At 70.1% G+C, this 111769-nt stretch carries 108 protein-coding genes, 1 CRISPR repeat array and 1 riboswitch (2 of these 110 only partly in view); of the genes, 35 read left to right on the top strand and 73 right to left on the bottom strand.

All coding sequences use genetic code 11. The features are described from left to right. The 3 genes from BI335_RS08890 to BI335_RS08900 form a co-directional block, all read right to left on the bottom strand. Positions 1–608, bottom strand: the 5' portion of a protein-coding gene (locus BI335_RS08890) for an HAD family hydrolase (protein WP_094430405.1). 115 nt of this gene lie to the left of the window's left edge; only the first 608 of its 723 coding nucleotides appear in the window; its start codon is at positions 606–608; its stop codon lies beyond the left edge, outside the window. Between the two features lie 108 nt (positions 609–716). After that, entirely contained in the window at positions 717–1619 is a 903-nt protein-coding gene (ygfZ, locus tag BI335_RS08895) for a CAF17-like 4Fe-4S cluster assembly/insertion protein YgfZ (RefSeq protein WP_094430768.1), read from the bottom strand. Positions 1620–1675: 56 nt separating this feature from the next. Then, complete coding sequence (locus BI335_RS08900) at positions 1676–2233, bottom strand: heme-binding beta-barrel domain-containing protein (protein WP_208109421.1); 558 nt, start codon at positions 2231–2233, stop codon at positions 1676–1678. A 110-nt stretch (positions 2234–2343) separates the two neighbouring features. On the opposite strand from BI335_RS08900, the gene dtd reads away from it, so the two are divergent. Continuing rightward, a complete protein-coding gene (gene dtd / locus BI335_RS08905) occupies positions 2344–2784 on the top strand; it encodes a D-aminoacyl-tRNA deacylase (protein WP_094406165.1) in 441 nt (146 codons plus the stop codon). A gap of 312 nt (positions 2785–3096) precedes the next feature. On the opposite strand, the gene BI335_RS08910 is transcribed toward dtd, so the two are convergent. Continuing rightward, positions 3097–3348, bottom strand: a complete 252-nt coding sequence (locus BI335_RS08910) for a ubiquitin family protein (RefSeq protein WP_094357440.1) — start codon at positions 3346–3348, stop codon at positions 3097–3099. 36 nt (positions 3349–3384) lie between these two features. On the opposite strand from BI335_RS08910, the gene BI335_RS08915 reads away from it, so the two are divergent. The 10 genes from BI335_RS08915 (at position 3385) to BI335_RS08960 (ending at position 15140) form a co-directional block, all read left to right on the top strand. Beyond that, positions 3385–4041 carry a response regulator transcription factor gene (locus BI335_RS08915; protein WP_229119515.1) on the top strand — a complete coding sequence of 219 codons (657 nt, stop codon included), beginning with the start codon at positions 3385–3387 and terminating at the stop codon, positions 4039–4041. Positions 4042–4226: 185 nt separating this feature from the next. Continuing rightward, positions 4227–5201, top strand: coding sequence for a mycothiol synthase (gene mshD, locus BI335_RS08920; RefSeq protein ID WP_094430409.1), 975 nt, complete (start codon positions 4227–4229; stop codon positions 5199–5201). 36 nt (positions 5202–5237) lie between these two features. Beyond that, positions 5238–7346: an RNA degradosome polyphosphate kinase gene (locus BI335_RS08925; RefSeq protein ID WP_094430411.1), complete on the top strand. Its 2109-nt coding sequence runs from the start codon at positions 5238–5240 to the stop codon at positions 7344–7346. After that, a complete protein-coding gene (locus BI335_RS08930; protein ID WP_172421809.1) occupies positions 7346–8251 on the top strand; it encodes an NUDIX hydrolase in 906 nt (301 codons plus the stop codon). Before BI335_RS08925 ends, BI335_RS08930 begins: the two co-directional genes overlap by 1 nt. A gap of 222 nt (positions 8252–8473) precedes the next feature. After that, positions 8474–9574, top strand: a complete 1101-nt coding sequence (gene pstS, locus BI335_RS08935) for a phosphate ABC transporter substrate-binding protein PstS (RefSeq protein ID WP_229119516.1) — start codon at positions 8474–8476, stop codon at positions 9572–9574. A 137-nt stretch (positions 9575–9711) separates the two neighbouring features. Then, positions 9712–10713 carry a phosphate ABC transporter permease subunit PstC gene (pstC, locus tag BI335_RS08940; protein ID WP_229119517.1) on the top strand — a complete coding sequence of 334 codons (1002 nt, stop codon included), beginning with the start codon at positions 9712–9714 and terminating at the stop codon, positions 10711–10713. Then, the gene (gene pstA, locus BI335_RS08945; RefSeq protein ID WP_094430417.1) at positions 10713–11819 is read left to right on the top strand and encodes a phosphate ABC transporter permease PstA; all 1107 of its coding nucleotides are present in this window, start codon (positions 10713–10715) and stop codon (positions 11817–11819) included. The genes pstC and pstA overlap by 1 nt, the downstream gene beginning before the upstream one ends. Before the next feature lie 26 nt (positions 11820–11845). After that, positions 11846–12625, top strand: a complete 780-nt coding sequence (pstB, locus tag BI335_RS08950) for a phosphate ABC transporter ATP-binding protein PstB (RefSeq protein WP_094357366.1) — start codon at positions 11846–11848, stop codon at positions 12623–12625. A gap of 215 nt (positions 12626–12840) precedes the next feature. After that, positions 12841–13968, top strand: coding sequence for a substrate-binding domain-containing protein (locus BI335_RS08955; protein ID WP_094430419.1), 1128 nt, complete (start codon positions 12841–12843; stop codon positions 13966–13968). 77 nt (positions 13969–14045) lie between these two features. Beyond that, the gene (locus tag BI335_RS08960; RefSeq protein WP_094430422.1) at positions 14046–15140 is read left to right on the top strand and encodes a substrate-binding domain-containing protein; all 1095 of its coding nucleotides are present in this window, start codon (positions 14046–14048) and stop codon (positions 15138–15140) included. Between the two features lie 10 nt (positions 15141–15150). Here BI335_RS08960 and BI335_RS08965 read toward each other — a convergent pair whose 3' ends face one another. Next, entirely contained in the window at positions 15151–15657 is a 507-nt protein-coding gene (locus BI335_RS08965) for a hypothetical protein (protein ID WP_094430424.1), read from the bottom strand. Positions 15658–15746: 89 nt separating this feature from the next. Between BI335_RS08965 and BI335_RS08970 the strand changes: the two genes are divergently transcribed. Then, positions 15747–16739, top strand: coding sequence for a DUF2510 domain-containing protein (locus BI335_RS08970; protein ID WP_144009102.1), 993 nt, complete (start codon positions 15747–15749; stop codon positions 16737–16739). Here the strand turns inward: BI335_RS08970 and BI335_RS08975 are convergent. Both BI335_RS08975 and BI335_RS08980 read right to left on the bottom strand, forming a co-directional pair. Beyond that, positions 16736–17992, bottom strand: a complete 1257-nt coding sequence (locus tag BI335_RS08975; RefSeq protein WP_229119518.1) for a glycoside hydrolase family 3 N-terminal domain-containing protein — start codon at positions 17990–17992, stop codon at positions 16736–16738. The two genes, BI335_RS08970 and BI335_RS08975, sit on opposite strands and share 4 nt — an antisense overlap. Before the next feature lie 24 nt (positions 17993–18016). Continuing rightward, on the bottom strand, positions 18017–19429 hold the full coding sequence (locus BI335_RS08980) for a mycothione reductase (protein ID WP_094430774.1): 1413 nt from the start codon (positions 19427–19429) through the stop codon (positions 18017–18019). A gap of 181 nt (positions 19430–19610) precedes the next feature. Between BI335_RS08980 and BI335_RS08985 the strand changes: the two genes are divergently transcribed. Beyond that, positions 19611–20420 (top strand): endonuclease domain-containing protein, encoded by an 810-nt coding sequence (locus tag BI335_RS08985; protein ID WP_172421811.1) that lies wholly within the window; start codon positions 19611–19613, stop codon positions 20418–20420. A gap of 118 nt (positions 20421–20538) precedes the next feature. Here BI335_RS08985 and BI335_RS08990 read toward each other — a convergent pair whose 3' ends face one another. Further along, complete coding sequence (locus tag BI335_RS08990; RefSeq protein WP_172421813.1) at positions 20539–20829, bottom strand: YciI family protein; 291 nt, start codon at positions 20827–20829, stop codon at positions 20539–20541. Between the two features lie 33 nt (positions 20830–20862). On the opposite strand from BI335_RS08990, the gene BI335_RS08995 reads away from it, so the two are divergent. After that, entirely contained in the window at positions 20863–21666 is an 804-nt protein-coding gene (locus BI335_RS08995; RefSeq protein ID WP_208109423.1) for an SDR family NAD(P)-dependent oxidoreductase, read from the top strand. Here the strand turns inward: BI335_RS08995 and BI335_RS09000 are convergent. From BI335_RS09000 to BI335_RS09035, 8 genes are read right to left on the bottom strand one after another with little or no spacing between them, the layout of a single operon-like run. Beyond that, a complete protein-coding gene (locus BI335_RS09000) occupies positions 21642–22868 on the bottom strand; it encodes a multidrug effflux MFS transporter (RefSeq protein ID WP_229119266.1) in 1227 nt (408 codons plus the stop codon). The two genes, BI335_RS08995 and BI335_RS09000, sit on opposite strands and share 25 nt — an antisense overlap. Next, a complete protein-coding gene (gene ccsB / locus BI335_RS09005) occupies positions 22865–23884 on the bottom strand; it encodes a c-type cytochrome biogenesis protein CcsB (RefSeq protein ID WP_094357382.1) in 1020 nt (339 codons plus the stop codon). The genes BI335_RS09000 and ccsB overlap by 4 nt, the downstream gene beginning before the upstream one ends. Before the next feature lie 21 nt (positions 23885–23905). Next, positions 23906–25429 carry a cytochrome c biogenesis protein ResB gene (resB, locus tag BI335_RS09010; protein ID WP_229119264.1) on the bottom strand — a complete coding sequence of 508 codons (1524 nt, stop codon included), beginning with the start codon at positions 25427–25429 and terminating at the stop codon, positions 23906–23908. Positions 25430–25444: 15 nt separating this feature from the next. Continuing rightward, positions 25445–26203 (bottom strand): cytochrome c biogenesis CcdA family protein, encoded by a 759-nt coding sequence (locus tag BI335_RS09015; RefSeq protein WP_094357450.1) that lies wholly within the window; start codon positions 26201–26203, stop codon positions 25445–25447. A gap of 14 nt (positions 26204–26217) precedes the next feature. After that, positions 26218–26805, bottom strand: a complete 588-nt coding sequence (locus BI335_RS09020) for a TlpA family protein disulfide reductase (RefSeq protein ID WP_094357384.1) — start codon at positions 26803–26805, stop codon at positions 26218–26220. Next, positions 26805–27458, bottom strand: coding sequence for a histidine phosphatase family protein (locus tag BI335_RS09025; protein WP_094399147.1), 654 nt, complete (start codon positions 27456–27458; stop codon positions 26805–26807). The genes BI335_RS09020 and BI335_RS09025 overlap by 1 nt, the downstream gene beginning before the upstream one ends. Positions 27459–27503: 45 nt before the next feature. Further along, complete coding sequence (hemL, locus tag BI335_RS09030; RefSeq protein ID WP_094430433.1) at positions 27504–28820, bottom strand: glutamate-1-semialdehyde 2,1-aminomutase; 1317 nt, start codon at positions 28818–28820, stop codon at positions 27504–27506. Between the two features lie 57 nt (positions 28821–28877). After that, a complete protein-coding gene (locus tag BI335_RS09035; RefSeq protein WP_094430435.1) occupies positions 28878–29816 on the bottom strand; it encodes a LysR family transcriptional regulator in 939 nt (312 codons plus the stop codon). Positions 29817–29950: 134 nt separating this feature from the next. On the opposite strand from BI335_RS09035, the gene mdlC reads away from it, so the two are divergent. Beyond that, positions 29951–31546, top strand: coding sequence for a benzoylformate decarboxylase (gene mdlC / locus BI335_RS09040; protein ID WP_094430437.1), 1596 nt, complete (start codon positions 29951–29953; stop codon positions 31544–31546). Positions 31547–31582: 36 nt separating this feature from the next. Beyond that, positions 31583–33040, top strand: coding sequence for an MFS transporter (locus BI335_RS09045; protein WP_094430439.1), 1458 nt, complete (start codon positions 31583–31585; stop codon positions 33038–33040). A 66-nt stretch (positions 33041–33106) separates the two neighbouring features. On the opposite strand, the gene BI335_RS09050 is transcribed toward BI335_RS09045, so the two are convergent. Further along, the gene (locus BI335_RS09050; protein WP_094430441.1) at positions 33107–34300 is read right to left on the bottom strand and encodes a cytochrome P450; all 1194 of its coding nucleotides are present in this window, start codon (positions 34298–34300) and stop codon (positions 33107–33109) included. A 92-nt stretch (positions 34301–34392) separates the two neighbouring features. Here BI335_RS09050 and BI335_RS09055 point away from each other — a divergent pair, with 92 nt between their 5' ends. Further along, positions 34393–34809, top strand: a complete 417-nt coding sequence (locus tag BI335_RS09055; protein ID WP_094430443.1) for a hypothetical protein — start codon at positions 34393–34395, stop codon at positions 34807–34809. Positions 34810–35172: 363 nt separating this feature from the next. Here the strand turns inward: BI335_RS09055 and bfr are convergent, their stop codons facing one another. The 9 genes from bfr to BI335_RS09100 all read right to left on the bottom strand — a co-directional run bounded on the left by bfr (position 35173) and on the right by BI335_RS09100 (position 43686). Continuing rightward, a complete protein-coding gene (bfr, locus tag BI335_RS09060) occupies positions 35173–35664 on the bottom strand; it encodes a bacterioferritin (RefSeq protein ID WP_094357404.1) in 492 nt (163 codons plus the stop codon). After that, on the bottom strand, positions 35651–35857 hold the full coding sequence (locus tag BI335_RS09065; RefSeq protein ID WP_094357406.1) for a (2Fe-2S)-binding protein: 207 nt from the start codon (positions 35855–35857) through the stop codon (positions 35651–35653). The genes bfr and BI335_RS09065 overlap by 14 nt, the downstream gene beginning before the upstream one ends. Before the next feature lie 62 nt (positions 35858–35919). After that, a complete protein-coding gene (gene hemB, locus BI335_RS09070) occupies positions 35920–36927 on the bottom strand; it encodes a porphobilinogen synthase (RefSeq protein WP_094430445.1) in 1008 nt (335 codons plus the stop codon). After that, a complete protein-coding gene (locus BI335_RS09075) occupies positions 36924–38525 on the bottom strand; it encodes a bifunctional uroporphyrinogen-III C-methyltransferase/uroporphyrinogen-III synthase (RefSeq protein WP_094430447.1) in 1602 nt (533 codons plus the stop codon). The genes hemB and BI335_RS09075 overlap by 4 nt, the downstream gene beginning before the upstream one ends. A 132-nt stretch (positions 38526–38657) precedes the next feature. Then, complete coding sequence (gene hemC / locus BI335_RS09080) at positions 38658–39629, bottom strand: hydroxymethylbilane synthase (RefSeq protein ID WP_094430449.1); 972 nt, start codon at positions 39627–39629, stop codon at positions 38658–38660. Beyond that, complete coding sequence (locus BI335_RS09085; protein WP_094357414.1) at positions 39626–40882, bottom strand: glutamyl-tRNA reductase; 1257 nt, start codon at positions 40880–40882, stop codon at positions 39626–39628. Before BI335_RS09085 ends, hemC begins: the two co-directional genes overlap by 4 nt. Before the next feature lie 28 nt (positions 40883–40910). Then, entirely contained in the window at positions 40911–41651 is a 741-nt protein-coding gene (locus BI335_RS09090) for a redox-sensing transcriptional repressor Rex (RefSeq protein ID WP_094430452.1), read from the bottom strand. Positions 41652–41929: 278 nt separating this feature from the next. Beyond that, positions 41930–42181, bottom strand: a complete 252-nt coding sequence (locus tag BI335_RS09095; protein WP_094405079.1) for a glutaredoxin family protein — start codon at positions 42179–42181, stop codon at positions 41930–41932. Further along, complete coding sequence (locus tag BI335_RS09100) at positions 42178–43686, bottom strand: class I adenylate-forming enzyme family protein (RefSeq protein ID WP_094430454.1); 1509 nt, start codon at positions 43684–43686, stop codon at positions 42178–42180. Before BI335_RS09100 ends, BI335_RS09095 begins: the two co-directional genes overlap by 4 nt. A 61-nt stretch (positions 43687–43747) precedes the next feature. Here BI335_RS09100 and BI335_RS09105 point away from each other — a divergent pair, with 61 nt between their 5' ends. Then, positions 43748–44527, top strand: coding sequence for an HAD family hydrolase (locus BI335_RS09105; RefSeq protein ID WP_094430456.1), 780 nt, complete (start codon positions 43748–43750; stop codon positions 44525–44527). Here BI335_RS09105 and BI335_RS09110 read toward each other — a convergent pair. The 5 genes from BI335_RS09110 to BI335_RS09130 all read right to left on the bottom strand — a co-directional run bounded on the left by BI335_RS09110 (position 44524) and on the right by BI335_RS09130 (position 48026). Continuing rightward, a complete protein-coding gene (locus tag BI335_RS09110; RefSeq protein ID WP_229119519.1) occupies positions 44524–44943 on the bottom strand; it encodes a CAP domain-containing protein in 420 nt (139 codons plus the stop codon). The genes BI335_RS09105 and BI335_RS09110 overlap by 4 nt on opposite strands. A gap of 282 nt (positions 44944–45225) precedes the next feature. Further along, positions 45226–46248: a lysophospholipid acyltransferase family protein gene (locus tag BI335_RS09115; protein WP_094430460.1), complete on the bottom strand. Its 1023-nt coding sequence runs from the start codon at positions 46246–46248 to the stop codon at positions 45226–45228. Further along, positions 46245–47267, bottom strand: coding sequence for an NAD-dependent epimerase/dehydratase family protein (locus tag BI335_RS09120; RefSeq protein ID WP_094430462.1), 1023 nt, complete (start codon positions 47265–47267; stop codon positions 46245–46247). The genes BI335_RS09115 and BI335_RS09120 overlap by 4 nt, the downstream gene beginning before the upstream one ends. Positions 47268–47279: 12 nt before the next feature. Then, positions 47280–47381: a 30S ribosomal protein bS22 gene (locus tag BI335_RS09125; RefSeq protein ID WP_042842924.1), complete on the bottom strand. Its 102-nt coding sequence runs from the start codon at positions 47379–47381 to the stop codon at positions 47280–47282. Positions 47382–47489: 108 nt separating this feature from the next. After that, positions 47490–48026 (bottom strand): CGNR zinc finger domain-containing protein, encoded by a 537-nt coding sequence (locus BI335_RS09130; protein ID WP_094430464.1) that lies wholly within the window; start codon positions 48024–48026, stop codon positions 47490–47492. A gap of 93 nt (positions 48027–48119) precedes the next feature. On the opposite strand from BI335_RS09130, the gene BI335_RS09135 reads away from it, so the two are divergent. Beyond that, positions 48120–49088: an EamA family transporter gene (locus BI335_RS09135; protein WP_094430467.1), complete on the top strand. Its 969-nt coding sequence runs from the start codon at positions 48120–48122 to the stop codon at positions 49086–49088. A gap of 85 nt (positions 49089–49173) precedes the next feature. Here BI335_RS09135 and BI335_RS09140 read toward each other — a convergent pair whose 3' ends face one another. From BI335_RS09140 to nirD, 8 genes are all read right to left on the bottom strand, one after another. Further along, a complete protein-coding gene (locus BI335_RS09140; RefSeq protein WP_094358891.1) occupies positions 49174–50088 on the bottom strand; it encodes a type IV toxin-antitoxin system AbiEi family antitoxin domain-containing protein in 915 nt (304 codons plus the stop codon). Between the two features lie 191 nt (positions 50089–50279). Then, positions 50280–50507, bottom strand: coding sequence for a helix-turn-helix domain-containing protein (locus tag BI335_RS09145; RefSeq protein ID WP_094358893.1), 228 nt, complete (start codon positions 50505–50507; stop codon positions 50280–50282). Positions 50508–50632: 125 nt separating this feature from the next. Next, the gene (locus BI335_RS09150) at positions 50633–51775 is read right to left on the bottom strand and encodes an acetoin utilization protein AcuC (RefSeq protein ID WP_094430469.1); all 1143 of its coding nucleotides are present in this window, start codon (positions 51773–51775) and stop codon (positions 50633–50635) included. A 39-nt stretch (positions 51776–51814) separates the two neighbouring features. Further along, entirely contained in the window at positions 51815–53386 is a 1572-nt protein-coding gene (locus BI335_RS09155) for an FAD-dependent oxidoreductase (protein WP_094430471.1), read from the bottom strand. Then, complete coding sequence (locus tag BI335_RS09160; protein WP_094430473.1) at positions 53368–55464, bottom strand: molybdopterin oxidoreductase family protein; 2097 nt, start codon at positions 55462–55464, stop codon at positions 53368–53370. Before BI335_RS09160 ends, BI335_RS09155 begins: the two co-directional genes overlap by 19 nt. 9 nt (positions 55465–55473) lie before the next feature. Continuing rightward, a complete protein-coding gene (locus BI335_RS09165) occupies positions 55474–56847 on the bottom strand; it encodes an MFS transporter (RefSeq protein WP_172421814.1) in 1374 nt (457 codons plus the stop codon). A gap of 108 nt (positions 56848–56955) precedes the next feature. After that, entirely contained in the window at positions 56956–57708 is a 753-nt protein-coding gene (locus tag BI335_RS22265; protein WP_094430478.1) for a sirohydrochlorin chelatase, read from the bottom strand. Next, the gene (gene nirD, locus BI335_RS09175) at positions 57677–58051 is read right to left on the bottom strand and encodes a nitrite reductase small subunit NirD (RefSeq protein ID WP_094358905.1); all 375 of its coding nucleotides are present in this window, start codon (positions 58049–58051) and stop codon (positions 57677–57679) included. The genes BI335_RS22265 and nirD overlap by 32 nt, the downstream gene beginning before the upstream one ends. A gap of 264 nt (positions 58052–58315) precedes the next feature. On the opposite strand from nirD, the gene BI335_RS09180 reads away from it, so the two are divergent. From BI335_RS09180 to BI335_RS09195, 4 genes are all read left to right on the top strand, one after another. Beyond that, a complete protein-coding gene (locus BI335_RS09180) occupies positions 58316–59932 on the top strand; it encodes a DUF222 domain-containing protein (RefSeq protein ID WP_094430480.1) in 1617 nt (538 codons plus the stop codon). Between the two features lie 272 nt (positions 59933–60204). Next, entirely contained in the window at positions 60205–62739 is a 2535-nt protein-coding gene (gene nirB, locus BI335_RS09185; RefSeq protein ID WP_094430482.1) for a nitrite reductase large subunit NirB, read from the top strand. Continuing rightward, on the top strand, positions 62736–63482 hold the full coding sequence (cobA, locus tag BI335_RS09190) for a uroporphyrinogen-III C-methyltransferase (protein WP_094399341.1): 747 nt from the start codon (positions 62736–62738) through the stop codon (positions 63480–63482). Before nirB ends, cobA begins: the two co-directional genes overlap by 4 nt. Beyond that, a complete protein-coding gene (locus BI335_RS09195; protein WP_094430484.1) occupies positions 63479–64585 on the top strand; it encodes a uroporphyrinogen-III synthase in 1107 nt (368 codons plus the stop codon). Before cobA ends, BI335_RS09195 begins: the two co-directional genes overlap by 4 nt. Before the next feature lie 20 nt (positions 64586–64605). On the opposite strand, the gene proC is transcribed toward BI335_RS09195, so the two are convergent. The 3 genes from proC to BI335_RS09210 form a co-directional block, all read right to left on the bottom strand. After that, positions 64606–65403 (bottom strand): pyrroline-5-carboxylate reductase, encoded by a 798-nt coding sequence (gene proC, locus BI335_RS09200; RefSeq protein WP_094430486.1) that lies wholly within the window; start codon positions 65401–65403, stop codon positions 64606–64608. Continuing rightward, complete coding sequence (locus tag BI335_RS09205) at positions 65400–66437, bottom strand: aspartate-semialdehyde dehydrogenase (protein WP_094430488.1); 1038 nt, start codon at positions 66435–66437, stop codon at positions 65400–65402. The genes proC and BI335_RS09205 overlap by 4 nt, the downstream gene beginning before the upstream one ends. Positions 66438–66498: 61 nt before the next feature. Next, positions 66499–67734 (bottom strand): MFS transporter, encoded by a 1236-nt coding sequence (locus BI335_RS09210; protein ID WP_208109431.1) that lies wholly within the window; start codon positions 67732–67734, stop codon positions 66499–66501. A 74-nt stretch (positions 67735–67808) separates the two neighbouring features. On the opposite strand from BI335_RS09210, the gene BI335_RS09215 reads away from it, so the two are divergent. Both BI335_RS09215 and BI335_RS09220 read left to right on the top strand, forming a co-directional pair. Beyond that, positions 67809–68885, top strand: coding sequence for a LacI family DNA-binding transcriptional regulator (locus tag BI335_RS09215; protein ID WP_094405062.1), 1077 nt, complete (start codon positions 67809–67811; stop codon positions 68883–68885). An 8-nt stretch (positions 68886–68893) separates the two neighbouring features. Beyond that, positions 68894–69811 carry a cation diffusion facilitator family transporter gene (locus tag BI335_RS09220; protein WP_094405061.1) on the top strand — a complete coding sequence of 306 codons (918 nt, stop codon included), beginning with the start codon at positions 68894–68896 and terminating at the stop codon, positions 69809–69811. Between the two features lie 21 nt (positions 69812–69832). Here BI335_RS09220 and BI335_RS09225 read toward each other — a convergent pair whose 3' ends face one another. Both BI335_RS09225 and BI335_RS09230 read right to left on the bottom strand, forming a co-directional pair. After that, on the bottom strand, positions 69833–70780 hold the full coding sequence (locus BI335_RS09225) for a PfkB family carbohydrate kinase (RefSeq protein ID WP_094405060.1): 948 nt from the start codon (positions 70778–70780) through the stop codon (positions 69833–69835). After that, entirely contained in the window at positions 70777–71313 is a 537-nt protein-coding gene (locus BI335_RS09230) for an MFS transporter (protein ID WP_229119520.1), read from the bottom strand. The genes BI335_RS09225 and BI335_RS09230 overlap by 4 nt, the downstream gene beginning before the upstream one ends. 16 nt (positions 71314–71329) lie before the next feature. Between BI335_RS09230 and BI335_RS09235 the strand changes: the two genes are divergently transcribed. Together BI335_RS09235 and BI335_RS09240 are read left to right on the top strand one after the other, a co-directional pair. Then, positions 71330–71752, top strand: a complete 423-nt coding sequence (locus BI335_RS09235; protein ID WP_144009103.1) for a hypothetical protein — start codon at positions 71330–71332, stop codon at positions 71750–71752. After that, positions 71739–72074: a hypothetical protein gene (locus BI335_RS09240; protein ID WP_094430492.1), complete on the top strand. Its 336-nt coding sequence runs from the start codon at positions 71739–71741 to the stop codon at positions 72072–72074. Before BI335_RS09235 ends, BI335_RS09240 begins: the two co-directional genes overlap by 14 nt. Here BI335_RS09240 and BI335_RS09245 read toward each other — a convergent pair. After that, positions 72058–72525, bottom strand: coding sequence for a phage tail protein (locus BI335_RS09245; RefSeq protein WP_094356531.1), 468 nt, complete (start codon positions 72523–72525; stop codon positions 72058–72060). The two genes, BI335_RS09240 and BI335_RS09245, sit on opposite strands and share 17 nt — an antisense overlap. Positions 72526–72534: 9 nt before the next feature. After that, positions 72535–73623 carry a dienelactone hydrolase family protein gene (locus tag BI335_RS09250; RefSeq protein ID WP_094430494.1) on the bottom strand — a complete coding sequence of 363 codons (1089 nt, stop codon included), beginning with the start codon at positions 73621–73623 and terminating at the stop codon, positions 72535–72537. Between the two features lie 132 nt (positions 73624–73755). On the opposite strand from BI335_RS09250, the gene BI335_RS09255 reads away from it, so the two are divergent. Then, a complete protein-coding gene (locus tag BI335_RS09255; protein WP_172421815.1) occupies positions 73756–74634 on the top strand; it encodes a helix-turn-helix transcriptional regulator in 879 nt (292 codons plus the stop codon). Positions 74635–74739: 105 nt separating this feature from the next. On the opposite strand, the gene BI335_RS09260 is transcribed toward BI335_RS09255, so the two are convergent. Together BI335_RS09260 and BI335_RS09265 are read right to left on the bottom strand one after the other, a co-directional pair. After that, positions 74740–75645, bottom strand: a complete 906-nt coding sequence (locus BI335_RS09260) for a hypothetical protein (protein WP_094404555.1) — start codon at positions 75643–75645, stop codon at positions 74740–74742. 171 nt (positions 75646–75816) lie between these two features. Next, positions 75817–76296: a hypothetical protein gene (locus BI335_RS09265; RefSeq protein WP_094404554.1), complete on the bottom strand. Its 480-nt coding sequence runs from the start codon at positions 76294–76296 to the stop codon at positions 75817–75819. A gap of 88 nt (positions 76297–76384) precedes the next feature. On the opposite strand from BI335_RS09265, the gene BI335_RS09270 reads away from it, so the two are divergent. Then, positions 76385–76792 (top strand): hypothetical protein, encoded by a 408-nt coding sequence (locus BI335_RS09270; protein ID WP_094404553.1) that lies wholly within the window; start codon positions 76385–76387, stop codon positions 76790–76792. A gap of 36 nt (positions 76793–76828) precedes the next feature. Here BI335_RS09270 and BI335_RS09275 read toward each other — a convergent pair whose 3' ends face one another. From BI335_RS09275 to pyrE, 6 genes are all read right to left on the bottom strand, one after another. Beyond that, a complete protein-coding gene (locus BI335_RS09275; protein ID WP_094356534.1) occupies positions 76829–77158 on the bottom strand; it encodes a DUF2853 family protein in 330 nt (109 codons plus the stop codon). 92 nt (positions 77159–77250) lie between these two features. Then, positions 77251–77931, bottom strand: a complete 681-nt coding sequence (locus BI335_RS09280) for a hypothetical protein (RefSeq protein ID WP_144008662.1) — start codon at positions 77929–77931, stop codon at positions 77251–77253. Then, on the bottom strand, positions 77924–79624 hold the full coding sequence (locus BI335_RS09285) for a M23 family metallopeptidase (RefSeq protein ID WP_144009105.1): 1701 nt from the start codon (positions 79622–79624) through the stop codon (positions 77924–77926). The genes BI335_RS09280 and BI335_RS09285 overlap by 8 nt, the downstream gene beginning before the upstream one ends. Continuing rightward, a complete protein-coding gene (locus tag BI335_RS21375) occupies positions 79624–80151 on the bottom strand; it encodes a hypothetical protein (RefSeq protein ID WP_094356537.1) in 528 nt (175 codons plus the stop codon). Before BI335_RS21375 ends, BI335_RS09285 begins: the two co-directional genes overlap by 1 nt. A 56-nt stretch (positions 80152–80207) precedes the next feature. Further along, positions 80208–81095, bottom strand: coding sequence for a LemA family protein (locus BI335_RS09295; RefSeq protein ID WP_229119521.1), 888 nt, complete (start codon positions 81093–81095; stop codon positions 80208–80210). Positions 81096–81144: 49 nt separating this feature from the next. Then, a complete protein-coding gene (gene pyrE, locus BI335_RS09300) occupies positions 81145–81687 on the bottom strand; it encodes an orotate phosphoribosyltransferase (protein WP_094430498.1) in 543 nt (180 codons plus the stop codon). A gap of 222 nt (positions 81688–81909) precedes the next feature. Between pyrE and BI335_RS09305 the strand changes: the two genes are divergently transcribed. Then, positions 81910–83556, top strand: a complete 1647-nt coding sequence (locus tag BI335_RS09305; RefSeq protein WP_094430500.1) for a hypothetical protein — start codon at positions 81910–81912, stop codon at positions 83554–83556. A gap of 32 nt (positions 83557–83588) precedes the next feature. Here BI335_RS09305 and BI335_RS09310 read toward each other — a convergent pair whose 3' ends face one another. Further along, positions 83589–84299 carry a class E sortase gene (locus BI335_RS09310; protein ID WP_229118957.1) on the bottom strand — a complete coding sequence of 237 codons (711 nt, stop codon included), beginning with the start codon at positions 84297–84299 and terminating at the stop codon, positions 83589–83591. 136 nt (positions 84300–84435) lie between these two features. On the opposite strand from BI335_RS09310, the gene BI335_RS09315 reads away from it, so the two are divergent. The 3 genes from BI335_RS09315 to BI335_RS21880 are packed head-to-tail and all read left to right on the top strand — an operon-like array spanning position 84436 to position 88759. Further along, entirely contained in the window at positions 84436–86553 is a 2118-nt protein-coding gene (locus BI335_RS09315) for a hydantoinase/oxoprolinase family protein (RefSeq protein WP_094430502.1), read from the top strand. Beyond that, positions 86550–88007 (top strand): hydantoinase B/oxoprolinase family protein, encoded by a 1458-nt coding sequence (locus BI335_RS09320; RefSeq protein ID WP_229119522.1) that lies wholly within the window; start codon positions 86550–86552, stop codon positions 88005–88007. Before BI335_RS09315 ends, BI335_RS09320 begins: the two co-directional genes overlap by 4 nt. Beyond that, positions 88004–88759 (top strand): hypothetical protein, encoded by a 756-nt coding sequence (locus tag BI335_RS21880; protein WP_229119523.1) that lies wholly within the window; start codon positions 88004–88006, stop codon positions 88757–88759. Before BI335_RS09320 ends, BI335_RS21880 begins: the two co-directional genes overlap by 4 nt. A gap of 98 nt (positions 88760–88857) precedes the next feature. Here BI335_RS21880 and BI335_RS09325 read toward each other — a convergent pair whose 3' ends face one another. The 8 genes from BI335_RS09325 to BI335_RS09360 are packed head-to-tail and all read right to left on the bottom strand — an operon-like array spanning position 88858 to position 98288. After that, positions 88858–89676 (bottom strand): spermidine synthase, encoded by an 819-nt coding sequence (locus tag BI335_RS09325; protein WP_094430504.1) that lies wholly within the window; start codon positions 89674–89676, stop codon positions 88858–88860. Positions 89677–89681: 5 nt separating this feature from the next. Further along, positions 89682–91289, bottom strand: coding sequence for an ABC transporter ATP-binding protein (locus tag BI335_RS09330; protein WP_094430506.1), 1608 nt, complete (start codon positions 91287–91289; stop codon positions 89682–89684). Next, positions 91289–92827 (bottom strand): GNAT family N-acetyltransferase, encoded by a 1539-nt coding sequence (locus tag BI335_RS09335; protein WP_094430508.1) that lies wholly within the window; start codon positions 92825–92827, stop codon positions 91289–91291. Before BI335_RS09335 ends, BI335_RS09330 begins: the two co-directional genes overlap by 1 nt. Beyond that, positions 92824–93981: an anhydro-N-acetylmuramic acid kinase gene (locus tag BI335_RS09340; protein WP_094430510.1), complete on the bottom strand. Its 1158-nt coding sequence runs from the start codon at positions 93979–93981 to the stop codon at positions 92824–92826. The genes BI335_RS09335 and BI335_RS09340 overlap by 4 nt, the downstream gene beginning before the upstream one ends. Positions 93982–93983: 2 nt before the next feature. Then, entirely contained in the window at positions 93984–94886 is a 903-nt protein-coding gene (gene murQ / locus BI335_RS09345; RefSeq protein ID WP_094430512.1) for an N-acetylmuramic acid 6-phosphate etherase, read from the bottom strand. Next, positions 94883–95779: an ABC transporter permease gene (locus BI335_RS09350; protein ID WP_094430514.1), complete on the bottom strand. Its 897-nt coding sequence runs from the start codon at positions 95777–95779 to the stop codon at positions 94883–94885. Before BI335_RS09350 ends, murQ begins: the two co-directional genes overlap by 4 nt. Next, on the bottom strand, positions 95776–96735 hold the full coding sequence (locus BI335_RS09355; RefSeq protein ID WP_094430516.1) for an ABC transporter permease: 960 nt from the start codon (positions 96733–96735) through the stop codon (positions 95776–95778). Before BI335_RS09355 ends, BI335_RS09350 begins: the two co-directional genes overlap by 4 nt. After that, positions 96735–98288, bottom strand: a complete 1554-nt coding sequence (locus BI335_RS09360) for an ABC transporter substrate-binding protein (protein WP_094430781.1) — start codon at positions 98286–98288, stop codon at positions 96735–96737. The genes BI335_RS09355 and BI335_RS09360 overlap by 1 nt, the downstream gene beginning before the upstream one ends. Positions 98289–98501: 213 nt before the next feature. Between BI335_RS09360 and BI335_RS09365 the strand changes: the two genes are divergently transcribed. Then, positions 98502–99335: a MurR/RpiR family transcriptional regulator gene (locus BI335_RS09365; protein WP_208109281.1), complete on the top strand. Its 834-nt coding sequence runs from the start codon at positions 98502–98504 to the stop codon at positions 99333–99335. A gap of 13 nt (positions 99336–99348) precedes the next feature. Here BI335_RS09365 and BI335_RS09370 read toward each other — a convergent pair whose 3' ends face one another. From BI335_RS09370 to BI335_RS09400, 7 genes are all read right to left on the bottom strand, one after another. Continuing rightward, complete coding sequence (locus BI335_RS09370) at positions 99349–99804, bottom strand: HhH-GDP family DNA glycosylase (RefSeq protein WP_094430520.1); 456 nt, start codon at positions 99802–99804, stop codon at positions 99349–99351. 52 nt (positions 99805–99856) lie between these two features. After that, the gene (locus tag BI335_RS09375; RefSeq protein WP_094430522.1) at positions 99857–100657 is read right to left on the bottom strand and encodes a thiazole synthase; all 801 of its coding nucleotides are present in this window, start codon (positions 100655–100657) and stop codon (positions 99857–99859) included. 1 nt (position 100658) lies between these two features. Further along, complete coding sequence (gene thiS / locus BI335_RS09380; RefSeq protein WP_094430524.1) at positions 100659–100859, bottom strand: sulfur carrier protein ThiS; 201 nt, start codon at positions 100857–100859, stop codon at positions 100659–100661. Positions 100860–100861: 2 nt separating this feature from the next. Then, complete coding sequence (thiO, locus tag BI335_RS09385; protein ID WP_094430783.1) at positions 100862–102082, bottom strand: glycine oxidase ThiO; 1221 nt, start codon at positions 102080–102082, stop codon at positions 100862–100864. Further along, positions 102073–102182: riboswitch (TPP riboswitch) on the bottom strand. Its footprint overlaps the gene before it by 10 nt. Before the next feature lie 56 nt (positions 102183–102238). After that, positions 102239–102466, bottom strand: coding sequence for a sulfurtransferase TusA family protein (locus BI335_RS09390; RefSeq protein WP_094356553.1), 228 nt, complete (start codon positions 102464–102466; stop codon positions 102239–102241). 94 nt (positions 102467–102560) lie between these two features. Next, positions 102561–103625, bottom strand: a complete 1065-nt coding sequence (locus BI335_RS09395) for a YeeE/YedE family protein (protein ID WP_094356554.1) — start codon at positions 103623–103625, stop codon at positions 102561–102563. Between the two features lie 211 nt (positions 103626–103836). Beyond that, the gene (locus BI335_RS09400) at positions 103837–104655 is read right to left on the bottom strand and encodes a hydrolase (protein ID WP_094430526.1); all 819 of its coding nucleotides are present in this window, start codon (positions 104653–104655) and stop codon (positions 103837–103839) included. A gap of 345 nt (positions 104656–105000) precedes the next feature. Between BI335_RS09400 and BI335_RS09405 the strand changes: the two genes are divergently transcribed. Continuing rightward, positions 105001–106323 (top strand): MFS transporter, encoded by a 1323-nt coding sequence (locus BI335_RS09405; protein ID WP_094430528.1) that lies wholly within the window; start codon positions 105001–105003, stop codon positions 106321–106323. Between the two features lie 211 nt (positions 106324–106534). Continuing rightward, positions 106535–109869: a CRISPR direct-repeat array (repeat unit 28 nt; unit sequence GGATCATCCCCGCTCGCGCGGGGAGCAC). A 44-nt stretch (positions 109870–109913) separates the two neighbouring features. On the opposite strand, the gene cas2e is transcribed toward BI335_RS09405, so the two are convergent. The 3 genes in view from cas2e to cas6e are tightly spaced (at most 8 nt apart) and all read right to left on the bottom strand, a layout consistent with a single transcriptional unit that may run on beyond the window. Further along, positions 109914–110252, bottom strand: a complete 339-nt coding sequence (gene cas2e, locus BI335_RS09410) for a type I-E CRISPR-associated endoribonuclease Cas2e (RefSeq protein ID WP_229119524.1) — start codon at positions 110250–110252, stop codon at positions 109914–109916. Between the two features lie 8 nt (positions 110253–110260). Beyond that, complete coding sequence (gene cas1e, locus BI335_RS09415) at positions 110261–111193, bottom strand: type I-E CRISPR-associated endonuclease Cas1e (protein ID WP_094430533.1); 933 nt, start codon at positions 111191–111193, stop codon at positions 110261–110263. Next, positions 111190–111769, bottom strand: partial view of a type I-E CRISPR-associated protein Cas6/Cse3/CasE gene (cas6e, locus tag BI335_RS09420; protein ID WP_094430535.1) — the 3' portion only. The gene runs 62 nt beyond the window's last position; only the last 580 of its 642 coding nucleotides appear in the window; its start codon lies off the right edge, out of view; its stop codon occupies positions 111190–111192. Before cas6e ends, cas1e begins: the two co-directional genes overlap by 4 nt.

The raw sequence follows: 111769 nt of genomic DNA on the forward strand, positions 1-111769 counted from the left end.
TCCCCCGCTGCCCCGGCGCGTACGCCGGAGAGTGCATCCTCGAAAACCACCGCACGTTCCTTCGGTACGCCGACCCGCTCGGCCGCGGCGAGGAAGGTGTCCGGCTGCGGCTTGCCGGGCAACCCCTCCGCGGCGGCCACCTGGCCGTCGATGATCACCTCGAACCGGTCCAGCAGACCGGCCGCCTCCAGCACCGCCCGGGCGTTCTTGGACGATGAGACGATCGCGACCTCGGTGCCCCGCTCGGCCAGCGCGTCCAACAGGCGTACCGAACCCGGATAGGGCTGGATGCCTTCCTCGGCGAGGATCTGGTTGAACAGCTTGTCCTTGCGGTTGCCGAGCCCGCTGATCGTCTCCGCCTCCGGCGGATCGGACGGCTCACCCTGCGGCAGCTCGATGCCCTTGGCCTCCAGCAGGGTCGCGACCCCCTCGTAGCGAGGCCGGCCGTCGACGTGGTCGAAATAGTCGGCACTGGTGTACGCCGCAGCGCCACGCGCCGCCAGGAACTCGGAGAACATCGTGTCCCAGGCGCGCATGTGGACCTCGGCGGTCGGTGTGATCACGCCGTCCAGATCGAACAGGCAGGCGTCAATGTCGTCCCAATGCACAAAAGGTGACTCTAGTTCGCCCGATCCAGTGGTGCGAACAACTCTCGGGCGGTTGGCCAAAAATTGTTACACGTCGGTAAGCCGGCCCCCTCCGGCCCCCGGTACGGATCAGTTCGTGCGCAGCGCGCGGACGTGCAGCCCGACCTCGGGATCGACCAGCGGCTCCTGGGCCGCGGCGATGCCCTCGACGACCAGCGGTGCGTCGACGGCGACATTGCGCTTCACCAGGGCGAGTGCGATCGGGCCGAGCTCGTGGTGCCGCGCGGAGCCGCCGACGAAGCCGATCGCCCGGCCGCCGTCGGCACCGGTCAGCTCGGCACCGGCGCTCGGCAGCGCGTCCATCGACCCGTCCAGGTGCAACCGGACCAGCCGGCGCGGCGGCCGGCCCAGGGTGTGCACCCGGGCGACGGTCTCCTGGCCGCGATAGCAACCCTTCTCCAGGTGCACCGCATCGGCCAGGCCGAGCTCGTTGGGGATCGTCCGCTGGTCGGTGTCGAGGAAGATCCGCGGCACCCCGGCGGCGATCCGGCGGGCCTCGTACGCCCACAGCCCGACGGGTTCGGCGCCGCTCGATTCGAGGTAACCGGCCAGGTGGTCGCGCGGGATGAACGACTCGTACCCGCCCAGCGAATCCGGTGCCTGCCGGGTGATCCGGCCGGTCGGGGATTCCCCGGGCTGCCAGACGACGGCCAACTCATCGCGCAGGCGTACCTCCACCTGACGCATGAAGATCATCCGCTGCAGGAAATCCGCCAGCGCCCGGCCGCGGCCGGGTTCGGTGTGCGCCCAGACCGTCTCCCCGTCGTCGACCAGATAGAGCACGTGCTCGATGTGGCCCTGCGGGGAGAGCAGGAAGGCGGTCGTCCCGGTGCCGGTGGGCAGCTGCGCCAGATGCTGGGTGGTCAGGTCGTGCAACCAGGTCAGCCGGTCCGGCCCCGCGATGGACAGCACGTCGCGGTGATCCAACCGGACCGCACCCCGGCCGGACTCGAGCAGCCGCTGCTCGGCCATCGGGTCGCCGTGGTGCCAGATCGCCCCGGTGTCGGGGCCCTCGGTGAGAGTGATGCTCACTTGCGCTCCAGTTCTCCGGTCAGCCAGGGCGCCAGCGGAATGTCCTGATCGGCCCGGTCGCAGGCGAAGAGCAGCTTCTGCTGGATCCGGCCGTAGAGCCGGGTGCCGGCGGTGTGGGTGCCCTCGCTGAGCGCGGCATCGGTGGTCAGGTCGATCTTGGTGCCGAGCTCACCCCCGGGGGCGGACTCCAGCCCGGTGATCGAACCGAACCATTTCTGCGCCACCCCCTCGGGATTGCAGATCACCACCATCAGCTCGTTCTTCTCCTGCGGCACCCAGAACCCGGTCTCCATATAGACGGGCTTGCCGAGCTGGCCGTCCTCGTCCTCATAGGCCTGCAGCAGGTAGTGCAGGTAGGGCTCGCCGTTGTGGTGGAAGTCGACCTGCTCCAGCACCCGCTTGTCGGTGCCCTGCCACTGGGTCTGGCCGAAGCCCTCCCAGTGCCCGATCAGCCAGGCCAGCCCCTTCAGGCCGGGATGCATGCCCTCGGGGAAGGAGAAGTCCAGATTGGCCCCCTCGCCGGTCGGCTGGTCATTCATCGGCTGGTCACTCATCGGGCTCCTCCAACGTGTGCTCGGGGTGTACCGATCCAGCCTATGCCCCGACGAAACCGGCCGGCGCGGGGTCCGCGGTGCGGGGTCCGCCGCTGCTAGGTTCGCGTGCCATGCGAGTGGTGCTGCAGCGGGCCGCCTCGGCCGAGGTACGGGTCGATGACGAGGTGGTCGGAGCATTGCCGGCGCCGGGGCTGGTGCTGCTGGTCGGGATCACCCACACCGACACGCCCGAGATCGCGGCCAGGCTGGCCGACAAGATCTGGCGGCTGCGGATCCTCACCGGCGAACGGTCGGCCGCCGATGAGGGCGCGCCGTTGCTGGTGGTCTCGCAGTTCACCCTGTACGCCGACACCCGCAAGGGCCGCCGGCCCTCCTGGAGCGCCGCGGCGCCGGGCCCGGTCAGCGAGCCGCTGGTCGATGCGTTCGTCGCCGCGCTGCGGGACCTCGGCGCCCACGTCGAGACCGGCCGGTTCGGGGCGCAGATGCAGGTCTCCCTGGTCAACGACGGCCCGGTGACCCTGGTCCTGGACTCCGACACGTACGCCGGCTGATCGCGAGTGCCCGTACGCCGGCTGAGCGAGCGAGGAACGAGCACGTACGCCGGCTGAGCGAGCGAGGAACGAGCACGTACGCCGGTTGAGCGAGCGAGGAACGAGCACGTACGCCGGTTGAGCGAGCGAGGAACGAGCGAGTCGAAACCAGCCCCGGTCCCTTCGACTCGTCGCTGCGCTCCTCGCTCTGGGAACGGGTGGAGGCTGCGCTCCTCGCTCTGGGAACGGATGGAGGCTGCGCTCCTTGCTCAGGGAACGGATGGAGGCTGCGCTCCTCGCTCAGGGAACGGGAGAACCGGCGTACGTGCTCGCTCAGCCGCCGGCGAAGGGCGGCAGCACCTCGACCTCGGTGGGCTCGGTCAGCGGCTGCGCGAGCTGGTCGGCGCCCTGGCGTCGACCACCGACCAGGATGCTGCAGACATCGAGCACCGAGGCGAAGCCGGCACCGCGGTCTGCCCGGGCCGTGGTCAGCGCCGCCTGGACCGAATCGGCAGCGATAGTCTCATGCTCGACCCCGGCGGCCGCCGCCGCCCCGGCCCAGTAGCGGATCTGGACAGCAACCATGACCGCGATTCTTGCACGTCCACCAATCGACAGGGGGTGAGTACGACGGCCACGCTGCTGCTGCTCTCCCGCGAACGCGCCTCCGCCGCGGACATCCTGCCCGCCCTCGGCCTGCTCTCGCACACGATCCGGATCGCCGCCGCCGAGGCGGCCAGCCTGCTCGATGTCGAACCGGACGTGGTGCTGATCGACGGCCGGATCGATCTGGTCGGCGCCCGCAACCTGTGCCGCACCCTGGCCGCGGCCGGCAACGGATTGCCGGTGCTGCTGGTGCTGACCGAGGGCGGCCTGGCGGCCCTGTCGGCGGAGTGGGCACCGGACGATTTCATCCTGGCGACCGCGGGCCCGGCCGAACTGGAGGCGCGATTGCGGTTGGCGAGCCGGGCCGAGGACGTCGACGATCTGATCCGCGCCGGCGGCGTCGAGGTCGACGAGGCGGCCTACACCGCCCGGCTGGACGGCCGGCTGCTGGACCTCACCTACACCGAGTTCGAGCTGCTGAAATATCTGACCGCCAACCCCGGCCGGGTGTTCAGCCGCGAGCAACTGCTCAGCGAGGTCTGGGGTTACGACTACTACGGCGGCACCCGGACCGTCGATGTGCACGTCCGCCGATTGCGCGCCAAGCTCGGCGAGAAGGAGTCGCTGATCGGCACCGTGCGCAACGTCGGCTACCGCTTCGACCCGCGCTGATGCGGACCCGCGCTGCGGGGTGCGCGTGACCGGACGTGCAGTGCCCGCAGCGTTCCATGATCAAACCCAGTGGGACCGGGTTCGCGAAGGTCTCCGCGGGCACTACTGCACGTCCGGTCACGGGCGATCACATCTGCCCCGGGCCCACCCCACGGAAATGGTCACGGAGCGCTAACGTGTCGCCCATGGGACCCGACTCGTTCAGCACCACCGTCGTCGCCGCCCTGAACGCCGAGCAGCGCAGCCAGGTGAACGATCTGATCGCGCGGGCCACCGAGTCCGATGGCGTCGGCCCGCTCAACGAGCACGCCCGCCTCGAGGTGAACCGCGGCACCGCCAGCGACGGCCTGGCCCATCTGCTCGGCCTGGACGGCGACCGGATCGCCGGGTACGCCTTCCTGGATTCGACGAGCGCCGATCCGATCGTGCAGCTCGTCGTCGACCCGGCCAGGCGGCGCCGCGGACTCGCGACCCGGATGATCGGCGAGCTCGGCTTCGATCCGCGGGTCGCCGAGCGCAGCGGCCGCTGGCAGCAGCAGTCGCTGCGGACCTGGTCCTTCGGCGACCTGCCGGCCGCCCGCGAGTTCGCCGGTTCGCTCGGGCTGCAACCGATCCGCGAACTGCTGGTGATGGAGCGCGACACCGCCGAGATCGGTGAGGTGCAGCTGCCGGCCGGGGTCACCGTGCGCACCTTCCGCCCCGGCGACGAGGACGCCATCCTGCGGGTGAACGCCCGCGCCTTCGCCCACCACCCCGAACAGGGCGGGCTGACCAAGCAGGACCTGCAGGACCGGATGAACGAGCCCTGGTTCGATCCCGAGGGCCTGTTCGTCGCCACCCGACCCGACGCCCGGGGCACCGAGCAGGTGATCGGTTTCCACTGGACCAAGATCCACGATGCCGACCTGGGCGAGGTCTACGTGATCGCGGTCGATCCCGACCATGCCGGCGGCGGCCTCGGTCGGCAGCTGCTCAACCGCGGGCTGCAGCATCTGGCCGACCGGGGCGTACGCCGGATCATCCTCTATGTCGAGGGTGACCAGGCATACGTCGTGAAGCTCTACCTCTCCGCTAGATTTGAGGTCGCGAACCGCGACGTGTTGTACGCCTCCCCGCTCCCCGAAGAGCGGGTGCAGCCGACAGGTCCGGCCACCCCATGAAGAAGCACTGACAGCGCCAGCAGGAAGCAGGTCCCGATGCCGGAGGCAGCCACCAGCACGCCCGGGCCATGGCTGCCCAAGGATCGATTCGCCGATCGCGAGTTGAGCTGGCTGGCGTTCAACGAACGGGTGCTGGCACTGGCCCGCGACGGGGTCCGGATCCCGCTGCTGGAGCGGGCCAAGTTCCTGGCGATCTTCGCCTCCAATCTCGATGAGTTCTTCATGGTCCGGGTGGCCGGGCTGAAGCGACGGATGGCGGCCGGGGTCGCGGTGCCGAGCGTGTCGGGGTTCCTGCCCCGCGATCTGCACACCGCGATCCTGCGCCGGACCCGGGAACTGGTCGCCGACCAGGCCCGGGTGTTCGCCGAGGAGGTACGCCCCCAGCTCGCCGCCGAGGGCATCGAGATCCTCTCCTGGGGTGAGCTGACCGGCGCCGAGAAGGACCGGATGCGGACCCTGTTCGCCGAGCGGATCTTCCCCGTCCTCACCCCGCTCGCGGTCGACCCCTCGCACCCCTTCCCCTACATCTCCGGGCTGTCGATCAACCTGGCGGTGCTGCTGAAGAATCCGCAGACCGGGGTGCGCCAGTTCGCCCGGGTGAAGGTGCCCAATGTGCTGCCCCGCTTCGTCACCCTCGGCGAGGGCCGGTTCGTGCCGCTCGAGGACGTCATCGCCCGGCACCTGGACCAGCTGTTCTCCGGCATGCAGGTGCTCCAGCACCACGTCTTCCGGGTCACCCGGAACGAGGATCTGGAGGTCGAGGAGGATGACGCCGAGAACCTGCTTTTCGCACTGGAGAAGGAATTGCTGCGGCGCAAGGTGGGCCGGCCCCCGGTCCGCCTCGAGGTGGCCGCCGACGTCGACGAGCACATGCTGGAGCTGCTCGTCTCCGAGCTCGACATCAGCGAGCGGGAGGTGTTCAAGGTCGACGGGCTGCTCGATCTGAGCGGGCTGTTCTCCTTGACCGACACCGATCGCGAGGATCTGGCGTACCCGGCGTTCCTGCCGATCACCCATCCGCACCTGGCCGAGGTGGAGACCGCCCAGCCGGCCGACATGTTCACCGCCCTGCGCAAACGCGATGTGCTGCTGCACCACCCCTACGACTCCTTCGCCACCAGCGTGCAGCGGTTCATCGAGCAGGCGGCCGCCGACCCGCACGTGCTGGCGATCAAGCAGACCCTCTACCGCACCTCCGGCGACTCCCCGATCGTCGACGCGCTGATCGATGCCGCACAGGCCGGCAAGCAGGTGCTGGCGGTGGTCGAGATCAAGGCCCGCTTCGACGAGCAGGCCAACATCGGCTGGGCGCGGAAGCTGGAACAGGCCGGAGTGCACGTCGTCTACGGCATGGTCGGGTTGAAGACCCACTGCAAGCTGGCGCTGGCGATCCGCGACGAACCCGAGGGGTTGCGCCGCTACGCCCACATCGGCACCGGCAACTACAACCCCAAGACCGCGCGTACCTATGAGGACATGGGCCTGCTGACGGCCAATCCGATCGTCACCGAGGATGTCGCCCGGGTCTTCAACCACCTGTCCGGGATGACCCAGGAGACCCAGTACCGGCGGCTGCTGGTGGCGCCGCACTCGATCCGCAGGAGCCTGCTGGAACGGATCCACACCGAGATCGAGCACCACCTGGCCGGCCGCCCCGCCCGCATCCGGATCAAGGTCAACTCGATCGTCGACGAGGCGATCACCGACGCGCTCTACGAGGCCTCCCAGGCGGGGGTGCCGGTGGATCTGTGGGTACGCGGGATCTGCGGTCTGCGCCCCGGCGTGCCCGGGTTGAGCGAGAACATCCGGGTCCGCAGCATCCTGGGCCGCTTCCTGGAGCACTCCCGGCTCTTCTGGTTCGACAACGGTGGCCAGCCGACGGTCGGCCTGGGCTCGGCGGACCTGATGCACCGCAACCTGGACCGCCGCGTCGAGGTGCTCGTCGCGCTCACCAACCGCGCCCACATCCAACAGGTCGACGACCTGTTCGACCTGGCCTTCGACCCCGGCACGGCCGCCTGGTCGCTGACCGCCGAGGGATGGCAGGAGCAGACCCTGGACGCCGAGGGCCGGCCGCTGGTCGATCTGCAGGAGAAGCTGATCGAGGTCGCCGGGCAGCGCCGATCGAAGGAGTCGACCCTCTGATGCCGATGCTGCGCCGATCCGACATCTCCGCCGCCGGGGCGGTCGTCCTGAAACCCGACGCCACCGGGGGCCCGGACGCGGTACGGGTGCTGGTGGTGCATCGGCCCGCCTACGACGACTGGTCGCTGCCGAAGGGCAAGGTGGAACCCGGGGAGGTGCCCGCGGTGGCCGCGGTCCGTGAGGTGCTCGAGGAGACCGGGGTCCGGATCCGGTTGACCGCGCCGCTGGATGCGCACACCTACCGGGTCGGTCGGCGTACCAAGCAGGTGCGCTGGTGGCGGGCCGCGGTCGTCGCGGAGGAACCGCACGTCCCCGACGACGAGGTGGACACCGTGCTCTGGCTGACGCCCGCCGAGGCGCTGGAGCTGTTCTCCTACGATGCCGATGCCACCTTGCTGCAGCAGGCGCTGGACCAGCCGGAGACGGTGAATCTGGTGGTGGTCCGGCACGGGAAGGCGATGGATCGCGGCAAGTGGTCCGGCAACGACCCGGCCCGGCCGCTGACCCGGCGGGGCCGGACCCAGGCCCGGGAGCTGGTACCGATCCTGGAGGCCTTCGGCGTCGGCCGGGTGGTCAGTTCCTCCGCCAACCGCTGCGTCTCCACGGTGCTGCCGTTCGTCACCGACCACCAGTTGACGATCGATCGGCAGACCATCCTCAGCGAGGAACGCGGGGTCGAGGATCCGGCCGCGGTGGGCGATCTGATCGGTGTGCTGCGCGATGAGGTGATCGGCGGTGGCCGGGCCGTCGTCGTCTGCAGCCATCGGCCGGTGCTGCCGGCCATCCTGACCGCCCTGGATCTGCCGGATCATCCGTTCCACACCGCCGAATGCGCGATCGTCAGCCTGACGGCCGACGATCAGGTGCACGCGGTGCAGTGGATCACCACCCCGCACAAGAAGTGACCAACGGGGCCCCGCTCCACCGCGGCCGAGCGCCCCGACCGGCGTGCGGCGATAAAGCGACACGAGATAACGATTCGACCACTTGCACCCCCGTTCACCTGCAGTTCACCTTTCGTCACGAAATGCGTCACCACCCCTGCTTATGTTTCGAAACGTCAAGCGCTCCGGCCGATCCCGGCCGGAGGGAAACCGGGGCAACCCAGACGTGAAGGATGGATTTCCGTGTCGCTGAACCGACGTTTCGTCAGCCTGGCCGCCGTGGCCGCTGCTGGCGCTCTGGCGCTCTCCGCCTGCGCCGCCAACGAGACCCAGTCCCAGCCCGCCGCCCAGGGTGGCAACGGGGGTGAGCAGCTGTCCGGCCAGCTCAAGGGCCAGGGCTCCTCGGCGCAGAAGGTCGCCCAGGACACCTGGATCAAGAACTTCCAGACCGCCAACCCGGGTGTGACCATCAACTACAGCCCGGACGGCTCCGGCGCCGGTCGCGACGGCTTCAAGGGCGGCGGCGTGGACTTCGCCGGCTCGGACCGCGCGTTCAAGCCCGAGGAGAACACCGCCGGCGCGTTCGGCAAGTGCGAGGCCAGCTCCAAGGCCCTCGACATCCCGGTCTACGTGTCGCCGATCGCGATCTCCTTCAACGTCGAGGGTGTGCAGGACCTCAACCTGGATGCCGCGACCACCGCCGGCATCTTCAAGGGCACCATCGCCAAGTGGAACGACCCGGCGATCGTCGCGCTGAACCCGGGCGTACAGCTGCCCGATGCGGCGATCGTGCCGGTGCACCGCTCGGACAACTCCGGTACCACCGAGAACTTCACCGACTGGCTGAACAAGGCCGCCGGCGATGTGTGGACCGACAAGGCCAGCGGCGACTGGCCGGCCAGCCTGAAGGGTGAGGCCGCCAAGGGCACCGCCGGTGTGGTGGCCGCGGTCAAGAACGGCAAGAACACCATCGGCTACGTCGATGAGTCCCAGGCCCGCGACCTGAACAACGCCAAGATCGGCGCCGACGGCAACTTCAGCGAGCCGAGCGCCCAGGCCGCCGGTGAGGCGCTGGCCGCCTCCCCGGTGGAGTCCGGCCGCGACGCCAACGACCTGGCGATCAAGATCGACCGCAAGGCCGCCGGTTACCCGGTCTACATGGTCTCCTACGCCCTGGTCTGCCAGGACTACAAGGACGACAAGACCGCCCAGCTGGTGAAGTCCTACATCGGTTCGATCACCTCCAGCGAGGGCCAGCAGGCCGCCGCTCAGGCGGCCGGCGCCGCCCCGCTCCCGGAGAAGTTGTCCGGCCAGGTGAAGACCGCGGTCGACTCCATCAAGTGAGCTGGTCCCGGTACGACATCGCACGCCCGTTCCCGTACTCTCGGGAGCGGGCGTGTGGTGCGTCCCGGCACCCTCACTGACCGCCGATCAGTAACCACCGAAGCACCACCCGCACAGACCTGGCCCCGAGGAGAAGGATGTCCAGTTCCATGACCAAGGGAGCGGCGAACACGGCCGCACCTGTTCCCCCGGACGGCTCCGACCCCAAACGGGTGGCCAAGGTCGCCCGGCAGCGCAGCAGCAAGGGCGGCGAGTCCTTCTTCAAGGGCCTCTCGACCGGTTCCGGCATCCTGATCCTGGCGATCCTGGCAGCCGTCGCGGCCTTCCTCGTCGGCATGTCGATCCCGGCGCTCAGCTCCGATGCGCAGGACCTGCCCTACGGCGAGTTCTGGGCCTTCGTGCTGCCGTACGCCTTCGGCACCGTCTGGGCGGCGTTCCTGGCGCTGCTGATGGCGGTACCGGTGTCGATCGGCATCGCGCTGTTCATCTCGCACTACGCACCGCGCCGGCTGGCCCAGGGCCTGGGCTATGTGATCGACCTGCTGGCCGCGGTGCCCTCGGTCGTCTTCGGCCTCTGGGGCATCAACGTGCTCGCCCCGCAGGTGCTGCCGCTCTACGCCTGGCTGAACACCAACCTGGGTTGGATCCCGCTGTTCGCCGGCCAGGTCTCCGGCACCGGGCGCACCGTGCTCACCGCCGCCATCGTGCTCGCGGTGATGGTGCTGCCGATCATCACCGCGCTCTGCCGGGAGGTGTTCCTGCAGACCCCGCGGCTGCACGAGGAGGCCTCCCTCGCCCTCGGCGCGACCCGCTGGGAGATGATCCGCCAGGCCGTGCTGCCGTTCGGCCTGCCCGGCATCGTCTCCGCCTCGATGCTCGGCCTGGGCCGGGCCCTCGGCGAGACCATGGCCGTGGCGATGGTGCTCTCCCCCGCCCACGTGATCAACGTCCGGCTGCTCACCGCCGAGAACCCGAACACGATCGCCTCCAACATCGCGCTGGCGTTCCCCGAGGCGTACGGGCTGGGCGTCAACCAGCTGATCGCCTCCGGCCTGGTGCTGTTCGTGATCACCCTCGCGGTGAACATGGCGGCCCGCTGGATCATCGGCCGCCGCAAGGAATTCTCGGGAGCCAACTGATGTCGACAGCAACCGAACCCACCAACGAGGAACTGGCCCGGCGCGACAGCGCCCAGGCCGACACCCGCCGCCAGCTGACCGCCGGCCGGCTGCCCAACCACATCGGCCTGGCCACCTTCGTGGTGGCGGTGGTCGTCGTCGGGGCCGCGCTCGGCCTGATCGGCGCCTTCTCCCTCGCCGCGACGCTGATTCTCGGCACCCTGCTGTTCCTGGTCACCATCAGCGTGCTGTCCACCGTGGTCGAGGGCGCCCGCCGCGCCCGCGACCGATTCGCCCGCTACCTGGTCACCACCGCCTTCGTGATCGCGCTGATCCCGCTGATCTCGCTGATCGTCGGCACCGTCTCCAAGGGCGTGGAACGGATGGACGTCCAGTTCTTCACCTACTCGATGCGCAACGTCACCGGTGATGAGCTCGGCGGCGCGGTGCACGCCATCTACGGCACCCTGATCGTCACCGGACTGGCCACGCTGATCTCGGTGCCGATCGGCATCATGACCTCGATCTACCTGGTCGAATACGGCGGCACCTCCCGGATCGCCAAGGCCACCACCTTCTTCGTCGACGTGATGACCGGTATCCCCTCGATCGTTGCGGGCCTGTTCGCGTACACGGTCTTCTCGCTGGTCTTCGGCCCCGGCACCCGGATCGGCCTGGCCGGTGCGGTGGCGCTCAGCGTGCTGATGATCCCGGTCGTGGTGCGCTCCACCGAGGAGATGCTGCGGCTGGTGCCGAACGAGCTCCGCGAGGCCTCCTACGCCCTCGGCGTACCGAAGTGGCGGACCATCCTGAAGGTCGTGCTGCCCACCTCCATCGCCGGCATCATCACCGGTGTGGTGCTGGCCATCGCCCGGGTGATCGGCGAGACCGCCCCGCTGCTGGTGGCCGCCGGATTGACCACCTCGCTGAACACCAACCCGCTGTCGGACCCGATGACGACGCTGCCGGTGTTCGTCTACTACTCCTACGTCACCCCGGGCATCCCACCGGAGCCCTACATCGCCCGTGCCTGGGCGGGGGCGCTGACGCTGATCCTGATCGTGATGGCCCTCAACCTGCTGGGCCGCGTGATCGCCGCGAAGTTCGCCCCCAAGCCGGGCCGCTGACCACCAGAGCAAGAGAAGAAGGAAACATGTCCAAGCGCATCCAGGTCGAGAACCTGAACATCTACTACGGCAAGTTCCACGCCGTCCAGGACGTCAACATGACCATCGAGCCCCGCTCGGTGACCGCCTTCATCGGCTCCTCGGGCTGCGGCAAGTCCACCGTGCTGCGCACCCTGAACCGGATGCACGAGGTGATCCCCGGCGCCTACAGCGAGGGCCAGGTGCTGCTCGACGGCGTCGACCTCTACGGCAAGGGCGTCGACGCGGTGGCGGTACGCCGACTGGTCGGGATGGTCTTCCAGCGGCCGAACCCGTTCCCCACCATGTCGATCAAGGACAACGTGCTCGCCGGGGTGAAGCTGAACAACAAGCGGATGAGTTCATCGGCCGCCAACGAGCTGGTGGAGAAGAATCTGCGCGGCGCGAACCTGTGGGACGAGGTCAAGGACCGTCTCGACAAGCCCGGCTCGGGCCTGTCGGGTGGCCAGCAGCAGCGGCTCTGCATCGCCCGCGCGACCGCGGTGAACCCCGAGGTGATCCTGATGGACGAGCCCTGCTCGGCCCTCGACCCGATCTCCACGCTGGCGATCGAGGACCTGATCCAGGAGCTCAAGGAGAGCTACACCGTGGTGATCGTCACCCACAACATGCAGCAGGCGGCCCGGGTCTCGGACAAGACCGCGTTCTTCAACCTGGAGGCGACCGGCAAGCCGGGCAAGCTGATCGAATTCGACGACACCGCGAAGATCTTCTCCAACCCGGCCAAGGAAGAGACCGAGAACTACATCTCCGGTCGCTTCGGCTGACTCTTCTTGGTCGTCTCGCGCGCGGCGCGCCAACGGGAGGCGAGCGTCTGGCGGCGCGTCCCCGCGATGCAGGCACACCAAGGAGAAATCCCGCGTCCGGTGGCGTGACCACGCGCACACGCACCGTGTGGATTTCGACGACTGGGCCGAAGAGCGGGGTCATGGCGCGCCGCGCGCGAGCCGACGACAAGCGCTCCCGGTAGGATCGGGACACGATGATTCCTCGCTGTCCCCCGCCGCTGCGGCGTGCCCTCACGGCCCCGCTCGCGGTCGCGCTGGTGGGCGTACTCGCGGCCTGTGACAGCACGCCGGCACCGGTCCTGCCCACCCCGAGCAGCGTGTACGCCTGCCCGCCGGGTCAGCTTCAGGTGGAGGGGGCCACCAGCGAGGCGGGGATGATGAACTCCTACATCGCCTCCTATGCCGAGACCTGCCGGAACGCCTCGACCGTGGTGTGGACCACCAGCGCCGACTCCGGGCGGACCAGCTTCGTCAACGGCCTGGTCAACGTCGCCACCTCGGAATCCTGGCTCAGCAACGACGAGGTCGCCGCCGCGCAGCGCCGCTGCCAACAGAACCCCGCCTGGCATCTGCCGACCACCGCGAGCCCGGTGGCGATCGTCTTCCGGCTGGACGGGGTGGAGCAGCTCACCCTCTCCCCCGAGACCCTGGCGATGATCTTCTCCGGCCAGTTGAACCGTTGGAACGATGCCCGGATCGCCCGCGAGAACCCGGGGGTGACCCTGCCCGCCCAGGCGATCCAGGTGTACTACCAGAACCAGCCCTCGGGGGCCTCCGAGGCGCTCGGCCGCTACCTGGCCCGGACCGCGCCGCTGAAGTGGAGCCCGCGCAACACCACCCCGAACTGGCGCGGCCAGGGCCAGGGCCGGGACCGGCCGGAGGATGTGGCGAGCTCGGTGGCCGCGCGATCGGGGACGATCGGGTTCTTGGAGACCGCCCAGCTCGGTGACGCGAACCGCCCCTCCGGTGAGCCACAGCTGGGCCGGGTCGGTATCGACGAGGGCCAGGGCCCGCTGCTGCCCACCCAGGAGGCCGCCAGCAAGGCGCTGCAACAGGCCCGCTTCCTGCCCGATGACCAGGGCAACGATCTGCGGATCGACCCGGCATCACTGTCGGGCGAGGGGGCGTACCCGGTGGTCGCGGTGACCTATCAGATCGTCTGCTCCCAGGGGCTCCCGGTCGAGGTGACCTCGCTCACCCGGGACTTCCTCGGCTTCATGCTCAACCCGCAGACCCAGTCCGGGCTGCCGGCGATCGGCCGGGTGCCGCTGCCGGACGAGCTGCGGCAACGCACCACCGAGGCGGTCGCCGCGATCCGCTGAACCACCACCGCGACCCCTATGCTGGGGCGGGCGTTGCAGGGAGCCGGAGACGGGGCGAAGACACAGGAGGAAGTCGGATGGGGATGGCCAGATGGGCCGTTGCGGCGAGCGCTCTCGTCCTGTCGGTGAGCGCCTGCGGTACCGCGACCGCACCGGGCCAACCGGGTGCCAGCACCACCTCGACCACGACCGCCGTGCCGGCGAACTGCCCGAGCGGGGTGATCAGCGGTGTCGGCCCCGCCTCCCAGGCCGAACCGACCCAGGAGATCCTCGGGGCGTACGCCGACCGCTGCGACTTCAAGAGCTCGGTCAGCTATCAGAACAAGAGCGCCGAGGAGGCCCGGCAGATGTTCGGCAACGCGCTGAGCACCTGGCTGACCGTCCAGCGGCCGTTGCCCGAAGCCGACGCGCAGCAGCTCGCCGCCCGCTGCGGCAACAACCCCATCTGGCATCTGCCGACCAGCGCGGCCCCGCTCGCGGTGAGCTGGAACCTGCCCGGAGTCGACCGGTTGACGCTCACCCCATCGGTGCTGGCGAAACTGCTCTCCGGTGCGATCACCCGCTGGGACGACCCGGCGATCGCACAGCTCAACCCTGACGTCCAGCTGCCGGGCATCCCGGTCACCCCGGTGCTGGCCACCGATTCCCCCGGGATCACCGCGACCCTGACCGGCTGGTTGACCAGCGCCGCCGGCCCGGACTGGCCGAACGGGGAGACCAGCGAGCCGACCGGGCCGGGGAAGCAGACCGAGAGCCTCACCGACAGCGTGTCGGCCCTGCTCGGTACGCCCGGGACGATGTCGGTGCTGCCGCTGTCCTACACCCGCACCAACTCGCTGCCCGCCGCCAGCATCGACTTCGGTGCCGGGCCGGTGGCGCCGACCCCCGAGACCGGCAGCAGGGCGCTGGAGGCGGTCGAGATCCCCGAGGGCAACGATCTGCGGCTCGAACCGGACTACCGGGCGAGCGCCGAGGCGTACCCGCTGACGGTGATCGGCTATCAGGTGGTCTGTTCGCGGGGGAACAACTCCAAGCAGGGGCCGGTGCTGCGCGACTTCTTCTCGTTCTGGACCACCCCGGCCGAGCAGCAGGCGCTCGCCGACCTGGGCCTGGCGCCGCTGCCGGAGGGGCTGCGCGGCCGGGTGTCCACCGCCGCCGGACAGATCCGGTAGCGGCCGCGGGTCAGCGGCGCGAGGAGGAACCCTTGCTGCCCGAGGAGGACGACCCCTTGCTGCCTGACGAGGAGCCCTTGCTGCCCGAGGAGGTGCCCTTGGTGCCCGAGGAGCCCTTGGTGTTCGACTTCGAACCCTTGGTGCCCGAGGACCCGTAGGTGCGGGAGCTGGTGCTGGTGTCGTCATCGGTGGTGCTGGACGAGCGGGCCTTGGTGGTGGCCGCGCGGGCCGGCCGGGTGGTGGCCCGGGTACGCTCACCGCGGTCGTTGACCGGGTAGCGGTAGTAGCGGTAGCCGGGCCGGCCGTAGTAGGCGGGCACATAGCTGGTCCGCTCGGCCCACACCCAGGTGTAGCGGGGTTCGCCGGGGCTCTCGCAGAGCTTGTCGTCGGCCCGGACCTCCTGCTGGGTGTCCAGGCAGTACTGCCGGTCGCCGACGTCGTTGCCGCAGGCGACCAGGCCGCCGGCGGTCAGGGCGGCAGCGGCGATCAGACCCAGGGTTCTCTTCGTGCGGTTCATGGCGAGGCTGACGATACTGCCCGCTCAGGGGTTCCCCCTAGGGGTTTCCCTGGCCCGGTCGGCTGGATCGCCCCACCTACACTGTCCGCGTGAGCAGCGCAGGTTGGTACCCGGACCCGGGCAAGCAGCCGGGGATGTATCGCTGGTGGGACGGCCAGACGTGGTCCGCGGCGCTCTCCCCCAATCCGAACGCCGCACCCCCGCACGGCGGCCTGGGCGCCCCGGTGACCGGGCCCGGTACGGCCCCGATCACCACCTCCGCGGGCACCTCCCCGGGTGCCGGCGCACCGGCCGGCGGCACACCGGCCAACCCCGGTACGCAGCCGATCACCACCACCCAGCCGCAACCGGGCCCCGGCGTACCGCCCCCGCCGCTGCCGCGCCGCAATCGCGGCGGGGCCGCCCTGTGGATCGGCGCGATCGCGGGCCTGGTCGCCGTCGTGGTGATCGCCTCGATCGCCATCCGGGCGATGACCGGCGGGAACGACATCGCGAACACCCCGAGCGGCAACTCGACCCGCAACGTCTGCCCGGCACCGGAGACCGTGCCGCCCTCGGGCGCCGAGCGGCCGACCCGCAACGGCCGGGTCTACGGCGGCCAGCTCTCCTATCCGACGCTGTCCCCGCCCTGGAGCTCGCCCTCGACCGAGACCCGGGTGCCGTTCGGCCGCAACGCCTGGACCCAGACGATTCTGGTGGAGCGCTACGGGGCGACCCAGTCCTGGGTGGCCTCGGTGCTGGTCGCCGAGTTGAACGCCGGCGACGGCTTCTACACCCCGCAGCGGGGCTCGGAGATCGTGGTGCAGTGCATCGTCGGCGCCTTCTACGGCGATTCGAAGGTGGATCGCAAGGACCGGGTGAATCGGGCCACCACCGTGCAGGGCAAGGAGGCGTGGCTGGTCGAGTCGCAGCTGACCTTCAACATCCCGAACCTGCAGACCAAGGGCGAGCTGGCGATCGTGCTGATCGTGCAGACCAGCGAGAACCGCTCCAGCATCTTCTATGCCTCGATCCCCGACACCACCCCGCAGTGGGAGGCACCGGCCCGCCAGGCGATGGCCGGGCTGACCGTCGACGGTTAGTTCGCGGGAGCGGTGCAGCTCGCCGCGCCCTGCTGGGCCTTCAGCGCCAGCACCCGGGCCGCGCTCTCGGTGACCTGCTGCGCGAAGGCCGGGTCGCTGGCCGCCTTGTCGCGCACCGCGGCGTACATCTCCCGCTGGATGCTCGGGTCGCCGTTGATCACCAGGTCCCCGCCGGCCTCCAGGAAACGCAGCGCGCGGTCGCCGGGGCTGACCGCGGCGACCTGTTTGGCCGCGCCCATGTCGTCGGAGATCACCACGCCGTCGAAGCCGAGGTCGTCGCGGATCATGTCGGTGACGATCACCCGCGAGAAGGTGGCCTGCTTGCCGGGGTCGATCTTCGAATAGATCGCGGTGGAGACCATCACCGAATCGGCACCGGCCGCGACCGCGTCCCGGAACGGTTTCAGGGCGGGGTCGGTACGCGTGGTCTGGTCGTCGGTGACGCCGCTCTGCAGGTCGGTGTTGCCGCGTACCCGGCCGAGGTTGGGGAAGTGCTTGACGCTGGTGGCCACCTCGGCCTCGGCCATCCCCTTGACGAAGGCGCTGGCCTTGGGGGCGACCTGGTTCGGGTCGGCACCGTAGCCGCGGCGCAGCGCCCCGACCGGTTCGTTGGCGCGGCCGACCGAGGTGGGCACGGTGTCGGCGACCGGTGCCAGGTCGTAGTCGATGCCGGCCTGCCGCAGTTCCTCACCCCAGGTCTTCACCCGCTGCTGGAGTTCCTCATCACCGAGTTTCGCCTGCTCGGTGGCCGCGGGGATGGTCTCGAAGCCCTCCCCCTTCAGGCGCTGCACCAGGCCGCCCTCCTGGTCGGCGGCCAGCAGCGGGCCGACGCCCTGCGGTTTGACGGCGGCGTCGCGGACCTGGTCGGTGAGCCGCTTCACCCCGGTACGCCCGGCGGTGGTGTTCTCCAGCAGCAGCACGCTGCCGGCGTTGGTCTCGCGCAGCACGCTGCGGAAGGACTCGTCGACCGGTGAGGTGGCGCCCTTGCCGACCATGAAGAGCTGGCCGACCTGTTCGGGCTGGGTCAGCTTCGCCGCCACGTCGGTGCAGGTCGGCACGGCCGGGGTCGGGCTCGCGGTCGGGCTGGGCGCCGCGGTCGGGGTGGCCGCGGTCCCGCTGCCGGTGCCCGGTGCACCACCGGGGGCGGGCGCGGTGCCGGCCGGCTGTCCGGCGGACTGGCCCGCCGGCGGCGTACCGCAGGCGACCAGGGTCAACGACAGTGCGGGCAGGAGCAACAGGCTGGTGCGACGCATGGGCCCCACCATAGGGGGCGCGATCTACTCGTCGACCGGGTCGGGTTCGCGCTCGTAACCCTCCAGCGGCAGCGCGAGCAGCGCGTTCTCCACCACCTCGGTCAGCGCGGGGTGGATCCAGTACTGGCCGCGGGCCATCTCCCGCGCCCGCAGCCCGGTGCTCATCGCCTGGATCAGCGGCTGGATCAGGGTGGAGGCCTGCTCCCCGATCAGGTGCGCACCGAGCAGGACACCGGTGTGCGGGCAGGCGAGCAGTTTGCAGAAGCCTTCGGTGTCCTCCATCGCCCAGCCATAGGCCACCGCGCCGTAGTCCTGGACCGACTTCACATAGTCGCGGCCCTGGGCCTGCAGCTCCTGTTCGGTGGCGCCCACCGAGGCGATCTGCGGGTGGGTGAAGACCGCGTGCGGGATCGCGTCGTGGTTGGTGCTGATCGGGTCGTCGGGGTGCAGCAGGTTGTGCTGCACGACCCGCATCTCGTGGTTGGCGACGTGCTTGAGCTGCCAGGGCGAGCTGACATCGCCGAGTGCGTAGATGCCCTCGGCGGTGGTGCGCTGCTGGTCGTCGACCTCGACATAGCCGAAGGCGTTCATCGCGACCCCGGTGGCGGACAGGTTCAGCAGGTCACCGTTGGGGATCCGGCCGGTGGCGTTCAGCACCACCTCGGCGCCGTACTCGTATTCGATCCCCTCGGCGTCGGTGGTCACCACCAGCGCCCCGCCCTCGTCCGGCTCGAGGCGCAGCAGCTGCTGGTTCAGGCGTACCGGGATGCGCTTGGAGAGCAGTTCGGTGAACCGCTGGGACACCTGCCAGTCCTCGTAGCGCAGCAGCGCGGCGGAGCGGTTCACCACCGTCACCTTCACCCCGAAGGAGGAGAAGATGTGTGCGAACTCGGCCGCGATGAAGCCGCCGCCGATGATCACCATCGAGCGCGGCAGCTTCGCCAGCCGCATGATCGTGTCCGAGGTGTGCACGGTGACCTCGTCGGCGCCCGGGACCTGCAGCAGATGCGGCCGGGAGCCGGCGGCGATCACGAACCGGTCGGCGGTCAACTTGCCGCCGGCGACGCCGAGGGTGTGGTCGCCGACGAAGCGCCCCTCGCCCTCGATCAGGGTGATGTTCTCGTTCTGGATCCGCCAGTCGCGCCCGGAGCTGGAGATCGCGTCGATCCGGCCGAAGATCCGGTCGCGGATCTCGTCCCAGTCGGCCTGGCCGGGTTCGAGGCGTACGCCGAGCCGGGTCGCCTCGTCATAGGCGTACGCCAGATCCGCCGGTCGGACGAACATCTTGGTCGGGATGCAGCCGACATTCAGGCAGGTACCGCCGAAGTGACCCTCGACCCCCTTGTCGACCAGGGCGACCTTGTATTTGTTGAATCGCTCGTCCAGCAGGGAATTCCCTGATCCCGAACCGATCACGCACAGGTCGAAGTGGGGCAGCTCCATGGGCGCCAGTCTGCCACTGCTGTGGCCTCGGTGTACGCCGCGGGATGGGACGCCGGAAAATGCGGCTCGATCGCAGATCGGGTCGGGAATCGGGGCAGATGGGCATCGAGCCGCAGATTCTGGCAGCTGCGCGATGACATCCCCAACAGATCCGGGGCCTGTTGCAGATATGAGGGTGATTCGCAGCCGGGATGACCGGCGCTCGGTGCGGAAGGGGATGCGGGACGGCACCCTGACCAGGATCCTGCCAGGGGTGCACGCGACGGAGGTGAGCCCCGATGCGATCTGCCGGGCCATCGCGGCGGCGGACCCGACCGCGGTGGTCCTCGGGCTGGGTGCGCGCTGGCTCGGTTGGCGACCCGATCTCCCGCCCTCGGAACCGCTCATCGTCGCGAGTACGCGCCGGTTGTCGAGCGACTTCCTGCGCACGGTGGAACGCCGTGTCCCGACCGAGTTCCAGCAGGAGAACGGGATGGTCCGGTTCAGCAGTCCGGAATACACCGCGGTCGATCTGATCCCCGATCTCGGGGGTGAAGTGGTCGATGACGTGTTGCGGGTGGTCGGCGGTGAAGGCGGTTCGCAGAACCTCCGCGCGATGTGGGCGGCGCTGGATTCGATGCCGGGCCGTCGCGGGAATCGGCTGCGGCGAGCCATCCTGCGGGAGTCCCGCGATCGTCCGTGGTCCGAGGCCGAGCGGAAGGTGCACCGCCTGCTGCGGGATGCGGGCATCACCGGTTGGCAGACCAACGTGTCGGTTCGCGCGGGTGGCCGACGCCATGTCGTCGACCTGGTCTTTCCCGCGGAGCGGATCGCGGTCGAGGTCGACGGCTGGGAGTTCCACCAGAGTTTCACCGCCTTCACCCGGGACCGCGCCAAGACCAACGATCTGCAGACCGCCGGCTGGGTGGTCCTGCGGATCACCTGGGCCCAGATCGAGAAGGACCTGCTGCGCTGGCTCCGACCGATCCTCACCGCACGGCGGTGACCAACGGCTGCCAGAACTTGCGGCTCGATCACGAATCCCGGCCGATTCGGGGCCGGGTCGTGATCGAGCCGCAGATTCTGACAGGGGGCGAGCAGGTGGGTGCGCGCTCGCGTCCGGACTAGTTCAGGTGGTCGATGGCGGAGCCGAGGACCGGGCGCCACTCGACGATCCGGACCTCCTTGACCAGACCGTTCGTCTGGTAGGGGTCCTCCGCGAGGATCGCGGCGACGGCCTCCCGGGATTCACCGCGGAAGATCAGCAGGCCGGCCGGCGGTTCTTCGCTCGGGGGGTACGCACCGCCGGCGAGCAGGCCGTCCTGCTTGGCCAGGTAGTCGCGGTGGTCCGGGCGGACCTGCATCCGCTTGTCGGTGTCATCGTTGTAGAGGTAGTGCACTGCATAGGTCGGCATGGCGCCAAGAATAGGACCACTAGGCTGGCCGGCATGAGCGTCTCGAACGGTCCCACGTTCCCCCTGCACGGCACCGCCCTGGTGACCGGTGCCTCCTCGGGTCTCGGTGCCCATTTCGCCGACTTCCTGGCCCGCAGCGGCGTCGATCTGGTGCTCACCGCGCGCCGCGCGGAGGCGCTGGCCGAGAACGCCGAACGGATCCGGGAACGGCACGGGCGGCAGGTGACGGTGATCCCGGCCGACCTGTCCGATCCGGCCTCCCGCGCCGAGCTGCGGCAGCGCCTCGACGACCTCGACACCCCGATCGACATCCTGATCAACAACGCCGGCCACGGCACCGCCGGTGACTTCGTCACCCTGCCCGCGGAGCGGGTCAGCGCCGAGGTCGAGCTCAACTGCGTCGCGGTCACCGAACTGGCCCGGCACCTGCTGCCCGGCATGGTCGAACGCGGTTACGGCGCGGTGGTCAACGTCGCGAGCGCTGCGGCGTACCAGCCGATCCCGTCGATGGCGGTGTACGCCGCCACCAAGTCCTATGTGCTCAGCCTGTCCCAGGCGCTCTGGTCGGAGACGATGGGCACCGGGGTCCGGGTGATCGCGGTCTGCCCCGGGCCGACCGACACCGATTTCTTCGTCAACACCGGCGAACCGGAGGCGATGACCTGGCGGCGCAGCCCGGAACAGGTCGTGCAGTCCACCTTCCGCGCGCTCTACCGCAACCAGCCGAGCGTCGTGGACGGCAACGTCAACACCGTCACCGCCAAGCTCTCCAAGGTGCTGCCGATCCGGTTCGTGCTGCCGATGGCTCGGCGCTACGCCACCCCGCGCAAGCGCTGAGCGAGCAGGTGCCAGCCCCAGAACAGGGCACCCAGGCAGACCAGGACCAGCGAACCGGTCGCGAACTGCAGCAGCGAGCCGGTGATCCGCGGCACCAGCAGGGCGGTGATCGCGGCACCGATCAGCAGCTGCAGGAAGCCGACCCCGGAGGCGACCGCCCCGCGCTGCCGCGGGAAGAACTCCATCATCCGCAGCTGGTTCGCCGGTAGCTGCACCATCATCCCGAACGAGAGCAGCGCCAGCGGCAGCACCGCGAACGGCAGCGCCGGCGCCTGCAGGGCGGCCAGGCTCACGTTGATCAGCCCGCCGAGCAGCGCGACCCCGAAACCGAGGCTGACCACCCGATCCCTGCTCAACCGCGCCGCCAGCCGGCCCGACGTCCAGGACCCGGTGATGATGCCGGCGATCAGCGGGACGAACAGGATCCAGAAGTCCCGCTCCCCCTTGCCGAGCAGTTCCACCACGAACAGCGGCGCCCCGCCGATGTAGGTGAACATGCCGCCGAAGCCCAGGGCGGAGGCGAGCGCCATCCGCAGGAAGGTGAGGCTGCCCAGCACCCCGCCGAGCGAGCCCAGCACCTTGCCCGGATGCAGGGGCGTACGCCGCTCCCGCGGATGGGATTCGGGCAGGCTGATCGCACAGAGCATGCAGACCAACCCGTACCCGGCCAGGAACCAGAAGATCACCGGCCAGTCGCCCAGCTTGAGCAGCCAGCCACCCATGATCGGCGCGATCGCCGGCGCCAGCCCGAAGATCATCTGCACCTGGCCCATCGCGCGCTGCGCCGCGGGTCCGGTCAGCAGGTCCGGGATCACCGCCCGGGCGACGATGGTGCCGCCGCCGGCGCAGAGGCCCTGGATCACCCGGAAGACCAGCAGTACCGGCAGATTCGGCGCCAGTGCGCAGCCGACCGAGGCCAGGGTGAAGATCGCGGTCGAGGCGATGATCACCGGCCGCCGACCGAGCGCGTCCGACAGCGGCCCGTGGAACAGGCTCATCACCGCGAACGCCAGCATGTAGACGCTGGTGACCTGTTGCATGGCGGCCGCGTCCACCCGGAACTCCGCACCCATGCCCTGGAACGCGGGGAAGATCGTGTCGGTGGTGAACGGCCCGAACATCGACAGCAGGGCCAGGATCAACGTGACCCGGATGCCCGGGTGGCCGGTCCGCCTCTCGCCCTCGTGGGGCGCTGGACTCACTTCGCGTACGAGTGCAGGCCGGAGACCAACAGGTTGATGCCGACGAAGTTCCACCAGAACGAGGCCATGCCGATCAGGGCGATGATCGCGGCCCGCTTGCCCTTCCAGCCGGCGGTCGAGCGGGCGTGCAGGTAGCAGGCGTAGATCACCCAGGTGACCAGCGACCAGGTCTCCTTCGGATCCCAGCCCCAGTAGCGACCCCAGGCGTACTGGGCCCAGATCGCACCGGCGCAGATCACGAAGGTGAACAGCGGGAAGGCGAAGGCGACCAGCCCGTACGCCACCCGGTCGATCTTCTCCGCGGACGGCAGCTTGGCCAGGTAGCCGCGGATCACCTCATTGCGCTGCTCGGCGCGGGAACGGATCAGATAGAGCACCGAGGCGACCCCGCCGACGGTGAACGCGGCCCCGGCGATGGTCGCAGCGAGGATGTGGAAGGCGAACCAGACCGAGTGCAGCGAGGGCTGCAGCGGACCGATGTCGACGTAGAAGACGGTGACCGCCAGGCCGAGCGCGATGGTGGCGAACATCGTCACCGGCAGTCCCAGCCAGCGCATGTCGAAGCGCATCGCCGCGACCAGGTAGGCCGTCACCGCGAAGATCATCGAGGTGGTGCTGAACTCGTACATGTTGCCCCACGGCAACCGGTCGGCCGCCAGCCCGCGGAACACCACACCGACCACATTGCAGATCAGCGCGACGACGGTGAGCGCGATACCGATCCGGCCGAACTTGTCGGTCCGCAACCGGTCCTTGTCGGTCTCCCCGTTGACCACCGGGCCATCGGGGCCATCGGTCGTCGCGGTGGTGTCCGCGCTCCCGGTGTCCGGGTCGGCTCCCGCCTCGGCGCCGGCACCGGCGGTGACCAGGGTCCGGTCGCGGAGCCGCCGGCGGCGTACCACCGGGGCGCTCGCGTTCTTGGCCGAGGCCCACTCCGCGGCATGTGCGAACACCGCCAGCAGGTAGACCACCGCCGCGGTGACCATCGCCAGCATCGAGTAGTTGCTGTAGTCCATTGCGTCCTCCCAGCCGCCAATCTAATCCGTCTTGTCGTCTTCGACCGCATCGGCCAGTGCGAGGACATCGTCCTCCAGCCCGGTCCGGGCGTCGGCCCGGTCCAGGCCGGCCACATCGGCGGTCCCGTCCGGGCGTACCCGGACCCAGAGCCGCCGGGGCCGGATGAACAGCGACAGGCACAATCCGGCGACGCCGATCATCACCGAGCCGAGCGTCAGCGGCATCCCGGGGGTGCTGGAGACCTGCAGGGTCACCCAGCGCTGGTAGCCGTCGAAGCTGATCGAGCCCTGCCCTTCGGGCAGCGTCCAGGTCTCCCCCGGCTTCAACCGCTCCCGCAGCAGATCGCCGTTCGCCTGCTTGAGCTGGGTCATCCCGGTCTTGTCGAGGGAGTAGACGTTCTCGGGTACGCCGTCCTCGGCGCGCGGCGGGCCGACCCAGGCGTTCAGATAGAGCGCGGGGTTGTAGGTGTCGGGGAACAGCGAGCGCGGCGCCGCCGAGTCGACCGGCGCGGTCGGCACGAACCAGCCCTCGAAGGCGAGCCGCTCGGGGCGGGCGTCGGGGGCCTTCACCACGCCCTGGGAGTTGAACATGCCGTCCTGGGGCAGGAAGATCACCGGCCCCGACCAGGCCACATTGCCCTGCCCGTCGCGCACGGTGACCTTGGGGGCGTACCCGTGGCCGAGCAGGTGCACCTCCGCACCGCGGACGTCGAGCGGCCGGTTGACCTGGATCACCGCGTCCCGCGGGGTGGCATTCGGGCTGTCGACGACCCGCACCTTGGCGGTGAACTCGGTCGGCTGGCCGGTGTTCACCGGGCCGGTCTCGAACAGCACCCGGAAGTCGTCGATCAGCACCGAGAAGGGCGGCAGGTCCTGGTCGGTGAACGCCGCCCCGGAGCGGATGTCGTCGTACTGGCTGAGGTTGTTGGAGAAGCCGCTGCCGACCAGCACCGTCGAGGTGCCGCGATAGCCGAACAGCACCCCGATGGCGATGCCGAGCAGCACGAAGACCAGCGAGGTGTGGAAGACCAGGTTGCCGAACTCGCGCAGATAACCGCGTTCGGCGGAGATGCTGCCGTCGGCGTCATCGCGGCGAACCCGGAATTTCTTGCTGCGCAGGAATTCCTCGGCCCGGTCCAGGGGGTCGGCGGCCGCGGTGACGGTGGTCGAGGCGGGCAACCGGGTCAGGTTCCGCGGGGTGACCACCGGCTGGGCGCGTACGCCCTTGGCGTAGGTGATGATCCGCGGAATGATGCAGCCGACCAGCGAGACCAGCAGCAGCAGATAGATCGCCGAGAACCAGGGCGAGGTGTAGGCGTCGAAGAAGCCGAGCTTGTCATAGATCGCGCCGACCTGCGGATTCTCGGCGAGGTAGGCCTTCACCTTCAGCGGCGAGGTGGGCCGCTGCGGCAGCAGGCCACCGGGGATCGCCGCGAGCGCGCCGACGAAGAGCAGGGTCAGCGCGGTCCGCATCGAGGTCAACTGGTTCCAGCAGAACCGCAGGAACTCCAGCGGGGTCAGGGTCCCCGCTTCGCGTTCTGCCACTCGATTTCCTCCCACTCAGATCACGGTCCCGAAGTTCAGCGCCCACTGCCGGACCACACCCATCAGCGCGTCCCACCAGCCGGTGAGCAGCAGGATGCCGACCAGCACCATCATCGCCCCGCCGAGCCGCAGCAGCGCCCGCTGATGCCGGCGGACGAAGGCGACCACCGGCTTCATCCGGGTGAATGCGACCGCGGCCAGCACGAAGGGGATGCCGAGGCCCAGGGCGTACGCCAGCGAGAGCAGTGCGCCGCGGGTCGCCGAGCCCTCGTTGAGCGCCAGGGTGAGCACCACCGACAGGGTCGGGCCGATGCAGGGCGTCCACCCGAGCCCGAACAGCAGCCCGAGCACCGGGGAGAAGGCGACCCCGACCTTCGGCATCCGATGGATCCGCAGCTCCCGCTGCCCCAGCGGCACCACCCCGGCGAAGATCAGCCCGAGCAGGATCGCCAGCACCCCGAGCACGATCATCAGCGGCCGGGAATAGGTCAACAGCAGCGATCCCAGGCCGCCGAGCAGGGCCCCGGTGGCGACGAAGAAGAGCGCGAAGCCGAGCACGAAACCGAGGCTGCCGAGCAGCATCCGGCGGCGGCTGCCGCGCTCCTCGATGACGTCGGCGGCGCTCAGCCCGGTCGCATATGACAGGTACCCGGGCAGCAGCGGCAGGACGCAGGGTGAGAAGAACGACACCAGCCCGGCCAGGGCGGCGACCGGGATCGCCAGCAGCAGCGTCCCGCCGACCGCGTTGGCCGCCCAGCTGCCGATGTCGAGCATGAGCACGGTCCCGGTCACTTCCCGGCGGCGGTGTCGTTGACCAGCCCGACCAGGGTGGTGGTGTCGACGGTGCCGATCACCCGGGCGGCGACCCGGCCCTGCGGGTCGATGACCAGGGTGCTCGGGATGCCCGAGGGCGGCAGCTCCCCGGAGAACTGCAGCAGGGTGCGACCCTCGGGGTCGTAGATCGAGGGATAGGTGACCCCGAAGTTGCGGACGAATGCCTGCGCCGGTGCCGGGTCGGGGTCGCGGGTGTCGATGCCGATGAAGACCGCGGTGTCCTTGGTCTGCTGGTGGGCGGCGACCAGGTCGGGCGCCTCCTTGCGGCAGGGCGCACACCAGGAGCCCCAGACGTTGATCACCACGACCTTGCCGGGATGGGAGGTGGTCAGCTGCTCCCCGTTCAACCCGGTGCCGCTGGCCTGCGGGGCGGGTTTGCGCTGATCGGGCGGGACCCGGGTGAGGCCGGTGCTGCCGGCGACGAAGCCGGTGCCCCCGCCGCCGCTCACCGAGCTGCTGCAGCCGGTGATCAGCAATGCGCCGGCGGTGGCCAGAAGGCCGCCGAAGGCGCGGCGGCTGAACGGGGAGTCGGTGGCGGACATCAGGCTCCGGCGACGAACTTCTTGGGGTTCTTGTTCTTGGCCGGTACCAGGTCGATCGCCGGTTCGGCGTAGTCGACCCGGGCGACCCGGCCGTCGATCACGGTGAACGAGGTCAGGCTGGCCAGGCTGCACTGCCGCTTGCGCGGGTCGTGCACCAGCGGGCGGCCCTCGGCGTCCAGGCGGGCCATCCAGATCGGCAGCTGGTGCGAGACGATCAGCGCCTCGTGGCCCTCGGCGGCAGCGGCCGCGTCGGCGATCGCGGCCCGCATCCGCGGCACGATGTGCTTGTACGCCTCACCCCAGCTGGGGCGCAGCGGGTTGTAGAGCCGGCGCAGTACGGCCGGCTGCAGCAGCTGGGTCAGCTTGCCGGTGAACACCCGCCCGGCCAGCGAGTTGCCGGCCTCGATCACCCGTTCGTCGATCACCGGTTCCAGCTGGTGCTGCTCGGCGATCGGGGCCAGGGTCTCCCGGGCCCGCTCCAGCGGGGAGACGCGCAGGTGCACCAGGTCGAAGCCGGCGGTGTGCTCGGCCAGCCGCTGGGCCATCTGCCGGCCGATGTCGGAGAGGTGGTAGCCGGGCAACCGCTCGTAGAGCACGCCGTCGGGGTTGTCGACCTGGCCGTGGCGCAGCAGGTGGACGATTGCCTTGGACATGGTGCGTGGCTCCTGGGGTCTCGGCCGGTTGTCGGTGATCGATGGTCAGACGCGAGCGGCCGCGGCGGCCGCCCTGGGCAGTGCGTCAACTATACGTGCGAGCGCCGCATCGTCATGGGTGCTGGAGAGGAACCAGCCCTCATAGGCGCTCGGCGGCAGGTAGACCCCGGCGTCCAGCATGGCGTGGAAGAAGGCGGCGAAGCGGTCGGTGCGCTGGGTCTTGGCGGTGGCGTAGTCGGGGACGGCGGTGACGGTGTCGTCGGGGGTGAAGAAGACCGAGAACAGGCTGCCGGCGTTCTGGATGACATGCGGTACGCCGAAGACCGAGAGCGCCTTGGTGACCTCCTCGCGGAGCCGGGCGGAGGTCTCGCCGATGTGGGCGTAGACGTCGTCGGTGGCGAGCCGCAGCGTGGTCAACCCGGCGGCGACCGCGACCGGGTTCCCGGACAGGGTGCCGGCCTGGTAGACGTCACCGGCCGGAGCGAGTCGCTGCATCAGCTCGCGGGAACCGCCGAAGGCCGCGGCCGGGAAGCCGCCGCCCATCACCTTGCCGAAGGTCATCAGATCCGGGCGTACGCCGTCGATGCCGAACTGGCCGGCCGGGGAGACCCGGAAACCGGTCATCACCTCATCGCTTATGAACAGCGCACCGTTGGCGTGGCAGATGTCGCGCAGGAACTCGTTGAAGTTGGTGCCGTCGGCCGCGTCCACCCCGGGCGGGACGACGCCCATGTTGCCGGCCGCGGCCTCGGTGATCACGCAGGCGATCTGGTCGCCGTACTCGGCGAACAGCTGGCGGACCGCGTCGCGGTCGTTGTATTCGCAGACCAGGGTGTCGGCGGTGGTCGCCGCGGTCACCCCGGGGCTGCCGGGCAGACCGAGGGTGGCGGCACCGGAGCCGGCGGCGACCAGCAGCGAGTCGACGTGGCCGTGGTAGCAGCCGGCGAACTTGACGATCTTGTCCCGGCCGGTGACCCCGCGGGCCAGCCGGAGCACGCTCATCGTCGCCTCGGTACCGGAGCTGACCAGGCGTACCTCCTCGACCGGGGTCCGCTCGATGATCGCCTCGGCGAGCTCGACCTCGGCCTCGGTGGGGGCGCCGAAGGAGGTGCCGTCGACGACCACCTTGCCGACCGCGGAGAGCACCGACGGGTGCGCGTGGCCGAGCAGCATCGGCCCCCAGGAGCAGACCAGGTCGATGTAGTCGTTGCCGTCGGCGTCGTAGAGGTGGGGACCCGACGCGCGCTGGATGAACCGCGGCGTACCGCCGACCGACTGGAACGCCCGGACCGGCGAGTTCACCCCTCCCGGGATGACCTGCTGGGCGCGTTCGAACAGTTCAGCGGATCGGGTGGTCTGCACCCGGGCATTCTAGTTGCGCCCGACCGCCGTTCACGATTCGAGGGACTGCGGTTCCGGTCACATCCGAGGGGAGGGTTCCGCCCCGCCGCCGGATGCCGGTGCGCGGCAGGTCTCGAGGATCAGATCGGTCAGCCATCGTTGCGCCGCCGTCTGCCTCGAACGGTCGTGGTGATAGAGCGCCGTCTCGGCGTGCGGCACCTGCAGCGGGTGCGCCAGCACCTTCAATCCGCCGCGACGTCGTTCCAGTTCGGCCAGGAACCGAGGAACGACCGCCAGACAGTCGGTATGGCGCACCACGTCGGGTATCCCCCCGATCCGCGGCACGTGCAGCACGGTCCGCAACTGCGGGAACCGCGCTTCGGCGATCGCGGTCGGCGCGGCATGACCGACCTCGGAGGCCAGGCCGATGTGCGGTTCGGCGGCGAACTCCGCAGCGCTGAGCGTCTCACCGATGCGCGGATGGTCGACGGCGGCGAGCACCACGTAGTCATCGAACAGCAGCGGGCTGCGCTGCACCCCGGGCAGCTCCAGCCGCTGGGAACAGATCACACCGTCCACCTCGCCCCGATGCAGTGCGCTCTCCACCCGCGCGACGACCAGCGGCCGGATCTCCAGCAGCGCCTGCGGAGCCCGGTCCCGCAGCGCCGGGATGATGATCGGCAGGAACGCCCGCTCCCCCAGATCGGTGAGCCACAGCCGTAACCGCATCGGAGCGACAACCGGATCCACCGCATCGATCGTCGACAGCGTGGCTTCCAACTGGTCCAGCCCGGCCCGGAGGCCCGGATAGAGCTCACGGGCCCGCGGAGTGGCGACCACACCCCGTCCGGAGCGGACGAACATCGAATCCCGGTACGCCGTCCGCAGGCGCTGCAGGGCGTGGCTCACGCTGGGCTGGGAGATCCCCAGCCGCCGGGCCGCGCCGGTCACGCTGCGCGACTCGTAGATCGCGCAGAAGACCCGGATCAGATTCAGGTCGGCGGTGGCCTCGGGCACGAGCGGATCCTACCGGCACATATAGACAGCATCTATGTCTGAATAGCCATTCATCGCTGGTGCATGTGATGGACCACCGGTTAGCGTTCCGGCACCGACGTCGCACCGAGGCGACGCGAGAGCGAGGGAACGTCGTGAAGACCGTCCGCGAAATCACCCATGATCTGCTGCTCGCCCGGGGCGTGCGCACCATCTTCGGCAATCCGGGCTCCAACGAGCTGCCGTTCCTGACCGGCCTGCCGGACCGGCTCGACTATGTGCTCGCCCTGCACGAGGGCGCGGCGCTCGGGATGGCAGACGGGTACGCACAGGTCACCGACGAGCCGGTGGTGGTCAACCTGCACGCGGCCTCGGGCACCGGGAACGCCATGGGAGCGCTGACGAACGCCGCCCAGTCCGGCAGCCCGCTGGTGCTGATCGCCGGCCAGCAGGTGCGCGGCACGATCGGGCTGGACGTCATGCTGGCGAATCTGGACTCCACCCAGCTGACCCGGCCGTTGACCCGCTGGAGCTCCGAGCCGGCCTGCGCCGAGGACGTCCCGCGCGCGGTCAGCGAGGCGGTGCTGCGGGCGGTCACCGCGCCCGGCGGGCCGACCTATCTGTCGGTCCCCTATGACGACTGGGACCGCGAGGCCACCGCGGACGACTCCCGGTTGCCCCAGCGGGTGGCGCCGGCCACTCCGCGACTGGCCGAGGAGACCGTGGCCGCCATCGCTGCCCGGATCGATGCGGCCGAGCGGTTCGCGCTGGTCCTCGGCGCCCGCACCGACACCACCGAGGGATGGGCCGCCAGCCGGGCGCTCGCGGAGGCCGTGGACGCCGATGTCTGGGTCGCACCGTCGGCGAGCCGGATGCCGTTTCCCAACCGGCATGGCCAGTTCCGGGGCGTCCTGCCGGCCGCGATCTCCGGCGTGTCCGAGGCGCTCGCCCCCTACGACCTGGTGCTGGTCGCCGGCGCGCCGTTGTTCCGGTACCACCAGTACGCCCCCGGGCGGTACCTGAGCGACGGCGTCGACCTGGTGCACCTCACCGACAACCCCGACGAGGCGGCGCGGGCCCCGTTCGGGGAGAGCCAGCTGGGCGATCCGGTGGCCGCGCTGGCCGCGATCGCCCAGCGGGTGCGGCCCCGCCCGAACGAGCGTCGCGAGCAGTGGCAGCCGGTCGGCGAGGTCCCCGCGGAAACGCCCGAGACGCGGAAGCTGAGCCCCGAAGCCGCCTTCGCGGTGCTCCACGACACGGCCCCGGCGGACACCTGCTGGGTGGTCGAGTCGACCTCCACCAACAGTGCGTTCTGGTCCCAGATGGACCTGCGACAGCCCCGCAGCTACCTGTGGCCGTCGGCCGGCGGGCTCGGCTTCGGCCTGCCCGCCGCCGTCGGCGCCAAGCTCGGCCAACCGGACCGCCCGGTGGTCGCGGTGGTCGGCGACGGCTCGGTCAACTACACCCCGAGCGCGCTGTGGACGGCCGCCCAGCGCCGGCTCCCGATGGTCTTCGTCGTCCTGAACAACGGTGGTTACGGCGCGCTGCGCTGGTTCGCCGACGTGCTCGGAATCGACGACGCCCCCGGCCTCGACGTCCCGGGGATCGACTTCGTCGCACTCGCCCGCGGTTATGGCCTGACCGCCTCCGCGGTGGGCACCGTCGGTGACTTCGAGGCGGCCTTCCGGACGGCGTTGGCCGCCGACGGCCCGACCCTCATCGAGGTGGCCACCGCTCCCTCCACCCCCTGACCGACTACCGCTCGACACGAGAACCAAGGAACCACCATGTCCACACTCACTGTCGACAAAGTCGTCGACAACGCCACTCCAGGGCGCCTGCATCTGCGCGTCATCATCCTCTGCACGCTGCTGATGATCGTCGACGGATACGACATGGTCTCCTACGGCACCGTGGTGAACGCGCTGATGCGGGATTGGTCGCTGTCCCCCGTGCAGGCCGGTTGGCTCGGATCGGCAGCCCTGATCGGCATGCTGATCGGCGGGCTCCTCCTGGCCCCGCAGGCGGACCGGTGGGGCCGTCGGCCGATGCTGATCGGATGTCTGATCGGTTCCTCGGTGTTCACCGCTGCCTGCGCGCTCGCGCCGGGGTTCCTGCCGCTGTTCCTGAGTCGGACCGCGGTCGGCATCTGCCTCGGCGCACTGGTCGCCAACTTCACCGCACTCGTCGGCGAGTTCGCGCCACGGCGCTTCCGCGCCCTGATGGTCTGCCTGGTGTCGAGCAGCTACTCCGCCGGCGGCATCGCCGCCGCACTGGTCGCGCTGCAGGCGATCCCCACCCTCGGCTGGCGAAGCGTCTTCTGGATCGGGACGGTCTCGATCGCACTGCTGCCGTTCCTGATCGTCTGGCTCCCGGAGTCCCCGGCGTACCTCGCCCGCCGGCCCGAGCGCCGGGTCGAACTCGATCGCCTGTTACGCGGGCTCGCCCCCGAGCTCGACCCCGCCGCCGTCTCCGCGGGCACCGCATCCACCGGCACCGATCCCGGCCCGGCAGAGCCGGCCGACGCGCGGACCCGGCAGTCCCGGGCGCCGGTGGTCGAGCTGCTGCGGGTCGGCGGAACCGTCGGCACGGTGTCGCTCTGGGTGGTCTTCGCGATGGCGATGCTGCTCAGCTACGCGCTCAACACCTGGCTGCCCTCGCTGATGACCGCCGCCGGCTACCCGTTGGCATCGGGCCTGATGAACCTGGTGATGTTGAATGTGGGCGGGATCATCGGGGCCCTGGTCGCCGGCTACCTGGCCGATCGGATCGGTACCCGGCGGGTGATCACGATCTGGTTCCTGCTCGCCGCCGCCTCGCTCGCATCCCTGGCCCTGCGACCACCCGGGATGTTGCTGTCGGTGCTGCTGATCATCGCCGGCGCCTGCACGATCGGCACGCTCGCGATCACCCACGCCCTGGCCGTGGAGCACTATCCCGCCCATGTCCGCTCGACCGGCATCGGCTGGGCGGCCGGCATCGGACGGATCGGCGCCATCGGCGGACCCGTTCTCGGTGGCGCGCTGCTCGGCCTGGCGCTCCCGTTCCAGGCCAACTTCGTCGCCGCGGCGGTGCCGGGGCTGATCGGTGCAGCCGCGGTATCCCTGGTGCGTGCCGTGCGCCGTGATTCCGCCACCGCCGACACCGATCGGACCGGTGACATCGAGATCGCACTGACCGAACGCCCCGCGACCCCCGCGGTGCCGCTCAGGGAAACCGACCTGAGAGAAGGAGACGACAGCTGAGTTCGATGGGTACCGACCACCTCGAGGACTGATGAACGGGCGGCCGGGGCATTCGGCGCGGTGCGATCACCAGGTCACCTCGAGCGAGTTCAGGCCGTAGAAGGCGCTGTAGAGCCGGTAGTCACCGGGTTGCTCGGGGTCGGCGAGCGCCAACCGCGGGAACCGGCGCAACAGGGCGGGGAGCGCGATCCGCATCTCCAACCGACCCAGTGGCGCGCCGATGCAGTGGTGCAGACCGTGGCCGAAGGCGACGTGCCCCGGGGCGCCGCGGGAGATGTCCAGCACCTCCGGGTTCGCCACCAGGGCGGGGTCGCGGTTGGCCGCCAGCGGCGACGGTGCGACCAGCGATCCGGCCGGGATGGCGTGCCCGGCGATCTCCACGTCGGTGGTGGTGATCCGGAACAGCGTCGGCACGATGGCCAACCAGCGGAGCAATTCCTCGACGGCCGGCCCAACCGCGTCCGGGTCGTCACGGACCGTCGCCAACTGGTCGGGATGGCGCAACAGGGCCAGCACCGACAGGCCCAGCATGTTCGCGGTCGTCTCATGGCCGGCGATCAGCATCAGACTGGCGATGCCGATCAACTCGTCGGTGGACAGGTCGTCTCCGTGCTCGCGGACCAGCATGCCCAGCAGGTCCTCACCGGGATCGGCCTGCGTGCGAGCGACCAGGCCGGTGAGATAGTCCCGGTCCTCCTGCAGCGCGGCATTGCGTTCGGTGGCGGTTGCCGAGACGTCCAGCATCCGCGCGGTGCGGTCCTGGAATGCGTCCCGGTCGGCATACGGAACCCCGAGCAGTTCGCAGATCACCAGCGAGGGCACCGGCAGCGCGAAGTGCCGGATCAGGTCGGCCGGTCGGCCCGCGTGCTCCAGATCGTCCAGCGCGGACTCGACGATCTCGGTGATCCGCGGCTCCAGTCGGCGCATCCGGCGACCGGTGAACTCCGGGGTCAGCATCCGACGCAACCGGGTGTGTTCCGGCGGGTCGAAGGTGATGAAGCTTCCGGCCCGCCGCCTGGCGTGCTCCTCCGCGGTCAGCCCCTCGGCGTCGGGAAATGCGGTGATCACGCTGCTGAACCGGGTCGCATCGGCCAACACCTCCCGCACGTCCTCGTGCCGCAGGATCAGATAGGCCGGTTCCCCGAACGGGCCCACCTGCCGCAGTACGCCCTGCTCCTCGCGAGCCCGGCCCAGGTCGTCGACCGGGTTCAACCCGTCGCGGCGCCGCATCTCCAGGGGCAATTCCGTCGCTTCGGTCATCACAAACTCCCATCCGTCGTCACTCACCAAACAGTTTAGTACACTATATAGTGAAGTAACTTGGATCGGAGCGGGCCAGCCCAGGGGGAGACATGACCAGCGGAACTCGGACCGGACCATGCGGCCGCGAGAATCGGCAGCAACGGGACGCGACAGCATTCCTCGATGCCCGGATCGAGGCGCGCCTCGACCTGTTCGAGGCGGACTTGTCGACCTACGGAGACCTGGCGGACTGCGTGGGCGAACTGACCCTCGGAATCCTCCATGACGCCCGTCAGGTACGGGCCGGCATCGCGGGGCCGGCGACGCTGGCCGACGATGTGCGGCTGCGTACCCTCGCCCGGCGCTGGTCGGACCGGCTGACCGACGCGATCGCGCTCTATCGGGATCGGGAGCAGGCCGTGGCGATCGTCGTCCAGCTGGGCGGCTGCCTGGCGTACGCCGCCGTGCACGACGCGCCGCTCAGCCGGGACACGATCGCCCGGGCGGTTCGCTCACTGTCGGAGTGACAGCAGGCGACCCGCAGAGGTGGGAACCGGCCGCCAGGGAGGACGAGTTGTTGCCGGCGGCAGCGTCGGAATTCGCGGCTCGATCCAGGAATCGGCCGGTTTGTTCGTCGATCGCGAATCGAGCCGCAGATTCCGACGGGCGGCCCGTGTGCAGGCGACGCCCCGCCCGCTGCTCGCATCCGCACGGCACGGACAGCTCGCGAATCGGACGATTCTCAAGGCTGACGCCGCGGACCCGCCCGATTCACCGGTCGAGTTCGCCGGGCGCTTCGGACGGGCTGAGTGCGGGCTCATCTCGACATGGCCGCGGGGCGGCCTACTCGATGAGCGTGACGAGGCGGCCGGCGCGTTGAGCGTGGGCGCTCAGCTGCCGGGGGCCTCGCCGACCGGTACCTGCTGGGCGAGGTAGTTCTCGACGCCGACGCGATCGATGGCGTCGAGCTGGCCCTCGAAGAAGTCGGCGTGCTCCTCCTCATCGCGCGCCATCTCCTCGAAGATGGCGGCGGTGGCGTGGTCGCCGAGCTCGTGGCACTCCTTGGCCGCGTCGTTGAACTGGGCCACCGCGGCGTACTCGGAGTCGCGGGCCAGCTCCAACATCTCGCGGGCCTCCTCGCCGACCTGCAGCGGCTTCAGCTTCTGCAGGTTGGGGTGGCCGTCGAAGAACAGGATCCGCTGGATCAGGTCGTCGGCATCCTTCATCTCACCGATGGACAGCTCGTAGAAGACCTTGCCGAGATGCCCCAGGCCGCGGTTGTCGAGCACCCGCGCGGTGAGGAAGTAGGAGTTGATGACGGTCAGTTCGGTGGTGAGCGCGTCGTTCAGCAGTTCGACTACTCGCGGGCTACGCGGCTTCATGTTTCTCCTCGAGGCTGCGGGGGTCTTTGCCCTCACAATAGCGCTCGAGGATTGCGCGGATGGAGTCATGGCAGTTTCCGCAGCCGGTCCCGGCGTCGGTCATCATGCCGACCCGCTCCACCGTCTGGGCACCGCGATGACAGGCGGCCGCCACATCGCGGTCGCTCACCACCTCACAGTGACAGACGATCATGCAGGTAAGGCTAACCTTCACAACTGCCCATCGCCAGCCCTCGTGCCAACAGGTGGCACAGGTCACATCGCGCGCCGCGCGACCTCCAGCGCCCAGTAGGTGAGCACGATGTCGGCGCCGGCGCGGCGGATCGAGGTGAGCGTCTCGTCGATGGTGCGCTCCCGGTCCAGCCAGCCGTTCGCGGCGGCGGCCTCGACCATGGCGTACTCGCCGGAGATGTTGTACGCCGCCACCGGCAGGTCGGTGTGCGCGCGGGCCGCGGCGATCACATCGAGGTAGGCCAGCGCCGGCTTGACCATGATGATGTCGGCACCCTCGGCGACGTCGAGCGCGATCTCGCGGAGCGCGTCGCGGGTGTTCGCCGGGTCCTGCTGATAGGTCCGCCGGTCGCCGACCAGGGAGGAGTTCACCGCCTCCCGGAACGGGCCGTAGAACGCCGAGGCGTACTTCGCGGCGTACGCCAGGATCACCGTCTCGGCATGTCCGGCGGCATCCAGCGCCTCGCGGATCACGCCGACCTGGCCGTCCATCATCCCGCTCGGGCCGACCACGTGGGCGCCCGCCTCGGCGTGCAGCACGGCCATCTCGGCGTACGCCTGCAGGGTCGCGTCGTTGTCGACGACGCCGTCGGCGGTGAGGACGCCGCAGTGGCCGTGGTCGGTGAACTCGTCCAGGCAGACATCGCTCATCACCAGCAGGTCGTCACCGACCTCCTCGCGGACCGCGCGCAGCGCGACATTGAGGATGCCGTCGGGGGCGAGGGCCTGGGAGCCGGTGGCGTCCTTGTGCTCCGGCAACCCGAACAGCATGATCCCGGCCAGTCCGGCCTCGGCGCACTCGGCGGCGGTGCGGCGCAGCGAATCGAGGCTGTGCTGGACCACCCCGGGCATCGAGGTGATCGGCTTCGGCTCGGTCAACCCCTCGGCGACGAAGGCCGGCAGGATCAACCGGCGCGGTTCGACGGCGGTCTCGGCGACCATCGCCCGCAGCACCGGCGAACTGCGCAGCCGCCGGGGACGGCTGGTCGGGAACGGCGCCCCGGGGAACGGTGCGGGTGAGAAGTCGGTCATCGACGCCGGCCGCTGGTACGCCGGTCCGAGGGCTTGGTGACGGTCTCCCCCGCCGCAGTCAGTGCGTCCCGGCGCTCGGCGGCGAAGTTGGCCAGCCCGTCGGCCAGCTCCAGCGCACCGGGGTTGGCGGCCATCACATCGACGCGCAGTCCGTGCTCCTCGCAGGTCCGTGCGGTGGCCGGGCCGATCACCGCGATCACCGTGCTGGCGTGCGGCTTGCCGGCGATCCCGACGAGGTTGCGGACCGTCGAGGAGGAGGTGAACACCACCGCGTCGAAGCGGCCGGTCTTGATCGACTCGCGGACCTCGGCGGGCGGCGGGGCGGCCCGGACGGTGCGGTAGGCGGTGACGTCCTCGACCTCCCAGCCCAGCTTGGCCAGGCCTGCGGACAGGGTCTCGGTGGCGATGTCGGCGCGCGGCAGGAAGACCCGGTTGATCGGGTCCAGCAGCTCGTCGTAGGGCGGCCAGTCGGCGGCCAGCCCGGCCGCCGACTGCTCCCCGGTGGGGACCAGGTCGGGTTCGATGCCCCAGCTGCGCAGTGACGCGGCGGTCACCTTGCCGACCGCGGCGACCTTCAGCCCGGACAGCGCGCGGGCGTCCAGGCCGTATTCCTCGAGCCGTTCGCGGACCGCCTTGACCGCGTTCACCGAGGTGAACGCGACCCACTCGTAGCGGCCCTCGACCAGGCCGCGGACCGCCTTCTCCATCTGCTGCGGGCTGCGCGGCGGCTCGACCGAGATGGTCGGCACCTCCTCGCTGTGCGCGCCGTAGGAACGCAGCCGGTTGGTCATCGGGCCGGCCTGGTCCTTGGTCCGGGGCACCAGCACCCGCCAGCCGAACAGCGGCTTGGTCTCATACCAGGACAGGTCCTCGCGCAGTTCCACCGCGGGCCCGACCATCAGGTGCACCGGTTCCTCGGTGTCGAGCTGGCGGAGTTCGCCCTCGGTGACGGTGTCGGCCAGTTGGGCCAGGGTGCAGGCGACGGTGCGCTGTTCGGTGGAGCCGCCGTAGTAGGTGATCAGGCAGCCCTCCTGCTCGGCCCGCCCGGTGGCCAGCACCGCGGCGGCGACATCGGCGAGCAGGCCGGCCTGGGTGGAGACCACCAGGGTGCCGCTGGCCGCCCACTGGGCGGACTGGGCCTTGGCGACCCGGTCGCCGGTGGAGACGAAGTGGGTGCCGCCGGCGTTGTTCAGCGCGATGCCGGCGTACTCGGGGACGGCGGTCATCGCGGACACCCCGGGCACCACCTCGAAGTCGATGCCGCCGCGGACGCAGGCGGCCGCCTCGTCGGCGACCTGCCCGTCCAGGAACGGGTCGCCGGCGACCAGCCGGACCACCCGGCCGCCACCGGCGGCGAGCTTGAGGACCTGCTTGGCGCGCTGCGAGGGCGGCAGCGACTTGCCCGAGGGCTGGTGCGGCAGCACGGTCACCGGCACGTCCTCGCCGACCTGGACCGAGGGGTGCTCGAAGAGCTGCTCCATGATCTCCGAATCCAGCAGCACCGCGCTGGCCTCGGCGATCGCCGCCACCGCGCCGAGGGTGAGCAGGTCGGGGTCACCGGGCCCGGAGCCGACGAAGATCACCCGCCCGCGCGCCACCGGGGCGGGCGGTGCCTCGGCGGCCGCCGCGCGCCCGTCGGTACCGGTCCTGGCTGACCTCTTGCGAACCCCAGCTGTGCTCAACGTGATCACTCGCGATCTGTCTCGTGGCCCGACTCAAAACCCAACGATTCAACCCAAGCGCGCGAGTGCCTGCCCGGCCAGTTCCCGGCCGAGTTCGGCACCCTGTTCCACCGCGGCCGAACCGGCGATGCGCACTGGGGGCGCGTCATCGGACCCGGCCTGGGCGGAAGTGCTCAAGAAGGTTCTCCCAATAACTGCGGCGAGAGTCAAATCGGTTGACCCGCCCGTCTCGTTGGCTGTTCGTGCCAATACCCCGACCGGCGCCAGGCAACCCGCTTCCAGGGTGCGAAGGAACTCCCGTTCGGCGGTGACGGCGGCCCGGGTGGCCGGGTCGTCGAGCCGGGCGATCAGTTCGGGTACGCCGGGGCGGGCGGCCCGGGCGATCTCGATCGCCAGCGCGCCCTGGGCGGCGGCCGGGGCGAGCACGTCCGGGTCGAGGATCTCGTGGCTGGGCAGCGCGTCGAGCAGCCCGAGGCGGCGCAGCCCGGCGGCGGCGAGCACGGTGGCGTCGACCTCACCGTGTTCGACCAGCGCCAGCCGGGTACCGACGTTGCCGCGGATCGGGCGGAACTCCAGCTGCAGCCCGCGCTCGCGGGCGTACGCCTGCAGCTGGGCCGCGCGGCGCGGCGAGCCGGTCCCGATCACCATGCCGTCGGTGAGGGTGGCCAGGCGCTGCCCGACGAGCACGTCGCGGGGGTCCTCGCGTTCGGGGATCGCGGCGATCTCCAGCCCGGGCGCGGGCGCGGTCGGCAGGTCCTTCATCGAGTGCACGGCGACGTCGACCTCACCGGCCAGCACGGCCTCCCGCACGGCGACGGCGAACACCCCGGTCCCACCGATCTCGGTGAGGTGCCGGCGGTCCACGTCACCGCGGGTGTCGATACCGACCAGTTCGACCTCGGCGCCGAGGGCGCGGAGCCGGTCGGCGACCCATTCGGCCTGCGCGACCGCGAGCGGGGAGCGGCGCGCGCCGATCCGGATCGGGCCGGTGTCCCGGCCGGGTTGCGCCGGGGCGCTCATCGGGGCTGGCTGACCGCGTCGATGGTGGCCGCCTCGAGCGCGAACAGTTCGCGCAGCGCGGCGGCGTAGTCGGGCGAATCCGGTTGGGCGGCGAGCTCCTTGACCCGGACGGTCGGCTGGTGCAGCAGCTTCTCGACGACCCGGCGTACGGTCTGCTCGATCTCGCGGCGCTCCCGCTCCCCCAGCTCGGGCAGCCGGGCGTCGAGGCGGCCCAGTTCGGCGGTCATCACCTCGGTGGCCATGGTGCGCAGCGCGACCACGGTCGGGGCGACGGCCGCGGCCCGGCGCAGCCCGAGGAAGTCGCGGACCTCGCCGAGCACCAGCTCCTCGGCGTCGTCCAGATCGGTCTGCTCGGCGGCCTCGGCGAGGTTGGCCAGGCTGACGAGTTGCACCCCGGGCAGCGCGCCGACGGCCTCGTCGACATCGGCCGGCAGGGCCAGGTCGAGGACACCGGTGATCTGGGTGGCGGCGACCTGGTCGGCGGTGATCCGCAGCCCGCGGGCGCCGGTGCAGCTGATCAGCACATCGGCCTCGGCCATGGCCTGGTCGAGTTCGGCGAGCGGGCGGGCGGTGCCGCCGAGGACGGCGGCCAGCCGTTCGGCCTTGTCCAGGGTGCGGTTCACACAGGTGAGGTGGGCGCCCTGATCGGCGACGGTGTGGGCGGCCAGGGAGGCCATCGACCCGGCGCCGACGACGAGCACCCGGCGGCCGGCGAGCTCGACACCGCGGTCGGTCAGCGCGGCCAGTCCGGCGGTCACCACGGAGCGTCCGGCGGTGCCCGCGCGGGTCTCGGACTGCACCCGCTTGGCGACCCGCAATCCCTGCTGGAACAGGGAATTCAGCGAGGTACCGACGGTGCCGGATTGCTGGGCGGTGCTGTAGGCGCCGCGGACCTGGCCGAGGATCTGGTGTTCACCGGCAACCATCGAATCGAGGCCGGAGGCGACCGCGAAGCAGTGGCTCACCGCCGCCTCGTCGTAGAAGACCGCGCAGTTGTCCTGGATCTCGTCGACCGACACCCCGGTGATGCCGGCCAGCTCGGCGGTGGCCGCGCCCAACCCACCGTGGAAGCGGGTCACCGCGGCGTACACCTCGAGCCGGTTGCAGGTGGACAGCACCACCGCTTCGTCCACGTGCTCGCCGCCCACCAGGGCCTGGGTCAGCTTGCCGGAGGCGTCCGCATCCAGGCTCAGCCGGCCAAGCAGGTCCATCGGGGCCGTCCGGTGGGACAGGCTCACTACCAGGATGCTCAAGTCGGATCCACTTCCTACAGGGTCGCGCTCACACGTCGGTTCGGTCGCCGAATCCGCCGGTGACCATCTCCTCGGCGGAGATCTCATCGGCCAGCGACAACTGTCGATGGTACGCCAGAATCTGCAGCTCGCTGCCCAGGTCGACCTTGCGGACGGTGACATCGGCGGGGACCGCCAGGTTGATCGCGGCGAAGTTGAGCAGGCACTTGATGCCCGCACCGACCAGGGTGTCGGCGACCGGCTGGGCGCTCTCCCCCGGTGTGGTGACCACCCCGATGGTCACCGAGGGGTCGTCGACGACGGCGGACAGGTCGTCCAGGTGGTGGATCGTCAGGCCCTCCACCCGGGTACCGACCAGGCGCGGTTCGACGTCGAAGAGGGCGCTCACCTTGAAGCCGCGGGAGGAGAACCCGGCGTGGTTGACCAGCGCCCGGCCGAGGTTGCCGACCCCGACGATGATCACCGGCCAGTGTTCGGCGGAGCCGATGTTCTGGTCCAGCTGGAAGCGCAGATAGGCGACGTCGTAGCCGACGCCGCGGATGCCGTAGCTGCCGAGGTGGGAGAGGTCCTTGCGCAGCTGGGCGGAGTTCACCCCGGCCGCGGCGGCCAGTTCGCCGGAGGAGATGGTGGCCACCCCGGCGGCGGCGAGGCTGTTCAGTACGCCCAGGTAGGTGGCGAGTCGGGAGACGGTCGCCTCGGGGATCCCGTTGCGGTGGCGTGGCGCATCCGGCGGCTGTGCCGCGCCTGCCTTGTCCCGCCGGTTGGACACCGCGTCCCCTGCCCTGCCACCGGGCTCACCCAACGGCCCGGACTCTCACCGGCAGCCTAACCCACCTTGTGAAGATGTGCACAAGGGCACCGAACGTTCATCGAGTAGCAACCCCGGCGCAGCGAAGCGGAGCCGGGGTTGCGTGTCGAGATGAACTCCCCTCATCTCGACACGCTCGCTGCGCGAGCTACTCGATGAGCGGGGGGACTCGCTGCGCGAGCTACTCGATGAGCGGGGGGACTCGCGGCGCGAGCTACTCGATGAGCGGTGAGATGGGTTCAGCTGGCGTCACCGGCCAGGGCCGCTCTGAGGCGTACCGGGTCGACGCGCCAGAAGTCGTGCTGGCGGCCGTCGACGAAGGTGACCGGCACCTGGTCGGTGTAGGACTCCCGCAGCTGCGGGTCGCCGTCGATGTCGACGGTCTCCCAGCCGGTACCGGTCTCGGCGCAGACCTCGGTGACGATCGCGAGTGCGTCGTCGCAGAGATGGCAGCCCTGGCGGACCAGGACCCGGACCCGGGGCTGGGTCATCGTTCCTCCTCCTCGGTGGCATCGAGCAGATCGCGCAGTTGGCCCTTGCGGATCTTCCCGGTGGTCGAGCGCGGCAGCTTCTTCAGCACCAGCACCTCGGTCGGCAGCTTGTAGCGGGCCAGCCGTTCGGCGGCGTAGGCGAGCACGTCGGCGGTGCTGATCCGCTCGCCGACCAGGAAGGCGACGACCCGTTCCCCGGTGCGCTCGTCGGGCTGGCCGATCACGGCGGCGTCGGTGACCGACGGGTGTTCGGTCAGCACCTCCTCGACCTCGACCGGGAAGACGTTGAAGCCGGAGACGATGACCAGATCGCGGGCCCGGTCGACCAGGAACAGGTCCTCACCGTCGAGATAGCCGACATCCCCGGTACCGAACCAGCCGTCGGCGTCCGGGGCGTCGGCGCCCTCGGGCCAATAACCGGAGAACAGGTTCGCGCCGCGGATGAAGATCTCCCCCGGTTCCTCGGGGCCGGCCCCGGCGGGTTCGGCCGGGTCACCGATCCGCAGTTCCACCCCGGGCATGGCCCGCCCGACGTGGCCCGGGCCGCGCGGTTCGACACCGATCGTGTTGGCCACCCCGGGGGCGGCCTCGGTGAGTCCGTAGCCCTGGTCCAGGCGGATCCCGGTGAGCTGCTGCCAGTGGTCGGCGAGCACGGCGGGCAGCGGTGCGGCGCCGCTGGTGACCAGTTTCAGCCAGCCGGCGGCCGCGGTCAGCCCCTGGGCCTGGCTCAACCGGTAGAGCGCCGAGGGGGTGAGCGGCAGCACGCTGATCCGCTCGGCGTCGAGGATCTGCACCAGGTCGTCGGGCAGTCCGTCGACCAGCACGGTGCGCGCGCCGGTGAAGATCGCGGCGCCGAGGACCGCGTTCAACCCGTAGACGTGGAACAGCGGGAGTGCCGAGAGCACCACCGATTCCGGCCCGGTGGCCCCCTGGGCGGCGTTGTGCTCGCAGTGCGCGAGCAGCGCCCGGTGGCTGAGCATCGCACCCTTCGGATCGGCCGAGGTGCCGGCGGTGTAGATGATGGCGGCGATGTGCTCCGGATCGGCCAGCGGCGGCGGTTGGGCGCCGGCCGCGTGCTGCCGGAAATCGGCCAGCCGGGCCAGCCGTACGCCGGGCAGGTCGGCCTCGGTGAGTTCGGGTACGCCGGGTGGCGGGTCGAGCAGGGCCAGGGCGGCGTCGCTGTGCGCGGCGGCCCGGCGCCACTCGGCCAGCGGCAGTTGCGGGTTGATCGGCACCGCGATGCAGCCCGACCGCAGCGCCCCGAACCAGGCGGCGACGAAGTCGATCGTGTGGCTGGCGGTGATCAGCACCCGGCGACCGCCCCAGGCGCCGAGCGCGTCCAGGCCGGCCGCCGAGTCGGCGACGAGCTGTTCGAGTTCGGCCCAGCTGACCTGCCGGCGCGCGCCGTCGGCGCCGATCTCGACGAGCGCGACCTCGTCGGGGCGCTCGGCCGCGTGTCGCCGTACCAGCTCCGACAGGGTCTGCGGTGACGGGGGCTCTGCCATGCGCCCGAGTCTGGCACGGCGCCGGGCCGCCGCAGGTCGCGGGGTCGCCTAGGGTGTCTGCATGACCCAGTCGGTATCCGGGCCCACGGCAGCAGCGTTCTTCGATCTCGACAACACGATGGTCCGCGGGACCTCGTTGATCCAACTGGGCAAGGGGTTGTACGCCCGGAAGTACTTCAAGCTGGGGATCATCCTGCGCGCGCTGTGGCTGGAGGCGATCTTCCGGGCCACCGGGGCGGAGCACGACGGGCACATCGTGGAGGCCCGGGAGACCGTGCTGGCGGTGATCAAGGGCCGCTCGGTGGACGAGCTGACGCACGACGCCGAGCAGGTCTTCCACGAATCGATCGCGGAGCGGATCTGGCCGCAGGCGCAGGCCCTGGCGGCGAACCATCTGGAGGCCGGGCGGCCGGTCTGGCTGGTCACCGCGGCACCCATCGAGATCGCGGAGGTGGCCGCCCGGCACCTCGGGATGAGTGGGGCGATCGGCACCCGGGCCGAGGCCGTCGACGGGGTCTACACCGGTCGGCTGGAGGGCCCGATGATGCACGGCCCGGCGAAGGCGGATGCGCTGCACACCCTGGTGGCCGAGCACGGATATGACCTGGACCGCTGCGCGGCGTACTCCGACTCCTTCAACGACCTGCCGATGCTCAGCCTGGTCGGCGACCCGCATGTGGTGAACCCGGACGCGGACCTGCTCCGGCACGCCCGCGCCGAGGGGTGGCCGGTGCACGACTTCCGTACCCCGGGCCGGCGCCGGACGATCGTCGGTGCCGCCGTCGGCGGCGCGATCGTCGGCGGGCTGGCGGTCGACCTGGTACGCCGGGTTGGTTCCTAGCCCCCGAAGTTCTGCGTCCAGTAGGTGCCGTACTGCCCACCGGTCGCGTACCCCACGCCGAGGTCGGTGTAGGCGCAGTTCAGGATGTTCGCCCGATGCCCCGCGCTGTTCATCCAGGACTCCATGACGGCGACCGGGGTCGGTTGACCGGCCGCGATGTTCTCCGCCATCCGGTTCCCGGTGTAGCCGGCGTCCCGCATCCGGTCGAACGGGCTGCGGCCGTCCTGACTCGTGTGGCTGAAGTAGTTGTTCTGGGCCATGTCGGTGCTGTGCGCGCGGGCGCTGCTGGCGAGCGCGGGGTTCTCGGTGACGGGACCGCAGCCCGCCTTGGCACGTTCGACGTTCACCAGGCGCAGCACCTCCTGCTCCTGCGGGTTCATCTCCTGGACGGCTGCGGAGGCGACCGGCGCGCTCATTGACGCGACCCCGAGGACGGCTGACGCGATCGCGGCGGACACCAAACTCTTTCGTGATCGGTTCATGGCCGCACGGTAATCAACGCCTGGAGAAATCGCCAGAGACGAAAGTAGGTAGTCGGCGACCGTCGGCGAGCGTCGGCAAGCGAGCCCCCGCTCTGGAAGAGCACCAAGGAGAAATCCCGCGTCACCGACCCGACCGAAAACCCAGTCAGCGCGAGGATTTCGACGACTGCGATGAAGAGCGGGGATTGGGCGAGCGGGCGCGAGCCGACTAGGAAATCAGAAGAACGCGTTCCCGCGGTCCTCGAGCAGCCGGTACAACCGGTTCTGGATGGTGATCCGGACCTGGTCGGTGACGTGGAAGACCGTCATCGGGTCGTCGGCGGCGCCGCGCGGGAGTTCGTCGGTGGTGATCGCCTCGCCGAAGTCGATGATCCACTTCGAGGGCAGCGGGATCATGCCGAGCACGCCGAGCCACGGGAACAGCGGGGTGACCGGGAAGTACGGGAAACCGAAGGCCTTGGCGATCGCGGGCGCGGTCGAGATCAGCGGGAAGATCTCCTCCGAGCCGACGATGGAGACCGGCACGATCGGCGTCTCGGCGCGGATCGCGGTGGAGACGAAGCCGCCGCGGCCGAAGCGCTGCAGCCGGTACCGGTCGGCGTACAGCTTGCCGAGCCCCTTGAAACCCTCGGGGAAGACCGAGACGAGTTCGCCGGATTCCAGCAGCCGGGCGGCGTCCTCGGGGCAGGCGACGGTGGAGCCGGTACGCCGGGCGAAGTCGTGCATGAACGGGGTCTTGAAGACCAGGTCCGCACCCAGCATCCGCGGCTGCCGGCCGGTCTCGTCGCGGACCACGCCCTGCAGCACCAGGGCGTCGATCGGCATCGCGCCGGCGTGGTTGGAGACCAGCAGCGCCGGGCCGTCGGCGGGAATGTTCTCCACCCCGCGTACCTCGACCCGGAACCAGCGCCGGGCCAGGAACATGATCAACGGCTGGTAGACGCGCTCGGTGAACTCCGGGTCGTAGCCGAACTGGTCCACCGCGTAGTCGCCGGTGAGCCGGTCATGGGCGAAGGCGATCAGCTCCTCCACCGACTCCTGCCAGTCGACGCCGAGCCGCTGACCCAGCGTGAACAGGGTGGCCAGCGGGTCCGCGGCGGCCTCCCGCCACTGCTCCACCGGCACCTCGGCGAACCGCTCCCGCAGCGAGAGCAGGCCCTCGGCCAGTTCGGCGATCAGATCGGGGCGCTGCCCCTCGAAATCCTCGCCCTCGTCGTGCTCGGTCCCCTCGGCGCTCATCCGGCTCCCCCGATCCGGCCGCGGGTCAGCAGTCGCCCGACGACATCAAGTGCCTGATCCACCGGGCCTTCGGCGAGCGTGCCGGGGGTGGACAGGGCGGCGAACTCCTCGACGGCACGCCGGGAGGTGTAGTGCGGGCGTACCTCGGTGGCCTCGACGAAGGCGGTGGTGTCGAGCACCCGGCCCCAGGTGAGGGTGCGCAGGTCGCTGGAGCTGAAGCTGACGAGCCGGGTACGCCGGCCCAGTCCGCTGACGAGTTCGGAGGCCTCGATCGGTACGCCGATTCCGGGCCGGCCGAGGATGCCGAGGATCTGGGAGAGGGTGAGCACGTCGTCGGCGCCGACGTTGAAGGTGCCGGGCACGTCGTGCCGGGTGACCGCCTCGAGCGCGGCGACCGCATCCGCCGGGTGCAGGAACTGCAGCCGGGCGTCGTAGCCGAGCGGGCGCGGCACCACCGGCAGCGACAGCCACCTGGTGAGCTGGGTGCGTACGCCGCCGCCGATCAGCGGCGCGGGGCGGATCACGGTGCGCACGACGTCGGGCCGGCGTACCCCGAAACCGCCGAGGTAGCTCTCCACCTCCAGCGCGTCGCGCGGGAAGCCGGTGCGGGCGGGATGCCGACCGGCCATCGCCTCGGTGAAGCGGGCCGGGTCGATCGGCCCGGAACCGTAGACGCCGCCGCTGCTGAGCAGCACGAACTTCTTGAACGACGGCGCCTTCTGGCAACCGGCGAGCAGCTGCATGGTGCCGATGACGTTGGCCTCTTTGGCCGAGGCCCGGCTGCGCTCGGAGTCGGCGAGACCGAGATGCACGACGGTGTCGACCTGCCGGTCGAGCACGACCCTGGTCAGCACGGGGCTGCGCAGGTCGGCGCGCACGTAGCGGGCCCGACCGAGCTCATGGGTGGGCGCCGTGGCGTCCAGCCCGATCACCTCACGGTCACCGGAGGCGGCCAGCGCCCGGGCGAATCGAGCACCCAGGTCGCGCGACACCCCGGTGACCAGGACGACCCGCGACATCGGCGGAAGCGACTACTTGCCGGCGCGGCGACGCTGGATTCGCGTCCGCTTCAGCAGCTTGCGGTGCTTCTTCTTCGCCATGCGCTTGCGACGCTTCTTGATGACCGAACCCACAGGTGGTGCCTCTCGAACTGAACAAAGTATGGACTGGCCCGGCGGGTCCGCCGGACAAGTACCGCACTCTACCGCACAATGCCGCACCCGCTCACCTCGAGCGATCGCTCACCCGGAGCGCTGCCGGGCCCGGTAGGCCGCGACATTGGCCTTGTTGCCACAGCCGGCGTCGCAGAATCGCCGGGACCGGTTGCGGGAGAGGTCCACGAGCACGTTCTCGCAGTCCTCGGCGGCGCAGTGCTGCAGCCGGGACAGCTCGCCGAGGCGGATCACGTCGACCAGCGCCATCGCCAGTTCGACCGCGAACCGATCGGCGAGCGGGGCATCCGTCGGGATCGCGTGAATATGCCAGCCGAAGCCGTCGTGGCGGGCGAGCTGCGGCAGCGCCCGGTGCCGGCGCAGCACCTCGTTGGTGCGCTCGACCGCCTCGGCCTCGTCGGTGGTCCACAGGGCCGCCAGCTTGCCGCGCACCCGGCGTACCTGCTCCAGGTCCGCCTCGGTGGCGGCCCGCGAACCCGAGTACTGCCAGCGCTCGACGAAGGCGTCGAGCTCGCCGACCGTGGTCAGGGTGTCCGGTTCGTTGGCGGTGTTGATCAGCGCGGCGACGGCCTGCAGGGAGAGCTCGACGTCAGGATCAAAAAGCATCTTGACTCCTTACCCGGCGGGGACCTAGTGTCATCGGTGAACCACTGATTGACCCATTACATTACCGCACTCACCGGGGGAGGTGCCGTCCCGATGACCGTTTCGCAGCCCGTGCTCGATGAGCGCGCCGCCGTGGCGACCCGCGCCGGTGGCGGGCTGACCCTGGCCCTGATCTCGGCCGCCGCATTCAGCATGGCGGGCCCGTTCGGCCAGTCGCTGCTGCTGATCGGCTGGTCCCCCGGCGCGGTGGTGCTGCTCCGCCTGACGCTGGCCACCCTGGCCCTGCTGCCGCTCGCGCTGCGGGCGCTGGCCGGCCGCTGGCGGCGTACCCTCAACGCCTGGCCGCTGCTGCTGGCCTACGGCGCACTCGGCGCCGCGGGCTGCCAGCTCTTCTATTTCATGGCGGTGCAGCGACTGTCGGTCTCGGTGGCGCTGATGCTGGAGTACTCCTCGCCGGTGCTGATCGTGCTCGGCGCCTGGCTGATCACCCGGCGCCGGCCGGGTCCGATGACGCTGACGGGCACCGTGATCGCGATGCTCGGGCTGGCGCTGGTGCTGAACGTGTTCGGCGGGGTACGCCTGGATGCGCTCGGGATCGTCTTCGGCCTGCTGGCCGCACTCGGCTCGGCGACCTATTTCGTGGTGGGATCGCGCAGCAGCGCCGACCTGCCGCCGATCGTGCTGGCCACCGGCGGGCTCGGCATCGGGGCGGTGATCCTGCTGGTCTTCGGGCTGATCGGGGTACTGCCGCTGACCGTCGTCCCGGGCCAGGTCGTCCTCGGCGGGACCTCGATGGGCTGGTGGGTGCCCCTGCTCGGCATCGCGCTGATCTCCGGTTCGGTCTCGTACGCCACCGGGATCGCCGCGAGCACCCGGCTGGGCCCGCGGGTCGCCTCCTTCGTCGGCCTGCTGGAGCTGCTCTTCGCCTGCCTGCTGGCCTGGTTGCTGGTCGGCGAACGCCCGGGCGTCGGTCAGCTCGTCGGCGGCGCGGTGATCCTGCTCGGCATCACGCTGGTGAAGTGGGACGAGCTACGCGCCGGTTCGCCCCAGCTCGTGGAATAGCGGGCGGCGAGACACCCGGAGCTGTCGCCAGACCCCAGTTGCAGCAGGGGTCTCGCCACAGCTTCTGGTGTCTCGCGGGGTTCGGTCAGCCGGCTCGGCGGGCGGCATGGCCGGCGGCGTCAAGGATGGTACGCCGCAGCTCGGCGAGGTCGTCGAGTTCGCGGGCGATCACCCGCACCAGCCACCGGCCGCTGGCCCGGCGCAGTTCCTCCTCGCGCGACTTCTCGGCCCGGATCACATCGGCCACGCCCTGACCGGGGCGCAGCAACCGGCCGTACTTGATCTCGCCGTCGAACTCGGCGCAGACACCCCACTCCGGCCAGTCGAAATCCACCCGGGCCACCGGCACGCCGCGGTGGTCGAAGAACTCGACCTGCAACTTCGGCGCGGGCAGGCCGGCGCAGTGGAACGCCCAGCGCGTCCAGGACTCCCCCGCGCTCTCTGCCAACCGGTCGGCGAACAGCAGCACCCGGCGGGCGTTCGCATTGCCCCGCCGGCCGCGCTCTCGCCCGATCCGCTCAAGCAGCTCCGCGCGGTCGAGGCCCAGAGCGAGTGCCCGGTCCGCGACCGCCACCGCGTCTGCGGGCTGCAGCGCCCGGATGAGGTCCAGCACCGTGGTCGGCAGATCGGTCACCACCAGCTCTTCGACCACGACCGTCGGGATCTCCTGCGTGACCCGATGCAGATAGCTGCGATCGAGCCGCTTGCTGCCGGTATTGCGGCCCTGCTTGGTCAGGTGCACCCGAGCCAGGCTGCGCAACGGCACCGGCAGGTCGTGCAGGACCGCGGCGGAGACATGACTGAGGACGGCGTCGGGATGGGCGGCCGCCACGGCCTGGATCAACGCACGGTGTTGTTGTTCGGCGACGAGGCGCTGGTCCGGCCCGCGGAGGTAGGCGCCGCGGCGTACCCGGTGAAGTTCACCGATGTCGACCAGGTGCCGGATGTCGGGATGCCGGAGCCCCTCGGCCAGGAGCTCCGCGGTCGTGACGATCTGCATGAACCCAGCCCAGCAGGAAGCCGCGGGCACCGAGTAGGCCCGGACCGTCAACCTGTGGACAACTCGCGGATCCGCCTCGAAGCAGGTCCTCCGGGGAGACACCAATTACTGTCCCCAGACCCCCGTTGCAGCAGGGGCCTCGCTACAGTTTCTGGTGTCTCGCGGGCGGGCGGATCGGTCAGCCGGCTCGCTCAGCCGGCGTCGAAGTAGGAGCCCTTGAGGTAGTCGTTGACGGCCTTCTCGGGTACCCGGAAGCTGCGTCCGAAGCGGACGGCCTCGAGGTCGCCACCGTGGATCAGCCGATAGACCGACATCTTGGAGACCCGCATGATCGCGGCCACCTCGGCCACGGTCAGGAACTTGACCTCGGACAGCCCACCGACGGCCGTCAGGTTGGGCCGGTCCTTGGAATCGTTCATGGTGCGCACCTCTCGCACGTGACGAAACCGCCGGCTTTCCCTCCGGCGTGTTGCACGTGCTGCACGTGACAGTAGTGGTAAAAGGGGCCGCTGAAAAGTGTTCGGCGGAACCCTCCACCCGCGGTTCAGTAGTCGGGGTCGAGCCCGAACTCGGGGAAGACCGCCCGCCGGGTCGCGATGATCGCCTGATCCACCCGGGAGGACGGGTTGTAGCCCTGGCTGATCGACTCGAAGCTCGGATCGGCCCCGTCGCCCATGGTCGACGGCGCGGTCTCACCGACCAGGTCGCACCAGGCCTGCGGGGTCGGGGTGGTTGGGTCGATCGGCTGCCCGGCGAGGATCGCCAGCAGGTGCGCCCAGGCCCGCGGTACCACCGAGTCCAGGGCGTACCCGCCACCGCCGGTGGCCACCCAACGCCCACCGGCGTACCGATCGGCCAGCTCGGCGATCAGTTCGTACGACCGCCGCTGCCCCTCGACCGAGAGCGACAGGTCGGTCAGCGGATCCAGCCGATGCGAATCGCATCCGTGCTGGCTGATCAGAATGTCCGGCTGGAATTCCTCGACCAGCGGTGGGACGACCGCCTCGAAGGCCCGCAGCCAGCCGGCGTCGTCGATCCCCGGCGGCAGCGCCACGTTGACCGCGCTGCCCGGGGCGTCCTTGCCGCCGGTCTCGGAGGCGAAACCGGTACCGGGGAACAGGTGGATCGGCGACTCGTGCAGGCTGATCGTGAGCACATCCGGGTCGTTGTACATGATCGACTGCACCCCGTCGCCGTGGTGGGCGTCCACATCGAGGTAGAGGATCCGCTGCGCGCCCTGTTGCTGCAGCCAGCGGATCGCGACCGCGCAGTCGTTGTAGACGCAGAAACCGCTGGTCGCCGACGGCATCGCATGGTGCAGCCCGCCGGAGAGGTTCGCCGCGCGCAGCGCCTGCCCGGTCCACACCTGTCGGGCCGCCTCGACGGTCCCGGCGCAGACGCGGGCGGCGATCTCGTGCATCCCGACCACCAGCGGGTTGTCGGCGGTGCCGATGCCGTACTTGGTGTTCACCCGGTCGGCCTTGACCGCCTCGATGTAGTCCTCGGTGTGCACCAACCGGACCAGGTCGTCATCGCTGGCCGGCGGTTCGATGACCTCGAGCTGATCGAGTACGCCGAGTTGGCGGGCGAGTTCGACGGCCAGCCGGACCCGGCCGGGGCCCATCGGATGACCGGTGCCGAAGTCGTAACGGGAGAGTTCGTCGGAGTGCACCAGTCGTGCTCGCATGCTCGCCGCCTCTCACCCGCTCCTGTGTCCGGGGCGAGACTACGGGACGGCCCGGGCAGATTCACAGTCGAGCAGCAGCGCCCGGACCCGGTCCCCGCAGCCACCGCAACCCGATCCTGCCCGGGTCTCCCGGCGTACCGCGGCGACCGAGTCGGCACCGGCGTCGATCGCGTCGACCACCGCGGCCTCGGACACCCCGGCGCACCGGCACAGTGGATCGTCCGCCCGGGCGGATCCGGTTCCCGCGCCCCCGCCGGCGGGGGCGTCGAGACGCAGCAGCAGTGACGGATCGGTCGGCGGTTCGGCCCCGGTACGCTGCAGCACCGCCAGTTCGGCGGCGGCCCGCGGGAGTCCGAGGGCGACGAAGCCCGCCAGCCGATCCTCGCGGACCACCAGTTTCAGGAACCGGCCGCCGACCCCGTCGACCCAGTGCGCGACCCGCGGCGCGGCGGGGTCGGGATCGTGCTCCCACGGTTCGCCGGCGGTCTCCCCGGCCGCGACCAGTTCCAGCCCGCGCGCCTTCAATCGGACCACCACCGGCTCCTCGGTCGGCATCGGCTCGACCGGCCCGCTGGCGGTGTCGAGTTCGGCCCGCCAGCGGGCCGCCAGCCACTCGGCCTGCTGCCAACCGGGCGCGATCAGGCCGGCCGGTCCACGACCCCGGCGGGCCGGGCAGACGGTGCAGACCGGGTCGGTGCACCGGACCTCGGCGCAGTCGCCGATCGCGAACACCCGGGCCTGCGGGTCCGCCTCCAGCTCGTGGTTGACCACGATCCCCGCCTCGGTGGTCAGCCCCGCTCCCTCGGCGATCCGGGTGTTGACGCGTACCCCGCAGGACAGCACCAGCAGGTCCCCGGTGATGACCTGACCGTCGGCCAGCCGCAGCCCGCGGAAGGCCCGCTGCTCATCGAGCAGCACCTCGCGGGCCACCGCGTCGGGGATCACCCGCAGGCCCCGGTCGGCGACCGCCCGATCCAGCATCGCGCCGCCGACCCGATCGCAGGAACGGGTCAGCAGCCACGGCGCGGCATGCACCACCGACACCGGGCAGCCGGCCTCCCGCGCGGCCAGCGCGACCTCCAGCCCGAGTACGCCACCGCCGAGCACCACCACCCGGCCACCCTCGGTGACGCAGGCGCGCATCCGGTCGGCGTCGGCGACGGTGCGCAGCGCGGTGACCCCGGTCGGCAGTGGGATGAGCGCGGCGGGATCGGGATTGAGCCCGCGCAGGTTGGGAATGTTGGGCCGGGCGCCGACGGCGAGCACGACCAGGTCGTAGCCGACGACCAGCTCCTCGGCACCGCGGTGGGCGTGGGCCTGCCGCGCCGCGCGATCCAGCCAGTCCACCCGGGTGCCCAGTTCGACGCGTACGCCGCGGCGGCGCCAGTCGTCGAGATCGACCAGTTCCAGGCCCTCGGCATCGAGCCAGCCGACGCCGTACTCCCCCACCAGCACCCGGTTGTAACCCGGCCGCTCCTCCTCGCCGAGCACGGTGACCCGCAACCGGCCCGTCTCGACCAGCGGCAGCAGCTCCTCGACCAGGCGTACCGCCACCGGACCGAAGCCGATGACCAGCACGTGATCGCCGGCGGTCAGGGTGTGCTTGCGCATGCGTTCTCCTTGCTGGGCAGGGATCCGACGGCCGACAGCAGGACCGGGGTGGCCTTGAACTCCGGCATCCCGGAGACCGGATCGGTCCGTGCGGTGACGAGTCGGTTGACCGCCTGTTCGTCGGCGAAGTGGAACGGCCAGAACACCGTGTCGGGGCGGATCGCGGCGCTCAGCTCGACCCGGACCTGCGACGCGCCCGCCGCGCTCGTCAACCGCGCGGGTTCACCGTCGGCCAGCCCGAATCGGGCCGCGGTGTCCGGATGCACCTGCACGGTGGCGTGCGGCCGGGCGGCCGCCAGCGAGGCGACGCGGCGGGTCTGGGTGCCGGACTGGTAGTGCTCCAGCAGCCGGCCGGTGGTGAGGGTGAGCAGGGCGCCGGGGCCGGCCGGCGGTCGGGTCGGCAGCAACCGGGCGCGGCCGTCGGGATGGGCGAAGCGCTCGGTGAACGGGCGTGGGGTGTCGGCACCGCTGCCGGCCGGGCAGGGCCAGTGGTGGGCCCGGGGCTCGTCGAGGCGGTGATGGCTCAGCCCGGAATAGTCGGCCCGCCCGCCCTCGGAGGCGCGGGCCAGCTCGTCGAAGACCTCCGCCGGATCGTCCGACCAGTGGCCGGGTGCAGCGAGCCGGGTCGCGAGCTCGGTGAGGATCGTCAGCTCACTGACCACCCCGGCCGGCGGGTCGATCGCGCGGCGACGGCGCAGCACCCGGCCCTCCAGATTGGTCATCGTGCCCTCCTCCTCCGCCCACTGGGTGGCGGGCAGCACCAGGTCGGCGTGGCGCGCTGTCTCGGAGACGAAGAAATCGCTCACCACAAGGAAATCCAGCCGATCCAGGGCCGCCGCGACGGCACCGGCGTCGGGTGCGGACACGACCGGATTGGCACCGTTGATCCACAGGCAGCGCACCCCGCCGGGGCGGCCGAGCTCACGCAGCAGCTGCACCGCGGGCAACCCCGGGCCTGGGATGCTCTCCGGGTCGACACCCCAGACGGCGGCGACCGCGGCCCGGTCCGCCGGGTCGGCGATGCTGCGATAGCCGGGCAGCTGATCCGCCTTCAGCCCGTGCTCGCGGGCACCCTGCCCGTTGCCCTGCCCGGTCAGCGTGCCCCAGCCGGAGCGCCGGCCACCGGGCAGACCGAGCAGCAGTGCCAGGTTGATGGCGGCGGTCACGGTGTCGGTGCCGTCGGTGTGCTGTTCGACGCCGCGCCCGGTGAGCAGGTAGGTCCCGCGCGGCCCCTCGGCCAGCCGGTGGGCGGCGCGGCGCAGCTGGGTGGCCGGTACGCCGGTGACCTGCTCGACCCGCTCCGGCCACCAGGCGTTGAGGGTACGCCGCAGCGCCGCCAGGCCGGTGGTGCGCTCGGCCAGATAGGCGGTGTCGGCCAGCCCGTCGGCGAGCACGATGTGCGCCAGCCCGAGCAGCAGGGCCTGATCGGTGCCGGGGCGGGGCTGCAGATGCATCCCGGCACCGTCGGCGGTCAGCTCGGCGGTGGCGCTGCGGCGCGGATCCACCACGATCAGGCCACCGGCGGCGCGGGCGCCGGCCAGGTGCCGGACGAACGGCGGCATCGTCTCGGCGACGTTGGAACCGAGCAGCAGCACGGTGTGCGCGTCGGCGAGATCGGTGACCGGGAAGGGCAGGCCGCGGTCCAGGCCCAGGGACCGGTTCGCTGCGGTCGCCGCGGAGCTCATGCAGAACCGGCCGTTGTAGTCGACCCGGCTGGAGCCGAGCGCCAGGCGTACGAATTTTCCAAGCTGGTAGGCCTTTTCGTTGGTCAGCGAGGCACCGCCGAAGACCCCGTTGGCATCCGGGCCGTGGGCGGCGCGGGTCGCGATCAGTGCGGTGATCCAGCGCTCGTACGCCTGCTGCCAGGTCACCGGTCGCAGCTCCCCGTCCGGGCCACGGAGCAGGGGCTGGGTGATCCGGTCGGTACGGTTCAGCAGTTCCCCGGCCGTCCACCCCTTGCGGCACAGGCCGCCGCCGTTGGTCGGGAAGTCGCGGCCGTCCACGCTCACCCCCGCCGGTGCGGGGGTGAGCGTCATCGCACACTGGAGTGCACAGTAGGGACAGTGGGTATCGGTCATCTGCCCACCTCAGACGCGGGCGCGGGCCATCGCCGAGCCCGGACGCAGGTAGCAGACGGCGGTCAGTGCCATGGCGATCACGTAGCAGGCGACGAAACCATAGAAGGCCGAGTCGTAGGCCTGGGTGCTGCTCTTCGACAGCGACAGCACCTGCGGCACGAAGAAGCCACCGTAGGCACCGACCGCCGAGATCAGACCGAGGGCGGCCGCGGCCCGGCGCTCGGTGGAGATTCCTGCTGTGCTGTCGATTGCGCGGACCCGATAGATGCTGGGGATCATCCGATAGGTGGATCCGTTGCCGACACCGGAGGCGACGAACAGGCCGAGGAAGAGGAACAGGAAGACCCAGAAGTTGCGCATCGGCAGGGTGACGACGACCCCGAGGGCGAGGATCGCCATGGCCGCGAAGGCGAGCACCGTGACCCGGGCACCGCCGACCCGGTCGGCGAGCCGGCCGCCCCACGGCCGGGACAGTGAACCGACCAGCGGGCCGAGGAAGGACAGCGACAGTGCGGCCGCGCCGACCTTGAAGGTCGAGAAGGCGGGGAAGGTGTCGGCGATCAGTTTCGGGAACACCCCGGAGAAGCCGATGAAGGAGCCGAAGGTGCCGATGTAGAGGACCGCCATCACCCAGAAGTGTGGTTCCCGCATCGAGGCCAGCGCCCCGGCCAGGTCACCGCGGGCGCTGGCCAGATTGTGCATGTGCCGGCGGGCGCCCCAGGCGGCGATCAGGATCAGCGGCACCCAGACCCAGCCGGCGAGCGGCAACCGCAGGGTGGCACCGGCACCGATGGTGACCGCGAGCGGGACGACCAGCTGGGCGACCGCGGCACCGAGGTTGCCGCCGGCGGCGTTCAGGCCGAGGGCCCAGCCCTTTTCCTTCGCTGGATAGAAATAGGTGATGTTCGCCATCGAGGAGGCGAAATTGCCGCCGCCGAAGCCGGCCGTCGCGGCGACCAGCAGCAGCACCCAGAACGGCGTCTGCGGATTGCCGGCGACCAGGGCCAGGCCGACGACCGGGACCAGCAGCAACAGGGCCGAGCAGACGGTCCAGTTCCGGCCGCCGAAGCGCGCGACCGCAAAGGTGTAAGGGATTCGCAGCGTCGCCCCGACCAGCGCCGGCATCGAGATCAGCCAGAACAGCTGGCCGTCGGTGAGCTGGAATCCGACCCGCGGCAGGAAGGTCACGGTGGCCGCCCAGAGCTGCCAGACCACGAATCCGAGGAACTCGCAGAAGATCGACCAGTTCAGGTTGCGGCGGGCGATGGTACGCCCGGTTTCCTGCCACTGCAGGGAATCCTCGGGGTCGTAGCCATGCAGCCAGCGGCCCGGTTGCTCGGTGATCGGACTGGCTGTGCGGGTGTTCTCGCCGATGATCGACACGGGGGCTCTCCGTCCTCGTGGACCGCGGATTGCGGCCGATTGCGCAGCAGGCTAGGAGCCGCGTGTTTCGGCAATCCGTCGTCCTGCGACGCCCGCGTTACACGATCCTCACGCCGGGATCACCGGGTCGGAGAGGCGCCTGGCGGCGAGGGCGATGAGCCCCGGATCGGTGGCTCCGCGGGGGCGGCAGAGAGGGTCGGTGATCAGATCCGGGGCACTGCGCCGGGCCAGGTCGGCGAAGAAGCCGGGGGCGAGCAGGTGGGTGAGCACGACGGTACGCCGACCGGTGCTGCGCTGGGCGGTGACCCAGTCGCCCAGCCGGGGGTCGGCGGCCGACAGCCAAGTGGTGGCGACCCGATGTTCGAGGCGCTCGGCGACCAGTGCGGTGGTGACCTCGCAGTCGGCGCGGGCGCGGGCGTCGCTGGAGCCGGCGGAGACCACGGTGACGGCATCGTCGGGGTGCAGCGTGGTGCCGGCGGCGGTGAGGGCTTCGGCGAGCCGGTGGACGAGCAGGTCGGCGATCACCGGGTCGGGACCCAGGGCCGGGGCGAGCACTGCCCCGGGGTGGTCGGCGGCTGCGGCAGCGAGGTCATGGCCGACGTGGTAGCCGGCGCTCAGCAGCAGCGGCAGGATGCGTACGCCCTCAGCGGTCCGGGGCCCGAGGGCGTGGGCCATCGCCTGGTCGATGGTGGGCGGCTGGACGTCGACGAAGGCCGCGCGGACCGGCGTACCGGAATCGGCGAGCTGGTCGCGCAGGCCGGCGACCAGGTGCCCGATCGCCGAACGGCCGGCGACCGAGCGGGTGCCGTGCGCGCAGGCGAGAACGGGCTCAGGCCGCGGCGCCGATCTCCAGCCAGTCATCGATGCAGCGTACCGGGTAGGTGCGCAGCCGCAGCGACTCGTCGCTGTAGCAGCGTCCGTCGGCGAGGTCGTAGATCTCCTTGTGCAGCGGGGATGCCAGCGTCCGTCGCTGCTGCCCCTCGACGGTTCGGGAGCCGGTGATGCCGCGTGCCATCACGCAGGCCCCGCTCACCGGATCACTGTGCTGCACGGCATAGAGCTCGTCGCCGGCGAGCCGGAAGAGGGCGATCTGGTCACCGTCGACCAGGGCCGCCTCGCCCCAGCCGGTCTCCAGATCATCCAGGCGGCAGATGCGCAGCCAACGGGTCCTGGTCGCGGTATCGCGTTCAATCAGCTCGGTCATGGGCTCGACCCTAGAAGCCGCCCGTTACGCCGGTACGCCCCCGCGTGACACCTCGGTAACACCCACCTCACAACCCGCACCCCACCCCCGCGAGGTCCCACCCCCACGTCCATCGAGCAGGTCGCGCAGCGAGCCCCCACGCTCATCGAGTAGGTCGCGCAGCGACCGTGTCGAGATGAATCCAGAAACTTTCCTCAAACCCCTTGATTTATTCGAACACCGTGACTAATGTTGGATGTAGCAGTCGAGAGGAGGTGACCACCGATGACGACCACCGAACGAGCCGAAGTCTTCGCCGCGATCCGCGCCGAGAGCGACACCATCGCCCAGGCTTCGGCCCGCCAGCTCGTTGCGATCGCCGCCGCCTGCGACACCTACTCCGGCCTCAACGCCCACACCGACGAACTCACCGCAAGAGTCCTCCACGGTGAACAACTCGTGTTCCCCGGCGCGGACGGTACGCCCGGCATCACCGAGTTCTTCCACCTCGAGTTGGCGATGTCACTGGGCTGTTCGCCCGAGACCGCGCAGGTCTGGACCGCTGATGTGTTGAATCTGCGGCATCGGCATCCGATCCTGTGGCAGGCCACCCTCGACTGCGACATCCCCGTCTGGGTCGCCCGCGACATCTCCCGCGCCGCCCTGCACCTGTCCTTCACCCAGGCCCGCGAGTTCGACTCCCTCTGGTCACTCCACCTGGTCAACCTCACCCCGAAGCGAGCGGTCGCGACCACCGAGGCCCAGGTCGCACTGATGCTCAACGACGACAAAGAAGCCGAACGCCAGGCCGCCAAGAAGCACCGCCGCGTAGAGTTCACCCCCAACCGGAACACCCCGGGGATCACCGACCTCTACGCCAACCTCGACGCCGGTGACGCCGCCCACCTGAACGGCACCCTCGATCGCCTCGCCGACGTCCTCAAAGCCGGCGGTTCCGACGGGTCCAGGGACGAGCTGCGGGCCGAAGCCCTGGGTCACCTGGCCCACCCGGACCGGGCGCGGCAACTGCTGCAGCCGTCGTTGCTCGACGGCGCGATCGTCACCCCGCAAGGGGATGTGGTGAACCGTGACGGGGAACTCATCTCCCCCACCGGTGAGCGCTGTCGGCATGGTGCGGAGCTGATCCTGCACGTCCACCAGAAGGACCTCGCCAACGGCCATGGTGGTGAAGGCGAAGCCTTCGGACCGGTCACTCTCCAGCATCTGAAAGAGCTGCTCGCCCAGTGCACCGGCACCGTGAAGGTGCGACCGGTCATCGATCTGGCCGCACCGGTGATGGTCAACACCTACCGACCCTCCGACGAGTTGGCGCAGCGGGTGAAGCTCCGCGACCGCTACGTGATGTTCCCTCGATCGAATCGCAGCGCGTTCGGCCGCGGGATCGATCTGGACCACACGATCCCCGCCCCTGAGGGGCCGACCAGTTCGGACAACCTGGGGCCGTTGAACCGGTCAGCCCACCGCGCCAGAACCCACGCCGGATTCCGGGTCGAGCAACCCTCCCCCGGGGTGTTCCACTGGAAAACACCGGCCGGGCAGGAGGCCTGGGTCAGCCGCCACGGCACCTGGAACCATCCACCACCCGACCACCTGATCAACGACCCCGCGGCTTCACTCTCCCGAACCGAAAAGCTTCTTTGGGAGACCCTGTGCAACGGTCGAACCCAGTTGGAGAAGGAACAGGCCGAAGCCGAACAAGCAGCCGACGAAGCCCGCGAACGCGAGCGACTCCGCCGCGCCCGCAAGAACCAACGCCTCCGCGACCTGCGCCAGGCTGCCCGCGACCAGGCCAACGCAGCGCAACAGAAGAGGGCGAAGCAGACGGCGAAGAAGCCGGTTCCGCCGGATACTCAGCCTGCCCTGATTCCCCACCAGGATTAGGTTTCTGCACGCTCATCGAGTAGCGCGGCATGCGCAGCGAAGCGGAGCAATGCCGAGCGTGTCGAGATGAGCAACTCGCCTCGCGGTTCCTCTCGACACGGTCGCTGCGCGACCTACTCGAGGAACGTGAAAGACACGGTCGCTGCGCGACCTACTCGATGAACGTGGGACTTCGTCACATGACCGAAACGATCGCGAAACGCCGGCGTGAAAGACGGTTCCTAGCCTGCTGTGCAAGCAGATCCCGTATCCGGACCAGCTAGGGAGCCAGGATGTCCAGACATGTTGTGGTGGTCGGTGGTGGCCCGGCGGCGTACGCCTTCGCCCGCGCGATGGCCGACCATGCCGATGCGGGTCGCAGCACGGCGCGGGTCACGGTGTTGGCCGAGGAGCCCGCGATCCCCTATGACCGAGTGGCGCTGAGTTCCGCGCTCACCGGCACCGTCGACCTCACCCTCGGTGACGCGAGCTTGTGGGAGCGGACCGACATCGACCTGGTCACCGGCATCCGCGCGACCGCGATCGACCCGGGAACCCGCACCATCAGCACCAGTGACACCGGCCCGCTGTCCACCATCGGCTACGACGAACTCGTCCTGGCCACCGGATCCTCCGCTGCCCGACTGCCGATCCCGGGCGCGGAGGCCACCCACGTCTACCGCACCCTGGCCGACATCGACACCCTCCGCGCGGAGACCGCCCGGCTCACCACCACCCTCGGCCGCCGACCGCGTGCGGTGATCGTCGGCGGTGGCCTGCTCGGCCTGGAGGCCGCCGCCGGAATGGCCGAACTGGGTTGCGATCCCGTCGTGGTCGACCTGGCCGACTGGCTGATGGCCGCCCAGCTCGACGCCGGTGGTGGCGAGGCGCTCGGCCGGCTGGTCGCCGCGCGCGGGCTCACCCTGCGTACCGGTGTCCGCACCTCGCACGTCGCCCTCGACGCCGACGGCAACGTCGCAGCCCTCGCCCTGGTCGACGACGACCCGATCCCCGCAGACCTGGTCGTCGTCGCCATCGGGGTACGCCCCCGCGACGAACTCGCCCGCGACGCCGGCCTGGCCATCGGACCCCGCGGCGGCGCGGTGATCGGCGCGGACTGCGCCACCTCCGCCCCCGGGATCTGGGCGATCGGTGAGGTCGCCTGCTTCGACGACCGCTGCGTCGGCCTGGTCGCCCCGGCGAACGCGATGGCCGGCGTGGTCGCCGACCGGCTCTGCGGCATCCCCAGCGAGTTCGGCGGCTTCGACACCGCGACCAAGCTCAAGCTCTCCGGGGTCGATGTGGCCAGCTTCGGCGATGCCTTCGGCCACACCCCCGGCGCCCTCGAGGTCGTCTACGCCGACCCGGCTCGCGGCCTCTACCAGAAGCTCGTCCTCGACGATACCGCCACCACCCTGCTCGGCGGCGTCCTGGTCGGCGAGGCCAGCGCGTACGCCGGGCTGCGCCCGCTGCTCGGCCGCAGACTCCCCGCCGCCCCCGGCGCATACCTCGGCGTCGGCGGCGAACTCCCCACCGACGCAGGACTTCCCGACGATGCCACTCTGTGCTCCTGCAACAACGTCAGCGCCGGTACCGTGCGCGAGACCGTCCGCGGCGGCTGCTGCGACCTGGCCGAGCTGAAGCAGTGCACCCGCGCCGGCACCACCTGCGGCTCCTGCGTCCCGCTGCTGAAGAAGACCCTGGACGCCGAGCTCACCGCCGCCGGTGTCGAGGTCTCCGACGCACTCTGCGAACACCTGCCGCTCTCCCGCGCCGCCCTCTTCGAGCAGGTACGCCTGCTGGAGCTGCGGTCCTTCGACGAGGTGCTCGCCCGGCTCGGCAGCGGGCACGGCTGCGACATCTGCAAGCCGACCGTCGCCTCGGTGCTTTCCTCACTGCACAACGAATACGTGCTCGACTCCGGTCGCGGCTCGCTGCAGGACACCAACGACCGCGCGCTGGCGAATCTGCAGCGTGACGGCTCCTACTCGGTCGTGCCCCGGATCCCCGCCGGCGAGATCACCCCGGAGAAGCTGGCGGTGATCGCCGAGGTCGCGCAGGAGTTCGGCCTCTACACCAAGATCACCGGCGCGCAGCGGATCGACCTGTTCGGCGCCCGGTTGGATCAGCTGCCGCCGATCTGGAAACGGCTCGTCGATGCCGGCTTCGAATCCGGGCATGCCTACGGGAAGTCCTTGCGTACCGTGAAATCCTGCGTCGGGTCGACCTGGTGCCGTTACGGTGTCGGCGATTCGGTGGCGATGGCGATCGAGCTCGAACTGCGCTACCGCGGCCTGCGATCCCCGCACAAGCTGAAGATGGCGGTCTCCGGCTGCGCCCGGGAATGCGCCGAGGCGCAGTCCAAGGACGTCGGCGTGATCGCCACCGAGAAGGGCTGGAATCTCTTCGTGGGCGGCAATGGCGGTGCCCAGCCGGCCCACGCCCGGCAGCTCGCCACCGATGTCGACGGCGAGACCCTGATCCGGTTGATCGACCGTTTCCTCGTCTACTACGTCCGCACCGCCGACCGGTTGCAGCGCACCGCCCGCTGGCTGGAGGACCTGGACGGCGGCATCGACCATCTGCGTCAGGTGGTCGTCGAGGACTCCCTGGGGCTGGCCGAGGAGTTCGAGGAGTCGATGGCCCGGCACGTCGAGAACTACAGCGACGAGTGGGCCGACACCCTCGCCGATCCCGAACGACTGCGGCGATTCCGCTCCTTCGTCAACGCGCCGCTGACCCCCGACGAGTCGGCGCAGTATGTGATCGAACGCGGCCAGCGCCGCCCGGTCGCGCTCGGCGAAACCATCCCGGTGCGTGCGAGATGACCGGCACGATCACCCTGGTCGGCGGCGGGCCCGGTGACCCGGAGCTGCTCACCGTCGCCGCCTGCCGCGCGCTGGCCACCGCCGACGTGGTCTTCCTCGACAAGCTCGCCCCGCAGCAGGCGGTGGCCGACTGGGCACCCGGTGCCGAGGTCGTCGATGTCGGCAAACGCCCCGGCCACCATGCCGTGCCCCAGCAGCAGATCGAGCAGCAGATGATCGCCCGGGCCCGCCGCGGGCAGCGGGTGGTCCGGTTGAAGGGCGGCGACCCGTTCGTACTCGGCCGCGGTCACGAGGAACTGCAGGCCGCCGAGGCCGCCGGCGTACCGGTCCGGGTGATCCCCGGCATCAGCTCGGCCGTCGCCGTCCCGGCCGCGGCCGGGATCCCGGTCACCCACCGCGGCATCGCACACGGTTACACGGTGCTCTCCGGCCACGTCCCACCGACCGACGAACAACTCGACGCGCTGGTCCGGCTCGGCAGCACCCTGGTGGTGCTCATGGGGATCGGTACGCTGCCCCAGCTCGGCGCCGGCCTGCTCCGCGCCGGCATGGCCGCGACCACCCCGGTCGCCGCCGTCGAACGGGGCACCGCACCCGATCAGCAGGTCACCACCAGCGACCTGGCCGGCCTGCTCGCCGGTGCGCTGCACGCCGTCCGATCTCCTGCCGTGGTGGTGATCGGTGAGGTGGTACGCCTCGGCGACGCCAGCCGTCTTGCGGCTGGTCATAGGGTGGCCTCGTGAACGCGGAACTGACCGGTTTCACGATCGCGGTGACCTCGGACCGGCGCTCGGCCGATCTGCTGACCGCCTTCGAGCGTCGCGGCGCCCGGGTCTGCCATCTGCCGCTGCTGCGCACCGCCCCGGCCGAACGCGACGAGGTCCTGCTCGCCGAGACCCGGGCGATCATCACCGCCCGGCCCGATGCGGTGATCGTGACCACCGCCTACGGACTGCGCCGATGGACCGAGGCCGCCGACGCCGCCGGGCTGCTGGACGACCTGCTCGCCGCACTCTGGAATGCCGAACTGCTGATCCGCGGACCGAAGGCCCGTGGCGCGGTCCGCGCGGCCGGCCTGGACGATGCCGAGGCGCATTTCGGCGACCTGACCGGTGACCTGGTCGATCGGCTGATCACCGACGGTGTCGACGGCACCCCGCTCGCCGGCAGCACCGTCGCGATCCAGCTGCACGGCTACGCCGACCACAGCCAGCTGGACCGGCTGCGCGGCGCCGGTGCCACCGTGCTGAGCGTCGAGCCCTACCGCTGGTTGCCCGGTGATGCCGCGCACGCGGACCGGTTGGTGACCGGGGTCTGCGACGGGGAGCTGGATGTGCTCACCTTCACCTCCGCGCCGGCGGTGGACGCCCTGCTGGACCACGCCCGCGCGCATCCCCGGGGCGCCGAGTTCTTCGCCGCGCTCCGCGAGGGGGAGACGACCGCTGCCGCCATCGGCCCGGTCACCGCACAGGGCCTGATCGCGGCCGCCATCGAACCGGTGGTGCCCGAGCGCTATCGCCTCGGCGCGCTGGTCCGCGCCGTCACCGAGCACCTCACCGCACACCGCCGCCGCAGCGTGTCGACCGCCCTCGGCGAGCTGGAGATCCGCGGCCACGCGGCCCGGATCGGTACGCAGACGGTGCCGCTGTCACCGGTATCGCTGCGACTGCTGACCCGACTGGCGGACAGCCCCGGCCGGGTGGTGCCGCGCGAGGAACTGGCCGGCCTGCTGCCCACCGGCGCCAGCGACCACGCCCTCGATGTGGCGATCAGCCGGCTCCGCGGCGCCCTGCCGGACAACCTGGTGCGCACCGTGGTGCGTCGCGGCTATCTGTTGCAGCGTTGAGAAGGTGAGAATGCGGCGGCTCAACCGCCGAGTTCGACCGAACGGTCCCGAGCGGCGGTCAGCGCATCGGCGAAGGCGGTCCGCAACCCGCCGGCCTCCAGCGCGGCCAGCGCGGCCGCGGTGGTGCCACCGGGTGAGGTGACCTGCTCGCGCAGCAACGTCGGATGCTCCCCGGATTCCTGCAACAGCGTGGCACTGCCGAACAGGGTCTGGGTGACCAGCTCCCGGGCGACATCACGCGGCAGGCCCAGGGTGACCGCGGCATCGGTCATCGCCTCGGCGACCAGGAAGAGGTACGCCGGCCCGGAGCCGGAGACCGCGGTGACCGCGTCCTGCTGCTTCTCCGGCACCACCAGCACCTTGCCGGTGCCGCCCAGCATTTCCTTCACCAGTTCGAGTTGTGCGTCGGTGGCATGCGCACCCGGGGAGGCGACGGCCATCCCCTGGCCGACCCGGGCCGGGGTGTTCGGCATCACCCGGACCACCGCGGTGCCCTCGGGCAGCGCCTCCTCGATGGCGGCCGAGGTGACCCCGGCGGCCAGCGAGACCACCAGCACCTCGTCGGCCAGGTCGTCGGCCACCTCGGCGAGCACGCTCGCCACATCCTGCGGCTTGACCACCAGCAGCACCACCTCGGCGCTGCGGACCGCGTCGGGGCCGGTGGCGGTGTCCACACCGTGCCGTTCGGTGAGCTCGGCGGCGCGTTCGGCCCGCTTCTCGGCCACCACGACATCGCTGGGGGCGTACCCGCCGCGCAGCAACCCGCCGAGCACGGTCTCCCCCATCACCCCGCCGCCGAGCAGCGCGACCCTCGTCATGCGGTGGGAACCCGCTGGGAGAGCACCACCTCGGCGATCTGTACCGCGTTCAACGCCGCACCTTTGCGCAGGTTGTCGTTGGAGGCGAAGAGCACCAGACCGCGCCCCTCGGGGGCGGACTGATCGGCGCGGATCCGGCCGACATAGGAGGGGTCGGCGCCGGCGGCATCGCGCGGGGTGGGCACATCCATCAGCTCGACACCGGGGGCATCGGCGAGCAGTTCGGTGGCCTGCTCGGGGCTGATCGGGCGCTCGAACTCGGCGTGCACGGCGAGCGAGTGCCCGGTGAACACCGGTACCCGGACGCAGGTGCCGGCGACCAGCAGCTCCGGCAGGTGCAGGATCTTGCGCGACTCGTTGCGCAGCTTCTGCTCCTCATCGGTCTCACCGGAGCCGTCGTCGACCAGCGCACCGGCCAGCGGCAGCGCGTTGAACGCGATCGGCTTGACGTAGGGGGCGGGGTCGGCGACCTCGCCGATCCGGCCGTCGAAGGTCAGCTCGGTCAGCTCGTCGGTGGCGGCGACCTGGTCGGCGAAGGCCTGCACCGCGGAACCGCCGGAGCCGGAGACCGCCTGATAGGTGGCGACCTGCAGCCGCTGCAGACCGGCCGCATCGGTGAGCGGCTTGAGCACCGGCATGATCGCCATCGTGGTGCAGTTCGGGTTCGCGATGATGCCCTTCGGCGGCTCGATGCAGTCTTCGGGATTGACCTCGGCGACCACCAGCGGCACCTCGGGATCCAGCCGCCAACCGGAGGAGTTGTCGATCACGATCGCACCCGCCGCGGCGACCTTCGGGGCGTACTCCTTGGAAGCTCCCTTGCCGGCGGAGAACAGTGCGATGTCCAGGCCGGAGAAGTCAGCGGTGGCCATGTCCTCCACGGTCACCGGCTGGCCGTTGAAGTCCAGGGTCTTGCCGGCGGACCGGGCCGAGGCGAAGAACCGGATCTCATCGACCGGGAAGTCACGTTCGACCAGCAGATCGCGCATCACGCCGCCGACCTGGCCGGTGGCACCGAACACACCTACGCGCATGGGGTTTCACTCCAAGACTGTGGACCGGGTACGCCTGCTGCCCCGGGTTGCTCGGGCAAGCCTACGACGGGTGGCGCGGGGAGGACGAAAGATCTCGGCGGGCGGGCTCGCGTACCGCCGGCAGACAGGCGAGCGCCACGATCACCGCGGCCCCGACCACCAGCAGGGCCCGCAGCACGCCGAAGTGCTCGCCGAGGAAACCCAGCAGCGGCGGCCCGGCGAGGAAGGCGGTGTAGCCGATGGTGGACACGGTCGCCACCCGGGCCGGCGCGCGGTCGGGATCGTCGGCGGCGGCACTCATCCCGACCGGGAACCCCAGGGCGACCCCCATGCCCCAGACGGCCACACCGAGATAGGCCACCGGGGTCGGGCCGAAGACCACCAGCAGACAGCCGAGCACGGCGGCGATCATGGTGATGCGCAGCACCGGTACCCGGCCGTAGCGGTCGAGCACGTGCGTGCCGACCAGCCGGCCGGCGGTCATGCAGGTCAGGAAGACCGCGAAGGCGAGGATGCCCGCCCAGCTGGGTACGCCGTGGCCGGAGACGAACGCCTCGGCGATCCAGTCGTTGGCGGTGCCCTCGGTGAACGCGGCCACCATCACCACGATGCCGATGAGCAGGGTGCGGCGTTCGGTCCAGGCCGAGCGGGTCACCACTGGGGTGGTGTCATCGGGCCGTGGTTCCACGTGGTGCCGCAGGCCACGCAGCGGCCGGGTGCCGATCACGACCGCGACCAGCAGCACCACGACCAGCGCGGGGATGTGCACCGCCAACGGGATCCGCGCCGCGGAGGCTGCCGCACCGATCAGCGCCGAGGCGACCGTGCCGCCGCTGAACGCGGCGTGGTAGCGAGGCATGATCGAGCGGCCGAGGCGGTGCTCGACATCGGCTCCGGCCATGTTCATCGAGGCGTCCCACAGGCCCATCCCGAGCCCGGTGAACGCCAGCCCGACGGCCACCACCGTCGGCAGGGACCAGACCGTGACGCCGAGGGCGGCCACGCTGACCCCGACGCTGGCCACGCTCGCGCCGGTCAGGATGGCGCGGGACAACCCGATCCGCTGCACGATCAGTCCCGACAACGGCAGGGCGGCGACCGCACCGATGGACAGGCACAACAGCAGCAGTGAGAACTGTGCGGTGCTGACCTCGAGCTGCCGGATGGCGTCGGGAATGCGGGATGCCCAGGCGGCGAACAGGCCGCCGTTGGCGACGAAGGCCAGATAGACCGCACCGGAGGCGCGGTGCAGGTCGACGTCGGTGCGCGGTTCGGATGAGGTCGGCGTGGCGGTCACGGTGCGGCTTTCGGGTCGGTGTGGTCGGTTGTGTCGAATCGATTCGATCGAATCGATTCGTTATGCTGTCAGGCATGCCCACCGGTCGTCAACCCACTGCGCACCCGCGTCCGACGCTGCGCGACGTCGCCGAACGCGCCGGGGTCGCCGCCTCCACCGCCTCCCTGGCATTCAGCGAACGCGGCTCGGTGGCACCGGCGACCGTCCGCCGAGTCCGCGAGGCCGCGGCAGAACTGGGCTACCTCGGCCCCGATCCGCTGGCCGCCTCGCTGCGCCAGGGGCGCAGCGGGATCGTCGGCGCCTTCGCGGAGTCACGCCTGGCGTACGCCTTCCGAGATCCCTGCGCCGCCGCCATGCTCGAGGGACTGAGCCAGGTGCTGTACGAGATGCAGGCCGGCCTGCTGCTGATCCACGATCCCGGTGATGGCCCGCTCCGCGCGGCGGCGCAGCCGATGGACGCGGCGGTCTTCCTGTTCTGCGGTGAGGAGACGAACCCGCTGGTGGCCGGTCTCGAGGCCCGGGGGGTACCGATCATCGGCACCGGGGCTCCGCTCGGGGAGAGCGTGCGGCACGTGCGCATCGACGAGCGCGGTGCATCCGCCCGGATCACCCGGCTGCTGCTCGAGCTCGGCCACCGCCCCGACCGGTTGGCCCACCTGATGATGCCGCTCACCCGGCACAGCCCGACCGAGCTGACCACCCTCACCGGCGCGGCCGAATCGGCCTATCCCGACACCCGGGAGCGCGCACTCGGTTTCGCCGATGTCGCGGGCTGGGACGTCCCGGCCGCGCAGACCTCCGAGTCCGATGTCGAGCAGGGTCGGCTGGCCGCGGGCCTGCTGCTGGATGCCGACCAGCCACCGACCGCGATCGTCGCCCAGAGCGATCTGCTGGCCGTCGGTGCGATCCAGGCGGCCACCGACCGCGGGCTGCGGGTGCCCGAGGACCTGTCGGTGACCGGATTCGACGGGGTCGCACTGCCGTGGTTTCCGCACCGGTTGACCACGATCGACCAGCACGCGGTCGCCAAGGGCAGGGCCACCGGGGAGATGCTGCGCGCGGTGCTGAACGGCGAATCACCTCCGGATCGGATGCTGCCGGTCGATCTGCGGATCGGGGACACCACCGCCGCACCGGCGGGCGCTGCATAATCGGCCGCATGAGTGAGTCCCGGGACCTGAGCAGATTCGCCTGGCTGGCGATCGCGACGGCCATCGTCACGATCACGCTGAAGGCCGGGGCCTGGGCGCTCACCGGATCGGTCGGCCTGCTGTCGGACGCCGCCGAGTCGGTGGTGAACCTGGTCGCCGCGGTGGTCGCCCTGGTGGCGCTCAAGGTCGCCGCCCGGCCGGCGAATCCGCGCTATCCGTTCGGCCGGACCAAGGCCGAATACCTGTCCGCGGCCGTCGAGGGCACGATGATCTTCGTCGCCGCCGGGGTGATCTGCGTGACCGCGGTGGAGCGCTTCATCAACCCGCGGCCGCTGGAGAATGTCGGCATCGGCCTGCTCGTCTCGGTCGTCGCCTCGGTCATCAACGGTGTGGTCGGGATGATCCTGATCCGGGCCGGGCGGAAACACCGTTCGATCACCCTGACCGCCGACGGCAAGCACCTGATGACCGATGTGGTCACCTCGGCCGGGGTGCTGATCGGCGTCGGCCTGGTCTGGCTCACCGGGTGGGACCGGCTCGACCCGATCGTCGCCTTCGCGGTCGGGGTGAACATCATCATCACCGGCACCCGGCTGATCACCGAGTCGATGTCCGGGCTGCTCGATGCCGCCCTGCCGAAGGCGGAGAGCGAGGCGCTGATCGAGGTGCTGCGCCGCCGCAGCAGCGACGAGGTCGCCTTCCACGGCCTGCAGACCCGGGTCGCCGGGCATCAGCGATTCGCCAGTGTGCACGTGCTCGTACCCGGGGTCTGGACCGTGCAGCGCGGCCACGATTTCGCCGAGGAGATCGAGAACGAGCTGCGTGCCACCATCCCCGATCTGACCGTGACCACCCATCTGGAGCCGATCGAGGACCCGGCCTCCTGGGCCGACATCCCGGTCGGTGAGGTGCCGCTCGAACCCTGACGACCCGCCCGGACGTACGCCCTACTCGGCGGCCGGTGCCGTGGCCTGGGCGGCCTGCACCTCGTCGCGGTCCGGACCGTACGCCCCCGCGCGGCTGACGGTGATCGCCGCGGTGACGATGGCGCGTTGCAGGGCGGGTTGCACGTCCGCCCAGCCGGCCACGGCGAGCCGGTCGGCGGCCGCGCGGGAGCCGATGAAGCCGGCGTCGACCAGGCCGCTGATCAGCCCGGCCATGAACGAATCCCCGGCGCCGACGGTGTCGGCGACGGTGACCGGCAGCTGATCGAGTTTCAGCACCTCGGGTTCGCTGGCCAGTGCGGCGAGCGCACCCCAGGGCCCGCGAGTGATCACCACCAGCGAGGGGCCGCGCTCCCGCCAGCCGGCGATCACCTCCTCCAGCGGCACATCGCCATAGAGCCACTCGATGTCCTCATCGGAGGCCTTGACCACATCGGCCAGTCCGATCAGTTCCTCGATCCGGGGCTGCACCGCCTCCGCGCTCTCCATCAGCGCCGGGCGGATGTTCGGGTCGTAGGAGACCGTGCCCTGTTCGCGCAGCTTGAGCACCGCGGCGACCACCTGGCTGCCGCCGGGTTCCAGGGTGCAGGCGAAGCTGCCGGTGTGCAGGTGCTGGTAGTCATCGGCCGGCGGCTTCGGCAGCCGCCATTCCAGGTCGAAGGTGTAGTCGGCGTGGCCGTGCAGGTCGAGGGTGGCGTACGCCACCGGGGTGCGCTCGGCCTCCTCCGATCCCTCGGCCAGGCTCGCACCGGCCGCGCTCACCCAGTCCCGGATCCGCTCCCCCCGTTCGTCACGGGCGATCCATGTCTGGATGGTCGAGTCGTGACCGAGCCGGCCGAGCCCGCACCCCACGTTGAGCAGGCTGCCGCCCACGTGCTCGGATGTGCGGCCGTGCTGGTCCACCACATCGATCAGTGCCTCGCCCACGCTCAGCAGTCGGATCCTCGTCATCGCTGTCCTTCCCGGGTCGGTGTGCTCACATCATCGGTCACACCGAGCCTGGCCTCCATCTCCTCCAGCGGCACGCCCTTGGTCTCGGGCATCACCTTCAGCACCCAGATCAGCTGCCCGATCATCGCCACGAAGAAGATCAGGAAGGCCACCCCGCCACCCAGGGCACCGATGATCGGCGGGAACGCGAACGAGGTGATCGCCGCGAACACCCAGTGGGTAAGGGATCCCAGTGACTGGCCCCGCCCGCGGATCCGGTTCGGGAAGATCTCGGAGATGAACACCCAGATCACCGACCCCTGACCGAAGGCGTGGGCGGCGATGAAGACCATCAACCCGAGCAGCACCAGCACACTGGAGGTGGAGTTGAAGCCGATCCGCTCATAGAAGAACATCACCCCGGACAGGAATCCCAACGACAGCAGGTATCCGATCGAACCGACGATCATCAGGCTGCGTCGCCCGATCCGGTCGATCACGGTCAGCGCGGCCATCGTCGCGACCAGGTTCATCGCACCGACCCCGACGCTCATCAGGAAGGCGGCGTTGGTGCTGGCACCGGCGGCCTCCGGGCTGGGTCAGCGGAGCGGCCGGGCGGCCGGCGCCGGGCAGCCGGGGATGCGGGAGCAGGCGAACGAGTCGCGGGCGATGGAGGGTTCCTTCCTGCGCAGCCTGACCTCCCAGCTCGACGACCGCGGGATGGCGCTGGCCCGCGCCGATCACTACGCCGGGCAGTTGCGGCAGGCCGAGCAGGAGTTCGAGAACGCCCGCCGCGGCCGGGACGCGGCCAGCCGCGACTTCCAGCTGGTCACCGGCCGGCACGCCAAACGACTGGCCTCCGATGCGGAGCTGGCCGGTGCCCGGCGCGCGGCCCGGCAGGCCTCGGCGGAGCTTGAGGTGGCGACCAGCCGACTGCGGCACCGTAGCCACCTGACCCAGGTCGCCGAACAGGCCGCCAGTGAGTACCGCTAGATCCCTGCTGGGCAAGGACTGGCTGGTCGCGCTCGCCGCGCTGCTGGTCGGCTGGGCCTATCTGGCACTGGCGGTGCGCACCTCGATCGCGCTCGCCGGTGACCCGGGTGGACTGCCGCTCGCGGCGTGGCTGCTGCCGATCGCGGCGGTGATCGCGCCATGGATCTTCGGCGGCGAGGTACGCCGCGGCCGGCGCGCCGCGCTCGGCGTACTCGGCTGCCTGCTGGCGGTCGGGGTGATGATCTACTCCCCCGTCCTCGGTGCCGCCCTCGGCCTGGCCTGGGTCGTCGGGCTGAACGCCTGGCCTAGTGCTCGCCCTTAAGGACGAAGTAGGAGCCACGGATCGTCCCGGCCAGCTTCGACTTCTGCCGGGCGAACTTGAAGGCGCCGAGCTCGTCGGGGACCTCCATGCCATCGGAGAGCTTGAAGCCCACGGCACGTTTGCCGCCGTCGGCGAGGGTGTACATCACGTTGATGGACAGGCCGCTCTCATAGAAGACGTAGGTCATCCGGATGCCGTCGACCTCGAAGTCGGTCGCCTCCAGCGCCGGTGAGGCGATCACGATATCCCTTTCCTGCTTGAGGATTCCGCTCACCCGATCGACCGCCGCCTTCCCCTCCGGCTCGCTGGCCGCCTCGACGGTGAAGGTGTGGTCGTACTTGTTCTTGAAATAGCGCGCCTCGTTGGCCCGCAACCCGGCGAGCGCGTCGGCGACGGGCGAGGACTCCAGCCCGACGGTCGAGACGGTGTGGAAGTCAACGGCATAGGACATGCCGGCAGCCTAGCGACCGGCCACGCGGATCGTGCGCAACTGTTCGCTGAGCTCGAGCGTGGCGTTGATGGTCCGCGGGAACCCGGCGTACGGCAGTGCCTGCAGGATGATCTCGACCAGTTCCGGACCGGTGACCCCGTGTTCCATCGCCACGGCCACGTGCGCGCGGAGCTGGCGTCCGGTGTCGCCGAGCGCGATCAGTGCGCCGAGGATCACCAGCTCGCGGTCCCGCCCGGACAGCCCGTCGCGGGCGTTGATGGTGCCGTGGGCGAACTCGCGGGCGTACCTGCTCAGGTCCGGCAGCACCTCGTCCAGTGTGGTGTACGCCGACCGGCGGGCCTGTTCGGCGGTGGGTGCCGCCGCGGTGCGCTCGGCGATGAAATCGAGCAGCCGCTGCCAGGCGTCGGTGCAGGCGTCGGCCCACTCGGTCGCCGACCGGTCGAAGAAGGAGTGCGGTGCCCCGTCGTAGATCCGCTGCTGGTGTGGGACACCGGCCTGGGTCAGGGCCCGCTCGAAGGCCTCGGACCGTTCCCGGTTGGTGGCCACATCGGCACCGGCGACCAGCAGCAGCATCGGCCGGTGCAGCTCGGACAGTCGGGGTTCGACCAGCTCCGGGTCACCGTAGAAACCGATCACCCCGGCCAACGGCAACTCCGAGGCGGCGAGCAGCCAGGATTGGCTGCCACCGAAGCAGAAGCCGACGCTGAAGCTGTGGCGTACCCCGGCCCCGGTGAGTTCGTCGAGGGCGGCCGCGACGACCGGTTCGACGGTACCGGCGTCGACCTGCGGCAGCCTGGAGCGCCACTCGAAATCGTCACCGCGCTCCTGATCGTCGGTGAGATGTCCGTAGTAGTCGATGACGATCGCGTGGCTCCCGGCCTCGGCGAACCGCACCGCCAGGTCGCGGTAGAAGGCGTGTGCACCGCGGACATCGGGCAGGATCACCACCCCGACCCCGGTGTCGGCGCCGGCGGCCGGATGGGCGGCATAGGCGATGCTGCGCACACCGTCGCCGGTGGTCAGGGTGATCGGGCCGTGGTCGTCGGTCGGGGTGCTCCGCGGCGGCGCCGGCGGGCGGGATTCGCTGGAATGGCACATGCTGGTTCTCCTGATCACAGACATCGGGTCACCCCTAGCGTGGGTGCCGCCGCGGCGGCGGCGGAACACCCGGTGGATACGCGTACTGCCAGGTCCCTTGTCCCGCCCCGGCCAGCGCACCAGACTCGGGGCATGGCGAACCAGCTCGGTGAGTACCTCACGCACCTGCGGGCCCGCGCGCGGCCGGCCGAGCACGGCATCGCGACCACCGCGCGGCGCCGGGTGGCCGGGCTGCGGCGGGAGGAGGTGGCCCAGCTGATCGGGGTCAGCATGGAGTACTACGCGCGGCTCGAGCGCGGCGTCGCCCGCGCTCCCTCGGCGAGCGTGCTCGATTCGATCGGTCGGGTATTCGCACTGAGCGGGATCGAGCGGGAGCATCTCGCCCAGCTCGCCGGCGCGGTCTCGGCGCCGCGGCGGTCGGATGCGATGGCCGAGACCACGGTACGCCAGGGGCTGGCGGGCCTGATCGACTCGATGCCGGGTCCGGCGCTGATCTCGAATCACCGATTCGACGTGCTGGCAGCGAATCAGCTGGCCCGGTCGGTGTTCTTCGACTTCGCTTCGGCCCACCGGGGGAACCTGGCCCGGTTCCTGTTCACCGATCCACTGGCGATGCGGCGGTACCGGGACTGGCCAGAGGTCGCCCACGCGACGGCCGGCCAGTTGCGGGTCGCGGCCGCCCGCCATGGCGACGATAGCCGACTGCACCGGTTGATCGGTGACCTGCGGGCCGAGGGCCACCATTTCGAGCGGCTGTGGGAATCCGGCGAGGTCGCCGAACGCTCACACGGCATGAAACGGCTCTGGGTGGACGCCGTCGGCGAGCTCGACCTGGCGTACCAGAACCTCGAACTCCCCGAAGACCGGAACCTGCGCCTAGTGCTGTTGTACGCCGAGTCGGGCACGGTGGCGGCGGATCAGCTACGCCTGCTCGCCTCGCTCCAGTCCGAACGCGCAGCGAGTAACCAACCCGGCGCAGCGGAGCGGAGTCCGGGCAGCGTGTCGAGCTGAACCCGGCCCACTTCGCGTACCAACTCTCACTCCGCGGCTTGCATGCACGCCGCGGAGTGAGAGATAAACCGCGGAGTGGAGATAAGCCCCCCAGTGGAGCCAGGCTCAACCGGCCCGGCGCGCGGCGAGTGTCAGGCCTCGGTCGATGATCTTGAAGAAGTCACCGGACTCGGCCTCGCGCCAGGTCCAACGGACCAGCCACTCCCCCTGTCGCCGAATCCCCTCCTCCCGGTTCTTCTCGGCGAGCACCACCTCGGTGACCGATTGGCCGGGTTTCAGCAATCGGCCATACTTCACGTTTCCATCGAACTCACCGACCAGGCCTCGATCCCGCCACCAGAAATCGCAGCGACCCACGAACTCGCCAGCATCGGTCTCGATGTCATGCTGCAACTCCGGTGCGGGTAGGCCGAGTTCGTGGATTCGCCAACGGGAAAAGGATTCGCCGCGGCTTTCCGCTCGTGGGTTGGCGAACTCCGCAGCGATCCGCGCGGTCCGGTTCCCGGGCACCCGGCGCCGGCGATCCAGCTCCTCGAGCAGCTCGTCACGGTCCAGGCCGCGGCGCAGCGCGGAGTCCGCCACGCCCACCGCATCGGCGATCGGCAATTGCCGCAACAGGTCCATCGTGGTGGTCAACAGATCGGTCATCTCGATCTCCAGGCCCGGTGCGGGCACCGATCGCTGCGACCCACCGCGATGCACGTGGAGGTATCGCGATACCGATCCACCGCCCTTGCCCGCTCGCACCACCTGCACCCGATCCAGGGCGCGGGCCGGCAGCCAGAGATCATGCAGGACCCCGGCGGTGACATGACTGAGCACGGAACCGGCCTTGAGATCCGGAACCATGGCGGCCACCAGATCACGATGCCGATCCTCGGGGGTCTGCCACGAGCCCGCCTCGCCATAGATGCCGCGCCCCAGGCGTACGAACTCGCCGGCCCGGAGCGCGCTCGCCAACTCGGCCGCGCTGTGTCCTCGGCCCAGATAATCCCGGCGTCGGTGATGCATGCCACCAGCCCACCATCGAGAAGCGGTGTGCGACAGGCGCAGATCCGGGTTATCCACAGCGAAGAATCACCGGACAACACCACTGATCCGCGACTCCGCGTACCAACTCTCACTCTGCGGCTTGCATGCAGGCCGCAGAGTGGAAGATGAGCCGCAGAGTGGCGCGGGCGGTCAGCTCATCAGGCGGCCGATGACCATCACCAGGATGAAGACGAGCAGCAGCAGCGCGGCGCCGGCGAGCTGCCACTTCACCGGCACGTTCGCCAGCCAGCGGTCGGCCTGCGCGGATCCGGTGGTACGCCCCAGACCATCCCACCAACGGCCGAAGCGGGAGCGCTCGGCGTCTTCGTCCTCGGCGTCCTCGCCAACCGGGCCGGCCCCGGTCATCGGCCCCTCGGGCAGCGGGTCGCCGGCGAAGGTGGCATCCACATCGGCCCGGCGGCGGCGTACCTCGGCCAGCGCACCGAGCAGCGCGTCGTCGACCGGCACCGGAACCCCGTCGATGGCGTTCCCGGACCAGACGATCAGCTCGACGCTCCACGGATCACCGGGGACGTGCTCGACCAGTTGCCACTCCACCGGCCCGGGCGGCATGCCCTGCGGCGGCACCGGTTGCCCCGGCATCGGTCCCGGCGGCGGGGTGCTGGTCATCGTGGCACCTCTCGGAGGATCATTCGGCATCGGCGCGTGGAAGACTGACCACGCTCGATTTCAACCTAGCAACCCCGGGAGGCCATCGGTGCGGGCACAGCGACTCGGTCGGGCCGCGAATTGGGCCGCCCTGGCGGTCGTGGTGCTGATGCTCCTCGCGGCGTTCGCGCCCCTGCCGGCCCCGATCACCCAGATCGTGGCCGCGCTCGGGGGCGTACTCGCCGCCGCGGTGGTGCTCACCTGGCTGACCGTCGGCTGGCTGAAGCGCCCGCGGCGCCCGCTGTGGATCCTCGGGATCGCCTGGCTGCTGGTCGCCGCGCTCGGCTGCTGGATGGTCGGCTACGCCCTGGCGCTGCGCGGGAACCCGGCCCGGTTCGCCGACGGACGCGTCGACGCCACCCCGTTCGGCTACGGCGCCTGGTTCGGGGTGCTGGTGCTGGTCGCCGGCGGCTGGCAACTGCGCTGGCTGGCCGGCGTACGCCGCGAGGCGGCGTGACCGCGCCCCCGTGGGAGGCGGGGGCGCGGTGTCAGCTCACTTCTTGGACTTCTTGAACTGGTCCAGCTGACCGAAGTGATCGGCGAGCAGGTAGTAGACCGTGGGACGGTACTTGCGCGAGGACCCCTTCAACTGCTCCCCGACGGCCTTGATGGCCGCGTCGGCCTTCGCGTCGTCGGTGACACCGAGTTTCTTGGCGATGAACCCGTTCTTCACCCGATCGGTCTCGGCCTTGTCCGAGAACGACACCATCGAGGAATCGGCTTTGTGCAAGGAGATTCCGCAATGCCTCACGATGCCGGCGATCGCTTCGTCGTCGGCGTTCTTGACATGCTTCTTGACGTCGGCAGCCCAGTCAGTGGCCATGACACACGTTTCCTTCCATCGCCCACGGTGAGCGATCTGCTGCTGACACTAACCGACAGTCAGAACGTGATCTGGACCACCCCGGCGGCGTGTCAGATCGCGGAATCGGGCAGCACCTGGACCAGCCCCGCCATCAGCACCCCGCGATCGAGCAGCTCGGCCACCTGCGCCCACCCGGAGGCCTGCAGCCAGTCGTCGACGTGGTGGTCCAGCAGCGCCAGCACCGGCAACTCACCGGCGGCGGTGACCAGCGCGGCCCATTCCGGCGGGGCCGGATCGAGCACGATCGAGCCGAGCCCGGTCAGCACCTCGACCACCGGCGCCGCCGGATCCTCGGTGCGCACCTGGACCCAGCCGCTGATCGGTTGCGGCGGCCGCGGCCAGGCCACCCACCCCGCCCCCTCGAGCAGCTCGGCCAGCACCGGGTGGTCCCCGCGGAACACCGGCGCATCGACATCGGGATTGACCAGCAGCGCCGGCCGGTCGTCGGGCAGCGCGACACAGCCCACCCGGTGCACACCACGGCTGGGATCGAGCTGGGCCGGCGCGTCCAGCAGCACCTCCTCGGCCGGGCCACAGGCCGGATGTCGCGGCCGGACCCGCAGCCACTCACCCCGCTGGTCCACGTCGGGGGCGCGTTCGATCAGCAGATTCGCCACCTCGCCGATGGGTTCACCGCAGAGCTGGCAGGGTACGGCCGCGTCCAGCAGCCGGCCCACCCCCGCCGGGAGGCGTACGCCATCGGGTGCCTGCAACCGCACCGATTCAGCCAAAGGTCACTCCGTTCGCCCGCAGGAACGCGACCGGATCCTGCGCCTTGTAGATGTCACCCGGTTGGATCCCGGGCGGGTAGTACTCCAGGTGCAGGTGCGGCCCTGAGGAGTTGCCGGTCGAGCCGACCAGCCCGATCCGGTCCCCGGCCCGTACCTGCTGGCCCGGTTGCACCAGGATCGCGCTCATGTGCGCATAGTGGGTGCTGATTCCGCCGGCGTGGCTGAGCACGACCGCATTGCCGTTCCAGCCCAGCGACATCTGCGGCGCGACCACCCCGTCCATCACCGCGAAGATCGGCGTACCCATCGGCGCCGGGAAGTCCTCACCGGTGTGGGTGGAGGACCACATCGAACCCCGGGCGCCGAACCGGCCCGAGGGCGGATAGCCCGGCGGCAGCGGGGCCACCGCCTTGCTCCCGCCGGCCGGGATCGCTACCGGCGGTGGCATGCCCTTGCCGACATTGCCGTAGGTGGTGACGTGCACGTGGTCGCGGTGCGCGGAGGTGTCATCGGGACCCGAATAGCAGCTGGCCTGGCTGCCACACTGCCGCCAGCCCTCCGCGGCCCGGCTCACCGACCAGATCCGTTCGTTGTAGATCATGTAGTCGATGCCGAGCGCGGTGGCGTTCTGGCGCAGCATCTCGGTGGCGCGGTTGCCGTATTCGACCGCCTGCGGGCTCTTGAAGTCGGGGAAGGCGCTGGAGAACATGATGTCCACCGCACGGCCGCTGGGGTGGTCGGGCAGCGCGTCGGGGCGTACCCCGCCGTAGATCTTGATCTCCGGGAACTGCGAGGCCACCGCGCCGGCGACCAGCATGGTGTCGGGCTGGACGCCGGCCAGCATCGTGGTGAGCCAGGGCGGCGGCGGGCCGAACCCGCTGTAGGCGTTGGGTCCGCAGCCGACCGGCTGGGTGGTCATCGGCGGGATGCCGGCGCCGCCCTCGGCGGAGATCTTGGCCAGCAGCTGCTGGCCGAACTGCTCGAACTGGGCGTAGCGGCCGGGGAACGCCGAGCGCTGCACCTCCTGGATCACCTCACCGGCGGGCCGGGTCTCCCAGTCCTTCTTGTCGAACAGTCCCGGCGGCTCGGAGATCTGCCCGGGGCGCTCTTTTCCTTTGAGGAAAAGGATCGTGGCCTTCGTGACATCGATCCGCTCGGCCGGGGTACCGTGCCACTGCTGCTGCTGGAACATGCCGACCGAGTTGTGGTCGGTGGAGACGCCGTCGTTGGGGTAGTTCAGCGAGTCCTCCTGGCCGGGCACGTCGGAGGCCAGGTTGTAGAGCCGGGTCTCGACCATCGCGGCCATCAGCGCCATCACCGCCGCCTTGTCGTTGGCGCCGACCGAGCGGGCCGCGGCGACGATGGTCTTGGCGTTGCGGAGCTGGACCTCGTCGAGCTGCTCGAAGGTCTCGGGGGCGGCGAGTTCGGGATTGCGTACGCCCGGCCCGGATCTGTTGCCCGACGCGGGTTGCGGCACATTGCCACCCCCGGGCGGCCCGGAGTTGGTCACCGGCGCCGGGCAGGTGGCGGACAGGTTCGCGGTCATCAGCGCGGGCTGCGGCGGCGGGGTGAGCTGCACGGTGGCCAGCGCCGAGAGCAGCCCGGAGATCAGCATCAGCACCACCGCACCGACCAGCCAGGGCACCCAGCCCCCCGGGGGACGGGACCGCCGGGGCGTACCGGATCGGGGCATCAGTGCCCCTCCTTCTCCAGGAAGGAGACTCGCCATCCCTTCGGTGCGGTGAGGTCCTTGACCAGCCCCATCCCCCACCAGGTGTCGTCGGTGAGCTGCACGTGGGCGTACGCCTCATTGGCGCGGGCGACACCGGGGTCGAGGGCCGCGCTGGTCTTCCGCTTCGCGTTCGGCAGCCGCTCGTTGGCGACCTGCTTGGCGAGCACCAGATCGTTCGGGGTGGCCAGATCCTTCAGCCTGGCTTCGCGTTCGGCCGGCGTACCGGGGCGCAGGAAGGCGTCCATGTAGGCGTTGGCGACCTCGACCTGGGCGGTCTGGTCACCGGGCATCGGGCGTTCCTCACCGAGCGAGGTGGGGGCGGCGGTCGGCGCCGCGGTGCCCTGGGCCGGCGGATCGATCCGGACCGGCGGCGGGGCCGGTGGCGGGGTCGCCGCCTGCCGGCCCGAACCGACCAGCAGCACGATCACCGAGGCGATCACGACGGCGGCCACCGCCGCGAGCGCGGCGACCAGCTTCCAACGTGTCATCTCAGGGCTCCTGCAGGTCCGGGACGCGCCCACCCTACGGGGCGGTCCGGGTCACCTCACTGCTGCGGAGGCTGCTGCCCGTACTGGCCCGGCTGCCCGTACTGACCCGGCTGCCCGTACTGCTGGGGCGGTTGCTGCTGCGCAGACTGCTGGCCGGGCTGAGGCTGCGGCTGGTACTGCTGCTGACCATACTGCTCGGGCTGGCCGTAGTTCTGCTGCTGGCCGTAGTTCTGCTGCTGGCCGTAGGGCTGCTGACCCTGCTGCGGCAGCGCGGGCTGCTGACCCTGCTGACCCTGCTGCTGGGGTGCCTGCCGCTGGGTCTGGGGCGGGGCCTGCTGCTCCTCGCCGCGGTAGGCGATCTCGCCGAAGTTCACGTCCGGGGCCTGGCGTACCTGCGGGTCGTTGACCTCGAAGTAGGTGGCCTTCTCGAACTTGAACATCCCGGCGATCACGTTGGTCGGCACCGAGTCGATCTTGGTGTTGTATTCGCGCACATTGGCGTTGTAGTAGCGCCGGCCGGCCGCGATCCGGTCCTCGGTCTCGGTCAGCTCCTTCTGCAGGTGCAGGAAGTTCTGGTTCGACTTCAGATCCGGGTACGCCTCCACCGAGACCAGCAGGTTGCGGACCGCACCCGAGAGCGCCTCCTCGGTCTGGGCGCGCTGCTCGGACGGCATGTCACCCTCTTGGCTGGCGACCTGGGCGGCCTGGTTGCGCAACCGGGTGACGTCCTCGAGGGTGTTGCGCTCATGGGCGGCGAAGGCCCGCACGGTCTCGACCAGGTTGGGGATCAGCTCGTAGCGCCGGTTCAGCTCGACGTCGACCTGGCGCCAGGACTCCTGGATCATGTTCCGTTGCTTGACGAAACCGTTGTACATGCTCATGGCGACCAGGCCCAGCACGACGACGATGGCCAGGATCACCAGCACGATGATCAATGCGGTCACGGGGTGCTCCTTCGATGCGCGACAAGTTGCCGCCCAGCCTAGACCAGCCTCAGCCCAAGCCCAGTTCTTCGGCGGTGATCGCGTAGCGGTAGAGCAGACCGGCCTCGGCGATCTTCTCGGCCGCCACGGTGTTGCGGTCCACCACCACGGCCACCGCGACCACCTCCGCACCCGCCTGCTGCAGCGCCTCGACCGCGGTCAGCGCGGAACCGCCGGTGGTCGAGGTGTCCTCCACCACCAGCACCCGGCGACCGGCGACCTCGGTGCCCTCGATCCGGCGCTGCAGCCCGTGCGCCTTCTCCGACTTGCGGACCACGAAGGCATCCAGCCGCTGACCGGCGTACGCCGCGGCGTGCAGCATCGAAGTGGCGACCGGGTCCGCACCCAGGGTCAGCCCACCGACGGCGTCGAAGTCTAGATCGGCGACCAGTTCCCGCATCACCCGCCCGACGAGCGGCGCGGCCACCCCGTCGAGGGTCACCCGCCGCATGTCGACGTAGTAGTCGGCCTCCTGCCCCGAGGACAGCGTCACCCGCTGGTGCACCACGGCCAGATCCTTGATGTGCTCGATGAGCTCTTCCCGGTCGGACATGGCCCCCAACCTATCGGCCCCAGACACGAGCGAGCCCTCACGTTCATCGAGCAGGTCGCGCAGCGACCGTGTCGAGATGAACCCCTTCGCCCCTGCGCCGGTCGAGCGAGGAGCGCAGCGACGAGTCGAAACCAAGCCCCAGAAAAAGATCAAAACTCGCGGGTTCAGAGTCGTACATACGTGCTATTATTAGACATGGCAGATGAGAGGAGGTGACCACAGATGACCACCGAACGAGCCCAGGTCTTCGCAGCGATCCGCGCCGAAAGCGACACCATCGCCCAGGCCGAAGCCCGCCGGTTGGTTGCGATCGCCGCCGCCTGCGACACCTACTCCGGGTTGAACACCCACACCGACGAGTTGACCGCCCGCGTCCTGCACGGGGAGCAGCTCGTGTTCCCCGGTGCGGACGGTACGCCCGGCATCACCGAGTTCTTCCACCTCGAACTCGCCCTCTCCCTTGGATGTTCACCGGAGACCGCGCAGGTGTGGACCGCCGACGTGCTCAACCTTCGCCATCGGCACCCGATCCTGTGGCAGGCCACCTTGGACTGTGACGTTCCCGTCTGGGTCGCCCGGGACGTCTCCCGGGCGGCATTGCAGCTGTCCTTCACCCAGGCCCGCGAGTTCGACTCCTTGTGGTCACTCCGTCTGGTGCCCCTGACCCCGAAACGAGCGGTCGCGACGACCGAGACCCAGGTCGCGTTGATGCTCAACGAGGACAAGGAAGCCGAACGGCAGGCCGCGAGGAAGCAGCGCCGCGTGGAGTTCACCCCGAACAGGACCATCGCTGGCATCACCGACCTCTACGCCAACCTCGACGCCGGTGACGCCGCCCAGTTGAACGGCACCCTGGATCGCCTCGCCGACGTGCTGAAGGCCGGTGGCTCGACGGCCTCCAGGGACGAGCTGCGTGCCGAAGCCCTGGGCCATCTGGCCCACCCGGAGCGGGCGCGGCAACTGCTGCAGCCCTCGCTATTCGACGGGGCGACCGTGACGCCCGCCGGCGATGTGGTCAACAAGCACGGGGAGATCGTCACACCCACCTCCGAGCGGTGCCGTCACGGTGCCGATTTCATCCTTCACATGACCTCCCGCGACCTCGCGATTGGCCGCGGTGGCGAAGGCGACGCCCTCGGGCCGGTCACCCTGCAGCACTTGAAGGAGCTGCTCGCCCAATGCGGTGGCACCGTGAAGGTGCGGCCGGTCATCGACCTGGCCGCGCCGGTGATGGTCAACACCTACCGGCCCTCCGACGAGTTGGCGCAGCGGGTCAAACTGCGCGATCGATATGTGATGTTCCCCCGCTCCAACCGCAGTGCGTTCGGCCGCGGCATCGACCTCGACCACACCATTCCCGCCCCGGAGGGACCGACCAGCTCGGACAACCTGGGGCCGCTGAACCGGGCCTCGCACCGCGCCAGAACTCACGCCGGATTCCGGGTCGAGCAACCCTCCCCGGGGGTGTTCCACTGGAAAACACCGGCCGGGCAGGAAGCCTGGGTCACCAGCTACGGCACCTGGGACCATCCACCACCCGACCACTTCATCAACGATCCCGCGGCTTCACTCTCCCGAACCGAAAAGCTTCTCTGGGAGACCCTGTGCAACGGTCGAACCCAGCTGGAGAAGGAACAGGCCGAAGCCGAACAAGCAGCCGATGAAGCTCGCGAACGCGAGCGACTCCGCCGCGCCCGCAAAGCACAACGCCTCCGCGACCTACGCCAAGCTGCCCGCGACCAGGCCGAACAGCGAACCGCATCGGAGCAGTCCGCGAAGCAGGCGGAGCGACCAAAGAAACCGGCTCCGCCGGAGTCCCAGCCTGCCCTGATTCCCCACCAGGACCAGGGCCGCACGCTCATCGACTAGCTCGGTTATGGCCCGCATTGCGTGCGGCGCGGCTACTTGTTCTGGGTGCTCTGCAGGTGGCCGAAGCCGATCGAGCGGTCGACGGAGTGGAACAGGTCCTGGCAGGTGGTCAGGGTGATCAGCGGCTGGGTGGGCTGGGCCCCCGGCTTGCCCGGTACCGGGTCGAGCACCCAGGTGTCGTCGTCCTGGACGGTCAGATCGGCGGGTGAGGTGTCCAGCACGTAGGTGTAGATGGCGTCCCGGGTCTCGACGATGACCTGGTCGCCCTTCTGCAGCTCCAGCAACCGCCGGAACGGTTCGCCGTTGGTGACCCGGTGCCCGGCGACGGCGAAGTTGCCGAGCTGGCCGGGGCGGACCGAGGAGTCGTACCAGCCGATGCCCTTGGCCAGGGTGCCGGTCTCGGTGCCGGTGAGGATCGGCACCTCGTAGTCGGCGCCGAACTTCGGGATCCGCATCAGGCCCATCGCCTGGCCGGGGACCCGCTGCTGTTCGGCGGCGGGCGCCGGCTGGGCCGCGCCGGCTGGGGCCGGGTCGGCCTGCCACTGCTGCTTCAGTGTGCTCTTCTCCTGCTGGTACGCCCGGTCGGCGACCAGATTGCTGCCGAAGTACTGGTAGGCGTACACACCGACGGCGACGAGCCCGACCACCAGGAACAGCACCCCGACCACGGTGAATCCGGAGACCCGGCGGCGCCGCACCGGCCGTTCATCGTCGGCCAGGCTGTCCATCAGGTCGGAGCTCATGCCCTCATTGTGACCCGGCTCGGCGCTGGCTCCAAGGCTCCACTCCGCCGGCCGCCGCAACCACCTGCTGAGAAGGGTGTTGACGACCGTTCAGCGGCCGACGAAGCTCGAAGGCCTCCGAGCGAAGGAGCTCCAGGTGCCCGCGTACTACGTCGCCTCAGACATCGGCGGAACGTTCACCGACACGGTCGTCTTCGATGACAGCGGTCACGTCGGCCGTTACAAGTCCGCCACCGTGCCCGACTCGCCGGCCACCGGCGTCCTGGAGTCGCTGAAGATCGCCGCCGCCGACCGCGAGCTGTCGCTCGCCGACTTCCTGGGCAGCGTGGAGACCTTCGCCCACGGCACCACGATCGCCACCAACGCGATGCTGGAGGGCAAGGCCAAGCGGGTCGGGTTGATCCAGACCCGCGGGTTCGGCGACACCCTGGCGATCATGCGCGGATTCAAGTCCCAGGGGTTGGACGAGGAGCAGATCAAGCAGTTCCGCACCCTGGTCAAGCAGCCCCCGGTGGTGCCGCGCCGGCTGATCGCCGAGGTCACCGAACGGGTCGACTACGCCGGCCGGATCGCCTGCCCGCTCGACGAGGACGATGCCCGCCGGGCCGTCGAACAGTTGCGGGAGGCGGGCGCGGAGGCGTACGCGGTCAGCCTGCTCTGGTCGTTCAAGAACCCCGAGCACGAGGAGCGGATCGCCGAGCTGATCCAGGAACTCGTGCCGGATGCCGATGTGACGCTGTCCAGCAGTTTCCTGCCCAGGATCGGTGAGTTCGACCGCACGCTGACCACCGCCGTCAACGCCAGCCTGCGGCCGCTGCTGCGTACCTCCCTGGACAGCTTCGCCGGCGTCCTCGCCGACGCCGGGTTGCGCACCGATCCGCTCTTGATGCAGTCCAACGGCGGCCTGGCCACCTTCGCCGAGGTGGAGAAACGGGCCGCGGCGACCGTGATGTCCGGCCCGGTCGGCGGGGTGATCGCCTCCAAGGTCCTCGGCGACCGCGAGGACCTGCGCAACATCGTCACCACCGACATGGGTGGCACCAGCTTCGATGTCGGCCTGGTGCTCGACGGCCGGCCGACGATGTCGAACACCACCGCGATCGGCCGCAACCAGTTGGCGCTGCCCTCGGTGGCGGTCCGCGCGGTCGGTGCCGGGGCGGGGTCGATCGCCTCGGTGAGCAACGGGGTGCTGCAGGTCGGGCCGGAGAGCGCCGGCGCGCAGCCGGGGCCGGCGTGTTACGGCCGCGGCGGGGAACGGCCGACGGTCGCCGACGCCGATCTGGTGCTCGGCTATCTGAACCCGGACAACTTCCTCGACGGCCGGATGCGGTTGGACACCGAGAAGGCGCGGGAGGCGATCCGCACCCACGTCGCCGAGCCGGCGGGCTTGTCGATCGAGGACGCCGCCGAGGGGATCAAGACGATCGTCGACGCGCGGATGGCCGACCTGGTCCGCCAGGTGACCGTCGAGCAGGGTTATGACCCGACCGACTTCGCGGTCTTCGCCTATGGCGGCGCCGGTCCACTGCACGCCTTCTCCTACGGTGCTGAGCTGGGCGCCCGGGAGATCGTGGTGCCGATCACCGCGTCGGTGCACTCGGCGTTCGGCATCGGCTGCTCGGATCTGACGATGGTCGAGGAGCGGTCGCTGCCGATGCAGTCCTCCCCCGGCCAGACCGACTTCGCCGCCGACATCGACCCGGCCGAGGTGACACAGGTCTTCGCCGAACTGCGGTCAGTGGCCGCCGGGAACCTCGGCAACGCGGGGGTGGACGAGGAGACGATCGAGTACGCCTGCACCGTCGAGATCCGCTTCCGGGCGCAGATCCACGTGCTGGCGATCCCGATCGAGCCGGAGCTGTCCGGGGAGTTCACCGCCTCGGCGGTCAACGGCATGGTGGACCGGTTCATCAACACCTACGAGGGCCGGTTCGGCAAGGGCTCGGCGTTCCCCGACGGTGGTGTGGAGATCACCACCTTCCGGGTCGTCGCCACCGCCCCGGTGGCGAGCGCCGACCTCGATGTGGGCACCGACGTCCGCGACACGGCCGGCGAGCCCGGCCGACGCAAGGTGTACGCCGGTGGCGAGTGGAACGAGGCGGTGATCTACACCGGGGACCATCTGGAGCCCGGATTCGAATTCGACGGGCTCGCGATCGTCGAACTGCCCGACACCACCGTCGTGGTGGGGGCCGGGCAGCACGCCCGGGTGGACGCGTTCGGCAACGTGCATCTCGAAGGAGACCTGCGATGAACACCAACGACAGTTGGAAAAGCGGGACGACCGGCGGCACCGAGGTGGATCCGGTCACCTACGAGGTGATCCGGCACAAGCTGTGGTCGATCAACACCGAGGGGTCGACCACCGTCGAGCACGTCTCCGGATCACCGGTGGTGCACGCCACCGACTACAACTTTGGCATCTACACCGCGACCGGTGAGATGGCGATCATCGGGGTCTATCTGCTGACCCCGATCTATACCGGTGCGATGGCGATCGAGGAGTTCCTGCGCCGTTACGACGACATCGAGGAGGGCGATGTCTTCATCATCAACGACCCCTACATCGCCGCGATGCACCAGAACGACGTGCAGTACTGCACCCCGGTGTTCCGCGACGGCCGGATCGTCGCCTGGCTGGGTTGCATGGCACATCAGGTCGATCTCGGCGGAATGGATCCGGGTTCCTGGTGCACCACCGCGACCGACGTCTATCAGGAAGGTATCCGGATCCCACCGGGCCGGATCGTCCGAAAAGGTGAACTGAACAAGGAATTGTGGGACACCATCGTCACCAACTCGCGGGTGCCGAACACCGTCGCCAACGACTTCCGCGCGTTCCTGGCCGGGTTGCGGGTCGCCGGGGAACGCTTCCACGCGCTCTGCGATCGGTACGGCACGGACATCGTGACTGCGGTGATGGCCCGGACGATCGACAACTCCGAGGCGGACCTGCGCGAGATGCTCCGCTCGCTGCCGGACGGGGTCTTCGAACACGACGGCTATCTGGACCGGCCCAACGGCACCGAGCGCGCGGGCGATGAGGGGGTCGAACTGCTGCATGTGCCGTGCCGGTTGACGAAATCCGGCGACGAGCTGACCTTCGACTTCTCCGGCGCCAGCCCGCAGAGCCCGGCGTACGGGATGACCACCCGGGGTGGGCTGATGGGCGCGGTGGCGACGCTGATGCTGTGCACGTTCGGCTCGGAGGTGCCGTGGAACCACGGGCTGATGCGGCCGGTGAACGTGCTCGCCCCGGACGGATTGTGTGTGACCGCGGTCGAGCCGATGCCGGTCTCCGGCGGTGCCGCGGGCGCGAACTGGATCGCCACCTGTTCCGGTGGTGCGGCGCTGGCGAAGCTGTTCGCGTTCAGCGAGGAGTACGCCGACCTGGCGTTCGGGCCGAGCGACGGCTCCTGGCAGCTCTGCCAGTTCGGTGGGCTGGACCAGTACGGGGAACCGTTCGCGGCGATGTACATGGACTCGTTGTTGTGGGGCGGGCCGGCCTTCGGTTTCCGTGACGGGGTCGATTCCGGCGGGGCGATGGTGATCCTGGGCGGTGGCGCGACCGATGTCGAGCAGCAGGAATCCCGGCAGCCGTTGCTCTATCTGTGGCGCCGCGAGGTGGTCGACTCCGGCGGCGCCGGCACCTATCGCGGCGGCAACGGGATCCAGTTCGCACTCACGCCGATCGACACCAGGAAGTGACCGGGGTGCTCGGGACGCACGGGGTGGCGGTACCGAACCGGACCGGCATCTTCGGTGGCCTGCCGGGCGCCTGCGCGAAGTTCGAGCGGGTCGGCGGCTCCGGAGTGCTGGAGGCGTACGCCGAGGGCCGGATGGTCGATTCGCTGGCCGAGTTGGACGGCGAGCACACGCTGCTGCCCGGGGTGTCCCCGAGCGCGAAGATCCGGCAGGGCGATGTGTTCGAGTGCACCGTGCAGGACGGCGGCGGCTACGGGGATCCGCTGCTGCGGGCACCCGAGCAGGTGGCGGCCGACGTGGCCGAGCGGGCGGTCAGCGTGGCCGCGGCAGAGCGGTTGTACGGGGTGATCGTCGACGAGGCCGGCGTGCTCGACGAGGCGGCGACCGAGGCTCGTCGGGATGAGATCCGCAAGCAGCGCAGGGAAAAGATGCAGGCACCGGATGATGCGTCGTCCGGTGGCGGGTCCGGCGGCGGGGACGCGCAGGTCTGGGGTGGCGTGCTCACCCTGTCCGGTTCCGGATCGGACCTACGGGCGGCCTGCAAGCACTGCGGTCAGTCGTTGGGATCGCTCGCGGACGGTTGGGAACGGCTCGCCGGCCGCGTCGAACTCGGTCCCGACGATCTCGGCGAACACGTCCGCGTGCATGCCGACCTGGTCACGGTGATGTATGTCTGCCCGAACTGCCAGACCGCCCTGTGGACCGACACCGAACCGAAGGACGGCCGCACCTGGCGCGACTTCGCCCTCGACTGACCTCCCACGTTCATCGAGTAGGTCGCGCAGCGACCGTGTCGAGATGAACCCAGCTGCTCAATTCCGCTTCGCTCCACATGGCCGCTACTCGATGAACGTCAGCGGAAGACCGTGGGACCGCCCGGGGGTTCCGGGGACTGTTCGGCGTCGGCATCGGTGTACGCCGCAGCACCGGATTCGAACCGGGCCAGGTGCGAGCCGTGCAGCAATCGATAGGGGAACACCGATCCAGCGGCACGGCGAGCGAGGGCGGCGGTCGGCAGCGCGCGAGCGGAACCGGCGAGCAGCAGGTTCCCGAACCGGCGGCCCTTCAGCGTGGCCGGTTCGGCGCTCAGCAACCGCTCGCCGAACCACTCGCCGACCCCGGCCAGCACCCGCCGGGTGTAGGCGAACGGTGCCCGGTCGGTGAGGTTGAGGATCAGCACCCCGGTCCCGGTGAGCACCCGGCGCACCTCGCCGAGGAACTCCATGGTGGTCAGCTCGGCCGGTACCCGGGCGCCGACGAAGGCGTCGACGATCACCACCTCGGCGTACTCGTCGGGCATCGCGGCGATCCCGGCGCGGCCGTCGACCGGGCGTACCTTGATCCCCGACCGCTTCGGCAGCGGCAGCGTCGCGCGCACCGCCTCGGTCAGCTCGGCATCGGGTTCGAGCACGATCTGCGCCGAGGTGGGCCGGGTCGCCGCGACATAGCGGGCCAAGCTCATCCCAGCGCCGCCGACGTGCACCACCCGCATCCGCTCCCCGGCGGGCGCGATGGTGTCCAGCACGTCCCCGATCCGTTGCATGTAGTCGAATTCCAGCCGGGTCGGGTCACCGGGATCGACCCAGGACTGGTCGGTATCACCGACGCGCACCGTGTACGCCCCGGCGTGGTCGGGGTCGGGCACCAGCCCGCTCTGCGCGTCGGAGGTCACGATCCTCAGGTTACCGAGGCGCCGGGGATGGCGGCCAACAGTTCCCTGGTGTACGCCTGTTGCGGTGCGGTGAAGATCTGCTGCGGCGTACCCGATTCCACCACCCGGCCGCGCTGCATCACGTGCACGAAGTCGGAGATCATCCGGACCACCGCCAGATCGTGGGAGATGAACAGGTACGCCAGGCCGAGCTCACGCTGCAGCCCGTCGAGCAGCTCGAGGATCTGTTCCTGGACGAGCACATCGAGCGCCGAGACGGCCTCGTCGAGCACCACCAGGTCGGGGTTGAGCGCGAGTGCCCGGGCGATCGCGACCCGCTGCCGCTGGCCGCCGGACAGCTCGTGTGGGAGCCTGCTCTCCATCGCGGCCGGCAGGGCAACCATCTCCAACAGCTCCCGGACCCGCCTCTGACGTTCGGCGGCGGTGCCGATCCGGTGCACCTGCAACGGTTCGGCGATCGAGCGGGCCACGGTGTAGCGCGGATCCAGACTGGCGAACGGGTTCTGGAAGACCGGTTGCACCTGGCGTCGGAACGCTTTCAGCTCCGCACTCCCCCGACCCCGTTCCGAACCCTGGAACAGAATCCGGCCGCTGGTCGGCTCCAGCAACCCGAGCACCATGCTGGCGACGGTCGACTTGCCGGACCCGGATTCACCGACCAGCGACACGGTCGCGCGGCGCGGGATGTCGATGCTGACCCCGTCGACGGCGGTGAACGTGCCCGTCCGCCAGCCCCGGTCGGCGCGGACCTCGAAGGTCTTCACCAGATCGGTCGCCTGCAGCAGCAGGTCCTGCGGATCATGCTCGAACCGTTCCCGGATCTCGGTGTGCAGACCGGGAATCGCGGCCAGCAGGGTCTTGGTGTAGTCGTGCTGCGGCTGCTCCAGCACCTCGGCTGCGGTGCCCTGTTCGACGATCTCCCCGCGATACATCACCACCACCCGGTCGGCCCGTTCGGCGGCGAGTGCCAGGTCGTGGGTGATCAGCAGCACCGCGGTCCCGAACTCGCCGGTGAGTTCCTCGAGTCGGTCCAGGATCCGGCGCTGCACGGTGACATCGAGCGCGGAGGTGGGTTCGTCGGCGATCAGCAGCCGGGGGCGGCAGGCCAGGCCCATCGCGATCAGCACCCGTTGCCGCATCCCGCCGGAGAACTCGTGCGGATACTGCCGGGCCCGCCGCTCGGGCTCGCTGATGCCGACGAGTTCCAGCAGTTCGATGACCCGCTCACGCAGTGCGGCACCGCGGGCCAGGTCGTGCACCTCGAGCGCCTCGGCGATCTGGTCACCGACCCGCATCAGCGGGTCGAGGTTCGACATCGGGTCCTGGGGCACCAACCCGATCGAGGCACCCCGCAGGATCCGCATCCGGGACTCATCGAGATCGGTGATGTCCTCGTCCCCGAAGCGGATCCGACCGGCGTCGATGATCGCATTGTCGGCGAGCAGCCGGTTCACCGCGGCGGCGGTGGTCGATTTCCCGGAGCCGGATTCGCCGACCACGGCGACGGTCTCCCCGGGACGCACCTCCAACGAGACCCCGTGCACCGCGGGCACGATGCCGTCCCGGGTGCGGAACGAGACGGCCAGCTCATCGATGGCCAGCACGGCAGTCATCACAGTCCTCCCAGATCGTCCAGCACCCGGCGCCACAGCCGCTCGGTCGGCACCGGCGTGCCCGAGGTGAGCAGCCGGTTGGCCGCCACCGCGTACGCCCGGTGCTCACCGGCGACGAAGCCGAGCGCGCAGCCGGTGAAGCCCGGGTGGTGGTGCAGTGTGCTGCCGTCGGTCAGGGTCCGGGTGCGGAAGCCGAGCGGTTCGTCGAGGAAGCGTCGGTACGCCTCGGGCGTCCAGAGATCGCAGCGGTCCGGGCCGTCGGAGAGCGCCAACCCGAGGCGTAGCAGGTCGCCGATGGTTGCGAAGATCCCCGCGTGGGCGGAGATTCCGCCGAGTGCGCGACGGGCGTTGCCGTCATGCACCACCCCGCGTAATGGTTCGGTCTGCCACGCCGGCTCCGGTCCCTGGAGCAACACCGGATAGGGCTCCCCGGTGCTGACCATCCGCTGCTCGATGCGGTCGTCGGGGGCGGAGTCGGCCACCGGTTCGTCGACCGGACCGTAGCGCAGGTCGAGTCCGAGCGGTTCGTTGACCCAGCGGCGCAGGAGTTCCGGCAGGTCGTCACCGGTGAGCCGGGTCAGCAGGACGCCGAGGGTGATCAGCCCGAGATCGCTGTAGACGTGCTCACCGGGGGTCCCGATCGGCAGCGCGGCGATCGTCGCCAGGGCAGTGTCCGGGCCGGCGCCGGCGCGGTCCAGGGGCTGCCAGGGCAGCAGCCCGGATTCGTGCTGGAGCAGGGATCGCGCGGTGATGCCGCGACCGGTGAGTTCGGGCAGCAGAGCGTCGACCGGTGCATCGAGGTCGAGAATGCCGGCGCTGACCAGGCCGAGACCGATGGTGGTGGTGACCAGTTTGGTGACCGAGGCGACGTCCCAGCGGGTGTCGAGGGTGACCGGTCGATCGGCGGATCCTCGGGTCCCGGCGACGGCCACACCCTGCTCGTCGCCGCGCGCGAACGCGACCGCGGCGCCGGCGGGTGGGGATTCCCCCGGGTCGGTGCAGATCTCCGATGAGACAAGGGTTTCCGCGACCCGGGTGGCCGCGACCGACAGCGTACCGAGCCCGACCTCCGGCATCCCGAACCCATCCTCGATACGGGCGCGACCGTCGGGCAGCCAGCCATACTCCCGGTAGAACGCCCGGGCCGGCTGGTTGGCGGTGAACACCCAGAGCCGCCCGCGGTCCGCGCCGGCCGCCGCCCCGGCCTGCAGCGCGTGCCGCATCAACCGGCCGCCGAGGCCCCTGCCCTGCTGGCTCGGGTCGACGTAGAGGGAGTGGATGAACAGCTCGCCGTCGATCAGCTGGTGCCGCAGGAAACCGACGATCCGGGCATCCGCGGTGGCGACGGTCGTCACGACGGTGCGGGTGGTCGAGAGGAACGCGATGCGCCAGAGTTCCTCCGCATCCCGATGGGTCAACCGGGCCAGCTCCTCGGGGGTCGCGAAGCTGGCGTGGCTCTCGGTCCAGCAGCGCCAGAACACCTCGACGATCCCAGCCAGATCCGTCTCACCGGCCGGCCGGAGCCGCAGCTCGCTCATCGCTCGATCACCAACCCGGGCAGGGATTCCAGCGGTTCGGGGAGCCGGAGCGGCTCCTTGCCGGGGATCAGCGCGCCGAGCACCCGCGGCGCCTCGGCACCGGTCGCGGAGGGCACATTGCCGGGCAACCCGTGCCAGCTGCACCAGCCGATCAGCGCGAAGGCGATCGCCTCCTTGGCGTCGGCGGGGATGCCGAGCGCGTCGGTGGTGACGATCTCCACCCCGGCAGCGACCTCGGCCAGCCATCCCATCAGCACCGGATTGGCCGTCCCGCCGCCTGCGGCGATCACCCGGCGTACCCCGGAGGCCACCAGGTCGCGGCCGACGGTCTCGGCGGTGAACCGGGTCAGGGTGGCGACGAGGTCGGCGTCGGAGAGTTGCCGGTCGCCGACCTGTTCGCGGACGTAGGCCAGGTGGAAGTGTTCCTTGCCGGTGCTCTTCGGCGCCGGTTCGGCATAGTAGGGATCGGCCAGCAAGTGCTGCAGCAGTGCGGAATCCACCGTCCCCGCGGCCGCCAGCCGGCCATCGGTGTCGTAACCGTGGGGGTCCAGCTCGCGGTCCTGGACGACCGCGTCGACGAGCGCGTTGGCGGGGCCGATGTCGTAGGCGATACTCGGCCATCCGGGCCGGACCACCGTCACGTTGGCGATCCCACCGAGGTTCAGGGCGGCGGCCGGTTCATCGGCGTCGGCGAGCAGCAGTTCGTCGAGGATCGGCACCAGGGGTGCCCCCTGTCCACCGGCGGTGATGTCGCGCAGCCGGACGTCGGCGACCACGGGTACGCCCGTCCGCTCGGCGATCCAGGCCGGTTGGCCCAGCTGCAGGCTGCCCAGCGCCCGGCCGCGCTCGACCCAGTGGAAGACCGTCTGTCCGTGCGAGCAGATCAGGTCGAGCGGCCCGTGCCGGTCGGCCATCGTCGCGGCGACCTCGGCGAAGGCCTGGCCGATCAACGTGTCCAGTTCGGTCAGTTCGTCGACCGTGCTCGATGCGGGTGGCAGCGCGGCCACCAGCCGGACGCGCAGCGCTGCGGCGTACGGGATCGAGTCGGTGCCGACCACCCGCATCCGCAGCACGTCGGCCGAGTGGGTGAGCTCCACCACCGCGGCGTCGATGCCGTCGTGGGAGGTCCCGGAGATCAGGCCGAGCACCCGCATGCTCACTCCTCCCCGTCGAGTGCCGGCCGCAATCGGCCGTCGTGGCGGCCCAACAGCTCCCGGGCCGCGACCGGTTCGAGACCCCGCAGCAGCACCAGCGTCGCCACCTTGACCTCCCAACCGGACCGCTCCAGCGCCTCCCGGGCCTCGGCCTCGGTCGCACCGGTGATCTCCACCACGATGCGGATCGCCCGGATCCGAAGCTTGGCATTGCTGGCCCGCACATCGACCATCAGCGGCCCGTAGGTCTTGCCGAGCCGGATCATGGTGATCGTCGAGATCATGTTCAGCACCAGTTTCTGCGCGGTGCCGGCCTTCAGCCGGGTCGATCCGGTGATGAACTCCGGCCCGACCACGACCTCGATCGGGTACGCCGCGGCGTGCCCGAGCCGGCTGTCGGTGACCGAGGCCACGCCCAGGGTGAGCGCACCGATCTCGTTGGCCGCCTCGATCGCACCCAGCACGAACGGGGTGCGCCCGGAGGCCGCCACCCCGACCACGACGTCACCTGCGGTCAGGCCCCGCTCGTCGACGACCGCGCGGCCGGCGTCCCAGTCGTCCTCGGCACCCTCGATCGAGTTGGTCAGTGCAGCTGGCCCACCGGCGATCACCGCGGTCACCAGGTCGGGGTCGGTATTGAACGTGGGTGGGCATTCCGAGGCGTCGACGACCGCGAGCCGGCCCGGCGTACCCGCACCGACGTAGCAGAGCCGGCCGCCGGCGGCCAGCCGTTCAACGACCGCCTCGATCGCCGGCACGATGGCCGGCAGCGCGTCACGGACGGCCAGCGGCACGTGTTGGTCACCGGCGTTCATCCGGGCCGCCAGCTCGGCCACCGGCAGCAGATCGAGATCCGCCGCACCCGCGGCGGTCGCCTCGGTGTCCAGTCCGGACAATTCTTTCATCGGGCCTCCCTCGGATCGAGCACATCGCGCAGCCCGTCACCGAGCAGATTCAGCGCACTGACCAGCAGCACCACCAGCACCCCGGGGGCGACCATCGTCCAGGGCGCCACGTAGACCGTCGAGTTGGCCTCGAAGATCATCGACCCCAACGAGGGTGCCGGTGGTGGCGTACCCAATCCCAGAAAGGAAAGGGACGCCTCGGTCAGCACCGCCCAGGACAGCGACAGCGCCACCTGGACGATCACCAGACCGGTGATGTTGGGCAGCACGTGCCGGAACATCACCGCCCAGGGGTTCTGCCCGGTGCTCACCGCGGCCCGGACGAACTCGACCTCACGCAGCGACAGCACCGGCCCCCGGGTGACGCGATAGAAGATCGGCACATAGACGACCGCGATCGCGATCGCCACGGTGACCCAGTTGCGGGTGAGCACCGAGGCGAGGGTGAGCGCGAGCAGCAGCGGCGGGAACGCGAACAGCACATTGGCCACCCCGCCCAGCACCGTGTCGGCGCCCTTGCGGAAGTAGCCGCCGACCAACCCCGCCAGGGTGCCCACCGCCGCGGAGAGCGCCACCGCGAGCAACGCGATCCGCACCGAGTTGCCGAGACCGGCGGCGACCCGGGAGAAGACATCGCGGCCGAACTGGTCAGTGCCTAACAGGTGCTGCGCCGACGGGGGCCGCAGCCGCTGCGGCGCGTTCTGCGCCAGCGGATCGTAGGGAGTGAGGTGCAGCCACGCCATCAATGCCAACAGCAGCAGCAATCCGGACAGCACCACGCCGATCACCCCGGACACGGAGCGGAACAGCCGGCGCCAGGGTCGACGCCGGACGATCGGCGCGCCGGTGCCCTCGCCAGCCTGGGTGGTGAGGTCGGTGGGGGTGGTCGTCATGAGGCACGCACCCGGGGATCGATCAGCCGGTAGGTGAGGTCGGTGAGCAGGTTGACCAGCACGAACGCGAGCGCGATCACCAGCACCGTGGACTGCACCACGGCGTACTCCTTCTGCTCGATGCCGAGCAGCACCTGCCGGCCGATGCCGGGCAGCGAGAAGACCCGTTCGACGACGACGGCACCGCCGAGCAGATAGCCGAACTGCAGTCCGGTCATGGTGACGATCGGCACCAGCGCATTGCGCAGGATGTGCTTGGCCTGCAGGCGTCGCGGCCCGACCCCCTTCGCCTTCGCGGTCCGGATGAAGTCCAGGCCGCGGACCTCGAGCACCGCGGTCCGGGTGGTGCGGATGATCGGCGCCGCGATCCCGATGCCGAGGGTGAGCGCCGGCAGCAGCAGCTGCTGCAGGTTGGTGACCGGGTCCACCCAGAGCGGGGCGTACGGTTTGCCGTTCGGATTGAAGCCGAAGGACCGCGAGGTCCAGGCCAGCAGCACCGTGGCCAGCAGGAACGCGGGGATGCTCAATCCCAGCAGGGCAACGGATTGCCCGGCCCCGTCGCGTACCGAATCCGGCCGGGACGCGGCCAGCATGCCGATCGGTACGCCGATCAGCACCGCGATCAGGATCGACAGCACGGCCAGTTCGGCGGTCACCGGCAGGGAGGCGGCGATCAGTGCGGCGACGCTGGTCTGCGCCCGGGCGGAGAAGCCGAGGTTCCCGGTGAGCACCTGGCCGAGCCAGGAGAAGAACTGGGCCACCAGCGGCTGGTCGGTGCCGTAGTACGCCTCCAGCGCGGCCCGCTGGTCGGGGGTCAACCCGGCCGCTTCGATACCGAGGTTGGCGGTGATCTGGTCACCGGGAATCGCGCGCAGCATGATGAACACCAGCACCGCCACCCCGAGCAGGGTGGCGATGCCGGAGATCAGCCGGCCGATGAGTGGATGCCTCAGCATCAGTTGACGGTGGTGGTGCGCAGGAACTGCAACCCCCCGGTGGCCATCGGCTTGAAACCGCCGACGTTCGAGGTGGTCGCGGTGTAGGTGTAACCGGTGAAGGTCCAGATCCAGGCCGCGTTGTCCTCCAGCTGCTTGGACACCTCGGCGTAGATCTCCTCGCGCTGGGCCGGATCCTGGGTCGCCTTGCCCTTCGCGAACAGTGCGTCGAGCTCCGGTGAGGAATAGCCGGCGACCTTGTTCAGGTTGCCGGTGCTGGTGAAGTAGCGGCCGTAGGCGCCGTCCGGATCCGGTCGACCACCGTTCAGCGCCACCGCGGCCTCGAAGTCCGCCGAGGTCCAGCGCTTCACGAAGGCACCGGACTCCAGCACCTCCAGCTGCAGGTCGATCCCGGCCTCGGCGAGTTGGGCCTTCAGGTTCTGCGCCTCGTTGACCGAGGTGGCGTACTCACCCTGGGAGACGATCGTCTTGACCGCGACACCCTGCGGTTTCCCTGTCTTGGCGAGGTATTCCTTGGCCTTGGCGAGATCGCGCGTCGGACACGGCCGAGCGTTGGGGTCGGACTTGTACGCCGGCGAGGTGATCGGTCCGGTGACCTCACCCTCACCGAGGGCGGCGGTGTCGAGGACCTGCTGCCGGTCGATCGCGCACTGCATGGCCAGGCGTACGTTCACATCGGTGAGCGCTCCTTTGCGGGCATCGAGCTGCAGCACGTGGTAGTTCAACTGGGCGGTCTTGGTGACCCGCAGCGCCCCCTCGGCGTTCTTGGCGACCAGCGGATCGTTGATCACCGAGAGCTGCACATTGCCGGCCTGCATCGCCGACACGATGGCGTTCTCATCGGGGATCACGCGGAACTCGACGGCGTCCAGGGCCGCCTTCGGACCCCAGTAGTCGGCGTTCTTCTTCAGGCCGATCGACTGACTCGGGGTGCGCTTGTCGAAGCTGAACGGACCGGTGCCGTTGGGCTGGGTCTTCAGCTTCTCCTCGGTGTCGTCGGAGGAGAGCATCGCCATGTTGATGGTGGCCAGGTTGGCCGGGAGCGAGGCATCGGCGGCCTTCAGCTGCAGCACCACGGTCTGCGGATCGGAGACCGTCACCTGGTCGACGCTGGCCAGCGAGGTGCGCGAGACCGCGGCGGTCTTCTCGTCCTTGATCTTGTCCAGGGAGTGCTTCACATCGGTGGCGTCGAAGGCGCTGCCGTCGGCGAAATTCACACCCTGACGGAGTTTCAGCGTGACCTGCTTGCCGTCGGAGGAGGCCTGCCAGGACTCGGCCAGGCCCGGCACCACCTGCAGATTCTCGTCGAACTCGGTGAGCGTGCCATAGAGCTGCTGGAGCACGTTGACGGCCTGGAACTGGGTCGCCTTCCAGGGCACCAGGGTGTCCGGGTCGGTGGTCACGCCGACGACCGCGGTGCCCCCGGGGGCACCCGCGGCCCTGGGTGCCTGACTGCCGGCATCGGCCCCTCCTCCGCCGCCACAACCGGCCGCGGTGACGGCCAGGCCGCTGAGCAGAGTGAGGGCGGCGAGCCGCCGGACGGTAGATCGCATGGCGGGCATCAAGATCCTCCTTGGTCAGGTCCCCGGTGAAAGAACCTTACATACAATTGGTCAGACATGTAAGAATCGTTTTCAACCTGAGATCGGAGGACGATGCCACCCCGGCCACCCACCCGCCGGCTGAGCGAGCGAGGAACGAGCGAACCCACCACCCGCCGGCTGAGCGAGCGAGGAACGAGCGAGTCGAAGCCCGCGACGATCCGCTTGCGCGCTCTGCTCCCCTCGCTGAAGCCGGCCGAGGCCCGGGTGGCACGGGTCTTCCTGGAGCCGGACAGCGGGGAACCGCATCCGACGATCTCGTCGGTGGCCGCCCGGGCGGAGACCTCGACGGCGACGGTGGTACGCCTGTTCCAGCGGCTCGGTTATCGGCATTTCAAGGCGTTCTGGATGGACCTCACCCTGGACGCCCGCCGGGACGAGGCGGCCGGAGCGACCACCGAGGCGACCGGGGACATCGACCGCAGCGATTCCCTGCCCGACATCGTGGCGAAGGTCTACACCAACTCCTGGCTGTCGCTGGCCGACACCGCGCGCACCCTGGATGTCGGTGCGCTGGCGGAGGCCATCGAGCTGATCTCCGGTGCCGCCCGGGTCGACCTCTTCGGCGCGGGTGCGGGGGCGGTGGTGCTGCACGATCTGCAGCAGAAGCTCTCCCGGATCGGGCAGACGGCGCTGTTCTGGCCGGACACCCACGCCGCTTGGACGGCGGCCGCCGCGCTGCCCCCGGGCGGGGTGGCGCTCGGGGTGTCACATTCGGGCGAAACCGTCGACACGGTGGAGTTCCTGCGGCTCGCCCGGGCGCGTGGAGTGCGGACCATCGCGCTCACCAACCATGGTGAGTCGCCGATCACCGAGCATGCCGAAGTGGTGCTGCTGACCGCGGCGCGGGAGGACCCGTTCCGCTCCGGCGCGCTGGGCTCGCGGACCGCGCAGCTGCTGGTGCTGGACTGCCTGTTCATCGGGGTGGCGCAGGCGAACTATGACGGTTCGATGGAGGCGCTGCGGGAAACCCTGCGGGTGTTGCGATCCCGGCGTTGATCGATGCCGTTGGTCAACCCTGCCAGCCGGTCTCACGGAGGAAGATCTCGGCGGCCTTCGGTCCGATTCCGGTGAACTCCTGCAGCCGGTCCAGGATCGCGCTGCGGGAGTCGGCGCCCTCGGGCAGCGTGGCGAGCCGACCGTCGTAGCGCTGCTGCACATCACGCCCCAGGGCGATCAGCTCGCGCGCCTTCGATTCGTCGTAGCGCTTGTAGTGGCCCTCGCCCAGCAGGTCGACCAGGTGCTGCCAGTCGGCCTCGGCCAGTCGTTTCGGGGTGAGGACCCCGTCGCGGTCGAGGGCACCGAAGGCGGCCGCGGCGATCTCCTGACTGATCGGATTCGCGAACAGCAGGCAGGCGACCAGCCATTTGAACAGCTGGTCGTCCGCTCCCCCGGCCGGGTCGATACCCAGATCCGCGGGGCCGATCCGGGCCTTGTCTTCGTCGGATTCTCCATGCTGCTTGGCCATATCCGCGCTCTTACCCAGCCCCTCGCCTGCCCAATCCTCGGGTGCACAGTCCTCAGGTTCCCATCCGGCCCTGCTCGGGCGAGGAGGCCCGGGCGAGCCGGCGCCGCGGGATCCGGCCGGCGCGCCGGGCGGCGTACCCGGCCCGGACCGCGTCGCGCATCGCCGCTGCCATCAGCTCCGGGCGTTCGGCCCGGGTGACGGCGGTGGCGAGCAGCACGGCGTCGCAGCCGAGCTCCATCGCCAGGGCGGCCTCGGAGGCGGTGCCGATGCCGGCATCCAGGATCACCGGGACCTGGACGGCCTCGCGCAGCAGCTCGATCGCGTGCGGGTTGCGGATGCCCAGTCCGCTGCCGATCGGCGCACCGAGCGGCATCACCGCCGCACAACCGGCGTCCTGCAGCCGGGCGGCGACCACCGGATCGTCGGTGGTGTAGGGCAGCACCCGGAATCCCTTGCGGGTCAGGGTTTCCGCTGCCTCGATGAGTTCCAGCACATCGGGCAGCAGGGTGCGGTCGTCGGCGACCACCTCGAGCTTGATCCAGTCGGTGTCCAGGGCGGCGCGGGCGAGTTCGGCGGTGAGCACGGCCTCGCGGGCCGAGCGGCAGCCCGCGGTGTTGGGCAGGATGTGTACGCCGAGATCGACCACGGTCTCCATCAGTCCGCTGCCGGCGGTGCTGCCGGCCCGGCGCATGGTGACGGTGACGATGTCGCTCTCCGCGGCCTCGACGGCGGCCCGCAGCACCGCTGGGCTGGAGGCGCCACCGGAGCCGAGCAGCAGCCGGGAGCGCAGCGTACGCCCGGCGAGCTCGAAGGTCTCCACAGCCGCGACGGCGGGGTTCTCGATGGTGGTCATGTCAGCCTCCCTGCATCGGTCGGAGCACCTCGAGCTCGGCACCCTCGGGGATCGTGGTGGTCGCCCACTGCGAGGGCACGGCCACCGAACCGTCGACGGCCACCGCCAGGCCCTTGCCGCTCAACCCCTGCTGTTCCAGCAGGTCGGCGATCGTGCTGCCGTCGGGCACCGTGGCCGGTTCCCCGTTGAACGTGATCTGCATCCTCATACCTCCACATCGTCCGAGCGGGTCCCCACGTCGGCTGAGCGAGCGAGGGACGAGCGAGACCCCACGTCGGCTGAGCGAGCGAGGGACGAGCGAGTCGAAGCCACGTCTTCCGGTGCCCGCAGATCGAGCACCGCGTCCCCCACCTGCCGAGCCGTCTCGGGGGCCAGCAGGAACCCGTGCCGGAAGTGGCCGGTGGCGAGCAGCAGTCCGGGCACCTCGGTCGGTCCGACCAGCGGGCGGTTGTCCGGGGTACCGGGCCGCAGCCCGACCCGGTGGGCGACCACCTCGGCGTCCCGCAGGCCGGGTACCAGTTCGGCAGCGGCGCCGAGCAGATCGAGGGCGGCGCGGACCGTGGGGCGGGTGTCTGTCTCACCGGTGTCCCAGGTCGTCGCACCGGCAAGCAGGGTGCCGTCGGGGCGAGGCACGAGGTAGATCGGATGATTGTCGATCCGGGCCCGGATCATGGCCTGCGGCACCTCGGCGTCGGGGCGCAGGGTGAGGATCTCGCCCTTGACCGGGCGGACCGGGACGGGGAGGTCGATCGAGGCGGCGAGGGTCCGGGAGCGATGGCCGGCGGCGAGCACCACCACCGGGGCGGTGATCGGGACGCCGCCGAGGCGTACCCCGTGCACCCCGTGTTGGTCGCCGAGCAGTTCGGCGGAGCCGGTGGCGAAGCGGGCGCCCTGCTGCTCCAGCGCGGCGCGCAGGGCGGCGAGCGCGGATTCGGGGACCACGCTGGCCTCCCCCGGCACCCGCAGCGCCCCGGCGATCCGGCTGCGCAGCGCGGGTTCGGCGCGGTGGGCCTCGCGACCGGTCAGCAGCTCGTGGTCGATGCCGTGATCCTGCAGCAGGTCGGCGTGCCGGGCGAGCACCGCGTCCTCGTCGCGATCCAGCGCGACGGCCAGCGTCCCGGGCGTACCGAAGCCGATCGACGCCCCGCTCTGCTCCTCGATCTCGCCCGCGAATTCGGGCCAGGCGGCCAGGCTGCGGACCGCCGATTCGTGCAGGTCGTCCTCGCCGTAGTCGAGTTCCGAACCGGGGGCGAGCATGCCGCCGGCGACCGGGGAGGCGGCATCGGCCGCGTCATCGCTGACGATCGTCACTCGATGACCGCGCCGGCTCAGCCCCCAGGCGGCCGCGAGTCCGGCGATCCCGGCACCGACGACGATCGCGTCGAGCTCGGAATCCCGGAACCCGCAGAGGATGCGTGATTCCATCGACTTCTCCTTACGCCGGCATGATCCGGACCAAGTTGCAACGGTCGGGGCGGCACAGCCCCCTCTCAGCCCGATGCCTCGGACTCCCGCGAAGAACGTCTGGAATTGTACCCGGGGCATCCGGTGCTCAACCGGATGCCCCGTGGGAGATGTGGGTCAGGCCTTCTGGACGGTGATGGTCCAGCCGGCGTCACCGAGCTTGCGGTAGTCGGTCACCGGGTAACCGGACTCGGCCGCCCACTGCGGGATCGAGTCGGTGGCCTGGGTGCAGTCGAAGTTGATCACCAGCTCGTCGCCGTTGGGGAGGTCGGCGATCGCCTTCTTGGCCTCCACCAGCGGGAACGGGCAGACCTCACCGACGGTCTCGAGTACGTGCTTGGACATTGTCATTCTCCTTTTCTGCTTGGACTTCCGTTCCCCGAGCAGCGATCCATGCGTAGCGGAGCGGAGCAATGGATCGCGTGTCGAGGGGTACCGCTCAGGCGTTCACCAGGGCCTGCTGCGGCGTACCGCTGGCGGACTTGCTGCGCCGGCCGGTGATGAACAGCCGGGCACCGATGCCGGTGCCGAGGAACATCAGCGCGAAGGCGATCCAGCCCTGGTAGCTGAACTGGGCGGTCTCGACCATCGCGTTGCCGATGGTGCAGCCGCCGGCCAGCGAGGCGCCGACGCCCATGCCGACGCCGCCGGCGATGGAGCGGACGATGGTCCTGGAGTCGGGTACCCGGATCTTGAACTCCCCGGCGCCCTTGGCGGCGATGAAGGAACCGACCAGGATGCCGACGACCAGCCAGACGCCCCAGTCGATGCGGGCGGTGTTGCCGGTGACCAGGAAGCTGGTCAGGTTGGCCGAGGGGGTGGTGATCCCCAGGCCCGCCTCGCGGCCGGCGGCGTAGCTGAGCGGGTAGGCGGCGATCGCGATGAGGCCGATGATCACCGCGGTGACGAACGGGTGCCAGGCCTTCTCGAAGAGCAGGTGGTTCAGGCCGGTCTTCTCCGGCGGCAGGGTCGCGACCTTCAGCTTGGGCTGGCTGCGCAGCTGACGGTACGCGAGGTAGCCGACGCCGGCGACCAGCAGCACGACCAGGAACCAGGGCGAGATGCCGAGGCTGTCCTGGACGGTGGTCACCGGGACGGTCTCGGCGCGCATCCCGTCGTTGACGGGCTTCAGCACGCCATATTTCATCACCGCCGCGAAGCCGGCGTACGCCACCAGCGCGACCCAGCTGCCGACCAGGCCCTCGCCGGCGCGGTAGTAGGTGCCGGTGGCGCAGCCGCCGGCGAGCACGATCGAGATGCCGAAGATCAGCGACCCGACGATCACCGCCAACCAGGGCAGCGCCTTGAACGACAGTTCGATGATGCCGGCGGACTGCAGCGCGAAGACGCCGACGCTCTGCACGGCGATCACGATCAGGAAGGCGGTCAGCCAGCGGGTCTTGCGGGCGAGGAACACGTCACGGAAAGCACCGGTGACGCAGAATCGGCCGCGCTGCAGCACGAAGCCGAGCAACGCGCCGAGGAGTAGTCCGGTCAGGGACATGAGTGCAACTCCAGGTCTGGGACGGGGTCACTGAGGACCCATGGTCATAGGCTCAAACCATGGAACTATAGGCAGGCCTTGGGTATTCCCGGAAATCCGGACCGGATTCTGGACCGGGCGCCGCTGGTTGAGCGAGCGAAGAACGAGCGAGGCCCACCCGCTGGTTGAGCGAGCGAGGAACGAGCGAGTCGAAACCAACGGCCCCAACCCCTCACTCCCCCTCGTCGTACTCCCCCGCGCACCAGGCGGCATGCCGGTCCGCCGAGCGGCGTACCGCCTGCTGCAGCTCGGTGTCGAGCACGTTCCCGAAGTTGCTGTACGCCCGGTCGGCCCGCAGTTCGGCGACCCGGTCGGCCAGCCGTCGGGCGGTGGCACCGGAGAGCGGGATCCGGTTCGGGTAGCTGCGCATGAAGCTGACGCTCGTCCGGTCGGGGTTCACCATCACGGTGTCGGCGACCAACAGTGCGCCGCGGCCCTCGGCGCCGGCGGACCATTCGAGCACGCTGCTGCCGGCGAAGTGTCCGCCGAAGCGGTGCACGGCCAGTCCGGGCGCGAGTTCGCGGTGGTCGGTGAAGAAGTCGAGGGCGTCCCCGGTGCGCTGCACCCACTGCCGGTCCGCTTCGGCGAGCACGACGGGTACGCCGCCGAGGGCCGCGGCCCACTCGAGCTGCAGACCGTACATGTGCGGGTGGCTGGGGACGACGGCGATGATCGGCCCCTGGCCGCGGATCTCGGCGGCGATCCCCTCATCGACGAAGCCGGGCGGATCCCAGAGCACCACACCCTGCGGGGTGCGCAGCAGCAAGCCGGTGTGCCCGATGCCGATCTTCGGGGTGGTGACCAGGCCCCACAGGTCGGGCTCGAACTGGTTGAGCTCGGTGCGATGACCGAGGCGTCGCAGTTCGTCGAGCTCGACCCAGCGCTGCACGCCGTCGGCAGGGAGGAACTCCCGCTCATCCGCGCAGATCGGGCACACCTCGGGCAATGGATCCGCGGCCTCGACGCCGCAGTTCTCACAGAGCACGGTCATGCCCCCATCCTCCCACCGCCACCCCACCCGCTCATCGACTAGCTCACCCGGCGCAGCGAAGCGGAGCCGGCGACCCCACGTTCATCGAGTAGCTCACCCGGCGCAGCGAAGCGGAGCCACCCACCCGCTCATCGAGTAGCTCACCCGGCGCAGCGAAGCGGAGCCGGCGACCCCACGTTCATCGGGTGAGCGTGTCGAGATGAGACGAGACGAGATCAACCACCCTGGCGGACCGAACCTGTCCGCATCCCCTGCTGGACTGTCGGCGTACCACCCCCTCCACGCCACAGCAGGTGCGCAGAAATGGATAAGCGGATGTCCCCGATCACTCGTAGCGTTGCTCCCATGAGGCAGTTCCATCGCGTGCTCGCGAACACGCTCGTCGCCAATGTCACGACGAGTTTCCTGTGGTTCGCACTGACCTTCTGGGTCTATCTGGAGACGAAGTCGGTGCTCGCGACCGCGATCGTCGGTGGGCTCTACATGCTGCTGGTGGCGCTGCTCGGCATCCCGTTCGGTGTGCTGGTCGACCGGCACAAGAAGAAGCGCGTGATGGTCGCGTCCAGCCTGGTGACCACGGCGGCGTACCTGATCGCCGGATTCCTCTATCTCGTTGTGGACAAGAGGATTCTGCTCGACTGGACCGGTCCGATGTTCTGGTTGTTCAGCGGGGTGATCCTGGTCGGCGGGGTGGTGGAGAACCTGCGCAACATCGCCCTGTCGACAACGGTGACCCTGCTGGTGCCCGATGAGCAACGTCCGCAGGCGAATGGCCTGGTCGGTGCGGTGCAGGGCATCGCGTTCACGCTGACCTCGGTGTTCAGCGGCCTGGCAATCGGCCTGCTCGGGATGGGTTGGACGCTGGGGATCGCGATCACGCTGACCGTGTTCGCGTTGCTGCACCTGTTCACGGTGGCGATCCCGGAGGAGGGCGTGTTCCACGATCCCGAGCTCGGCACCAAGAAGATCGATCTGGCCGGCAGCATCGCCGCGGTACGCGCGGTGCCGGGGTTGATGGCGCTGATCTTCTTCACCTGCTTCAACAATCTGGTGGGCGGGGTGTTCATGGCGCTGATGGATCCCTATGGGCTGACGCTCTTCCCGGTGGAGGCCTGGGGCATCGTGCTCGGTGTCACCGGAACCGGCTTCATCGTCGGCGGCGCGATCGTCGCGAAGCGCGGCCTGGGTGAGAATCCGGTCCGTACCCTGCTGCTGGTCAATGTCGGCGTTGCCCTGCTGGGGATGCTGTTCACGATCCGCGAATGGCAGTGGTTGTACGCCGTGGGCATCTTCTTGTTCATGGCAATGATGCCCGCCGCCGAGGCGGCCGAGCAGACAATCATCCAGCGGGTGGTGCCGCTGCATCGGCAGGGCCGGGTCTTCGGCCTGGCGCAGAGCGTGGAGTCGGCATCGACCCCGGTGTCGTCATTCCTGATCGGCCCGCTGGCCCAGTTCTGGCTGATTCCCTACATGAACAGCGATTCCGGCAGGGCGACCTGGGGCTGGCTGCTCGGATCGGGTGAGGCCCGTGGCATCGCAGCGGTCTTCGTGATGGCCTCGCTGGTGATGCTCGTCGTCGTCCTGATCGCCTTCCGCACCAAGGCGTACGCCCTGCTCTCCCGCTTCTATTCCGACAGCGCTCCCCCGGCTGAACCCGTGGGTGCGTGAACGTTTCTCGAGTAGTGGCCCCGTGGGGCCGATTCCCACCCACGCTCATCGAGCAGCTGACCCGGTGCGGTGAAGCGAAACCAGTCCCCACACGCTCATCGAGTAGCTGGCCCGGCGCAGCGAAGCGGAGCCGGACCAGCGTGTCGAGATGAACCCGGCGGTTTCGAGCGTCGGGGTACACAGAGCCCACACTCGTTGCAGATCTCTACACGGATCATCCCCGCTCACGCGGGGAGCACGGGGAGCACGGGCAGGGCTCGGCGTGGCGTACCGCCGCCCTGGGATCATCCCCGCTCGCGCAGGGAGCACCACTGCGGAGTGATCCCGATGATCCTGGCGGACGGATCATCCCCGCTCGCGCGGGGAGCACGATCACCACCCGCCGGTACGGACCGATCAGTGCGGATCATCCCCGCTCGCGCGGGGAGCACCTTCTGCGTCAGCGCGGCGTTGGCGCGTTGATCGGATCATCCCCGCTCGCGCGGGGAGCACGTGGGCGGGGTCAGGCGGGCGAACAGACGGTCCGGATCATCCCCGCTCGCGCGGGGAGCACCGGCCATGAAGAGCAAGAAGGCACTCCCCATTAGGATCATCCCCGCTCGCGCGGGGAGCACTCGATCCACTCGTCGCGCTCGTAGTGGTCACTGGGATCATCCCCGCTCGCGCGGGGAGCACTCGGCACGACGCTCTCGCTGCCGAGGCCCCTCGGATCATCCCCGCTCGCGCGGGGAGCACCCCTCGTCCTCGTAGCCGACCTCGGGGTACTCCGGATCATCCCCGCTCGCGCGGGGAGCACTGCCCCGTAGGTGGTGTTGTCCTAGGCGAAGGGGGATCATCCTCGCTCGCGCGGGGAGCACGGTCCGAGCTGGTCAGTTGATCGGCAACGTCGGGGATCATCCCCGCTCGCGCGGGGAGCACCCGCAGTGGACGGCCAGCGAGGGGCCAACCACCGGATCATCCCCGCTCGCGCGGGGAGCACGCCGTATCGGTCCAGCACCACCCACCATGCCGAGGATCATCCCCGCTCGCGCGGGGAGCACGTCGCGCGCGTGACCCGCTATCCCAGCGCAGCAGGATCATCCCCGCTCGCGCGGGGAGCACTCGGCGAGCATCGAGACGACCTCGGGGAGCAGCGGATCATCCCCGCTCGCGCGGGGAGCACAAATTGTTGTGCGACAGGGTGCACGAGACCGCGGGATCATCCCCGCTCGCGCGGGGAGCACAGGTGCGGGTTCTGCTATGCCACCCCCGCATCCGGATCATCCCCGCTCGCGCGGGGAGCACCTGCTGCGAGGAGATCGTCGCCGGCGTCCAGCAGGATCATCCCCGCTCGCGCGGGGAGCACGCTGAGCGGCTCGGACCGGCCCTCTCCCGAGTCGGATCATCCCCGCTCGCGCGGGGAGCACGGTCCAGCGGGGGCCGGGATCGTGGACCGGGGTGGGATCATCCCCGCTCGCGCGGGGAGCACCCGAGCGGCGGGTCGACGGGGTTGCCGATCTTCGGATCATCCCCGCTCGCGCGGGGAGCACCTCGTGCCCCTGCTCGGCGACCGACTCGAGTTCGGATCATCCCCGCTCGCGCGGGGAGCACTTAGCCAGGGTCTCCGCGCAGTTCTCGCCGAGCGGATCATCCCCGCTCGCGCGGGGAGCACATGGTGCAGCGCCGGCCCGCCTGGTCGAGGTGCGGATCATCCCCGCTCGCGCGGGGAGCACATTGGCGGTCTGGTGCGCCCGGCAGGTACTCCCCGGATCATCCCCGCTCGCGCGGGGAGCACTTGCTCCTGGGTGATGGGTGATCAGGTGAGGTCGGATCATCCCCGCTCGCGCGGGGAGCACTACCCAAGCAAGTACCCAAGGGTTAACCCAGCGGGATCATCCCCGCTCGCGCGGGGAGCACCGCTACCGCGTGACCGCTGCGCTCAGCTATGCGGGATCATCCCCGCTCGCGCGGGGAGCACGCCGAACACCTCGTTGCCGTTCCAGCCGTGGAGCGGATCATCCCCGCTCGCGCGGGGAGCACCGCCCTTGCAATTTCAGGCGTTCCGGTCACTGGGGATCATCCCCGCTCGCGCGGGGAGCACTTCAGCTCATGAATCCGGGTGGCCGAACTCGCCGGATCATCCCCGCTCGCGCGGGGAGCACATCGCTTGGGTGCCACCGCACTCGCCCGACTACGGATCATCCCCGCTCGCGCGGGGAGCACTGCTTGCTCGCACGAGCTGGCAGAACAGCGAGCGGATCATCCCCGCTCGCGCGGGGAGCACCGCCTGCAGCAATCCGATGCGCTGCTCGTAAAAGGATCATCCCCGCTCGCGCGGGGAGCACTATCTGATCCGCTCCGGCTCCGGGGACGACTGGGGATCATCCCCGCTCGCGCGGGGAGCACCGACTCAGGGTCATGTCACTCATTCCGTCCTCCGGATCATCCCCGCTCGCGCGGGGAGCACGCTCTGCGCGTACGCCAAAAAGTCCCGGCTCAGGGATCATCCCCGCTCGCGCGGGGAGCACGTCACAGAGCAGGCCCTTGCTGCCGTCGCTGACGGATCATCCCCGCTCGCGCGGGGAGCACGACGACACCCTCGGGGAAGGCAAGCACCCGGTAGGATCATCCCCGCTCGCGCGGGGAGCACGTCCACCCGCGGCAGCGCTTACGGTGGCTGGGGGGATCATCCCCGCTCGCGCGGGGAGCACTGAACCCGTCCAGCGAGCGCTGGACAACCTGGGGATCATCCCCGCTCGCGCGGGGAGCACGCGTCATTCGGCCCGAGACCGACGAAGATGGCTGGATCATCCCCGCTCGCGCGGGGAGCACATCCAGACGATGGTGGACCGCGCCGTCGCGAACGGATCATCCCCGCTCGCGCGGGGAGCACCGCCCGGCGCAAAGCCTGCGTGGTCGGAGATGCCGGATCATCCCCGCTCGCGCGGGGAGCACTCTCGTTCGTCTACGGCATGGCCTACGACACCGGGATCATCCCCGCTCGCGCGGGGAGCACATCGCGAGTTGGCGTCGCGCTTCGGCCTCAGCCGGATCATCCCCGCTCGCGCGGGGAGCACGTTCACGATGCCTCCAGTTCGTCAGCCAACGCCGGATCATCCCCGCTCGCGCGGGGAGCACGGCACCCAGCAGGCGGGCGGCGCGGTCGCAGCGCGGATCATCCCCGCTCGCGCGGGGAGCACAACCCGCGAAAACCGATGGTGACCTGGGGCAGCGGATCATCCCCGCTCGCGCGGGGAGCACGCCATCCTCGGCGTCGTCGGCGTCGTCGCCCCGGGATCATCCCCGCTCGCGCGGGGAGCACCAGTCCGCTTGGGTCGTGTGTCCCTGAATGACCGGATCATCCCCGCTCGCGCGGGGAGCACCCACCTCTGGCGCGATGACCAGTTCCTCAACGAGGGATCATCCCCGCTCGCGCGGGGAGCACGATGTTTCGACCCGGGCCGCGGTCCGCTTCGGGGGATCATCCCCGCTCGCGCGGGGAGCACATCACCCCGGCGCGGTCGATCGCCACCGAGCACGGATCATCCCCGCTCGCGCGGGGAGCACACTTCCTGACAAGGGGTTTCACCCTACTGGGAGACAGATCCAATTCACTTTCCCCGGCTCCGAAGCCGGCGAAACCGAGCAGCTCGAGACGAGAGCGGCTTGGCCCCGGTCGACTCCACGTTCGCCGGAGGCCGACGCATCAAAATGGCCCCGTCGAAGTCCTCAGGCGTCCATGCGTGCCGATGGTTGCGAATCTCCAGACCTTGTTCATTGCGCGCTGTCAGAACCATCAGCGCAGTGCCGTCACGGACCATGTCCAGGATCAACGCCCAGAGCTCCTCTCGAACCCTCGTTGACACCTTTCCGACGTAGACACCTGGCGCCACCTCCATGAGCCAACGAGTGAGATGGCCTCTCAGGCCCGAAGGGACCTTGCTCAGCACGATGACAATCAGAACTCCACCTCCGAATAGTCCACCCCGCCGGCCACATTCACCGCTTTGTCATCCCAGAGATAGGTCACATCCACTTCGAACTCCGATTGCTCCTGCGGCAACAAGAGATCCTTGATGTCCTTGACGCACCTCTCGATGATGTGCAGCTCGCGGAGCGCGTCGCGAGACCGTCGTCGGGAATCGCCGGCGACGTCCTCCGGTTCACTTGCCACCGTGTCGAACGCGATCGGAATCGTCGCATCCGCCTTGTACAGGTCGGCCAGGTCGTAGACGAAGGATCGGGCGTGTCCCGTGTGGACAAAACCAAGTCCAGGAGAACATCCAAGCGAGACAATCACGGCGTGCACCACACCGTAGAGACAGGAATGTGCGGCAGACAAGGCTTGATTGATCGCGTCCCCGGTCTCGAACGACTCGGGGTCATAGTCCCGCTTCGACCAATGAACACCAGTTCGTTCCGAGTTCTGACGATAGATCTGGCGTACTCGCGCACCTTCACGGCCTCGCAACTGCTGCATCGTCGCACGATCCACAGCTTCGTCAGGAAACCTGAGGCCGTACATCCGCCGAGCAACCGACAGCCGGCGGTCGCGATGACTCACTGCCTCGGCCTGCGCCTCGAGCAACCGGGTCGAACGGGCCAACGGGACACCATGCGCGTAGTAGCGAACCGCGTTCTCCCCGACCCAGACGGCAGTCGCTCCACACTGAGCGATCACCATCATCGCATGGTGGGTAATCCGTGTACCCGGCCCGAGCAGGAGCACATTCACACCCGCGGCGGGGATGTGCACCGTACCGGTCTCGTTCGTCGCGGTGATGGCGTTGGCGTCTCGGCTCAGTGTGCACCGTTCCAAGTAAAGAAAGGAAAGACGATCATCGATCCGGTTGAGCTGTCGGGCCGTTGGCGGCGCCGCCCCCGGAATCATGCTGGTCGGGCAAGTGTGACGAGACCACAACCGTAGGCCTTGCCGCGCCCCAGACCCTCGACCAGGACCGACCGAAGTCGTTCGGCATTCACGACTCGCAGCACACCTTCGAACGTGGCGTACGCCAGGGTCACAGATGCGTCCCCTCGCTTGAACTTCTTGACGTCCCGGGACGTCAGGCCAAACGTGCGTTCTTTGTCGGGCCCCAGGAGAGACACACCCATCCGGTCCTGACGGTCCAGCAACCACTGCGTCTGCTGTTCGACCGTCACGTGCGCGAAGATCTGTTTGCGCCCCGCATGGTTGCCCCGATGCGTCGGATTGACTGTGGCCCGGAACGCCCAGCTCTGATTCGGCGCCAGCGCGGCGAGCACACCGTCGTAGTTCTCCGATCGGGTCGTCGGTCGAGAAGGCCAGCCCGCCTGCTCTTCCAGGTGCGTCAAGTCCGGACGCTCTCTCGACACGATCCACAGCGAAGTCTGAGGCGAACTCATGCCATCCAATCGCCACAGCACCCGCCCTTGATCAACATCAGGAGGGAATCCGGAGAGCACCGCAGCGTGCATCGCTTGTGGT

Source organism: Enemella evansiae (assembly GCF_002250705.1).
Taxonomy (GTDB): domain Bacteria; phylum Actinomycetota; class Actinomycetes; order Propionibacteriales; family Propionibacteriaceae; genus Enemella; species Enemella evansiae.

What these genes read in the sequence shown, in the direction of transcription:
- ygfZ (WP_094430768.1), bottom strand. Translation starts at nt 1,619, where the DNA reads ATGGCCGAGCAGCGGCTGCTCGAGTCCGGCCGGGGTGCGGTCCGGTTG.
- BI335_RS08900 (WP_208109421.1), bottom strand. Translation starts at nt 2,233, where the DNA reads ATGAGTGACCAGCCGATGAATGACCAGCCGACCGGCGAGGGGGCCAAT.
- dtd (WP_094406165.1), top strand. Translation starts at nt 2,344, where the DNA reads ATGCGAGTGGTGCTGCAGCGGGCCGCCTCGGCCGAGGTACGGGTCGAT.
- BI335_RS08910 (WP_094357440.1), bottom strand. Translation starts at nt 3,348, where the DNA reads ATGGTTGCTGTCCAGATCCGCTACTGGGCCGGGGCGGCGGCGGCCGCC.
- mshD (WP_094430409.1), top strand. Translation starts at nt 4,227, where the DNA reads ATGGGACCCGACTCGTTCAGCACCACCGTCGTCGCCGCCCTGAACGCC.
- BI335_RS08925 (WP_094430411.1), top strand. Translation starts at nt 5,238, where the DNA reads ATGCCGGAGGCAGCCACCAGCACGCCCGGGCCATGGCTGCCCAAGGAT.
- BI335_RS08930 (WP_172421809.1), top strand. Translation starts at nt 7,346, where the DNA reads ATGCCGATGCTGCGCCGATCCGACATCTCCGCCGCCGGGGCGGTCGTC.
- pstC (WP_229119517.1), top strand. Translation starts at nt 9,712, where the DNA reads ATGTCCAGTTCCATGACCAAGGGAGCGGCGAACACGGCCGCACCTGTT.
- pstA (WP_094430417.1), top strand. Translation starts at nt 10,713, where the DNA reads ATGTCGACAGCAACCGAACCCACCAACGAGGAACTGGCCCGGCGCGAC.
- pstB (WP_094357366.1), top strand. Translation starts at nt 11,846, where the DNA reads ATGTCCAAGCGCATCCAGGTCGAGAACCTGAACATCTACTACGGCAAG.
- BI335_RS08955 (WP_094430419.1), top strand. Translation starts at nt 12,841, where the DNA reads ATGATTCCTCGCTGTCCCCCGCCGCTGCGGCGTGCCCTCACGGCCCCG.
- BI335_RS08960 (WP_094430422.1), top strand. Translation starts at nt 14,046, where the DNA reads ATGGGGATGGCCAGATGGGCCGTTGCGGCGAGCGCTCTCGTCCTGTCG.
- BI335_RS08965 (WP_094430424.1), bottom strand. Translation starts at nt 15,657, where the DNA reads ATGAACCGCACGAAGAGAACCCTGGGTCTGATCGCCGCTGCCGCCCTG.
- BI335_RS08975 (WP_229119518.1), bottom strand. Translation starts at nt 17,992, where the DNA reads ATGCGTCGCACCAGCCTGTTGCTCCTGCCCGCACTGTCGTTGACCCTG.
- BI335_RS08990 (WP_172421813.1), bottom strand. Translation starts at nt 20,829, where the DNA reads ATGCCGACCTATGCAGTGCACTACCTCTACAACGATGACACCGACAAG.
- BI335_RS08995 (WP_208109423.1), top strand. Translation starts at nt 20,863, where the DNA reads ATGAGCGTCTCGAACGGTCCCACGTTCCCCCTGCACGGCACCGCCCTG.
- ccsB (WP_094357382.1), bottom strand. Translation starts at nt 23,884, where the DNA reads ATGGACTACAGCAACTACTCGATGCTGGCGATGGTCACCGCGGCGGTG.
- BI335_RS09015 (WP_094357450.1), bottom strand. Translation starts at nt 26,203, where the DNA reads ATGCTCGACATCGGCAGCTGGGCGGCCAACGCGGTCGGCGGGACGCTG.
- BI335_RS09020 (WP_094357384.1), bottom strand. Translation starts at nt 26,805, where the DNA reads ATGTCCGCCACCGACTCCCCGTTCAGCCGCCGCGCCTTCGGCGGCCTT.
- BI335_RS09025 (WP_094399147.1), bottom strand. Translation starts at nt 27,458, where the DNA reads ATGTCCAAGGCAATCGTCCACCTGCTGCGCCACGGCCAGGTCGACAAC.
- BI335_RS09045 (WP_094430439.1), top strand. Translation starts at nt 31,583, where the DNA reads ATGTCCACACTCACTGTCGACAAAGTCGTCGACAACGCCACTCCAGGG.
- BI335_RS09050 (WP_094430441.1), bottom strand. Translation starts at nt 34,300, where the DNA reads ATGACCGAAGCGACGGAATTGCCCCTGGAGATGCGGCGCCGCGACGGG.
- BI335_RS09055 (WP_094430443.1), top strand. Translation starts at nt 34,393, where the DNA reads ATGACCAGCGGAACTCGGACCGGACCATGCGGCCGCGAGAATCGGCAG.
- bfr (WP_094357404.1), bottom strand. Translation starts at nt 35,664, where the DNA reads ATGAAGCCGCGTAGCCCGCGAGTAGTCGAACTGCTGAACGACGCGCTC.
- BI335_RS09065 (WP_094357406.1), bottom strand. Translation starts at nt 35,857, where the DNA reads ATGATCGTCTGTCACTGTGAGGTGGTGAGCGACCGCGATGTGGCGGCC.
- hemB (WP_094430445.1), bottom strand. Translation starts at nt 36,927, where the DNA reads ATGACCGACTTCTCACCCGCACCGTTCCCCGGGGCGCCGTTCCCGACC.
- hemC (WP_094430449.1), bottom strand. Translation starts at nt 39,629, where the DNA reads ATGAGCGCCCCGGCGCAACCCGGCCGGGACACCGGCCCGATCCGGATC.
- BI335_RS09095 (WP_094405079.1), bottom strand. Translation starts at nt 42,181, where the DNA reads ATGACCCAGCCCCGGGTCCGGGTCCTGGTCCGCCAGGGCTGCCATCTC.
- BI335_RS09100 (WP_094430454.1), bottom strand. Translation starts at nt 43,686, where the DNA reads ATGGCAGAGCCCCCGTCACCGCAGACCCTGTCGGAGCTGGTACGGCGA.
- BI335_RS09105 (WP_094430456.1), top strand. Translation starts at nt 43,748, where the DNA reads ATGACCCAGTCGGTATCCGGGCCCACGGCAGCAGCGTTCTTCGATCTC.
- BI335_RS09110 (WP_229119519.1), bottom strand. Translation starts at nt 44,943, where the DNA reads ATGAGCGCGCCGGTCGCCTCCGCAGCCGTCCAGGAGATGAACCCGCAG.
- BI335_RS09115 (WP_094430460.1), bottom strand. Translation starts at nt 46,248, where the DNA reads ATGAGCGCCGAGGGGACCGAGCACGACGAGGGCGAGGATTTCGAGGGG.
- BI335_RS09120 (WP_094430462.1), bottom strand. Translation starts at nt 47,267, where the DNA reads ATGTCGCGGGTCGTCCTGGTCACCGGGGTGTCGCGCGACCTGGGTGCT.
- BI335_RS09130 (WP_094430464.1), bottom strand. Translation starts at nt 48,026, where the DNA reads ATGCTTTTTGATCCTGACGTCGAGCTCTCCCTGCAGGCCGTCGCCGCG.
- BI335_RS09135 (WP_094430467.1), top strand. Translation starts at nt 48,120, where the DNA reads ATGACCGTTTCGCAGCCCGTGCTCGATGAGCGCGCCGCCGTGGCGACC.
- BI335_RS09140 (WP_094358891.1), bottom strand. Translation starts at nt 50,088, where the DNA reads ATGCAGATCGTCACGACCGCGGAGCTCCTGGCCGAGGGGCTCCGGCAT.
- BI335_RS09145 (WP_094358893.1), bottom strand. Translation starts at nt 50,507, where the DNA reads ATGAACGATTCCAAGGACCGGCCCAACCTGACGGCCGTCGGTGGGCTG.
- BI335_RS09150 (WP_094430469.1), bottom strand. Translation starts at nt 51,775, where the DNA reads ATGCGAGCACGACTGGTGCACTCCGACGAACTCTCCCGTTACGACTTC.
- BI335_RS09155 (WP_094430471.1), bottom strand. Translation starts at nt 53,386, where the DNA reads ATGCGCAAGCACACCCTGACCGCCGGCGATCACGTGCTGGTCATCGGC.
- BI335_RS09160 (WP_094430473.1), bottom strand. Translation starts at nt 55,464, where the DNA reads ATGACCGATACCCACTGTCCCTACTGTGCACTCCAGTGTGCGATGACG.
- BI335_RS22265 (WP_094430478.1), bottom strand. Translation starts at nt 57,708, where the DNA reads ATGACTGGCTGGAGATCGGCGCCGCGGCCTGAGCCCGTTCTCGCCTGC.
- nirD (WP_094358905.1), bottom strand. Translation starts at nt 58,051, where the DNA reads ATGACCGAGCTGATTGAACGCGATACCGCGACCAGGACCCGTTGGCTG.
- BI335_RS09180 (WP_094430480.1), top strand. Translation starts at nt 58,316, where the DNA reads ATGACGACCACCGAACGAGCCGAAGTCTTCGCCGCGATCCGCGCCGAG.
- nirB (WP_094430482.1), top strand. Translation starts at nt 60,205, where the DNA reads ATGTCCAGACATGTTGTGGTGGTCGGTGGTGGCCCGGCGGCGTACGCC.
- cobA (WP_094399341.1), top strand. Translation starts at nt 62,736, where the DNA reads ATGACCGGCACGATCACCCTGGTCGGCGGCGGGCCCGGTGACCCGGAG.
- proC (WP_094430486.1), bottom strand. Translation starts at nt 65,403, where the DNA reads ATGACGAGGGTCGCGCTGCTCGGCGGCGGGGTGATGGGGGAGACCGTG.
- BI335_RS09205 (WP_094430488.1), bottom strand. Translation starts at nt 66,437, where the DNA reads ATGCGCGTAGGTGTGTTCGGTGCCACCGGCCAGGTCGGCGGCGTGATG.
- BI335_RS09215 (WP_094405062.1), top strand. Translation starts at nt 67,809, where the DNA reads ATGCCCACCGGTCGTCAACCCACTGCGCACCCGCGTCCGACGCTGCGC.
- BI335_RS09220 (WP_094405061.1), top strand. Translation starts at nt 68,894, where the DNA reads ATGAGTGAGTCCCGGGACCTGAGCAGATTCGCCTGGCTGGCGATCGCG.
- BI335_RS09225 (WP_094405060.1), bottom strand. Translation starts at nt 70,780, where the DNA reads ATGACGAGGATCCGACTGCTGAGCGTGGGCGAGGCACTGATCGATGTG.
- BI335_RS09230 (WP_229119520.1), bottom strand. Translation starts at nt 71,313, where the DNA reads ATGAGCGTCGGGGTCGGTGCGATGAACCTGGTCGCGACGATGGCCGCG.
- BI335_RS09245 (WP_094356531.1), bottom strand. Translation starts at nt 72,525, where the DNA reads ATGTCCTATGCCGTTGACTTCCACACCGTCTCGACCGTCGGGCTGGAG.
- BI335_RS09250 (WP_094430494.1), bottom strand. Translation starts at nt 73,623, where the DNA reads ATGTGCCATTCCAGCGAATCCCGCCCGCCGGCGCCGCCGCGGAGCACC.
- BI335_RS09255 (WP_172421815.1), top strand. Translation starts at nt 73,756, where the DNA reads ATGGCGAACCAGCTCGGTGAGTACCTCACGCACCTGCGGGCCCGCGCG.
- BI335_RS09260 (WP_094404555.1), bottom strand. Translation starts at nt 75,645, where the DNA reads ATGCATCACCGACGCCGGGATTATCTGGGCCGAGGACACAGCGCGGCC.
- BI335_RS09265 (WP_094404554.1), bottom strand. Translation starts at nt 76,296, where the DNA reads ATGACCAGCACCCCGCCGCCGGGACCGATGCCGGGGCAACCGGTGCCG.
- BI335_RS09275 (WP_094356534.1), bottom strand. Translation starts at nt 77,158, where the DNA reads ATGGCCACTGACTGGGCTGCCGACGTCAAGAAGCATGTCAAGAACGCC.
- BI335_RS09285 (WP_144009105.1), bottom strand. Translation starts at nt 79,624, where the DNA reads ATGCCCCGATCCGGTACGCCCCGGCGGTCCCGTCCCCCGGGGGGCTGG.
- BI335_RS21375 (WP_094356537.1), bottom strand. Translation starts at nt 80,151, where the DNA reads ATGACACGTTGGAAGCTGGTCGCCGCGCTCGCGGCGGTGGCCGCCGTC.
- pyrE (WP_094430498.1), bottom strand. Translation starts at nt 81,687, where the DNA reads ATGTCCGACCGGGAAGAGCTCATCGAGCACATCAAGGATCTGGCCGTG.
- BI335_RS09305 (WP_094430500.1), top strand. Translation starts at nt 81,910, where the DNA reads ATGACCACCGAACGAGCCCAGGTCTTCGCAGCGATCCGCGCCGAAAGC.
- BI335_RS09310 (WP_229118957.1), bottom strand. Translation starts at nt 84,299, where the DNA reads ATGAGCTCCGACCTGATGGACAGCCTGGCCGACGATGAACGGCCGGTG.
- BI335_RS09320 (WP_229119522.1), top strand. Translation starts at nt 86,550, where the DNA reads ATGAACACCAACGACAGTTGGAAAAGCGGGACGACCGGCGGCACCGAG.
- BI335_RS09330 (WP_094430506.1), bottom strand. Translation starts at nt 91,289, where the DNA reads ATGACTGCCGTGCTGGCCATCGATGAGCTGGCCGTCTCGTTCCGCACC.
- BI335_RS09335 (WP_094430508.1), bottom strand. Translation starts at nt 92,827, where the DNA reads ATGAGCGAGCTGCGGCTCCGGCCGGCCGGTGAGACGGATCTGGCTGGG.
- BI335_RS09340 (WP_094430510.1), bottom strand. Translation starts at nt 93,981, where the DNA reads ATGCGGGTGCTCGGCCTGATCTCCGGGACCTCCCACGACGGCATCGAC.
- murQ (WP_094430512.1), bottom strand. Translation starts at nt 94,886, where the DNA reads ATGAAAGAATTGTCCGGACTGGACACCGAGGCGACCGCCGCGGGTGCG.
- BI335_RS09350 (WP_094430514.1), bottom strand. Translation starts at nt 95,779, where the DNA reads ATGACGACCACCCCCACCGACCTCACCACCCAGGCTGGCGAGGGCACC.
- BI335_RS09355 (WP_094430516.1), bottom strand. Translation starts at nt 96,735, where the DNA reads ATGCTGAGGCATCCACTCATCGGCCGGCTGATCTCCGGCATCGCCACC.
- BI335_RS09360 (WP_094430781.1), bottom strand. Translation starts at nt 98,288, where the DNA reads ATGCGATCTACCGTCCGGCGGCTCGCCGCCCTCACTCTGCTCAGCGGC.
- BI335_RS09370 (WP_094430520.1), bottom strand. Translation starts at nt 99,804, where the DNA reads ATGGCCAAGCAGCATGGAGAATCCGACGAAGACAAGGCCCGGATCGGC.
- BI335_RS09375 (WP_094430522.1), bottom strand. Translation starts at nt 100,657, where the DNA reads ATGACCACCATCGAGAACCCCGCCGTCGCGGCTGTGGAGACCTTCGAG.
- thiS (WP_094430524.1), bottom strand. Translation starts at nt 100,859, where the DNA reads ATGCAGATCACGTTCAACGGGGAACCGGCCACGGTGCCCGACGGCAGC.
- thiO (WP_094430783.1), bottom strand. Translation starts at nt 102,082, where the DNA reads ATGGAATCACGCATCCTCTGCGGGTTCCGGGATTCCGAGCTCGACGCG.
- BI335_RS09390 (WP_094356553.1), bottom strand. Translation starts at nt 102,466, where the DNA reads ATGTCCAAGCACGTACTCGAGACCGTCGGTGAGGTCTGCCCGTTCCCG.
- BI335_RS09395 (WP_094356554.1), bottom strand. Translation starts at nt 103,625, where the DNA reads ATGTCCCTGACCGGACTACTCCTCGGCGCGTTGCTCGGCTTCGTGCTG.
- BI335_RS09400 (WP_094430526.1), bottom strand. Translation starts at nt 104,655, where the DNA reads ATGACCGTGCTCTGTGAGAACTGCGGCGTCGAGGCCGCGGATCCATTG.
- BI335_RS09405 (WP_094430528.1), top strand. Translation starts at nt 105,001, where the DNA reads ATGAGGCAGTTCCATCGCGTGCTCGCGAACACGCTCGTCGCCAATGTC.
- cas1e (WP_094430533.1), bottom strand. Translation starts at nt 111,193, where the DNA reads ATGATTCCGGGGGCGGCGCCGCCAACGGCCCGACAGCTCAACCGGATC.